General features: G+C 44.1%; 75 protein-coding genes, 1 tRNA gene, 1 pseudogene and 1 riboswitch (1 of these 78 cut by a window edge). Of the genes and pseudogenes, 30 read left to right on the top strand and 47 right to left on the bottom strand.

Going from position 1 to position 84,270, the window contains the following annotated elements; all coding sequences use genetic code 11:
• The 3 genes from R7R24_RS06685 to R7R24_RS06675 form a co-directional block, all read left to right on the top strand.
• Positions 1 to 298 (top strand): hypothetical protein (locus R7R24_RS06685; protein ID WP_318119474.1); only part of this gene is annotated, 298 nt, incomplete at its 5' end.
• Between the two features lie 152 nt (positions 299 to 450).
• Positions 451 to 1,005: a recombinase family protein gene (locus R7R24_RS06680; protein WP_031781197.1), complete on the top strand. Its 555-nt coding sequence runs from the start codon at positions 451 to 453 to the stop codon at positions 1,003 to 1,005.
• A 191-nt stretch (positions 1,006 to 1,196) separates the two neighbouring features.
• Positions 1,197 to 2,135 (top strand): hypothetical protein, encoded by a 939-nt coding sequence (locus R7R24_RS06675; protein ID WP_234702563.1) that lies wholly within the window; start codon positions 1,197 to 1,199, stop codon positions 2,133 to 2,135.
• A 127-nt stretch (positions 2,136 to 2,262) separates the two neighbouring features.
• Here R7R24_RS06675 and R7R24_RS06670 read toward each other — a convergent pair whose 3' ends face one another.
• The 4 genes and pseudogenes from R7R24_RS06670 to R7R24_RS06655 form a co-directional block, all read right to left on the bottom strand.
• Entirely contained in the window at positions 2,263 to 3,966 is a 1,704-nt protein-coding gene (locus R7R24_RS06670; RefSeq protein WP_005390782.1) for a site-specific integrase, read from the bottom strand.
• Positions 3,967 to 4,059: 93 nt separating this feature from the next.
• A tRNA-Ser gene (locus R7R24_RS06665) sits at positions 4,060 to 4,147 on the bottom strand.
• A 144-nt stretch (positions 4,148 to 4,291) separates the two neighbouring features.
• On the bottom strand, positions 4,292 to 4,741 hold the full coding sequence (locus R7R24_RS06660) for an L-alanine exporter AlaE (protein WP_025766903.1): 450 nt from the start codon (positions 4,739 to 4,741) through the stop codon (positions 4,292 to 4,294).
• Between the two features lie 500 nt (positions 4,742 to 5,241).
• Positions 5,242 to 7,663, bottom strand: a pseudogene (locus tag R7R24_RS06655) (ATP-binding protein).
• A gap of 51 nt (positions 7,664 to 7,714) precedes the next feature.
• Here R7R24_RS06655 and R7R24_RS06650 point away from each other — a divergent pair.
• Positions 7,715 to 8,326 (top strand): YecA family protein, encoded by a 612-nt coding sequence (locus tag R7R24_RS06650; RefSeq protein WP_005378278.1) that lies wholly within the window; start codon positions 7,715 to 7,717, stop codon positions 8,324 to 8,326.
• Between the two features lie 73 nt (positions 8,327 to 8,399).
• Here R7R24_RS06650 and R7R24_RS06645 read toward each other — a convergent pair whose 3' ends face one another.
• The 21 genes from R7R24_RS06645 to aspS form a co-directional block, all read right to left on the bottom strand.
• A complete protein-coding gene (locus R7R24_RS06645; RefSeq protein WP_054577973.1) occupies positions 8,400 to 9,566 on the bottom strand; it encodes a glutathionylspermidine synthase family protein in 1,167 nt (388 codons plus the stop codon).
• Between the two features lie 8 nt (positions 9,567 to 9,574).
• Positions 9,575 to 10,144 carry a DUF1190 domain-containing protein gene (locus R7R24_RS06640; protein WP_025766906.1) on the bottom strand — a complete coding sequence of 190 codons (570 nt, stop codon included), beginning with the start codon at positions 10,142 to 10,144 and terminating at the stop codon, positions 9,575 to 9,577.
• Between the two features lie 8 nt (positions 10,145 to 10,152).
• Complete coding sequence (locus tag R7R24_RS06635; RefSeq protein WP_005378281.1) at positions 10,153 to 10,569, bottom strand: DUF350 domain-containing protein; 417 nt, start codon at positions 10,567 to 10,569, stop codon at positions 10,153 to 10,155.
• On the bottom strand, positions 10,569 to 11,612 hold the full coding sequence (locus R7R24_RS06630) for a potassium channel protein (RefSeq protein ID WP_017820047.1): 1,044 nt from the start codon (positions 11,610 to 11,612) through the stop codon (positions 10,569 to 10,571). Before R7R24_RS06630 ends, R7R24_RS06635 begins: the two co-directional genes overlap by 1 nt.
• A 118-nt stretch (positions 11,613 to 11,730) precedes the next feature.
• Positions 11,731 to 12,792, bottom strand: a complete 1,062-nt coding sequence (gene nadA, locus R7R24_RS06625) for a quinolinate synthase NadA (protein WP_017820046.1) — start codon at positions 12,790 to 12,792, stop codon at positions 11,731 to 11,733.
• 251 nt (positions 12,793 to 13,043) lie between these two features.
• Positions 13,044 to 13,796 carry a tol-pal system protein YbgF gene (ybgF, locus tag R7R24_RS06620; RefSeq protein WP_005387926.1) on the bottom strand — a complete coding sequence of 251 codons (753 nt, stop codon included), beginning with the start codon at positions 13,794 to 13,796 and terminating at the stop codon, positions 13,044 to 13,046.
• A 15-nt stretch (positions 13,797 to 13,811) separates the two neighbouring features.
• Positions 13,812 to 14,336 carry a peptidoglycan-associated lipoprotein Pal gene (gene pal, locus R7R24_RS06615; protein ID WP_005378293.1) on the bottom strand — a complete coding sequence of 175 codons (525 nt, stop codon included), beginning with the start codon at positions 14,334 to 14,336 and terminating at the stop codon, positions 13,812 to 13,814.
• Positions 14,337 to 14,366: 30 nt separating this feature from the next.
• Positions 14,367 to 15,719: a Tol-Pal system beta propeller repeat protein TolB gene (gene tolB, locus R7R24_RS06610; protein ID WP_081048878.1), complete on the bottom strand. Its 1,353-nt coding sequence runs from the start codon at positions 15,717 to 15,719 to the stop codon at positions 14,367 to 14,369.
• Between the two features lie 12 nt (positions 15,720 to 15,731).
• Positions 15,732 to 16,799, bottom strand: a complete 1,068-nt coding sequence (tolA, locus tag R7R24_RS06605; RefSeq protein WP_206946645.1) for a cell envelope integrity protein TolA — start codon at positions 16,797 to 16,799, stop codon at positions 15,732 to 15,734.
• 13 nt (positions 16,800 to 16,812) lie between these two features.
• On the bottom strand, positions 16,813 to 17,256 hold the full coding sequence (locus R7R24_RS06600) for an ExbD/TolR family protein (RefSeq protein ID WP_005378298.1): 444 nt from the start codon (positions 17,254 to 17,256) through the stop codon (positions 16,813 to 16,815).
• A gap of 3 nt (positions 17,257 to 17,259) precedes the next feature.
• Positions 17,260 to 17,958: a protein TolQ gene (gene tolQ, locus R7R24_RS06595; protein ID WP_005378301.1), complete on the bottom strand. Its 699-nt coding sequence runs from the start codon at positions 17,956 to 17,958 to the stop codon at positions 17,260 to 17,262.
• Positions 17,948 to 18,367: a tol-pal system-associated acyl-CoA thioesterase gene (gene ybgC / locus R7R24_RS06590; RefSeq protein ID WP_017820044.1), complete on the bottom strand. Its 420-nt coding sequence runs from the start codon at positions 18,365 to 18,367 to the stop codon at positions 17,948 to 17,950. Before ybgC ends, tolQ begins: the two co-directional genes overlap by 11 nt.
• Before the next feature lie 172 nt (positions 18,368 to 18,539).
• Positions 18,540 to 18,842, bottom strand: a complete 303-nt coding sequence (gene ybgE / locus R7R24_RS06585) for a cyd operon protein YbgE (RefSeq protein ID WP_005378304.1) — start codon at positions 18,840 to 18,842, stop codon at positions 18,540 to 18,542.
• A complete protein-coding gene (gene cydX, locus R7R24_RS06580; RefSeq protein ID WP_000270284.1) occupies positions 18,835 to 18,942 on the bottom strand; it encodes a cytochrome bd-I oxidase subunit CydX in 108 nt (35 codons plus the stop codon). Before cydX ends, ybgE begins: the two co-directional genes overlap by 8 nt.
• A gap of 12 nt (positions 18,943 to 18,954) precedes the next feature.
• Positions 18,955 to 20,091, bottom strand: coding sequence for a cytochrome d ubiquinol oxidase subunit II (gene cydB, locus R7R24_RS06575; protein WP_006742909.1), 1,137 nt, complete (start codon positions 20,089 to 20,091; stop codon positions 18,955 to 18,957).
• Positions 20,092 to 20,108: 17 nt separating this feature from the next.
• The gene (gene cydA, locus R7R24_RS06570; RefSeq protein WP_005378311.1) at positions 20,109 to 21,695 is read right to left on the bottom strand and encodes a cytochrome ubiquinol oxidase subunit I; all 1,587 of its coding nucleotides are present in this window, start codon (positions 21,693 to 21,695) and stop codon (positions 20,109 to 20,111) included.
• Between the two features lie 461 nt (positions 21,696 to 22,156).
• A complete protein-coding gene (ruvB, locus tag R7R24_RS06565; RefSeq protein ID WP_005378312.1) occupies positions 22,157 to 23,161 on the bottom strand; it encodes a Holliday junction branch migration DNA helicase RuvB in 1,005 nt (334 codons plus the stop codon).
• A 287-nt stretch (positions 23,162 to 23,448) separates the two neighbouring features.
• Positions 23,449 to 24,060: a Holliday junction branch migration protein RuvA gene (ruvA, locus tag R7R24_RS06560; protein ID WP_005378313.1), complete on the bottom strand. Its 612-nt coding sequence runs from the start codon at positions 24,058 to 24,060 to the stop codon at positions 23,449 to 23,451.
• Positions 24,061 to 24,127: 67 nt separating this feature from the next.
• Complete coding sequence (ruvC, locus tag R7R24_RS06555; protein WP_005387909.1) at positions 24,128 to 24,649, bottom strand: crossover junction endodeoxyribonuclease RuvC; 522 nt, start codon at positions 24,647 to 24,649, stop codon at positions 24,128 to 24,130.
• A gap of 92 nt (positions 24,650 to 24,741) precedes the next feature.
• Positions 24,742 to 25,488: a YebC/PmpR family DNA-binding transcriptional regulator gene (locus R7R24_RS06550; protein WP_191115700.1), complete on the bottom strand. Its 747-nt coding sequence runs from the start codon at positions 25,486 to 25,488 to the stop codon at positions 24,742 to 24,744.
• 143 nt (positions 25,489 to 25,631) lie between these two features.
• Positions 25,632 to 27,410, bottom strand: a complete 1,779-nt coding sequence (aspS, locus tag R7R24_RS06545; protein WP_005378401.1) for an aspartate--tRNA ligase — start codon at positions 27,408 to 27,410, stop codon at positions 25,632 to 25,634.
• Between the two features lie 306 nt (positions 27,411 to 27,716).
• On the opposite strand from aspS, the gene R7R24_RS06540 reads away from it, so the two are divergent.
• The 7 genes from R7R24_RS06540 (at position 27,717) to R7R24_RS06510 (ending at position 34,326) form a co-directional block, all read left to right on the top strand.
• Positions 27,717 to 28,550, top strand: a complete 834-nt coding sequence (locus tag R7R24_RS06540) for a DUF72 domain-containing protein (protein WP_224721216.1) — start codon at positions 27,717 to 27,719, stop codon at positions 28,548 to 28,550.
• A 93-nt stretch (positions 28,551 to 28,643) separates the two neighbouring features.
• A complete protein-coding gene (cmoA, locus tag R7R24_RS06535) occupies positions 28,644 to 29,381 on the top strand; it encodes a carboxy-S-adenosyl-L-methionine synthase CmoA (protein WP_017635063.1) in 738 nt (245 codons plus the stop codon).
• 81 nt (positions 29,382 to 29,462) lie between these two features.
• Positions 29,463 to 30,434 carry a tRNA 5-methoxyuridine(34)/uridine 5-oxyacetic acid(34) synthase CmoB gene (cmoB, locus tag R7R24_RS06530; RefSeq protein WP_005387902.1) on the top strand — a complete coding sequence of 324 codons (972 nt, stop codon included), beginning with the start codon at positions 29,463 to 29,465 and terminating at the stop codon, positions 30,432 to 30,434.
• Between the two features lie 276 nt (positions 30,435 to 30,710).
• Positions 30,711 to 31,457: an ATP-dependent zinc protease gene (locus tag R7R24_RS06525; RefSeq protein ID WP_005378391.1), complete on the top strand. Its 747-nt coding sequence runs from the start codon at positions 30,711 to 30,713 to the stop codon at positions 31,455 to 31,457.
• Between the two features lie 11 nt (positions 31,458 to 31,468).
• Positions 31,469 to 32,974: an inactive transglutaminase family protein gene (locus tag R7R24_RS06520; protein WP_005378389.1), complete on the top strand. Its 1,506-nt coding sequence runs from the start codon at positions 31,469 to 31,471 to the stop codon at positions 32,972 to 32,974.
• 3 nt (positions 32,975 to 32,977) lie between these two features.
• Positions 32,978 to 33,946, top strand: a complete 969-nt coding sequence (locus tag R7R24_RS06515) for an alpha-L-glutamate ligase-like protein (protein WP_005378387.1) — start codon at positions 32,978 to 32,980, stop codon at positions 33,944 to 33,946.
• 227 nt (positions 33,947 to 34,173) lie between these two features.
• The gene (locus R7R24_RS06510; protein WP_005378381.1) at positions 34,174 to 34,326 is read left to right on the top strand and encodes a hypothetical protein; all 153 of its coding nucleotides are present in this window, start codon (positions 34,174 to 34,176) and stop codon (positions 34,324 to 34,326) included.
• A 143-nt stretch (positions 34,327 to 34,469) separates the two neighbouring features.
• Here the strand turns inward: R7R24_RS06510 and mukB are convergent, their stop codons facing one another.
• The 4 genes from mukB to cmoM are packed head-to-tail and all read right to left on the bottom strand — an operon-like array spanning position 34,470 to position 41,773.
• Positions 34,470 to 38,933: a chromosome partition protein MukB gene (mukB, locus tag R7R24_RS06505; RefSeq protein WP_054578033.1), complete on the bottom strand. Its 4,464-nt coding sequence runs from the start codon at positions 38,931 to 38,933 to the stop codon at positions 34,470 to 34,472.
• 2 nt (positions 38,934 to 38,935) lie between these two features.
• Complete coding sequence (gene mukE / locus R7R24_RS06500; protein ID WP_005378379.1) at positions 38,936 to 39,661, bottom strand: chromosome partition protein MukE; 726 nt, start codon at positions 39,659 to 39,661, stop codon at positions 38,936 to 38,938.
• On the bottom strand, positions 39,642 to 40,979 hold the full coding sequence (gene mukF / locus R7R24_RS06495; RefSeq protein ID WP_054577974.1) for a chromosome partition protein MukF: 1,338 nt from the start codon (positions 40,977 to 40,979) through the stop codon (positions 39,642 to 39,644). The genes mukE and mukF overlap by 20 nt, the downstream gene beginning before the upstream one ends.
• Positions 40,980 to 40,981: 2 nt before the next feature.
• Positions 40,982 to 41,773, bottom strand: coding sequence for a tRNA uridine 5-oxyacetic acid(34) methyltransferase CmoM (cmoM, locus tag R7R24_RS06490; RefSeq protein ID WP_054578034.1), 792 nt, complete (start codon positions 41,771 to 41,773; stop codon positions 40,982 to 40,984).
• A 114-nt stretch (positions 41,774 to 41,887) separates the two neighbouring features.
• Between cmoM and elyC the strand changes: the two genes are divergently transcribed.
• On the top strand, positions 41,888 to 42,673 hold the full coding sequence (gene elyC, locus R7R24_RS06485) for an envelope biogenesis factor ElyC (RefSeq protein ID WP_005387893.1): 786 nt from the start codon (positions 41,888 to 41,890) through the stop codon (positions 42,671 to 42,673).
• Positions 42,674 to 42,745: 72 nt separating this feature from the next.
• On the opposite strand, the gene torR is transcribed toward elyC, so the two are convergent.
• Entirely contained in the window at positions 42,746 to 43,456 is a 711-nt protein-coding gene (gene torR / locus R7R24_RS06480; protein ID WP_005378370.1) for a two-component system response regulator TorR, read from the bottom strand.
• Between the two features lie 266 nt (positions 43,457 to 43,722).
• On the opposite strand from torR, the gene torD reads away from it, so the two are divergent.
• The 5 genes from torD (at position 43,723) to R7R24_RS06455 (ending at position 48,069) form a co-directional block, all read left to right on the top strand.
• Entirely contained in the window at positions 43,723 to 44,370 is a 648-nt protein-coding gene (gene torD, locus R7R24_RS06475; protein ID WP_005378369.1) for a molecular chaperone TorD, read from the top strand.
• A gap of 468 nt (positions 44,371 to 44,838) precedes the next feature.
• Complete coding sequence (gene purR / locus R7R24_RS06470; RefSeq protein WP_005378368.1) at positions 44,839 to 45,843, top strand: HTH-type transcriptional repressor PurR; 1,005 nt, start codon at positions 44,839 to 44,841, stop codon at positions 45,841 to 45,843.
• 287 nt (positions 45,844 to 46,130) lie between these two features.
• Positions 46,131 to 46,220, top strand: a riboswitch (cyclic di-GMP riboswitch).
• A 116-nt stretch (positions 46,221 to 46,336) separates the two neighbouring features.
• A complete protein-coding gene (locus R7R24_RS06465) occupies positions 46,337 to 46,927 on the top strand; it encodes a TfoX/Sxy family DNA transformation protein (protein WP_005378367.1) in 591 nt (196 codons plus the stop codon).
• A 114-nt stretch (positions 46,928 to 47,041) separates the two neighbouring features.
• Positions 47,042 to 47,728: a TVP38/TMEM64 family protein gene (locus R7R24_RS06460; protein WP_005378366.1), complete on the top strand. Its 687-nt coding sequence runs from the start codon at positions 47,042 to 47,044 to the stop codon at positions 47,726 to 47,728.
• Positions 47,729 to 47,748: 20 nt separating this feature from the next.
• Positions 47,749 to 48,069 (top strand): DUF2007 domain-containing protein, encoded by a 321-nt coding sequence (locus tag R7R24_RS06455; RefSeq protein WP_017820033.1) that lies wholly within the window; start codon positions 47,749 to 47,751, stop codon positions 48,067 to 48,069.
• A gap of 31 nt (positions 48,070 to 48,100) precedes the next feature.
• On the opposite strand, the gene R7R24_RS06450 is transcribed toward R7R24_RS06455, so the two are convergent.
• The 4 genes from R7R24_RS06450 to topA all read right to left on the bottom strand — a co-directional run bounded on the left by R7R24_RS06450 (position 48,101) and on the right by topA (position 54,917).
• The gene (locus R7R24_RS06450) at positions 48,101 to 48,904 is read right to left on the bottom strand and encodes an alpha/beta fold hydrolase (protein ID WP_017820032.1); all 804 of its coding nucleotides are present in this window, start codon (positions 48,902 to 48,904) and stop codon (positions 48,101 to 48,103) included.
• Positions 48,905 to 49,013: 109 nt separating this feature from the next.
• Positions 49,014 to 50,471: a glycogen synthase GlgA gene (glgA, locus tag R7R24_RS06445; RefSeq protein ID WP_017820031.1), complete on the bottom strand. Its 1,458-nt coding sequence runs from the start codon at positions 50,469 to 50,471 to the stop codon at positions 49,014 to 49,016.
• On the bottom strand, positions 50,461 to 51,678 hold the full coding sequence (gene glgC / locus R7R24_RS06440) for a glucose-1-phosphate adenylyltransferase (protein WP_017634726.1): 1,218 nt from the start codon (positions 51,676 to 51,678) through the stop codon (positions 50,461 to 50,463). The genes glgA and glgC overlap by 11 nt, the downstream gene beginning before the upstream one ends.
• A 608-nt stretch (positions 51,679 to 52,286) precedes the next feature.
• The gene (gene topA / locus R7R24_RS06435) at positions 52,287 to 54,917 is read right to left on the bottom strand and encodes a type I DNA topoisomerase (protein WP_005378351.1); all 2,631 of its coding nucleotides are present in this window, start codon (positions 54,915 to 54,917) and stop codon (positions 52,287 to 52,289) included.
• A gap of 434 nt (positions 54,918 to 55,351) precedes the next feature.
• Between topA and R7R24_RS06430 the strand changes: the two genes are divergently transcribed.
• A complete protein-coding gene (locus tag R7R24_RS06430; protein WP_005387884.1) occupies positions 55,352 to 55,600 on the top strand; it encodes a YciN family protein in 249 nt (82 codons plus the stop codon).
• A 63-nt stretch (positions 55,601 to 55,663) separates the two neighbouring features.
• Here R7R24_RS06430 and aroA read toward each other — a convergent pair whose 3' ends face one another.
• Both aroA and R7R24_RS06420 read right to left on the bottom strand, forming a co-directional pair.
• Entirely contained in the window at positions 55,664 to 56,944 is a 1,281-nt protein-coding gene (gene aroA, locus R7R24_RS06425; RefSeq protein ID WP_005387883.1) for a 3-phosphoshikimate 1-carboxyvinyltransferase, read from the bottom strand.
• A gap of 289 nt (positions 56,945 to 57,233) precedes the next feature.
• Positions 57,234 to 57,710, bottom strand: coding sequence for a glycine zipper 2TM domain-containing protein (locus tag R7R24_RS06420; protein WP_005378348.1), 477 nt, complete (start codon positions 57,708 to 57,710; stop codon positions 57,234 to 57,236).
• A gap of 39 nt (positions 57,711 to 57,749) precedes the next feature.
• On the opposite strand from R7R24_RS06420, the gene aat reads away from it, so the two are divergent.
• From aat to infA, 3 genes are all read left to right on the top strand, one after another.
• Positions 57,750 to 58,457 (top strand): leucyl/phenylalanyl-tRNA--protein transferase, encoded by a 708-nt coding sequence (gene aat / locus R7R24_RS06415; RefSeq protein WP_054577975.1) that lies wholly within the window; start codon positions 57,750 to 57,752, stop codon positions 58,455 to 58,457.
• Positions 58,454 to 59,155, top strand: coding sequence for an arginyltransferase (locus tag R7R24_RS06410; protein WP_054575105.1), 702 nt, complete (start codon positions 58,454 to 58,456; stop codon positions 59,153 to 59,155). The genes aat and R7R24_RS06410 overlap by 4 nt, the downstream gene beginning before the upstream one ends.
• An 81-nt stretch (positions 59,156 to 59,236) precedes the next feature.
• The gene (gene infA, locus R7R24_RS06405; protein ID WP_001040192.1) at positions 59,237 to 59,455 is read left to right on the top strand and encodes a translation initiation factor IF-1; all 219 of its coding nucleotides are present in this window, start codon (positions 59,237 to 59,239) and stop codon (positions 59,453 to 59,455) included.
• Positions 59,456 to 59,588: 133 nt separating this feature from the next.
• Here the strand turns inward: infA and clpA are convergent, their stop codons facing one another.
• Together clpA and clpS are read right to left on the bottom strand one after the other, a co-directional pair.
• Positions 59,589 to 61,856, bottom strand: a complete 2,268-nt coding sequence (gene clpA / locus R7R24_RS06400; RefSeq protein ID WP_005387879.1) for an ATP-dependent Clp protease ATP-binding subunit ClpA — start codon at positions 61,854 to 61,856, stop codon at positions 59,589 to 59,591.
• A gap of 50 nt (positions 61,857 to 61,906) precedes the next feature.
• Positions 61,907 to 62,227: an ATP-dependent Clp protease adapter ClpS gene (gene clpS, locus R7R24_RS06395; RefSeq protein WP_005378419.1), complete on the bottom strand. Its 321-nt coding sequence runs from the start codon at positions 62,225 to 62,227 to the stop codon at positions 61,907 to 61,909.
• A gap of 704 nt (positions 62,228 to 62,931) precedes the next feature.
• Here clpS and cspD point away from each other — a divergent pair.
• Positions 62,932 to 63,150, top strand: coding sequence for a cold shock domain-containing protein CspD (gene cspD / locus R7R24_RS06390; protein WP_005378407.1), 219 nt, complete (start codon positions 62,932 to 62,934; stop codon positions 63,148 to 63,150).
• Between the two features lie 183 nt (positions 63,151 to 63,333).
• On the opposite strand, the gene R7R24_RS06385 is transcribed toward cspD, so the two are convergent.
• Positions 63,334 to 65,559, bottom strand: coding sequence for an NADP-dependent isocitrate dehydrogenase (locus R7R24_RS06385; protein WP_005378404.1), 2,226 nt, complete (start codon positions 65,557 to 65,559; stop codon positions 63,334 to 63,336).
• A gap of 311 nt (positions 65,560 to 65,870) precedes the next feature.
• On the opposite strand from R7R24_RS06385, the gene R7R24_RS06380 reads away from it, so the two are divergent.
• Positions 65,871 to 66,572: a pseudouridine synthase gene (locus tag R7R24_RS06380; protein WP_017634731.1), complete on the top strand. Its 702-nt coding sequence runs from the start codon at positions 65,871 to 65,873 to the stop codon at positions 66,570 to 66,572.
• An 85-nt stretch (positions 66,573 to 66,657) separates the two neighbouring features.
• Here R7R24_RS06380 and R7R24_RS06375 read toward each other — a convergent pair whose 3' ends face one another.
• Both R7R24_RS06375 and R7R24_RS06370 read right to left on the bottom strand, forming a co-directional pair.
• Positions 66,658 to 67,335, bottom strand: a complete 678-nt coding sequence (locus tag R7R24_RS06375; RefSeq protein ID WP_017634732.1) for a DUF2057 family protein — start codon at positions 67,333 to 67,335, stop codon at positions 66,658 to 66,660.
• A gap of 76 nt (positions 67,336 to 67,411) precedes the next feature.
• Positions 67,412 to 68,491: a porin gene (locus R7R24_RS06370; RefSeq protein WP_005378424.1), complete on the bottom strand. Its 1,080-nt coding sequence runs from the start codon at positions 68,489 to 68,491 to the stop codon at positions 67,412 to 67,414.
• A 515-nt stretch (positions 68,492 to 69,006) separates the two neighbouring features.
• Between R7R24_RS06370 and dinG the strand changes: the two genes are divergently transcribed.
• The 5 genes from dinG (at position 69,007) to xthA (ending at position 73,490) form a co-directional block, all read left to right on the top strand.
• A complete protein-coding gene (gene dinG / locus R7R24_RS06365) occupies positions 69,007 to 71,082 on the top strand; it encodes an ATP-dependent DNA helicase DinG (protein ID WP_054577977.1) in 2,076 nt (691 codons plus the stop codon).
• A 14-nt stretch (positions 71,083 to 71,096) separates the two neighbouring features.
• Positions 71,097 to 71,882, top strand: a complete 786-nt coding sequence (locus R7R24_RS06360) for a sulfite exporter TauE/SafE family protein (RefSeq protein WP_318119473.1) — start codon at positions 71,097 to 71,099, stop codon at positions 71,880 to 71,882.
• Positions 71,879 to 72,424, top strand: coding sequence for a primosomal replication protein (locus R7R24_RS06355; RefSeq protein ID WP_005378431.1), 546 nt, complete (start codon positions 71,879 to 71,881; stop codon positions 72,422 to 72,424). Before R7R24_RS06360 ends, R7R24_RS06355 begins: the two co-directional genes overlap by 4 nt.
• Positions 72,424 to 72,588 carry a pleiotropic regulatory protein RsmS gene (gene rsmS, locus R7R24_RS06350; protein ID WP_005378432.1) on the top strand — a complete coding sequence of 55 codons (165 nt, stop codon included), beginning with the start codon at positions 72,424 to 72,426 and terminating at the stop codon, positions 72,586 to 72,588. Before R7R24_RS06355 ends, rsmS begins: the two co-directional genes overlap by 1 nt.
• Positions 72,589 to 72,683: 95 nt before the next feature.
• Positions 72,684 to 73,490, top strand: a complete 807-nt coding sequence (gene xthA / locus R7R24_RS06345) for an exodeoxyribonuclease III (protein ID WP_005378433.1) — start codon at positions 72,684 to 72,686, stop codon at positions 73,488 to 73,490.
• Positions 73,491 to 73,582: 92 nt separating this feature from the next.
• Here xthA and R7R24_RS06340 read toward each other — a convergent pair whose 3' ends face one another.
• The 6 genes from R7R24_RS06340 to R7R24_RS06315 form a co-directional block, all read right to left on the bottom strand.
• Positions 73,583 to 76,306, bottom strand: a complete 2,724-nt coding sequence (locus R7R24_RS06340; RefSeq protein WP_054577979.1) for an ImpA family metalloprotease — start codon at positions 76,304 to 76,306, stop codon at positions 73,583 to 73,585.
• A gap of 154 nt (positions 76,307 to 76,460) precedes the next feature.
• Positions 76,461 to 77,138 (bottom strand): ABC transporter permease, encoded by a 678-nt coding sequence (locus R7R24_RS06335; protein WP_005378435.1) that lies wholly within the window; start codon positions 77,136 to 77,138, stop codon positions 76,461 to 76,463.
• Between the two features lie 3 nt (positions 77,139 to 77,141).
• A complete protein-coding gene (locus R7R24_RS06330) occupies positions 77,142 to 77,882 on the bottom strand; it encodes an ABC transporter permease (RefSeq protein ID WP_005378436.1) in 741 nt (246 codons plus the stop codon).
• Positions 77,883 to 77,963: 81 nt separating this feature from the next.
• A complete protein-coding gene (locus tag R7R24_RS06325; RefSeq protein ID WP_005378437.1) occupies positions 77,964 to 78,734 on the bottom strand; it encodes an ABC transporter substrate-binding protein in 771 nt (256 codons plus the stop codon).
• Positions 78,735 to 78,817: 83 nt separating this feature from the next.
• Positions 78,818 to 79,588, bottom strand: a complete 771-nt coding sequence (locus R7R24_RS06320; RefSeq protein ID WP_005378438.1) for an ABC transporter ATP-binding protein — start codon at positions 79,586 to 79,588, stop codon at positions 78,818 to 78,820.
• Positions 79,589 to 79,852: 264 nt separating this feature from the next.
• Complete coding sequence (locus tag R7R24_RS06315) at positions 79,853 to 81,328, bottom strand: hypothetical protein (RefSeq protein WP_017820023.1); 1,476 nt, start codon at positions 81,326 to 81,328, stop codon at positions 79,853 to 79,855.
• A 453-nt stretch (positions 81,329 to 81,781) separates the two neighbouring features.
• Between R7R24_RS06315 and R7R24_RS06310 the strand changes: the two genes are divergently transcribed.
• Entirely contained in the window at positions 81,782 to 83,329 is a 1,548-nt protein-coding gene (locus R7R24_RS06310) for a DUF3360 family protein (protein WP_005378441.1), read from the top strand.
• A gap of 303 nt (positions 83,330 to 83,632) precedes the next feature.
• Positions 83,633 to 84,270, top strand: the start of a protein-coding gene (gene pflB / locus R7R24_RS06305) for a formate C-acetyltransferase (protein WP_005378442.1). Its footprint extends 1,639 nt past the window's final position; the window shows 638 of its 2,277 coding nt (coding positions 1-638); the start codon lies at positions 83,633 to 83,635; its stop codon lies off the right edge, out of view.

Genomic DNA, 84,270 nt, shown 5'->3' with positions numbered 1-84,270 from the left:
AACAAACTCTCAGAAAGAAGCAGTACGTAAAGCTAAACTTCAGACTAACTACAGTAACTGTGTTAATGGTCTTACTTGGTCTTGTGACAAAAGTTTACTAACAGCAGCTCAAGTAAAGGCAATTAGCGCATCAGAGAAGCACACAACTCAACCTTCGATCAGTAATGGAGCATGCGCGGAAAACGGCTCTTGTTATGGGGATATAAGTAATTACACGGGTAAACCGAAAACAGTACACGTTAATGGGTACTATAGAAAAGATGGGACATACGTTAGAGGGCATTACCGTAGTAAATAGCTGGTTCCATCAAATTAAACGATAGTATATACCCATTAGGTATACCCAAACGACTACGGTCAAACCTTGATCAAACAGTACCCATTAGGGTTGAATTAAAATTGTGACCACAATAAAATTTCTAACATCTTAGAGTTAAACGGGTACACCTAATGGCACACATAGCTTATCTACGTGTTTCGACCACAGACCAAAATACAGACCGTCAACTTACAGATTCTGGTATCACCTTTGATAAGAGCTTTACAGATAAATGCAGTGGCGGTTCAACTAAACGACCAGCATTAGAAGCTCTTAAAGACTACGTTCGAGAAGGAGATACAATCCACGTTCATAGCATCGACCGCCTAGCTCGTAATTTGGTTGATTTGAAGCAACTAATAAACGACTGGACTAGCCAAGGTGTTAGCGTGAGATTCCACAAGGAAAACCTAAGCTTTAATGCTGGTGGAAGTGATCATATGTCTGAGCTCATGCTGAACATGCTAGGAGCTGTAGCTCAATTCGAGTTAGCAATGATTCAGGAAAGACGTCAGGAAGGCATTGAGAAAGCTAAAGCAGCAGGGAAATATAAAGGTAGACCAACTAACACAACTAACCACCAGCGTATCGCTGAGCTACGCTCACAAGGTTTTTCCTTGAGAAAGATTGCCTCCGAAATAGGAGTCTCCTTATCCACAGTCCAAAGAGCCTTAGCAAAGACTTAGTACACCGTAATTACCAAAAAAATGAAGTTTTATAAATCCCATTTTGTGTGTGCGTAACGGTACGCCGCAATCGTATTCGATATGTATTACCCCGAACCCTCCCCCCTCCTAGGGTTCCAATCAAACCAAAAAGAGAAACATTAATAATCAGTCATAGACCTACAGGTACATAACACACTATGAATCAATTCATGGCAGATAGCAGATTTGCGTATTTAGACCCTCGAACTCTCATACTCGATCCCGCGATGCAAGCCCGTGACGTTGAACTCATAAAAGACAAACGAGAACGTTCAGCGCAAGAGATTAAGCAAGAGAGCCAAAGTAAGGAGATTCTTGAAGACCTTCGTAATGGACAGCCTATAAGGCAACCTATCACTGTTTTTGTGATTGATGACAAGTATTACGTAGTGGATGGTTTCCACCGCACTGGAGCTTGTTTGAAGTACCTTGAAGAAAACCCTGATGCTGAATTAATGATTAACTCGTTGATCATAGAAAACCGTACCTACGCTGAGGCATTCTCAGCAGCCCAAGATGTCAACCAAGCACATGGGGTTGGAGTTACTAAAGATGAAGCAACGCAAGCTAAGTTTCGCAAGCTAATTGTTAACCGAGAGTTTGGCCTAAGCGTCTCTCAAATAGAGGAGCTTGTTGGGTGTAGCCGTGGTCAAGCTGGACACATCGCTAACGGCTTAAAAGCTTGCAAAGAAGCATTAGGGAATGACATCGAGATGAACGACTTAGAGAGCTTTGTTGAAAACCTCAAGTTTGGCTTGGAGTCACGTTATTACCTACCCCAAAGCTGTTGGGACTCTAAGGGTTTCCCGAAGATTAGACGACTCTCAGATGCTTTTAAGGGTAAGGAGTATGTGCCTGACAAAGATGATGAGCAGTGGGAGCAAAAGCAAATTAAAGACGTCTCAAAGAGCATCAGCCGCCTCGTTGAGTTCTTTGGAGAGGATATCTTCAGGGAAGGCTTAAGGAAGTTCACTAGGGGCTCTCAACTAGGTATCTCGATATCTCAACGGAGTAAGTGGCTGGAAAAAGCTGGGACTATCGAAGGAAGTATTCAAGATAAAAATAGTGGAAATAAAGCCCCTAACGTAACAGAAAACTACGAGTTATAGAAATGACATTGTGAGCTCGTAAGCCTTATCCCACAAGGCCTACGGGCTAATTCAAACCAAAGTGTACACGTGTGTACAGTGGGGAGACTTTAGGTGTACACAACAGTGTAAAGACACTAACTAAAAGCTACCAAAGACGTTGGACAGCCAACCTAGGCAAACAGTCTATTGCTTTCTTCTTAGCCTTCATATCAACCGTACCGTATGCTGCTCCGATATTAGCCGGAGCGTGACCAGTGATAGCATCACTAACAGAATCAACCACTCCTAGGCCACGCAAAGCTGTTCTCAAAGAGTGTCTAAACGAGTGTGATGGCTGCTTGGTTATACCTAACGTCTTGACTTGTTTACTCCACCACTTACCAATAGCACCAGACCTTTTACCGTGTTTGTTTGGCTTGTGCTCAGGGAATAAAAACTCTCCACAGGACGCCACATAATCCAAAAAGCCCAAATCAATGAGATGATCATGAATCGGTACTTGTCGAACTGACTTAACGTTTTTTACGTTCTGCTCTTCACCCTCACGAACATAAATAAAATGAATACCTTCGTCTGACTGTTGTATATCTGACCTTCTAAGTTGAACCATTTCTTCAATCCGAGAGCCCGTATACCTGCATAGAAGTGGTACCCAATAACAAGCCATGCCATAAGGCTTATTAGCAGTAGCGTCAGTGAATATATCAAACTGAAATAACTGGTTGATCTCACTAGGGCTAAAGCCTTTAGCTTCGGCAACCGCTGACTTATTCTGCACTTTGGGAAGTGTTACACCTTTGTATGGGTTGACGTCTATCAGACCAAGCTCAACAGCATAGCCAAATACAGGAGAAGTCTTTCTGAGAATAGTCTTAACGGTTGAAGGAGCTATTGTTTCGAGCCCCTTTGTCTTAACAAGCTCAAGCTGCTCAGGTACTGATTTGTTTCTAATTTCTTTAGCTTTAGACTTAGGTAATTGTAACAGGGTATCTTTGTATTTTGAGATATGACCTCTGGTTACATCAGCAACGTCTAGATCCCCTATTATCTCTATAAGACGCTCTATCTGAGACTCAACCTCTGCCAAGGATTGAGAAGCTTTGCCATTAATAGATGCAGACTCAAGGTAACGCTTCAATAGGCTCGAAATGGAGTTCTGAGATGGTTTCAAAACCCTAGACGGTATCTTATCAGGCTTAGACACTGAAATGGGCTCACTAGCGATTGAACTGGTCACTGGCTCATACCCAAAGTCTCGCTTGTGACGAGCCAAGCAGAGAGACTCAACTCGACGGGCGTAATCATAAAAGGCACAGACCAAACGTCTATATGAAGCGCTTGTCTCACATACAACTAAACCTTCTATTTTTAGCTGCTCCTCAATGAAGTCTTTAAAACCTTCCAAAAGCTCTTGGTATTCCTCTTCAGTAGCTTTTGACGCATCTAGACCACTAAACTCAAATGTGTCAGACAAGCCGAATACGTGGAGACGCTTATCGCCCTCAACGCCATACCATTCATATCGAAGATAGCAATCATAGTTACCATTACCATCAACCTCATCTTTAACACGCAGATACCAACGCTCGGCAATGATCGCGCAATCACGGACATTAAGCTCAATATCAGATGAATTAGATAGCTTTAAATTAGCGAAGTCGATTTGCTTGAGCGCATCATCAAGATGCTGAGGAAATCGCTGCTTTGCTTCAGAAAGGTTTTTCGTTTGAAGAGATTTCTTGAAGACTGTCTTACCGATTATAGGAACCAGCTTTTTTGGGACAGCCATTCTAAAGTAGTAAACACCAGTTTGAGGATGCTTATAAGGACTTGCCATGATGTTCGACATTGTACCTACTCTTTGTACCAGTAGGCAGCTTACATTAAAACACCAAACCCCTGTATTATAAGAAGTTCTTACACTACAAGGGCTTATAGAATGTGGCGGTGAGTGAGAGATTCGAACTCTCGATACGTTGCCGTATACACACTTTCCAGGCGTGCTCCTTCAGCCACTCGGACAACTCACCGAATCAAATTTTGGTTAGCATCATTGGCTAACGAGGCGCTAATTTAATGATTATGTGCCTGATGGTCAAGGCTAAACATAAAAAAAAGCGCCCTTTTCGAATCGATTGCTCACTAAGTAACTAAATTGAGCAAAACTGGGGCATTTACATGCTTTGAGAATAACCGGGAACACGGAACCAACGGCGGCACATGTCCAAGAAGTACCCATACAACACACCCATGCCACAAGAAATAACAGCGTTACTTGCCACTGCGGTCACAATTTGATCTGTAGACGCGCCAACTGCGAATAAAATACCCGCATAAACTGGAGATTGAAATAGTACATAAGCGACCAGATCAGAGATGTTCTTCATAAAGGAAGACGGTGACACCTTACTACCTTGATGCAGCATCCAATCACGAAAAACCCCATACGGCCAAGCAATGGCGATATTCACTGGAATCGATAGCGTACGCGATGCTAGAGATTGCTCAAATGTCATCCCTGAAATCAAAATCTCGACAATCATCCCTGTGATAAAGCAAAAAACAACCATAGCAAAGGTATCCGCTGCGGCGTGACGAATACAAAATGGTCCACGAGACTTCATTTACAAAACCCTTAAAATTAAACACTGCAATTAATAAAAATAATAAAACTATTAACCACTAAAAAGACATCAAACCAGTTAATGATGCAATTAGAACACAAAAACTAGCTTATGGCTCTGTATTTAAAATTAAGTTGTAAATTTATAACCAACTTTTAAAGTAAAAGTAGTTTTTTTCACCAATGGCGAGTAAAAACGCCTAAAATTACGTAAAAATGGTACAAAAACACGGATTTCACTTACATAAAAAGGGGTTACGATAATTATTTTGACGTAAAGTTAGAACAAAACTCGGACTGTAAACAGTCACTCCTATAGCTTATGCTACCAAGCTGCGAAAATTCAGAGTATTACCGATATAATCACAGTAGAAGGTCTTGCTGCTTTACTCGTAAAAGTAAAACTGCAAGCCTGTTCATTGCAGGTTAGAAGAGTTTGTCACGAAGCTGGATGACGTATGAATAGTAAGAACAATTCACAGTTGCGCCATATTGATTCAGTTATGGTGAGGCCAGCAAAATCGTTAATGTATCGATATCATCTTGGTCTGGGGATTGCTGACGCTTTAAGTTACTTCTTATCCGTTCAGCGACTGAAGAAACGTCGTCACTGAGTTCAAGGGGAGCCTCCGCAATGATCGCTGAAATAGCCTCAAGTGCTTCATTAAGATGTCCATTATCTAGAGCGACATAGAAGTTGAGTAACCACTTTTCAGCATTAAAGCTATCTGCTGCATTTCCATCAAAGTCCGGATTGGTACTGATATAACTGTGTCGCATGAAGATACAGTGCATCATTTAATTCAGACTCCACTATTGGTTTCGCTATTATGTGGTCTGCTCCTACATTAATCATACGTTCTTGTGTTTCTTTGAACACATCCGCTGTACAGCCAAAAATCAGTACCGACTTAGCAGGTGAACTCATTGCTCGAATGGCTGATATGGCCCCAACGCCATCTAGAACAGGCATATGATTATCCATCAGTATCAAATCAAATGGTTTGCTCGCAACCTCATCGACTGCAAGCTGACCATTTTCGACACTTGTGCACTCAAAGCCCTTGGCTCGGAGGAAAGTTTCCATAATGATCGCATTTGTTCGGTTGTCTTCAACAATGAGTGCTTTCAACCCTTTACAGTTCAATTTATGTGTATTGATTGACTCTACTTTACCCGGCTTGCAAGGTGTAAGGGCAATTTCGACAGTAAAAGTCGTTCCAGCGTCCTCCTGACTCTCTACAACCACTTGCCCACCCATATGTTCCGCGATTTCTTTGACTATTGCTAAACCAAGCCCTGTACCACCAAACCGTCTAGTCGTTGATGACTCCGCTTGCTCAAAAGGACGAAAAATGCGTTTTTGTGCCTCTTTTGAAATACCAATTCCTGTATCTTTTACCTTTAGTATCAGCTTGGTGCCTGCCTTACTCGATTTCTCGGCTAACTCTACCTCTACGATGCCACGATCGGTGAACTTAACAGCGTTATTGAGTAGATTGAACAGTACTTGACGCAAACGGGCTTTGTCATTGTTGTACCAACGACCCGTTGGTAAATGCGAGACGACTCTAAAGCGAAGACCTTTTTCTGCACATAGAGTTTGATAAACACTCTTGATACTGCCGATAATCGACTCAATTGGGAAAGGCTTATTTTCAAACTCAACATGCCCTTGTTCAATTTTTGAGTAATCTAAAATCTCATTGAGTAATGTCATCATGTGATCACCTGAATCATAAAGTGTTCTCAGGTGCTTACGCTGCTCATCGGTAAGTGGTGTTTTTAACAGTATCTGGGCAGTTCCTAGTACACCGTTCATTGGTGTGCGAATCTCGTGGGACAATGTGGCTAAGAATGCCGTTTTAGCGTTTGTCGAAGCCTGAGCTTTTATTCTCTCCTGCTCTAAATAGATCGTCTTTTCATTGAACTTCTCGATAAGCTGTCCGATTTCGTCATCGCTATCGTAGTCAATATCTATGATCCCACCAGTTTTCGAGTCATCAATCTTAGCGGCAATGCGAACAATTGGTTCAACAATATAGCGATTCAGTAAGTAGTAACCGACCAAGACACACAAGAGCAAAAATGGAATGATCCTCCCCTCAACGCTCATCACTTGTTCAAACACTTGATCGGCGACTTTAGCTTTTGCGTTGACAACTTCCATGCGCCAATCGAACTCTCCGAAATCAAGCTCGCTGACATAAATTTCGTCCGTCAGTTGAAAGTTGTGTTCAATAATCACGTTTGAGTCAGCATCGCGAACCACTACCCCCAAAGAATGCTGGTTCGTGTGCTCTCGAATAAACTGAAAAAGTGCATCAAGTGATAGGTCTACCGTTACAACTCCAGCGAATCGACCGTTTTGGTAGTACGGAGAAGACGCGGTAATCATCTGGACCTGAGTAAAGGTATCGATGTAAACCGTAGACCAACTAACAGAACCTACCGGAGCATCGGCGGCAGCGACATACCAGGCTTCATTATCATAACCGCCAGATTCGGGGTTATTGTAGGAGTGAATTTGGTCAATACCACTATCACTGTTTTTATTGAAGAATAGACTTTTATATCTCCATTGTTCTGCTTTTAGTTCGGGTTTAGGCCATACGCCACCACTAACAAGCATCTTGTCACTCAATTGAAGTATATGTGGAATTATTGTGTTGAGAGATTGAATATTTTCAGTCCCTTGGGCTAGCCCTACTAAGCTGCTCAATACACCTGTAGAACTGAGGAGGGGCTCTTTTATCTCAAGAGCCAGGAGTTGGGTACGTAACTCTAGGTTTTGCTCTAGCTTTTGTCTAACCGGTGGCTCAACAACCAAATAGGCGACAGAACCGATAGTGGCGATAAAGAAGCACAGGTAAAGTGTTAGGGCGAGAATGCTTTTTTTTCTAAGTGATGAGCGAATTTCCATAGATGTGTGAATCATTCCCTAATATCGATTTATCACTAATTGATTGGTAAGATGAGCGCAATCAACCAGCCCATTAACAAATGGTATTCTATTTTGAAACTACAAGACATCCTTTCTCTCCCAGAACTTGACGGTAAACTACTAAACCTAGCAAAAACTCAAGGCTTTGTAACAGCGATGGCTGCAGCGCCAAACGTATTAATGCCTCAAGAGTGGTTACCATTCTTATGGGGTGGAGAAGAAACAGCGCCATTTACTGACGGTGAACAACTAGAGCAGTACATTGACGAGATTGTACAAATGTGGAACCAAACTCGTCCCGCTCTCCTAGAAGGCACTTGGCAGTGGCCTGCAGGGTGCGCGCTAGATGAGCAAGACATTGTAACAAGTCAGGCTCGCGATTTCTGTGAAGGTGTATTACAAGGCTGGCAACTTGCGCGTGATGACTGGGAAACGTTGATGCCTGAGGATAGCGAAGATAATGCCCTACTCGGTGGTGTTTTACTTTCTCTTACTATGCTTTACGACCCAGAAACAACCATTGAAACATTGGCCGAACAAGGTATGGAAGGCTTAGAGCAGTTTGAAGAGATCTTCAATGCAATGCCAGTGATGTTATGTGGTCTTACCCAGCGCGGTGTTGCATTAGCTGAAGAACAATAGACGCAACGCTGTCGACCATCAAGATTGAACGGCTGAATAGACAAAAAGCTCTCCAAATGGAGAGCTTTTTTGATCATGTTAAAATTACATGTGGAATATACCGCGCCATATCTTGAGTCACTAAGCTACTGTCTTCCCTAATCGAAATACCGGCAGCTCTATCATTGACCAACCAACTGCCAATTAACGTATGGTTGTGCCCAAACTTAGGTAGTGGATGGTATTGCTGGACGATATTGAATTTAGATTCATAAGGCCCTGACGTTTTAACAAAACGTTTTCCATCGATGACGATCTCGATGTTCGCGCCCTCTCGAGAAAATAGTGGCTTGATGACATAATCTCTCATAGTGTTCGCTTTTGAATCGTTAGCAAAATAAGCGGGCAAAAGGTTCGGGTGATTAGGAAAGCGCTCCCACAATAACGGTAAAAGTGCTTTATTGGATAGAATCGACTTCCACATCGGTTCTAACCAGTTTACGTTCGCAGTCGCTAAGTACTTCGCATATTCCTCTTCAAACATAAACTCCCAAGGGTAAAGCTTAAACATCCAACGAATCGCTCTGTCGTCAGCATCCACAAACAGACCATCTTCCGTCACTCCAATATCTTCGACATGCACGAATGCCGTTGCTAACCCTGCCTCTCGCGCGCAATCCTCTAAATACTGGACAGTCCCTTTATCTTCTTCAGTGTACTTGCAGCAGCTAAAGTGAAGTGTTTGTCCTGGTTGGTATTTTGCTATTTCGGCAAAGCGCTCGATCAAAAAGTCTTGAAGAATATTGAATTGATCCGCGCTCTGGTGAACTCGACCTTTATTTACAACATCTTCTAGCCACACCCACTGCCAAAAGCCAGTTTCAAACAAGCTGGTTGGCGTATCCGCATTGTTTTCCAGTAATTTTGCTGGCGAGGTCCCGTTGTACGCGAAATCCAGCCGCGAATAAAGCGAAGATTCGCTTCGTCTCCATGAAGAAGCGACCTGCTCCCACATAGATTCAGGGATCGCACATTGCGTCAGCAACCGCTCACTCCGAACGACTTCATCCACAATAGCCAGGCACATCTGATGCAGCTCTTCAGTGGGCGCTTCTATATCGCGCTCAATTTGCTCCAGCGTGAATTGATAGTAAGCACTCTCATCCCAATACGGTTGGTCATACATGGTATGGAAACCAAAACCAAACTGGCGTGCTAATTCACGCCAGTTTTCGCGCTCTTGTATTTCTCGTCGAAACATAGTGCTTTTTAACCGCCTCGACTGACCGACACCGCTTTACCAAACCCGCCTCGAGACATCGCCCTGCCAATGGTGCCGCCACCACGTTTATTAAGGCTATTCGTCGCAACTTTGGTCGGCTGATTTCGGTAGGAGCCAAAGAATTGCCCTGCTCCATTATAGAATTTGGATTTATAACGGTACATCGGCTCTGAGTAATAGCTCTTGTTATAACCTTTCAACCCGCTTAATGAGCGACTGTAAAAAAAACCGCCAAAGTTAGGTACATAAGCTCGGGAACTGGAACTGTAGTAACAATCATCCTCGTAGAAATCATTCTCGCATTCGAACTCGCTGCGGTAGCGAGGGGCATTTTGTTCGGCACGAGCTAAAGCTTCTTGGTATGCAATGTCACACTGTTCACTAAACTCAGGCGAGTTAGATTTACACTCATCAGCATCAGAAAAAATGTACCCTTCTGTTTTTGACTCGTACGTAGCAAAGAAGAAAATACCACCAAAGGCAGCAAAGGGAAGAATTTTCCCAAGCTTTAAGCTTTTGTCCATGGAAGAACGTTTAACGTTAGAACTCCGCTTCATCGTTCCTCCTAGTAGGTCATGCACGCGGCATTCAATACGCCAACCGAAACAGAAACTGCTGCTAATACAATACCGGCTGGCAGTTCATCTTTTTCGATACGCTCTGCCACTTTCGGAAGTAAAATAAAGCGTACAATTGCAAATGCGATAATTTGAGCAAGCATTGCGACAACGCCCCATACCATAAAATCGACGATATTGACTGAGTTTTTTGCCGCCCCCGAAATCGCGAGACAGTAACCAAGGAAAGCCCCACTTAGCGCAATCGCTGCTGCTGTATTTTGTTTTTCTTTAATCAGATGCCACTCATCGTATGGCGTCAACTTGACGTAGATGAACTTAAACGCCAATACAAAAATAATAGAAACAGAGAAATAGAGTAAAAAGTTTGGGAAGCCTGCTAACAGGCCAGCAATCATGTGCATTATTGTTCCTTGTTCATTTCTTTCCAGGCAAAATCTTCAATACGTTCATCTGCAATGTAAAACAGCTTGGTACTCGCGGGTACTTCAGCATCTAAATCTGGGTTGAGTTGAATACCATCGCCAATATCAAAAGCAATCAGCGTGGCATGATGGCGTCTTTTGAGAAAAACGAAGAGATTCTCAATAGTGGTGGCAGACTGCCCCTCAGGATAAATAACTGAGTATTGCGTCATACCTCGTGTTGAAGCCAAAAGCTCCTGATGAAGCGCACTTGAGCCCGGGTCAACCGCCGCTTTTGCCAACATTTCTGCGCCAACAGCAGGTATGCATTCCGCTTTCGGGCAATGCTGACTTAGAAGTCGGCCTAGCGCTTCATCTTTAAAGTAAGCGACCAAATGAGCGGAAGGGTTTACAGATGCGCAGTATAGAGCGGCTGACAAGGTAATGTCGTCCGAGAGATTATCCACAATAATGCAAGCGGCTTCGGCAATATTGGCGTTTTTCATTTCTTGCGAATCGGTATAACTGGTCACTTTGATAAAACTGATTTCGCCAGGTAACGGGTTCTCTATTTCTGAACGGCTGCATAAAACAATCGGGCGCTTTCCCTCTTCTTCATGTTGTAACATGCGAATAAGGTGCATCGTTCTCGATCCATTCCAGCCCAACAATACAATATGGTTTTCCACTCTTACTCTCCGTTTTCCTAAAATACCCGCTCGCCAATAGTCCATCGCTGCTCCAGCGACACGCCCCAATAATGCGGCGAATAAGCTCAAACCGCCGGGGATTACAAATAGTACGACAACCCATTTACCCATATCTGTTACTGGAGAATGGTCGCCATAACCCACCGTACTCGCCGTAACCATGAGGTAATAGATAAAGTTAGCGAAACTGTCTGTTAATGCTGTTTCACCAGCGAGAACCAGCAGCCACCATGAAAGGCTCACATATAAGCCACTAAAGATGAGAAGGCTTCGGTTGCTCAATTTAAAAAGGTGGGAACTAAGCCACTTTTTAACTACTAACCACACCGCCATAAATTTATGACCTCGATATTCATTGATTGCATCAATAGTAACTCATTGATAGTAAGACACAAAAAAACCAGCCATATTCGGCTGGTTTTTGAGATTTACTTTCAGTTACGCCTACTTTTTAAGCATTACCTTTCACTTGCATATTTAGCTGCTCAGCAAAATCTAGCATGCGGTTCAGTGGGATAAGTGATTTCACACGTAGCGCTTCATCAACAAAAATTTCGTGCTCTTCACCACCTTCACTAAGCGCTTTCTCAATTGCTTTCAAACCGTTCATTGCCATCCAAGGACAGTGTGCACAGCTGCGACATGTTGCGCCTGCACCTGCGGTTGGCGCTTCGATAAGTTCTTTCTCTGGCACAAGTTGCTGCATTTTAAAGAAAATGCCTTTGTCTGTCGCAACGATCATTTGTTTGTGAGGAAGCTCTTTCGCTGCTTTGATCAGCTGACTCGTTGATCCAACGGCATCGGCAAGTTCTACGACGCTTGCTGGTGACTCAGGGTGAACCAAAATAGCCGCATCTGGATACACGCTCTTCATTTTTCGTAGCGCATCAGCAGAGAACTCATCATGAACCACACACTCACCCTGCCAAAGCAGCATATCTGCGCCAGTTTTGTTAGCGATGTACGATCCTAGGTGACGGTCTGGTCCCCAAATAATTGGCTTATCTTCAGCGTCTAAGTGTTCCACGATTTCAAGCGCAATGCTCGATGTAACGACCCAGTCGGCACGGGCTTTAACCGCTGCTGAAGTATTTGCGTAAACTACAACCGTATGATCAGGGTGAGCATCACAAAACTCGCTGAACTTATCCGCAGGACAGCCAAGGTCGAGCGAACATTCCGCTTCCAACGTTGGCATTAGAATGCGCTTTTCTGGTGTCAGAATTTTGGCCGACTCGCCCATAAAGCGAACACCACCAATAATCAATGTACTTGCAGGGTGACGATTACCAAACTTCGCCATTTCCAACGAGTCACCAACAAACCCGCCAGTGTCTTCAGCTAGGGCTTGAATCTCAGGGTCGGTATAATAGTGCGCGATAAGTACCGCATCTTTTTCTTTGAGTAACTTTTTAATACGCTCAATGTAAGATGCTTTTTCTTCTTCGCTTAATGGAACTGGTTTCGGTGGGAATGGGTAAACAGTGTCGATTTTATCTAATATATGGCTCATTGCTCTTGCTCTACGCAACTTCCTTTAATCCGAGTATTGTAACCTCGTTAATTTTCAAAAACCAACTTGTCGCGGGGATTTCTAGCGGTCTAGCCGTATATCTTTGTTACAGGTAGCATTTCCGAGTAGCGAAATTCGGTACAACACAAGGTCAGAGGCTCTGCATCATTGCTATCGACTTAGCCGTTCTGCACCAACAGAAAATGGAAAAGAAAAAGGAAGCCGAGGCTTCCTTTTCAAAACATAACGTCTTACAGCTTAGAGCTGGCAAGTTTTGCAGATGCACTACCTGGGTATTCATCAACCACTTGTTGGTAGTACTTTTTCGCTTGAGCTGCATTGTTATTACGCTCAGCGATTTCGCCTAATTTAAGCAACGCATCGGCTCGCTTATTGGAGTCTTTGTAAGACACCACAGCGGCAAAACTTTTCACTGCATCCTCATCCTGCTTTTTAGCGAAGTACAACTGACCTAGCCAGTAGTGAGAATTCGCTGAATATGTAGAATCAGGATAATCTTTCTGGAACTGCTGGAACGCTGCAATTGCGCCAGTGTAGTCACGTTTCTTGAGGATGAGGTCGACTGCATTTTGGTATGCCGTTTGCTCATCAACATTTGGTGTGTACTGACCACCTGTTTTAGCCGGTTTCGCTTCTTGCGCAGGCGCGGATTTTATCTCTCCACGAACACGATCCAGCTCGACAAACAACTCTCGTTGACGTTGCAACATTTGCTTCATTTCGTAGCTATTTCGCTCTAATTGACCACGTAATTCACTGATCTCTTGTGACATTTGGTCAATTTGCTGTTGCATTTGGAGCTGAACGCGATTGCGGTTTTGTAGCAAGCGCTCTAGACGCTCTACTTCCGTTTCAGATGAACGGCTCTTAGAGACGGATGATGTGCTGTTGAGATCGGATACTGGAGCTGGTGCAGCGAACGCAAAGTTCGCTGCACTTGCCAGTAACGTAAGCGCAACAGCGCGCTTAGTGTTACTGAACATGAGGATTACCTCGAATTAGTATACTAGAACCGCGCGACGGTTCTTAGCGTAAACTTCATCTGATTGACCTAGAAGAAGTGGCTTCTCTTCACCGTAGCTAACGATTGAGATTTGGTCAGCTTGAACACCTAGTGCTTGTAGGTAGTTCGCTACTGCTTGTGCACGACGCTCACCTAGAGCAATGTTGTACTCAGGTGTACCGCGCTCATCAGCGTGACCTTCGATAGTTACGTTAAGTGCTGGGTTCTTGCTTAGGTAAGAAGCGTGAGCCGCTAGCATCTCTTCGTAATCTGCTGCAATTGTTGAGTTGTCAAAAGCAAAGTAGATTGTTTGAGTTTCACGTAGCGCTTGCTCTTTTAGCTCTTGCTCTGTCAACTGACCGCTTTGATCAATTGGCGTAGCTACTGTTGTTTCCACTGCGCCATTGTTGTTTGTTGCTGCACCAGTGTTAGAAGCAGCGTCGTCGCTTGAACTACACGCTGTAACAGCCATTACAGGAAGCGCGATTAGTAGCCCTTTTAGAACCTTGTTCAGTTGCATCTTATTTTCCTTTATTAATCAAACTTATTACTACAAAAACGGTGACCATGCAGGCGCTCGAACACGCCCATTTGTTGCCGGTAATCTAGCTTTGAATCGACCATCAATTGACACCATCGATAGTACGTTTTTCTTGTTGTAAATCGAGCTATACACAACCATGCCACCGTTTGGGGCAATACTAGGAGACTCATCAAGCAAGGTCTTAGTTAAGACTTGAAGAGCACCAGTTTCCAAATCTTGTTTCGCCAAATTAAATCCTGCGTTGCTGCGGTTCACCATAACTAGGAATCGCCCATCAGGAGTAATCTGACCACCCAAATTTTGGCTGCCTTGCCAAGTCAAACGGTCAATAGAACCGCTGCCCAAATTTACTTGATAAATCTGTGGTTTACCACCCCTATCCGATGTGAAAATCAACGATTTTCCATCCGGATGCCAGAACGGTTCCGTATTATTTGATCTGCCACGCGTAATTTGCGTCAGTTTACGAGTGTTAAGGTCAAACGTATAAACATGAAGCGAGCCTGTTTTAGAAAGAACAATCGCTAACTTATTGCCATCAGGCGAAAATCTTGGTGCACCATTGTGACGTGGGTATGAAGTAATTTTCTCACGTTCACCTGTGTAGATGTTCATTATGAAGATTTCTGCTTGGCCATTTTGGAAGCTAACATACGCAAGCTTTTTACCATCTGGTGACCACGCTGGTGACATTAATGGTTGCTTAGAGCGTAAAACCAGACGCTCATTGTAGCCATCGTAATCAGCGACTCGAAGTTGGTAAGGGAAACGGTCTTTATCGTTCACTACCACATATGCGATACGAGTCATGAAAGCGCCACGGTCGCCAGTTAACTGTTCATACACCAAATCAGAGATACGGTGAGCGTACTCACGCATACGAGGCCCTTGAACAGTGGCTACTTTATTGAACAGCACATGATCTTTTGACAGAACCAATTCACCGTCACTACCAAGCGCCTTACTCTTCCCACCTGTTAACTGACCACGCACAATATCAACAAGTTGATAGTTGATAACGTAGTCACCTTGGTCGTTTTGCTTGATTGAACCAGTCAATAGCGCATCCACACCTAAATTGGTCCAAGCATCAAAATTAACTTCTGATTCACTGAACGGTGTTTGTGGCATTTTGCTCGTTGGAACTGGGCTGAATTTACCACTACGTTGTAAATCCGAGGCGATAACAGCAGAAACATCCGTTGGAAGCGCTTGTGTGCCCTCCCACTTAAACGGAACAACAGCAATTGGTCGTGCTGAATCAATACCATCGGTAATGACCAACTCTAATGCGGCATTCGCCACATTTGTCATACTGCTAAGCAGTACAAACATTCCTAGTAAAAGGCGTCTAATCACGTCTTATTCCTTTTAGTCCAAAGCAACAGTTATGTTGATGTCTTTTAGTCTTTCATTGACCGCTGATTCTGAAGATTTAGGGAACGTCCCTACCTGAGCTATTGCTCGCTTTGCCGCAGCACATACTCGAGTATCGCCACTCAAAACGGTAACACCAGAGACCATCATATCAGTTCCTGTCGGAATCAATTTGATGTTTACCCTACACTCCTTTCCCAGCAAGTAGTCATCCTTAATCAGCTTTTGCTGAATATTTTGAGTATAGATGGATGACATACGAGAAAGTTCGTCGTCAATAAATTGATTGCGCGCAGCACTGTTTTTACTGACCTCATCCTCGAGACCCGCAAAAATATCATCTAACGCGGCTTCTTGAGCTTTACGCTCACGCTCGGCACGCTCAGCTGCTTCTCTCGCTTTACGCTCTCGCTCCGCCGCCTCTTTTGCCGCTTTCTCTTTTGCGATGCGCTCTTGTTCAGCTTTTTCAGCAGCTTCACGCTCACGACGTGCTTTTTCTTCCGCTTCTTTTGCTGCTTTTTCACGAGCTAAACGTTCTTGCTCAGCTTTTGCTATAGCCGCCTCTTTTACTAAACGCTCCTGCTCAGCTTTACGCACGGCTTCTTCTTTTTCCTTGCGCTCTTTTTCTAGCTTAGCAGCTCGCTCTTTTTCTTTGCGAACACGTTCTTCTTCCTGCTTGCGCTCTTGCTCTTTTTTCTTACGTGCAGCTTCTGCTTCTCGTGCCGCTTGAGCATCTTTCGCTTGCTGCTCTTTCAACTTGCGAATTTGCTCTTCTTCAGCTTTGCGGTTTTTTTCTAGCTGCTCTGCTTCGCGTCTCAGTTTATCAAGACGCTCTTGTTCTTTTTTCGCTGCCTTTTCGCGTTGCTGGCGAATTTCTTTCGCTTGTTGCTGCACAAGTTTTGGATCGATGACAACAGCTTGAACCATTTGTCCTGTAGGCTCTGGTTTAGACATGTTGAAGTCCGTCCCCCAAAGCAGGGCTGCAACTAGAATTGCATGCAAACCAACCGATATTGCTATCGGTTTGGCGTATTGGTTGGGTTTCTTCTTGTGATCTTTCATAGATAATTGATGTCTATTCCCTGATATCGGTCATTAGACCTACCTTAGGGATACCAGCTCGACTTAGTTCATCCAGCAATAGAACAACATCGGCATATGGTGTTGCCGCGTCGCCACCTACCGCAACTGGTGAATCCGGCTTAACCTCTCGCTCCGCTTTCACTCGCACAATAACATCTTGCAACGACAAACCTCGCTGAACTTCTTCATCATTTACGCTTAGGCCTAAATTACCCTCGCTATCAATTTCGATGATAATAAAGCTACTGTCAGTCTCGCCAGCAAGGTCTTGCATAGATTCTGCGGTCGATGTTTTCGGAAGATCAACGTCGACGCCTTGAGTCACAAATGGAGCGGTCGCCATAAAAATGATCAACAGTACGAGCATTACGTCGATATACGGAACAACGTTGATCTCCGCTGTCATTTTTCGCTTTTTAGGTTGATAACCCGCCATGCTTTATTCCTTATCCGCGCTGTCTCGGCCAGCCATCGCTTGACGATGAAGGATGCTGTGGAATTCTTCAGAAAATGTTGCGTAAGTGTGCTCTAGTTTACTCACTTTATTGCTTAGGCGGTTGTACGCCATTACTGCCGGAATAGCCGCAAATAGCCCCATCGCTGTCGCGATAAGTGCCTCGGCGATACCCGGTGCAACCATAGACAGCGTAGCTTGCTTTACTTCACCCAGCGCAATAAAGGCGTGCATGATGCCCCAAACGGTACCAAATAGGCCGATATAAGGGCTTATAGAACCGACTGTTGCCAAAAACGGTAAGCTTGTTTCTAGCTCATCTACTTCACGAGAAACAGCAACGCGCATTGCGCGGCCAGTGCCTTCCATGATGTAAGCTGGTGAATTTGCGTTGCTCTTACGTAGGCGAGCAAACTCTGTAAAACCTGCGTAGAAGATTTCTTCTGTGCCTTCAATTTCGTCTTTACGCGCTTTTACTTTTTGGTAAAGCTGAGAAAGATCAGTACCCGACCAAAATTTGTCTTCAAACTGCTCTGCATTTTTTGATGCTTGAGAAAGCACTTTGCTGCGCTTGATGATCATTGCCCATGACACAATTGACATGCCAAGCAACGTCAGCATCACAAGCTTTACCAACAGACTGGCCTGAAGAAAGAGATCTAAAATGGAAATATCAGCAGTCACTATTTGTTAGCTCCGAATTTATAAAGGTTGGAATAGCTATTGGTTTCATTTTCTTATTATCGATACATGCTACCTTAACCGAGGCCTTGCACAATATCTTGCCTTGATCATTGACCAACTCTTGACAGAATTGTAGAGAAGCACGTTTTATTTCTGACACTCGGGTTACGACTGTCAGATGCTCGTCCAGCCTAGCCCCTTGGTTGAAATCGATATCCATGTGTCGGACAACAAAGCCGATATTTTGTTCCAGTAACACATGTTGAGAAATGCCTTTAGCACGTAACATCTCTGTCCGTGCGCGCTCAAAGAATTTTAGATAATTAGAATGATATACAACACCGCCCGCATCAGTGTCTTCATAGTACACGGTGATCGGCCAGTGAAAGAGATTTGATGTGCCTTGCAAGGGAGTACCAATATATTCAATTCTTTAAAGTAATTACTATAACTGAAGCGACAGCAATTGGTACCGAGCTAAGGAAATATTTTTGAAATTTGTAGAAAAAATAAAAGCTAGGCGAGATACCTAGCTTTTATTCGATGATTTAGTAACCGACTTTATTACAGCATATTTCTGCCTAAATGAAATAAAGTGCCGTTAGATAAATTAAGATAGCTAACGAGAAATAAGGACTAAACAAAACTTGCCAGTACCAGTTTCTTGGCTTGAAGCCCACCCCATACACCATGCTTGAACATACAGACCAAATCAGTGCTGGTGCGATGATTGAGTTAAAACCACCAATTGCTTGATGGTAAGCTTCAGGGTCCCACATCACCAATCCTACGTGCATAAAGCCAAGGATGAGAGATAAGACTCGTAGCAGAGTCTTATCCATTGGTGCGTGAAGTTTCGCTACCTTATCAGCGAGGTTACTCACTGTCTTTATCCATCATTTCTGAGTGCTCTAGCCAAAGAGCGTTGATGATACCGAATGCACAAGCAAGTAGTACACCTAGAATCCATGCGAAATACCACATAGTAAATGCTCCTTAGTAAAGTGAGTTTTTGTTGTCTTCAATGTACTGGTCATCAAGGCGACCAAACATCTTGTAGTAAGTCCAAGATGTGTAACCAAGGATGATTGGCACCATAACAAACGCAACGCCTGTCATTAGGTTCAGAGTCAGCTCAGATGACGTTGCATCCCACATTGTTAAGCTGTGGCTTGGCATTAAGTCTGAAGGCATGATGAATGGGAACATCGCAAAACCTGCAGTAAAGATAACACCAGCAACACCCAAGCTTGAAGTAATGAACGAAATCGCACATTTTTCAAGACGAGATGCCAATACAGCGAGAAGCGGCATTGCAACACCTAATACAGGAGCAGCCCATAGTAGTGGGTAGTTTTCAAAGTTCTTCATCCACGCACCAGCTTCACGGATAACCTCTTTGTTTAGAGGGTTAGAAGCAGCGTTAGTGTCGATACCGCCAACAATGACGTAGCCATCGATATTTTGGATCCAGAAACCAGCCGCTACAAACGCAGCAACCGTCAGTAAACCAGCCAACTGAGCAACGTTGCGCGCACGCACATGCACTTCGCCTGTTGTTTTCATTTGTAGCCAAGTAGAACCTTGCATCAAAATCATGAACAAACTTACTAAACCACACAACAGTGCAAATGGGTTTAGTAGACCAAAGAATGAGCCATGGTATGTTGGCATCAAGAACTCACTCAATTGGAATGGTACACCTTGTAGAAGGTTGCCAAACGCTACACCAAAGATGATTGGCGGAACAAAACCACTGATTGAGATACAGATATCCCAGGTATTGCGCCATTTTGGATCTTCGATTTTAGAGCGGTAGTCTAGGCCCAGAGGACGAAGCCATAGCGCTGCTAGTGTCAAAATCATCGCTAAGTAGAAGCCTGAAAATGACGTTGCGTAAACCAAAGGCCAAGCTGCGAACAGTGCACCACCAGCAGTGATAAGCCAAACTTGGTTACCATCCCAGTGAGGAGCAATTGAGTTAATCATGACACGGCGTTGCGTGTCGTTTTTACCGATGATAGGTACAAGCGCGCCTACACCCATATCGAAGCCGTCTGTTACTGCAAAACCAACTAGTAGAACACCGATTAGTACCCACCAGATGAGTCGCAAGATTTCGTAATCAAACATCTTGTTATCTCCTTACCTTACGCTTCTACTTGGCGACTAACTTTGTCTTCAACAGAGTCAGCATTTTGCTCGAAGTGGTAGCGACCCGTTTTCAGGCTACTTGGACCTTTACGAGCGAATTTCAACATTAGGTAAACTTCTGCAATCAGGAATACCGTGTATAGCGCCAGAATTGCGAAGAGTGAAGTCCAGATTTCACCTGCAGTTAGCGCAGAAGCTGCAACATGCACTGGTAGAATTTCACCTACAGCCCAAGGCTGACGGCCGTACTCAGCGACGAACCAACCCGCTTCAATTGCAATCCAAGGTAGTGGAATGCTAAATAGTGCAGCTTTTAGAATCCATTGTTTCTGTTCAATCTTCTGACGACACGTTTGGATAAACGCCGCACCAAAGACAAACAACATGATGAAGCCACAAGCAACCATGATACGGAATGACCAGAATAGCGGCCATACTGTTGGGATTGAGTCGTCCGCAGCAGCTTGGATTTGCTCTTCTGTTGCATCAACAACATTGTCTGTGTAGCGTTTTAGAAGTAGACCGTAACCTAGGTCACCTTTCACTTCATCAAACGCAGTCATGTTTTCTTCTGACTTGTCGCCCGCACGAAGCTTCTCTAGAAGTTCATAAGCGTACATGCCGTCACGAATACGATCGACGTGTTCATCACGTAAATCACGAAGACCTGTTACTTGCTCATCAAAAGAGCGTGTCGCGATAATACCCATTACGTAAGGGATCTTAATTGCGTAATCGGTATGCATCGTTTCCTGATTAGGAACACCAAATAACGTAAATGCGGCAGGTGCAGGTTCAGTGTGCCACTCTGCTTCAATTGCAGCGAGTTTCACTTTTTGAACTTCACCAAGCTCGTAGCCAGATTCGTCACCAAGAACGATGGTAGATAAGATAGCTGCAATACCGAAAGAAGCAGCAATAGCAAACGAACGACGAGCAAACGCAATGTCACGACCTTTTAATAGGTAGTATGAACTGATGCCTAGAATAAACATTGCGCCACAAGTGTAACCAGAAGCAACCGTATGCACGAACTTAACCTGAGCAACTGGGTTTAGTACAACCTCAGAGAAGCTCACCATTTCCATTCGCATGGTTTCGAAGTTGAAATCTGCGCCTACTGGGTTTTGCATCCAGCCGTTTGCGATAAGAATCCAAAGAGCAGAGAAGTTAGAGCCTAGTGCCACAAGCCAGGTAACCGCTAAGTGTTGGCGTTTAGATAGACGATCCCACCCGAAGAAGAATAGACCAACAAAAGTTGACTCCAGGAAGAATGCGACAAGTGCTTCGATCGCTAGCGGTGCACCGAAGATATCACCTACATAGTGGGAGTAGTAAGACCAGTTCGTACCAAACTGGAACTCCATGGTAAGGCCTGTCGCCACACCAAGTGCAAAGTTAATACCGAATAGCTTACCCCAGAACTTGGTCATGTCCTTATAGATTTGCTTGTTCGTCATTACGTACATCGATTCCATAATGGCCAGAAGGAAGGCCATACCAAGGGTCAATGGTACGAATAGGAAGTGATACATCGCTGTCAGTGCAAACTGCAACCGCGATAGATCAACTACGTCAATCATGGTAACTCCTATGTGTCGGCTGAATGACACTCTCTACATATTGCAATCCATATTCAGGTGTTATTTACACTTGAAAAATGTTGAATTATCACAACTCATTGTTGCAAAAATGTGCTTCATTGGTTAGTTAATTGTTAAGCATCAGCTAATATAGCTGGGGCTAATATTACTTGTAAAAACAGATTGTTTCAAAAGGTTTATAGCCGTAACGCGCTTTGATATACATCAATGTTTATGCGCGGAATTTGCACAAAAATCCATCACATTGATCTAGATCAACCAGTATTGGATACGGATGTTAAGAGAGAGTAATCAGGAGAGAAATTAACCAGTTGCAAGCAAACATCGAGTTAACAATCAATGCTTTTTACTTACTAAACCAGTATGAGAAAAAATTCAAAAAATGTGAGTTTGGTCAACTTTAATGAAGCGCTGGGCAACAAAGGCCCAGCGAGGGAATCTTATTTTTCAATTCCGAAATGCAAATACGCACGATCTGTCGCGATTCTTCCACGCGGAGTGCGTTGTAAATAACCTTGCTGAATAAGATAAGGCTCAAGAACGTCTTCAATAGTGTCCTTTTCTTCACCTATTGCCGCTGCCATGTTGTCGAGCCCGACCGGACCACCACCAAATTTTTCCATAATCGCGAGTAGTAGCTTACGGTCCATGTAATCGAAGCCTTCGGCGTCCACATCAAGCATATTCAACGCCTTATCGGCAACATCGGCGCAAATGTGACCATTGCCTTTTACTTCCGCATAATCACGAACACGGCGTAGCAAACGGTTAGCAATACGTGGTGTGCCACGCGCACGTCTTGCCACTTCCAATGCACCTTCAGGTTCCATTGATAAACCTAAACAATCCGCGCTTCGCTGCACGATATCTTGGAGGTCTTTTATCTTATAAAACTCAAGGCGCTGAGTAATACCAAAGCGGTCGCGCAATGGTGACGTCAAAGAGCCCGCTCGGGTCGTCGCACCAATTAACGTAAACGGTGGTAAATCGATCTTAATAGAACGAGCGGCCGGACCTTCACCGATCATAATATCCAGTTGATAATCTTCCATCGCCGGATACAGCACCTCTTCAACCATCGGACTCAAGCGGTGAATCTCATCGATGAACAACACATCGTTTTCTTCAAGGTTGGTTAACAGCGCGGCCAAATCGCCTGCTTTCTCAAGTACAGGGCCTGAAGTAGTGCGAATGTTCACTTCCATTTCATTGGCAACGATATTCGCAAGTGTGGTTTTACCCAAACCTGGGGGACCAAAAATCAAAAGGTGATCAAGTGCTTCGCTACGTAACTGAGCAGCTTTAATGAAGATCTCCATTTGGTCACGGACATGGTCCTGACCTTGGTAATCCGCTAATTTTTTTGGCCGAATAGCACGATCAATGACATCTTCATCACGAAAGGCAGGGTTTTCTGGCGCGATTAAACGATCGGCTTCAATCATCTTTTTACCTTGAAAAATGGTTACCTGAGAGAATAATGCCGCTCGTTTAACAGCAAGTGGCATATTTCTATATCTCGTCATCCTGTACAGCGACGAAGGAGCGTGATACAGGATCTTCTATCCGAGCGATTTATGGTCAAATTGTTTCATTAACCGCTCAGCGTGCTGCTATTAGATTCCCAGTCTCGCCAGGCTCGCTGGAATGACACAAAAAAACATCGTTAAGCGATTGGCATTAACCTTAGAGAATGAGTTATCTTGAACAAATATTCACTGCGCAACCAGCGTTACACCATTGATTTTAGAGCTTCACGGATCATTTGCTCACTGCTCATGTCCGGTTTAGCGATCTGAGATACCACTTTCGACGCTTGAGTCGGCTTGTAACCTAGAGCTAGAAGCGCACTGATTGCCTCTTCTTCTGCGTTGTTGGATGTTGCACCAGAATCCGCAGGAGCAGCATCCGTAAATGGCGTAAATAGATCGCCAGCGCCCCACCCTTTCAAGCGGTCTTTCATTTCAACAACCAATCGCTCTGCGGTTTTCTTGCCAACGCCTGGAAGCTTAACCAGCGTAGAAACGTCTTCATGTTCCACACAAGTAACAAATTGCGTTGCTGTCATACCAGAGAGAATACCAAGACCGAGTTTAGGACCAACGCCATTGGCTTTGATCACTTCACGGAAAAGTGCTCGTTCTTTTACTGTGTTGAAACCGTATAGCAATTGCGCATCCTCACGGACAACAAAGTGAGTATAAATAATGGCTTCTTCGCCAACATTTGGCAGTTCGTAAAAACAGCTCATTGGCATCTGGACTTCATAACCAATGCCATTAACTTCAATTAATACTTCAGGTGGTTGTTTTTCAATCAGTATGCCACGAAGACGTCCAATCACTATAAATACTCTTTGGAAATGAATTTGCGACAGGATAATAAAGAACTGGATAGACATCCAGTTAATTTTAACGGTAGCGCCCTTTTCTGGCACTGGTTGCTTTGCCCGCTAACGCAACGAGAGTCTTGTTAGTATTGGCATGACAAATCGCCACACCTAAAGCATCGGCTGCATCCGCTTGAGGCTTGGCGGGCAATTTAAGCATCTGCTGAACCATATGCTGAACTTGCGCTTTGTCCGCGCCACCAGTGCCGACGACAGCTTGCTTAATAAGACGAGCCGCGTATTCAAATACCGGCAACTCCGCATTCACCGCAGCAACAATTGCACTGCCACGAGCTTGGCCAAGTTTTAGCGCTGAATCCGCGTTTTTGGCCATAAACACTTGCTCGATCGCGAAAACGTCCGGTTGAAACTGGGTAATGATTTCCGTGACGCCTGCATAAATCTGTTTAAGCCGACCCGGAAGTTCTTTTTCTGAAGTACGAATGCAGCCACTACCAAGGTATTGCAAGTGGCGTCCATTTTGACGAATGACCCCATAGCCGGTAATGCGCGAACCTGGGTCAATGCCCAAAATAATTGACATGAATGTTCCTAAAAATGAGGCCTAATTCGGCCTCAGTCTTTTTATTATTACTTGCTAACTTCGGAGCAAATACCGCTCCCGACACCTTGAGTTTAATCTAGCGTAGCCGCAACGTCGTCAGAGATATCACCATTGTGATAAACCTCTTGAACGTCGTCCAGATCTTCCAAAGCGTCAATCAAACGAAGTAGTTTTGGCGCAGTATCCGCGTCCAAATCTGCTTTCGTAGATGGGATCAGCGACACCTCCGCGTTCTCTGCCTCAAACCCTGCGGCATCAAGAGCATCTTTTACGAGCCCAAAATCGCCTGGGGCCGTGTAGACATCAATCGAGCCATCTTCTGCCGTTTCAATGTCATCAGCACCACTTTCTAATGCTACTTCCATTACCGCATCCTCATCTAAACCTGGGCCATATGAAATCACGCCTTTCTTGTCGAAAAGATAGTTGACGCTACCATCCGTCCCCAGATTACCGCCTGACTTTGAGAATGCATGGCGTACGCCAGATACCGTACGATTTCGGTTATCCGTCATACATTCGACCATGACCGCCGTACCACCTGGACCATAACCTTCATAGATCACGGTTTCCATGTTGTCGTCGCCTTCACCACCAGCACCTCGGCTGACAGCACGGCTGACAGTGTCACGTGTCATGTTGTTAGACAGTGCTTTATCAATTGCTGCTCGCAAACGTGGGTTATTTTCTGGCTCACCGCCCCCCTCTTTTGCCGCAACAACGATTTCACGAATTAATTTAGTAAAGATTTTGCCGCGCTTCGCATCTTGCGCTGCTTTACGGTGACGAATATTCGCCCATTTACTATGACCAGCCATAATTCACCTTTTAATGTATTTTGACGCTTAATAACAAAACATGTTCTAAAAAGCGTTGCTTGGGAAATTGCTTTGGAAGTTTCTTGGGTTTATTTAAACAAAAACTCCCGCAGTTGCGGGAGTTTTCTTCAAATGTTGTGCGCTTATTCTGCGTCTTTTTCTTTCGCTGCAGTTACTGCGATTGCTAGCTCTTCTAGCGCTGCTGGGTTCGCAATACTTGGTGCGTCTGTTAGTAGACACGCCGCTGCTGTTGTTTTAGGGAACGCGATAACATCACGGATGTTCTCTGTGCCACATAGCAGCATTACTAGACGGTCTAGACCAAATGCAAGACCAGCATGTGGAGGCGTACCGAATTTCAGCGCATCAAGCAGGAAACCGAACTTAAGCTGTTGCTCTTCAGGTGTGATACCTAGAATATCAAATACGGCTTCTTGCATATCTGCGTTGTGGATACGAACAGAGCCGCCGCCCACTTCGTAGCCATTTAGAACCATATCGTAAGCGTTAGAATTTGCCGCAGCAGGGTTTGCTTTTAGCTCTTCTGCAGTCACACCTAGAGGCGATGTGAATGGGTGGTGCATCGCGTGTAGGTTGCCTTCGTCATCTTCTTCGAACATTGGGAAGTCAACAACCCATAGTGGAGCCCATGCAGACTCATCCGTTAGCTCTAGGTCTTTACCTAGTTTCAAACGTAGCGCACCCATTGCTTCTGCAACGATGCCCGCTTTATCAGCGCCAAATAGGATAATGTCACCAGATTCCGCTTGAGTACGATCTAGAATGCCGTTGATCACGTCTTCATTTAGGAACTTAGCGACTGGAGATTGGATACCTTCCATGCCCGCTGCACGGTCGTTAACCTTCATCCAAGCTAGACCTTTCGCACCGTAGATACCAACGAATTCACCGTAGCCATCAATTTGCTTACGAGTCAGAGAAGCGCCACCTGGAACGCGAATAACGGCAACTCGGCCTTTTTCGTCGTTTGCTGGACCTGAGAATACTTTGAACTCAACGTCTTTCACTAGGTCAGCAACGTCTACTAGTTCCAGTGGGTTACGTAGGTCTGGCTTGTCAGAACCGAAACGACGAATCGCTTCGCTGAACGGCATTACTGGGAATTCACCTAGGTCAACGTTTAGTAGCTCTTGCCACATTTCACGAACCATTTTCTCAGTCGTTGCACGAACTTGGTCAGCCGTCATGAATGACGTTTCGATATCGATCTGAGTGAATTCTGGTTGACGGTCAGCACGCAAGTCTTCATCACGGAAACACTTAACGATTTGGTAGTAACGGTCAAAACCAGACATCATTAGAAGCTGTTTGAATAGCTGTGGAGACTGAGGAAGCGCGTAGAAGCTGCCTTTGTGAACACGGCTAGGTACTAGGTAGTCACGAGCGCCTTCTGGAGTCGCTTTTGTTAGTACTGGCGTTTCGATGTCTAGGAAGCCGTTGTCATCTAGAAAACGACGAACAAAGCTAGACGCTTTAGCACGTAGCTTGATGCGGTCGCTCATTTCAGGACGACGTAGATCTAGATAACGGTACTTCAGGCGTTGCTCTTCAGAGTTCTTTTGGTTGAAATCTAGAGGCAGAACATCAGAACGGTTGATGATTTCAAGACCTTTCGCAAGGATCTCGACTTCACCTGTTGCCATGTCTTTGTTTGCTTGGCTCTCTGGGCGAACGCGCACTTCACCCGTTAGTTTGATACAGAATTCATTACGAAGTGTGTTCGCCACTTCATACGCATCCGCCATATCTGGATCAACAACTACCTGAACGATACCTTCGCGATCTCGCATATCAATAAAAATAAGACCGCCTAAATCACGACGACGGTTAACCCAGCCGCAAAGTTCTACAGTTTGTCCTGCAAGGGACTTGTTCAGGTGACCACAGTAATGGGTACGCATAATGAAATTCCCAATCTCTCAAATGTTGTTAACTACGCTCTGTCAGCCTCATTGCTAAGCAGAGTAAAGATTCTGTTATACGCTGAATGTCCACGAAAATCGACTACTCAACATACAATTACGTGTGTTTTATCATTCACTGGTGCTTTTTAGTACAACAAATGTTCAAAAGCGCACCAAAGCGAAAAAATTGGGGAGGATTATAGCGTGAAATTACCTATTTCAGCAAAACTCTCGTAAAGTATTCACACGAGTAGCAAGCAGTAAAGAATAATGGATAACTTACCTCTTCGACTTGGATTGACAATGTGGTCGCACAATCAATGGCAACAAAGTTTTTACGGCAGCGGGACAAAGCCTGCTGAACGTTTAGAAAGGTATGCGCAAGTGTTTCATACCGTGGAAGGCAACACGACATTTTATGCCACACCGACGCTCAATACAGTGCAAAACTGGAGAGCCGCAACCCACGATGATTTTCGCTTTACTTTCAAACTTCCTAAAGCCATTACTCATGAGCAAATGCTAAGAGGTTGCAGCGAACAACTGAGAGATTTCATGAAAGTCATGGAGCCTTTGCATGACCGTGTGGGCCAATGGACAATTCAATTACCAGCCGCATTTGGTCCTGAGCACCTTGATCGACTGAAAAAGTTCTGTGCGAGCTTTCCACCTAACTTCCCTCTCGGTGTTGAGGTTCGCCATATGGCATTTTTCTCCAAAGGCGAAGAAGAGCGAGCACTTAACCAATGGTTAGTAGAGAATAATATTGACCGCATTATTATGGATAGCCGCCCAGTCTTTGCCGCTAAGCCCGACAATGAGGCGATTATTGATGCACAAATGAAAAAACCACGAGTCCCTGTTCACGCCATTGCTACCGCTTCACACCCTTTGATTCGCTTTATTGGTCATCCAGAAGAACAGCAAAATTACGAGTTTTTTAAACCATGGCTCAACAAGTTGCCACAATGGATTGCCGAAGGTAAACAGCCATATGTCATGATCCATACCGCAGACAATATAATTGCGCCAGAGTTGGCTGCAAACCTGTATAAAGACATACAAAAACGTATCACGCTCCCTGAGTTAGCGCCTTTCCCAGCTGACGATGGCAACTCGCAGTTACAGATGTTCTAACGCAACACATGACAGAGGCGCGAAATTCCCATAAAATACGCGCCTTTTTTGGTGCCTGACATTTTCAGGCGGCTTGTATGCAGAGACTTAGTTATGAACCCTAAGAGCAATCCAGATACTATTTTTTCGGCTCCAATCGATAAAATTGGGGATTTCACGTTCGATGAACGCGTAGCGGAAGTATTTCCTGACATGATTCAACGATCGGTACCGGGTTACAGCAATATCATTTCTGCAATCGGTATGCTGGCAGAGCGTTTTGTAAAACCTCACTCAAACATCTATGACCTTGGCTGTTCTTTGGGTGCTGCAACATTGTCTATGCGTCGCCATATCAAACAAGAAGGTTGCCAAATCATCGCAGTGGACAACTCTCCTGCAATGGTTGAGCGTTGTAAACTTCACGTCAACGCTTACCGCAGTGACACTCCTGTGGATGTAGTAGAAGCAGACATTCGCAATATCGAAATTGAAAACGCGTCAGTGGTGGTGTTGAACTTCACTTTGCAATTCCTCTCTCCAGAAGATCGTTACTCCTTGCTCGAAAAAATTTACGCTGGCCTGCGTCCGGGTGGCATTTTGATTCTATCTGAGAAATTCGTCTTCGAAGATGAAGTGTCGAACGAACTGTTAATTGACCTTCACCACGACTTTAAACGTGCGAATGGTTATAGCGAACTAGAAATCAGCCAAAAGCGCAGCGCGATAGAAAACGTAATGCGCCCAGATTCAAAGAAAGAACATAAAGAGCGTTTCGCTAAAATTGGCTTTTCTAGCTACGATGTTTGGTTCCAATGCTTTAACTTCGGCTCCATGTTCGCGATTAAATAGACCATGCATACCAAACCTGAACCATACCGATTTCGGCTTTTGTTAATAATTTATACCCATCAACTCAGCGATTAACTAACTATGTTTAACTTTGCAAATTTCTACCAATTGATTGCCCAAGACACTCGTCTTCAACCTTGGCTTAATGTGCTTCCACAACAGCTAACGGATTGGCAAAATGCAGAGCACGGTGACTTTGGTCGCTGGTTGAAAGCCCTGAACAAAATCCCAGCGGGTAGACCGGACAACATCGACATTGTTGATTCTGTCACGATTTCAAACAATGAGCCGATGCCTCAAGGGGAACTTAAAAAGCTAGAAAGCTTACTTCGTACATTCCATCCTTGGCGCAAAGGCCCATACCACGTACACGGCATCCATATTGATACTGAGTGGCGCAGTGATTGGAAATGGGACCGCGTGCTTCCACATATTTCTCCATTAAAGAATCGCAGCGTACTCGATGTAGGTTGTGGTAACGGCTACCACATGTGGCGCATGCTAGGCGAAGGTGCACGCTTAACTGTCGGTATCGATCCATCTCACCTGTTCCTGATTCAGTTCGAAGCAATTCGTAAACTAATGGGCGATGACCAACGTGCACACTTATTGCCATTGGGCATTGAACAACTACCTAAGTTAGAAGCGTTCGATACGGTATTCAGCATGGGCGTGCTTTACCATCGCCGCTCGCCTCTCGATCATTTAGTGCAACTAAAAGATCAATTAGTATCTGGAGGTGAACTCGTATTGGAAACACTCGTGATTGAAGGTGATGAGAATGCAGTACTGGTCCCGACTTCTCGTTACGCGCAAATGCGTAATGTCTATTTCTTCCCTTCAGCAAAAGCCCTAAAAGTGTGGCTAGAATTGGTCGGTTTTGAAGATGTTCGTATCGTTGATGAAAACATCACGTCCGTAGACGAACAACGTACCACAGATTGGATGACGCATAACTCTCTACCTGACTACTTAGATCCGAACGACCCAAGCAAGACTGTAGAAGGCTACCCTGCCCCTCGCCGCGCGGTTCTTGTCGCTCGCAAATCATAATTCGCTGAGATTCCTGACATTGTCTTAACTCATTTTACGAGTTAAGACATTACCCTCTTTCCTCGTAATGAGCGAGTTTGTTTTTTGAATCCATTTGTCACGTCAAAATATAAGCACGCTCTAAATAAGGATGCGCTTTTATGTCCTTGATTTTTGGCTTTTCATCACTATTCCTCAAACAATAAGTAATAGAGAAACATTCTTACTTGTGAGGCTTTATCGATATAAGCTAAACTCCTAAAAAATAAACAACTTAATCCAATCCCAAGGTTTTCAATGTTATTACGATTGACCCCGATTGTTGCCATCGCCTTACTATCTGGATGCTCACTAACCAAAGGCGAACAGTACCACCAAGAAACGTTAGCGGCGATTCAAAATTCAGAAGCGAATGTCAATAATCGCATTACCAACCTAGAGCTGCAGCTCAGCAACCAATCGGACTATATCGACAGCCTTGAAGAACAAGTCGATAAACTACAGGTTGAACTTCTTACATTTCGCGATGAAGCAATGGCAGAAGTAAAAAAACCGAAAGAGCCGATTATTGTCCAATCTCCCGCTCCTGTGGAACCAACCCCAACTCACGATATTGTCCTTGGCTCTATCGAAAAGGTCACTGTAGAGTCGATTAAGCAAACTTTTGATGCACGTATCGACACTGGTGCCGCGACGTCGTCTTTAAATGCCGTTGATATTGAAGAGTTCGAAAGAAATGGCAAAAAATGGGTCCGATTCCACTTAGCAGATACCAGTAAATCCGAAGAAGAGAAAAGTACTTGGATCGAAGCTCCTGTCATTCGCTACGTCAAAATCCGCCAGGTTACCAGTGAAGAGTTAGAACGCCGCGCTGTGGTAGAACTTTGGGTGCGCGTTGGAAAAATTCATGAAAAAGCGCAATTTACGTTGGCAGATCGCTCACATATGAACCATCCTATTTTACTGGGTAGAGAATTTATGCGCGACATAGCACTTGTCGATGTAAGTCGTACCTATATCCAAACGGACGAAGATAAAAAATAATAAGGTAGATTATGACGTCAAAAATACCGTTTTACCTTTCTATCATCTTATTGGTGATTGCGGGCATTGCTCTGAGTGTTTTCAGGCATGAAAACTACGGCGTGCCTTGGACGCCAGGCGAAACTCGCCAGGTGTGGGATGTAGAAGCTCGTATTGAGTTCAATGCTAACGGCAACGAAGTAAAAGCGTCACTTGCAGCACCGCATACGCAAAGTGGTTACACACTTATTGGTGAATCTGCTTCCTCATCAGGTTATGGCGTTTCCTACATCAATGACGATTCAGGCCGTCGTGCAGAATGGTCAATTCGCCAAGCTCAAGGGCCACAAACCATATACTACAAAGCCCAGTTCTTAGTAGACCCTCAGGCTAAAGTCACTCCTTTACCGCCAACGGAAGACATTACGCCACCAACGCTATCAGCACCACAAGCAGCAGCGGCAAATGCCCTTATCGAACGTGCGATGAGTCGCTCAGCCGATAATGTGACGTTTACTCGTGAGCTTATCAAAGCGCTTAATGACCCAGATAGCCAAAACTCGTCGCTACTACTGAACGATTTCAGCCGTACTGATGCACTGCATAATATTTTGCTTACCGCAGGTATACAGAGCAAAACCGTCGGTGTTATCGAACTAGAAGATGGTCGTCGACGCCAAACAATTCAACCAATGGTTCAGGTTTGGTCAGGTAAAGATTGGGTACTGTTTTCACCAAAATCCGAACAAAAAGCAGTGAAACCCAACTTGTTAGTGTGGGATGAATCAAACGTATCCTTACTTGACCTTGTTGGTGGTAAAAATAGCCAAGTGCATTTCTCGATGATTAAGCAAGAAATGACACCACAACAAGCTACAAACAACAAAATAGAAGCAGATGGATTACTGAATATTTCAATTCATAGCTTACCTTTGGAAGAGCAAGCGATGTTCAAAACCATCATGCTCATCCCTATTGGTGCTCTGATCGTTGTGTTCTTGCGTGTGATTATCGGCCTGAAAACATCCGGTACCTTCATGCCTGTGTTGATTGCCGTTGCTTTTGTTCAAACTCAACTATTAACGGGTATTGTCGGTTTCTTGCTAATTGTAGGTACAGGCCTGATTATTCGAAGCTATTTGTCTAGGTTGAACTTATTGCTGGTAGCAAGGATATCTGCGGTCATTATTACCGTTATTATGATCATCTCGGTGTTCACCGTTGTTGCGTTTAAGATGGGCTTAACGGAAGGCCTAACAATTACCTTCTTCCCTATGATCATCTTGTCTTGGACGATTGAACGTATGTCAATCCTATGGGAAGAAGAAGGTGCGAAGGAAGTTGCTCTGCAAGGTGGTGGTTCATTGCTGACAGCGGTATTAGTTTACCTTGCAATGACGAACTCATACATTCAACACTTAACCTTTAACTTCATTGGTCTACAGTTGATTGTTCTGGCCGGTATTCTATTACTAGGTACTTACACAGGTTACCGCCTCACTGAGCTACGACGCTTCAAACCACTAGCGGAGGACTAAACGATGTTCGAAAGTTTTACTTCGCCGTCTAAGCTTCGCCATAAAGGCATTATGGGGATGAACAAGCGTAACCACAGCTATATTGGCCGTTACAATGATCGTTCTAAATACCCACTTGTCGATGACAAGCTAAAGACCAAAATTATTGCACAGGCAGCAGGAGCAACAGTTCCTGCCCTGATCGGTGTCATTCATAACCAAGCTGAAGTTAAGACTATCCACAAAATGGTTGAGAACTGGCCTGGTTTTGTAATCAAACCTGCACAAGGTAGTGGCGGTAAAGGCATTCTGGTTGTTACGTCTCACAAAAACGGGGTATATACCAAACCCTCCGGCTCTACAATTGGTAGGGATGAGGTCGAGCGTCACATTAGTAATGCGCTTGCTGGCCTTTTCTCTCTTGGTGGTAAAAATGACGTTGCTGTGGTTGAAAACTTAATCAAGTTTGATGACTGTTTTGATGGCTTCAGTTATGAAGGCGTACCAGATGTTCGGATCATCGTATTTAAAGGTTATCCAGTTATGGCGATGATGCGCTGTTCTACAGCGGCTTCCGACGGCAAAGCAAACCTTCACCAAGGTGCCGTAGGAGTAGGCATTGACATCGCGACAGGTAAAGCCGTCAGAGCGGTGCAGTTCGATCATCCAGTGACTCATCACCCTGATACAGGTAAAGACCTTTCGACCCTTCAAGTACCGCATTGGGAGCGCTTGCTGGAGCTTGCGTCAAGTGCCTGGGAAATGACAGGTTTGGGATACATGGGTACGGATATGGTGCTGGATAAAGATGAAGGACCTATGGTTTTAGAGCTTAACGCTCGCCCTGGTCTGGCAATCCAAATCGCTAATGGTGCAGGCTTGCTTCCTCGTTTGAAACACATAGAGAGCCTTGGCACACCTGCTGAGTATCCAAAACCGATTGAACGCGTCGCTTACGCGGCAGAGCAGTTCGGTGTGAAGCCGTTGTTCTAACCCTCCGACATAATGTTCGTTATTACTCGCCAGTAATTGTCATGATTACTGGCGTTTTTGTTCCCGCATCCAAAAACCTTGCACTTGCTCTCCTTATTAAACACATCCTTCTCATATATAAGTTGAATCAATGATCGAGCTAACAAAATCAACATAGATCGTTTCTTTTCTACTTTGCCTTTTGAGTATGATGAGAGCTCCCCTTACTCAACTTGAGAGGTTGGGAAATGCTAATAAAAGAAACAAATAATGATGAACCAGAGCTTGAAGAACAAGAGAGCTTAGACCAACACCTACAACGCTTGTCTGAGCTTTCTGTCCAAGCACTCGAAGAGCTTGCTGAAATGATCGAAGTCAGGGACGATATTCCAGAGGAATAAACGTCGCTTCCTCGTGAAGTTCCGCTAATAAGCCGAGACTGCCGTCCTACAGTCTCGGCTTGTCTTATGTTGTTCGAAGCCTACCTCGTAAATAGATACAAAAACGCCCGCGTTCATTGCGGGCGTTTTATTAGATTCGGGGTTTACGATTCAAACTCTTCAATCATCTCTTGCGCTTCAGTCTTAGGCTTATCCGTTTGACCAAAACCACGCAGACCAACTACGTGTACGTGCTCGTGGTCTTTAAACACCTTACGCACCAGTTTGTAGGTCGTACCTTTCTCTGGGCTGATGTTTTCAGGTGCCGCGATGAGAAGCTGCATATCCAGACGGTCACACAATTCGAACAATGTCGCGATCGATTTCGCATCCAGACGCGCGGCTTCATCCAAGAAGAGCAGACGACAAGGCACAATGTCTTTGCTGCGTAGACGACGAGACTCTTCTTCCCAGCTTTGAACAACCATAAGAAGGATTGACTGACCGGTACCGATCGCTTCACCTGTTGATAGCGCGCCAGACTCAGCCTGTAGCCAACCATCTGTACCACGGTTCACTTCTACACTTAGCTCTAGGTAGTTACGGTAATCCAGTAGCTCTTCACCCAGAACTTGAGGAGAACGTTGACCCATATCGATGTGTGGGTTCACGCGTTGGAACAGTTTCGCCATTGCTTCAGAGAAGGTAAAGCGAGTCGATTCAAACAGGTCTTTATGCTGCTCTTGTTGTGTCGCTAGGCCGTTCAGTAGCACTTCGTGACTTTCGCGGATCTTCACGTTCAGACGTACGCCCTTCACCTGACCAAACGAGATGTTCGACAGGCCTTGGTTCAGCATACGAATACGGTTTTGCTCACGTTGAATCGTCTTCTTGATAATGCTCGCTACTGACTCAGAGCTGATCGCTAGACGGTTTTCACGTTGCGTTAGCTCTTCCGTTAGACGCGCCAGCTCGACTTCCATCTCTTCGATTGCTTCAACTGGGTCATCAGTACGGATGATATCCTGACGAATACGCTCACGAAGGTGTTGGTATACAGCAATATAGAACAGAACTTTACGCTCTGGACGTGCATTATCTTCTGATAGACGCAGCGCATCACGCAGGTCGTCATTGTTCGCAACCGCTAGACGCAGCGCACCCAGTGATTTATCCGACATCGAACGCAGTTCATCCGCTGACATGTAAGCCAGTTCACGCTTGTGTAGACGACGCTCAACATCATTCTCACGCGCCAGACGAAGTACTGAACACCAGCCAGCTTTCGCAGCAACCACGAACGTACGCAGCTCAACGTATTCTTTCTGAACTTTCTTCAGACGTTTTGCCAAGCCTTTCATCTCTAGTTCAGTAGAGGTGATCGTGCGCTCGTATTCGCTCTTACGGCTGCGAGACGAGTGTAGACGCTCGTGCAGTTCGTCACGACGACGCATTGCGCGCTCTTCCGCACCTTCGTCAGCGTTCACGCCAAACTCTTGAAGTTCTTGTTTGAACTCTTGAACCGTTTCCAGTTTCGCTTGGTGTGAACTCTTCAATGATGCCAATACTTGGTTGTATTGGTTCATTTGACCTTGCGATTGCTTCAACTCTTCACGAGAGCGAGTACGCATTTGTTCAGCTTGAACCAGTTTAGCTTTTAGCTGCTCACTCAGTTCGCTACTCTTGTTCAGTAGGTCTACTGAATCTGAGTAAGCGAAGTAGTGACGACGTTCAACGAGATCCGAGAGTGCAAAGATTTGCTTCTTAAGATCTTGTAGCCGCTCGTCTGCCGCTTTGTATTCTGCTTCTAGTGCATCGAATTGCTCTGGGTCAGCATCAAGCGCAGACGCAATATTCTCTAATTGCGTGACGGCTTTTGCATGGTTGTTTAAGAAGTTTTTTGCCTCTGCAAGCTGAGCGATTTTCTCTTCTAGCTCATCAAAACGCGCTTGCAATGACTCATCTTCAACAAGCACCATGTGTGACGCTAGCTTGTCCAGAGAAGACAACGCTTGCTTGCTGGTTTGAAGCTGAGAACGTTGTTGTTGCTCTTTCGCATCCAGATCCGCCAACACGCGAGCAATTTGGTTACGCTTATCACGAATAGTTGCCAGTGCTTGTTCTGGATCGGCGTCAAAAGCAACCTGAATGTGGTTAGACACAAATAGGTTAAACGCTTGGTACAAGCGCTGCATTTTCTGAGAATCAAACGCCGCTTTCGCGTGTTTCTCTACCACTTCTTCTCGTTCGTTACGCAGCAACTCTAGACGCTGCTCACGTGCCGCACGGCCAAACAATGGGATCTCAGGCAAGCGAGAGTAACGCATTTGGCGATCGTTCATACGAACGCAAACCGCGCCCTCTAACTCTTCTGCATCGAACGAGCTGTCATCAAAGGCATCGATGTCACCTTCAATGATGTACAAGTCTTCTGGACAGTCGTCTAGCTCTACCAGTTTTTCTTCGATGCCTGACAAGTCAGAAACAACGATAGCGTGACGAGCCGGACCGTACATCGCACTGAAGTAAGGCGCGTCATCAATCGTGATGTCATCGTAGATCTCAGACAGCAATACACCGCCCAGCGTATCTGCCAAACCTTTCAGGCGAGGGTCGTTTGAACCACCAGGAGAAGCTAGGCGCTCAATCTCAGCGTCTAGCTGGCTACGGCGCTCAGCAAGCTTATCTTTAGCTAAAGACAGCTCCCTTTCTTGTTCAAGGACAACTTGCATGTGGTTCATTACCGCATGGCGATCCTCAAGCTCTTCACCGCTCTGCTCTCTCAGTTTCTCTAGCGCATCGTTCGCCGCAATCCAAGCTGGTGCTATTGCTTCAAGCTTACTGATTTCTGCCGCCGCGTTTTGCTCTAGACGGCGCTGTTCACCACGCTGATCACGAACTTCTTCTTGAGCTATCTCTAGTGATTCGATTTGCGTCGCATGACGTTCACGTTCTTGTTCAAATGTAACCTCATCGGTTAGTTCAACGTGATATTGCTTTTTGTATTCAGCAACCAGTTCACGTGCTTGACGCTGCTGGTTAAGGCTGCGTTCGAGATCACGGTGTTGTGCTCGCCATTGCTGTTCGTTTTGTGCGATTTGTTGTGACTCACGCGCTTTCGCGATTGCAGTTTTCGCATGTTCAGACGCGTCTTTGCGCTCAACTTGACCAACGACGCTTTGTACCAGTTTAAGCGCGGTTTCAAACTGCTCTGCCGCTGCAGAAGACATGTCCAGTTTGTGCTTAACCGATAGCAACGCATTGGTGTTTTCTGATTCTTTGCTCTTAAGCTCAGAGACAAGCGCTTGTGCCGATTCTGCCGTTAGGCTGTCATCGCCAAGTAGCTGCTTCGCTTTCTCCAGCGCTTGAACTGCTTGTTGATATTGAAGGGCGCGAGTTTGCTGAACGTCAAGAGCTTGCTGGTAATCAGCAAGTTGCGTCTTAAGGCTATCCACCTCTTCTTCTGCAACGGTAGCTTGCTCTTCAGCCATCATCACGCGTTCTTGCGCTTCTTCGACTACCATCATTTGTTCTTCAAGACGCTCGCTAAGCTCTTCAAGATCTTCTTGGTAGCGTTCGATCTTCTCTTGCTGACGCAGCGCGTTTTGCACCAGTTGCAAGTGATCAGAAGCCGCTTGGTAGTCTTGCTCTAAAGAAGATTCTGACTCGATCAGCAGTTCCAGCTCTTCTTGAACGCGGTTAAGCAGATTGTTTTGCTCAATCAAGGTCTCGCGAGAACCAAATAACTCTGAACGCAAAGACAATGTCTGTTCTAGTTTTTTACGACGCTCGTTAGCATGGCGCATATAGTCCGCTGCCACGTAGTTGGTCGACTCTGTAATCAAATGTTTGAACAAGTCACGGTCTGCTTGCGTGGTTTTGATCGCTTCTAGCGTCATGCGGTTTTCACGCAGCGCCGATTCCATATCTTGGAACGCTTTCTTCACGCCGCCGTTTTGTGGCAGAAGGTAGTCACGTAGCGAACGGGTAATCGCACTTGAGATACCACCGTAAAGCGATGCTTCGATCAGGCGGTAGAATTTAGAACGGTCACCAGAGTTACGCAGTTTCTTCGGAATCACACCGAATTCGAACATCTGCGAGTGGTAATCCACGATAGAAGAGAACGCTTTGAATTGAACGCCTTCAAATTCTGCGATTGATTCTTTTACTTCATTGATTTGACGTACACGAGCTTGAGTCGCAGATACGCTTTCAACCAAGATATCCGTTGGTTTCACATGGCTTGGAAGACCTTGGATCACAAACGGTTTGATGTCTACTTTCTTATCACGACCCGCAACTTGCTGTAGTTTTACTGCAAACAATAGGCGTTGGTTACGTGAGTTCACCACGTCTAGCGCCGCATAACATGCGCCCGGCTGTAGCTTACCGTACAAACCTTTGTCGCGAGACGATTGGCTGCTGCCCGCTTCTGTCGTGTTACGGAAGTGCAGCAGCGTTTGGTCAGGAATCAATGCGGTGATGAACGCCGCCATTGTGGTTGATTTACCTGCACCGTTACCACCTGATAGCGTGGTGACCAGACCATCGATGTCAAACGTACGGGCAAAGAAGCCGTTCCAGTTGACCATGGTCAGCGATTGGTATTTACCGCGTTCAATCATGCTCATGCTTCACCCTCTTCTGTTGTTTCTTCTTGGGCTTGGTCGTCTTGATCTTCTTCAGACAATAAGCTGCCTTGGCTTGGCTCTTTGGTGTGCACTACTGCTTCACCATCACGGATTAGACGCAGCTGCGCTTCACGCATGTCATCGCCAATACGTACATCGGCACCAAAGCGGAATACCGCTTCACTGATGCTGAATTTACCGGTTTCACCGATGTTGATGATCATGCCTAGGCGACGCAAACGACGAAGTGACGTACGTACTTTTTCAAACAGCTTTTCTTTATCAAGGTCAGAACCAGTCGCACGGTTCGTCACTAGCTTCATCAGCTTGTTTTCGTCTGCTAGAGCAAGCAGTTCGTCGTACAGCTCTTGGTTAGTAAAGATGCCTTCGTGCGCAAGACGCTCTGGGCTTAGGTAAAGGAAACACAGTACCTTCCCCACCAGCATATCCAGTTCAGAAAGAACACTACGGCCAATCAGAGACGTTGAACGAGGACGAAGGTAGAAGAAACCTTCTGGCGCTTTCACCAATTCGGTGTTGTAGCGTTGGTAGAAAGAAGAAAGCTCAAGTTCGAAATCCGACAACAACGCGTGATTGTCTAGATCTTCACTTGAGATATGACGCCCTGCTCGAAGCATGCTGTCTAGCGCTGGGAACAGAGGGTTAGAAATTGCTTTTGCCAGATTCTCTGACATGTATTCATTAGTATCGGTCGATGACATTCGCTTGTACCTTTGCCCCAAATTCGTTGATTGCTTTCCAGTCTGGTTGAATCGCTTGGTAATCCGATTCTGAATACCCTAGACGTACAGCTTGATCGACGATAATGCGAGCTAAATCAAAATGATGAGTGTAAGGGTGCTGTGCAAGGTAATCTCGCAGTACCACACTCAAATCGATTGGTGTGCCTTGATCTTTATGCGCTTTTAGCATGTCACCAATTCGTTCAGACAACTCATCATTGACTTGTTGAAACTCTTCGTATTCTACTTCCATCGGAACTTGACCCGTGACCTCGTCATCACGCAGTACTAGGGCCTCATCACGAAGGTCGGAAAGCCTCTTCGCATCTGCATAAGTCAGATACCAAGGCGCATCGAAGTAATCTTTGACAGATTGACGCAGACGCGAGCTAAACGCACGATTCTTATCCATATCGATTGCAGTACGGATAAACTTGTGCACGTGTCGGTCGTAACCAATCCAAAGGTCGATAGCTTGCTGGCCCCAGCTTGTGATTCGGTCCAGCTTCATTTGCAGACCAAACAAGGCTTCTTCGATAAACTCCAGCTCAGGGTCACCGTAAACAATTTCTTGAATATCGAGGATCTGAGTTTGCAGTTCATCACTGGCGGCTTGCAGCGTATCTTGAAGTTCACGCAACGTGCTTGATGTTTCTGACAGAAGTGCTTCACAGTTGTTGATCGCTTCGCGCCAGTCTTTGTTAAGCAGGTCAGCAATCTGTTGTTTCACTGACTGTTGCTGCTCATCCATAACACGTTGGTTGAGGTCAATTTGATCGAAAATTTCGCCTACAGAATATTTTAAAACACCGTATACGTTTTTCTTCCAGTGACCCGGTGTGCCACCTTTTTGTGCTGCCTCAATCGCTTTCGCCATTTCATCCGCTACCATGGATAGCTGGATAGATAGACGCAGTTTTGAGAACTCACGATGACGCACGTAGTAGTCGGTTATTCCTATCGCTAATGGCGACAAGCGGTAAATGCTCGCTCCGTCAGTAATTTCACTGACAAAACGGCTCATAAGACGCTGCTTAACCATCTCGTTGATCGCATTGTTCGCACGAAAAGCGGAGGCTTCGCCGGTCTCATCAAATAGTCGAGTGACGATGGCAAATGCATCATGCAGTTCACCTTCACCCAGTTCTTCATCGAACCTTTCATTACTCAGTACGGCAATGGCTATCAAAAATGCCAATCGCTCTGTGGTCAGGTTCAACGAGAAATCGTGCTGCTTAACCCAGCCAACCAGCTCATCGATTGGTTGCTCTGCAGCATTGAGAGTCATCTCACTCATTGTTATTCCTGTTTATCGTTCTTTTTAGCCCACACATGAATGTAGCGGCCTAATGAGAGGTATGGCTCTTGTCGACAAAGTTGTTTTTCTAGCGCCAACACATCTTCAAACTCGTAATCACCCATGTATTCCATATTGCCTATGTAATCACTAAATGAGCGAATACCAGATTTGCCACAAATATTAAAACCTGAATTTTCTATCCACTGGTAGACTTCTTCAGGTTTTAAGCCTTTTTGCGGCTGTAGTTTAAATCTTTTTCGGTGAGGCATGCCGTCTAATATATGAGGAATGTTGCCACAAACCACGTTTTTATAGACTAAACCGTGGTGGTTGTAGAACATGACTGATGCGATACCTCCCGGTTTTACTTGTTCAAGAACTGTTTCAAGTGCGGTCTTAGGATCAACCAGCCACTCCATCACAGCGTGGAACATAACCAGATCGACCTGTCCATCCATATGTTCACCGATGGATTGGACAGGCGAATGAATCAGGCGATACTGCTCAAGCAAACCGTTTTTTTCAATATCCTGCTTAGCCAACTGCAGCATTTCCGAAGATAGATCACATAAAGCGATTCGATGTCCGAGCTTAGCAAGCTTTTGCGACATTTGTGCCAAACCACCACCAGCGTCCAACACTTCTAGGGGTTGCTGGTCAGCATCTAATTCACTTAGAATCTGTAGAAAATCTTCCCACACAATGATTTGGCGGATCTCCCCTTTATCGGAGCCGTAAATATTTTTTGCAAATTTGTGGGCGATATCGTCGAAATTGCGGTCTTCTGTCACTTCTGCTGAGTTATCATAACGGATTGTGCCGCTATTCTGGCACAAGGAAAGCAGGAATAAAGAGGGATACCCTCATTTTTATTATCAATTGATGTTTTTTCGGACTATTTATGTATGTTTGAGCTGAAAAAAGTAGTGTCAGCCATGCTTATGCCCCTTCCGGCATTGCTGCTGATAGGCTTGTTGGGTCTTGCTCTCATTAGTTTTACTACAAAACGTAAAACTGGCTGCTTCGTTGTTCTATTCTCTTTTGTTGGCATTTTTCTTGTTGCCTTCCAACCTGTTTCAACCAAGCTTCTTATGCCGTTAGAGCGAGAGCATAAAGCCTTTTTGCCAGTTTCTGGCACCATCGACTACGTGATGGTTTTAGGGAATGGTCATGTTATCGATGACGAAATTCCACCCACCTCGCAGTTAAGCCGTGCAGCATTAATGCGCTTAACTGAGGGCATTCGTATTTTAAGAATGTATCCAGGCGCGAAATTAATCTTATCCGGCTATGCTGGCGGATCTGAAATTAGCCACGCGCGAATGATGGCGAACGTTGCCCTTGCGTTGGGAGTCGCGAAATCCGATATCATTTTATTAGAAGATGCGAAAGATACGTGGGAAGAGGCGCGTCAAGCGGCTGCATTCGTTCAACAAAAGGAGATTGTGTTAGTCACTTCTGCGAGTCACATGAGCCGTGCATTGTATGAGTTCAACGCAGCAGGCATTAAACCAATCCCAGCCCCGACCAACTTCTTAGCTATTAGCGAAATCAGTCAACCTTGGGATAAATACTCACCTAAAGCGCGTTACTTAGAACAAACAGAGCTTTATTGGCATGAGTACTTGGGCAGTATTTGGCAAAGGTTGCGTGATACTGTCGGCCAAACACCAATGGTTGAAGCAAACTAGTATTATCTTGAAGCCACAAAAAAGGAGAGCCGAAGCTCTCCTTTTTCTTTTTACGATTTAGTTATGTTCCAACTAGTCACCAGCAAACATATAGCCTTCGCCGTGTACCGTTACAAAAATCTGTGGGTTCTTGGGATCGAACTCCATTTTTGCGCGCATACGTCGAATAAGAACATCAATGGTGCGGTCATTCGGCGCATCCACTCGATGGCTGATCATGTTCAAAATACGCTCACGACTTAACACCTGGTTAGGATAAGACGATAATGCCACCAAAAGTTCATACTCTGCTTTAGTTAGTTTTACTGGCTCACCGTTGCGGCTAAGTGCGCGACGTTGAATGTCGAATGTCCACTCCCCAAAGCGCACAATGTGCTCTTCACTGGTTTCATTCGCTTTCGAGCTGCCACTGCGCGCTGCTGAAATACGCCACAGCAAGTTTTTAACGCGAACTAACAGCTCTCTCAGTTCAAAAGGTTTTGTCACATAATCGTCAGCACCCATTTCTAGGCCTACGATTTTATCAATGCTATCCGTGCGTCCTGTTACTAATATGATACCAATATCCGATTGGCTACGTAACTCACGAGTAAGCATCAGGCCGTCTTCACCAGGCAGGTTAATATCCAGCATGATCAGGTCTACATCGCCCGCTTGCAAAACTTCACGCATTTCTGCGCCACTCTCTGCTTCGCTGACTTGGTAGCCCTCATTTTGGAAATATCCCGCAAGCTTACTACGAGTTACAACATCATCTTCTACGACTAATACGTGATAGCTCATTTACACCACTTTTCTGTCTTCTTATTATCCAAGACGTATTCTATTCATAACTAGTAACATTTCTAGTCATAGATACATTAAAACGCAAGATTTAGCGTTTTTATTGATTCAAAACAAGCTTGCCCATTGCTATTAATAAACGGTCATTTTTGACCATAAAACACAACAATTATAGTTACTGCTATTCATTTTAATTGATTACACTTAGGGGATATCCCTAATTGACTTTGTGATGCATGACTTGAAGCATCATTCAGGAGCCCAAAATGCAAGAAGTGAAAGCTTTTAATGAAAAACGCGCTGAAATTTACTGGTGGTTTTCGAGCTTGTTCGCAAAAGAACTAACAGAGAAAGAATTGGAAGCCTATCACAGTGTTGAAATTCGCAGTTTTCTCGCAGGTTTAGGTGAAAATGAGTCGCTGAAACCAGCTGTTGATAGCCTAGTTGATGCATTGAATCGGTTACAAGATCGTGAAGATGCACAACTAGAGCTTGCAGCTGACTTTTGTGAACTGTTTTTGAAGACAGAAAAATACGGCGCTCTTCCTTACGCATCCATGTACATTGGTGAATCAGGTTTACTGAATGACAAGCCAGCTGAGGAAATGGAAAAGTTGATGGCTGAATTTGGCGTTCAAGTAGACGAAAACCTAAAGGAACCTGCGGATCACTTAGCCGTTGAGCTCGACTTTCTCGGGAACATGATTATCCGCTCAAACGAGCTTGAACAAGAAAAACACATGGAAGAAGCCTTCGTTAAACAAAACGACTTTATCCAGCAACAATTGATGTCTTGGTTACCTCAGTTTTCAGACAAATGTAAAAAATTCGACGAATTTGGATTTTACTCGAGTGTCGCGAAACTATTAGTTGCATTTTGTAAACTAGACAGCGCCTACCTTCTTGGTGAATAATTGCCGCCTATTTTTAGGGAGCCTGCCTATCGGGCTTCCTGTATGCCTGAAAGTGACCAATTGTAAGTAACTTGGGTATAATATTCGTTTGCCTTAACTTAGCGCAAAGACGCTTGGTTATTTAGCAGTCAAAATGTGACTTCAAATACACAAATCTCTTGCTGAAAACATTGCTAGTCAGTCCACATAGGGCTAAAATGTGAGCGCAAACGATTAAATATGATTTATATGTAAACCGCTGAAATATAGCGGTTTTTGTGTTTTCTTAACAGGTTGATGGCAATTTCTCATCAGATAGAAAAAAGATAAAATTCATCGACCGATGCTGCTACGTACCCTTTTGTCGCACTTGGATCAACCGCTGCCGAGACACTTAGCGCCAATTTTATATTGCTAGGTGTGAAACCATTAGAGCATCAGGTACATCCAATACGACATATTTCAGTAGCTCGATACAGGACACCATTTATGGCCACGATAAAAGACGTTGCTCGCTTAGCCGGCGTTTCCACTACGACAGTTTCGCACGTTATCAATAAAACGCGTTTCGTTGCAGAAGCAACGCAAGAAAAAGTAATGAAAGCCGTTGACGAGCTGAATTACGCGCCAAGTGCCGTTGCACGCAGCCTAAAATGCAACTCAACTCGTACGATTGGCATGTTAGTAACTCAATCAACTAACCTATTTTTCTCAGAAGTGATTGATGGCGTTGAGAGCTACTGTTACCGCCAAGGCTATACTCTGATTTTATGTAACACAGGCGGGATTTACGAAAAACAACGCGATTACATTCGTATGCTGGCTGAAAAGCGCGTTGATGGCATCCTAGTGATGTGTTCTGACTTAACCGAAGAACTAAAAGAGATGCTTGACCGTCATGCGGACATTCCTAAAGTGGTCATGGATTGGGGCCCAGAGAGCTCACAAGCAGACAAGATCATGGATAACTCAGAAGAAGGTGGCTACATTGCAACCAAACATCTGATTGACAATGGTCATACGGATATCGCTTGTCTAAGCGGTCATTTTGAAAAGCTTGCTTGCCAAGAGCGCATTGCAGGTTTCCGTCGCGCAATGAGCGAAGCGAACCTAGCTGTAAATGAAGACTGGATCCTTGAAGGTAACTTTGAATGTGATACGGCCGTATTAGTTGCAGATAAAATTACCGCAATGGACAAGCGCCCGACGGCGGTATTCTGTTTTAACGACACAATGGCTCTCGGCCTAATGAGCCGCTTGCAACAAAACGGGATCAAAATTCCTGAAGATATTTCAGTGATCGGCTACGACAACATCGAGCTTGCAGAATACTTCTCTCCACCGCTAACGACTATCCACCAACCTAAACGTCGTGTTGGTAAAAATGCATTCGAAATTCTACTTGAGCGTATCAAAGATAAAGAACACGAAAAACGAATTTTCGAAATGCAACCTGAGCTTGTAATTCGAAATACTGTGAAAAAAATGAACTAAATTTCACTGTATTTAACCGTGTTAAATAAGCGCTCTACAGGGGCGCTTATTTTTTTGGAAAAATTAAGCATTCTCTAATACTTCACACCACTCTAATAACAATTGACTAACGTTAACTCCCTGTTTTATATAAATGTAATATATATTAAGAACTCCTTTTCAAAGGCCAATTTGCACCTTTCCATATGCAAAATAGAGCATTCAACCTATCATTTTTATTGAACCGAAATCACACTTTTAACGCTAAACCGTGATGTTAATTCAATATAAGAAGTATGCTCATTGTGTCACGCACAGGGCAAACCATTCGAAAGAGTGGGACGCAAAGCCTCCGGCCTGAACCATATTACGATATGGAAGGTAGCGGGGTTACCGATGGCAAGTGTGTAAGCAATGACTTTACTCTGTAATGACATTGTTTTTACGCATGTTTGCTACTCTCTCGGACCTGACTTTTGGTGGCGTAATATTAATTACACCGAGATAACAAAACATGGATAAACCGATACTCAAAGACTCTATGAAGCTATTTGAGGCACTTGGTAATATCAAGTCGCGCTCAATGTTTGGTGGCTTCGGACTATTCGCTGATGAAACAATGTTTGCACTAGTGGTAAACAATCAGCTTCATATCAGAGCAGACCAAAAAACTTCATCTGACTTCGAGAAACAAGGGCTAAAGCCTTACGTTTATAAAAAACGTGGCTTTCCAGTCGTTACAAAGTACTACGCTATTTCCAGCGATTTATGGGAATCAAGCGAACGCTTAATCGAAGTAGCGAATCAATCATTGAAAAAGGCAAAGCTTGAGAAAGAACAGCAAGCAAGTACAAAGCCTAACCGTTTGAAAGATTTGCCTAACTTACGACTGGCTACCGAGCGCATGCTAAAAAAAGCCGGCATCGAATCCGTAGAGAAGCTTGAAGAGGAAGGTGCGCTTAACGCCTATAAAGCGATAAGAGATACGCACTCTGCAACCGTCAACATTGAGTTGCTATGGGCACTAGAAGGTGCTATCAACGGCACTCATTGGAGTGTGGTACCTCAAGCTCGCCGAGATGAGTTGATGAACGGCCTCCAATAAAAGTCGGCCTAAAAACTATCTTGTAAAACCGCAGTCTAATCTGCGGTTTTTTTGTGAAATTTTTTCGGTTTTCCTACTGTCTTATTACATATATCCCAAATTGGAATCAAAATTATGAATAAGAAACTGATATTAGGTCTCATCCTACTAGCGGCTATCGTCTTTTTAGGTATTAACTTTGGCCAGTATTTAACCTTAGAGAATGCAAAAGCCCAACAAGAAGCACTAACTACATACATCGATCAGAATTTTGTATTCTCGGCTGCGATTTACTTTTTTACCTACATTGCAATTACCGCTTTTTCTATCCCAGGAGCGGCAGTAGTCACCTTACTTGGTGCAGCCTTATTTGGTTTTTGGACAAGCTTGCTACTGGTTTCTTTCGCTAGCACTATGGGGGCAACACTGGCCTTCTTGAGCAGCCGATACTTATTGCGTGACTGGGTACAAAACAAATTCGGAAATAAACTCAACGCAATTAATCAAGGTGTCGAAAAAGACGGAGCTTTTTATCTATTTTCCTTGCGTCTAATCCCTGTATTCCCTTTCTTTCTAATCAACTTACTGATGGGCTTAACACCGATGTCTGTAGGTCGATTTTATCTCACTAGCCAAATAGGTATGCTGCCAGGCACAGCCGTATATCTGAATGCAGGTACTCAATTAGCAACAATTGAAAGCCTATCGGGCATTGTTTCACCCGCAGTATTAGCGTCTTTTGCGCTATTGGGACTATTTCCAATCATCACTAAATGGGTTATGAATAAAGTAAGGCCGACACCAAGTCAGCAAAACTCGTAATTGGTGAAGTGGGTATTTTGATGAAAATATTTATCGCTAAAAACCCAGCAGAAGCACACATTGTATGTGAGCTGCTTAAAGTGGAACAAATTTACTGTGAAGTTCGCGGAGAAGGTATTTTCGGCTTAAAAGGAGAACTGCCGTTTGGTGATGATACCGATCCTTATGTGTGGCTTTTTGACACGGCACAAAAGATGAAAGCTGAAGAAATAGTAAAAGCATATCGAAAACAATCCGATAGGCATGAGTATCAAGATTGGCAATGCCCAAAATGTCATGAAATAAACGAAGGGCAATTTGGTGCATGTTGGCAATGTGGATATCAACTAGGAGAGCTATAGCGGCTCTCCTATTCATTGGATGCACTCAGTTTTAAGCACATACAGCTTGCTGTTTAATAAACTCGATGGAGTGTTGATTGAAGTCTTCTGGACGCTCTACATTACATACATGACCACAATTCGGGATTTCTCGTAGAATGCTGAGCTTATGTGCTGCAACCATTTCTTTGACAGGTTTAATAAACATGTAATCCCTGTCGCCCATTAAGTAAAGAGTCGGAATGGGTAACTCTCGATCTTTAAAATATTTCATTAACGGATTTACATCAGCGGCAAGAATAAACCAACGTTTAAATTCTTTTTGGCAAAGCTTCTTGGCTTCGCGAATAAAAAGGTGGCGAGATTCTCGTTGGCTTCTTTGAGGCATAACAATATAAGCGAACAGTTTGTAGAGCCACATGTACGGTAGGATATGCTTACAAAAATTACCTAATTTCACCAATATCTGAGAACGAGTGTTAAGCCTTGTGACAGCACCGCCGAGCACCATCGAACGTACGCGCTCTGATGACAATTCAGCAAGGTTTCGAACAATAATAGTACCAAGCGACATACCGACAAAATGAGCGGATTGGATCTTTAAATGGTCCAATACTTTCAAAATATCTTGGGTAACTTCCGTAAAGGTATAACGGCTAGCAATGAGCTCTTTAAGTAACTGATTTGACTTTCCATGACCTCTTAAATCGATCAGCAATAAGTTAAAGTGTTGCTTGTAAGCTTTAATTTGCTTGAACCAGATAGAAGAGCTACCACCAGCACCGTGCACAAATACAACCCACTCATTACTAGTAGGGTGCAAATAGGTTTTATGAAAAAGTAGCGGCTGGGTCATATTGAGTATCAAAAAGATCGTGCTATTGAGTAAAAAGCCATCCTACCACACTCCCCTTACTCAAGATAATAAAGGCACCTCATTCGGTGCCTTTCGTTACAATTTTAAGTCAAACTAACGCTGAGTGGTAAAGCTGCAAATAAGATTCTGCGGCCTTTTGCCAACAAAAGTCTTGTTGCATCGCGTGCAACTGTACTTTATTCACTTCAGGCTCGTTTTGAGCGTAGAGCAACAGTGCCCTTAGCATCGTTAACAACAATGCCTGCGGTGTCGGTTCGAAAAAAACAAACCCCGTTGCTTCAGATGGGTTTACATCATAATCGCTAACGCTGTCCTTTAAGCCACCAACACCGCGTACTATCGGTAATGTCCCATAAGCCATACTATAGATTTGGTTTAAGCCACATGGTTCAAACTCAGAAGGCATCAAGAAGAAATCAGAACCAGCTTCAACGATATGCGCAAGTTCATTGTCATACGCTTCTACAAAGGCAAATTTGCTAGAAAACTGCGCGGCAACCTCTCGTAACTGAGCGGCAAGAACAGGGTCTCCGGTCCCAACGACAACTAGCTGAACATCGTGCTTCAAAAAGTCGGCCAAAGCAGGCAACAAGTAATGAACGCCTTTCTGCTGGGTCAACCGACAAACCATACCGAACATAGCTACATTTTTTTCGGGCAAATTTAGTCGTTGTTGTAATGCTTTTTTACAAGCTTTCTTCCCTTGCGACATACTTTGCTGGTCGGCGCAGTAATTAACCGGCAAGTAGGTATCAGTTTCCGGATTCCAAGCGCTGTAATCACAACCATTCAAGATGCCGACTAAGTCCTGCGCACGTTGCTGAAACTCCCAAGCCATGCCGTGACTGCCAAGCTCTGTTTTTAGTTCCTCTGCGTACGTAGGGCTAACCGCGTTTATCTTATCTGCATTCATTACACCAGCTTTAAGCATCGTAATATGCGTTGCACTCACCGCAGCATCGGGAACGTTTCTACAATGAAACTCTGGCAAACACTGCACATCTTCATAACTAAATACGCCTTTAAAGACCGCATTGTGAATTGAAATGACGCTTTTAGTATGAGCAAAAAACGGATCATTGCCATACCTGTGCTTGAGCAAAAATGGAACAAGACCTGTGTGCCAATCGTTCGCGTGTATGATATTAGGTTGAAAGGCGAGCTTGGGTAACATATCGAGACATGCTGCACTAAAAAACGCAAAGCGCTCGCCGTTATCAGTATACGCTTGGTTGTTCTCCGCATACATTGATGGTCGATTGAAATACGGCGGACAATCAATCAGGTAAACAGGATTTTGACCTAACATGAGCCGCAAAACTCGATACTCCGTATGCGGCCATGATGTTAATTCTGTTTCTAATACAACTTCTGCGTCTGCGAGTTTATCAATACTGCTGTACGCAGGGATGGTAATTCTTACGTCTTGCTGTAGGTTTTGAAGGGCTTCCGGTAGTGCCTTGGCAACATCTGCCAAGCCACCACTTTTAATGAGGCCTTCAACCTCAGAAGCTACAAACAGAATAGATAAGTTGTTAGTAGCCAACTCGAGCTCCTTTCGGAATAACAACAATGCCCTCCTCAGACACGTGGAAGTGTTTTTTATCTTCTTGAAGATTCACACCAATCTGAGTACCAGGAGCAATATCGGCATCCTTGTCGACAATCACACGACGTAAAACACATCCTTCGCCAATTTTTACGTCACCAAGAAGTATACATTCGCTGATATCGCAAGCAGAAGCAATATTACTGCGAAAACCAAGCACCGACTTTTCGATTCTTGAGCCTCTAACATAGCTGCCATTACACACTAAACTATCGATTATCTGCACACGACCATTATCAGAGTCGGTAAATGTCGCAGGTGGCAATGGTGGGTAGTAGGTATGCAATGGCCATTTACGGTTGTACAGCGAAAATGGTGCATCTTTTTCTAGCAGATCCATATGCGCTTGCCAGTACGCATCAATAGTTCCGACATCACGCCAGTACACCTCTTCTTTTTCGCCACTGATTTTGTTGGTACTGAAGTCATACACGAACACATCACCTCTAGGGAACATCTTTGGAATGATGTCCTTTCCAAAATCATGTGATGAAGCTTCATTATCCGCATCTTCGACCAACTCTGAGAACAGTACCTGAGCTTCAAAAACATAGTTACCCATTGAAACTAAAGCGTAATCAGGGTCACCAGGAATCGACTTCGGATTTGCTGGTTTTTCTTCAAAGCCAATCATACGGCCTTCGCTATCCACTTCGATAACCCCAAATTGCGACGCCTCTTTTAGTGGCATGCGCAATGCAGATACCGTCAGAGAAGCCTGCTTTTCTGAGTGGAAGTTCAGCATTTGTTTGATATCCATCTTATAGATATGGTCAGAGCCAAAAATACAAACTTGCTCTGGTTCCTCTAACTCCATAAAACGCAGGTTTTGATAGATCGCGTCCGCCGTCCCTTCGTACCAACGTTTACCAGTACGCATTTGAGCGGGAATAGGATCGATAAAGCGGTCTGTAATGCCGTTGATGTTCCACCCCTTTTTTAAGTGATGGAATAAAGATTGAGATTTAAATTGGGTTAGGACGTAAATGCGCATCAGATCCGCATTAACAAAATTGTTTAGAGCAAAATCGATCAATCGATAACTACCACCAAACGGTACCGAAGGTTTACTGCGAGATTCCGTTAAAGGTCTCAAACGAGAGCCTTCACCGCCAGCAAGAATCATTCCCAAAACACCAGCCATTTGTTGTTCTCCATATCGTTATAGCTTGGATTTGGTACTCGCTTGAATGAGTCATACTCGGGGAGTCAAGCGAATACATTTAGCAACCGTCTCTGAGTTTCTGTGAACTCTTACAACACGGATAAAAAAGCTACGGCACTTCCAGTATGCAACGTCCACTCTTTCCTTATTTTTTGACGCAAACAATGCACACAGTTGCACTAATTTTTGTAATAAATTATCTAAGCGGGTTCTAAATTACAATTTTTAATACGCCATTCTGTGTACCATACAGCTCTTGCGTACTCAAGACGATATCTAGATCACACATGGAAAAGCAAACGATTACATTGTGAAAACAATTTACGAACGGATTCACTACACCGCCGATTTTTTAGCCCAATGTATAACAAATATGTGAATGCAAAATGAAAGTTACAACGAATATTTTTTACATAAAAAATACATCAGCGACTACGAAATATTGATACTGGGATCTTCTCGCGTCAGCAAAACTCAGTCAAAGCAGCAAAGATCTATACGAACAACACAGTGGCCTTTACGCAAAAACAAAACGCAAAAAAGGCAGCGATATCGCTGCCTTTTTACATTACTTAGATCGTACGTTTTTATGCTTTCGCTTTTTTACGCTTATCAGTGACTTCCCACTTACCGTCAACAAAGAGCGCTGTCCAACCAGATGGTTTGCCATTCTCTTCCGAACGAACGTAGTTCTCTTTTGTTTTGCGACTAAAGCGTACAACTGCAGGACGACCATCAGGATCTTCTTGCGGTGCGGTCGCTAGGTATTTGAACTTCTCAGGTAAACGCTCTTCAAAACGTGCCAGTTCAGCAACCAAAGGAGCACGTGTCTCGCGCGATTTCGGGAAGTTGCTTGCCGCCATAAATAGACCTGAAGCACCATCACGAAGTACGAAATACGCATCTGAGTTTTCACATGGCAACTCGGGGAAATGAACAGGATCTTCTTTCGGGGGCGCGACTTCGCCATTCTTCAAGATCTTACGAGTGTTCTTGCACGTTTCGCTCGTACAATCCATGTATTTACCAAAGCGACCGTTCTTAAGCACCATATCAGAGCCACATTTGTCACATTCAACAACTGGACCATCGTAGCCTTTTACTTTGAACTCGCCGTATTCAACAAGGTAGCCTTCACAGTTCGGGTTATTACCACAAACATGCATCTTACGCTTGTCATCAATCAGGTATGCGTCCATCGCTGTTTCACAGATCGGACAACGCTTTTTAGCACGAAGAGCTGCGGTTTCAACGTCTTCTTCTAGAACGTTAATAATACCTTCTTCGTCACCCAAGTTGATGGTTGTCTTACAACGCTCTTTTGGTGGTAACGCGTAACCTGAACAGCCTAAGAACACACCTGTCGAAGCAGTACGGATGCCCATTGGACGGCTACACGTCGGACACTCGATATCCGTCATGACGATGTGGTTTAACTTCATACCGCCTTCTGACTCATCCAGCTCCGCTTTTTCAAGATCGCCAGTAAAATCAGCAAAGAAGTTGTCTAACACAGCTTTCCAGTTCACTTCACCTTCAGCGATTTGGTCCAATTTCTGTTCCATACGCGCAGTAAAGTCGTAGTTCATCAAATCGTTAAAGCTGTCATCAAGGCGGTCAGTAACAATTTCACCCATTTTTTCAGCGTAGAAACGGCGCTGATCAACTTTCACGTAGCCACGATCTTGAATCGTAGAAATGATCGATGCGTAAGTCGACGGACGACCAATACCTCGTTTCTCTAGCTCTTTAACCAGTGCTGCTTCAGTGTAGCGCGCAGGTGGCTTTGTAAAGTGCTGTTTAGGGTCAAGTGACTCTAAGCTTAGCTTATCGCCAAGTTGTACCGCAGGAAGGATTGTATCCTCGTTTTTGCCCATTGGACGCTGTACACGAGTCCAGCCGTCAAATTTAAGGATACGGCCTTTCGCTTTAAGCGTGTATTCTGCCGCTTTTACACTGATGGTTGTTGAATCGTATTCTGCTGGCGTCATTTGACACGCTACAAACTGATTCCAAATCAAAGCGTAAAGTTTGTGCGCATCAGCATCGACACCTTGCAGGTCTTCCGCCTTAACACCCACATTTGAAGGACGGATCGCTTCGTGCGCTTCCTGTGCCCCTTCTTTGCTACCGTACGTCAATGGTTTCGCTGGCAGGTACTTATCACCAAACTCAGAACCAATAAAGTCACGTACAGCGTCCACAGCCTCGGCACTTAGGTTAGTCGAGTCCGTACGCATATAAGTGATGTAACCGGCCTCATAGAGGCGCTGAGCTAGCATCATGGTCTTTTTCACGCCGTAGCCCAGACGTGTACTTGCTGCCTGTTGAAGCGTAGAGGTGATGTAAGGTGCTGAAGGCTTGCTCTTTGTAGGGCGGTCTTCACGCTTACATACTTCGTAACTTGCGTTCTCAAGTACAGACATCGCTGCTTTGGTTTCTGCCTCATTAACTGGCTTAAACGCAGAACCGTCTTTCTGAGCAACAAGCAGTTTAAAGTCCGCTTTGTCTTTCGTTTTCGTATTCGCATGAATGTCCCAGAATTCTTCTGGTACAAACGCGTTAATCTCACGCTCACGCTCAACTAACAATTTCACCGCAACAGACTGCACTCGACCAGCAGATAAGCCACGAGCCACTTTTTTCCAAAGTAGAGGTGAAACCATAAAACCAACGACACGGTCCATGAAGCGACGTGCTTGTTGGGCATTTACACCATCCATGTTCAGCTCGCCAGGTGTCTGGAAAGCTTGTTGGATCGCGTTTTTCGTAATTTCGTTAAAAACTACACGTTTGTATCGCTCTTCATCGCCACCGATGATCTCACGAAGGTGCCATGCGATTGCTTCCCCTTCGCGGTCCAAATCGGTTGCGAGATATACGCAATCTGCGTCTTTGGCGAGTTTTTGTAGTTCGTTGACAACTTTTTCTTTGCCTGGAAGGATTTGGTAATTCGCTTCCCAGTCATGATATGGGTTAATCCCCATCTTTTTGATCAACGCTTTGCGGTCTTTCTCTTTTTTAACGCGCGCTTTCTCTTCCGGACTCATCCCTTTAGTTGAGATGGCTGCGGCTTTTTTCTCACCAGTGCTTTGACCGGCCGTAGGCAGATCACGCACATGACCAACACTAGACTTAACAATAAAGTCTTTACCAAGGTACTTATTTATCGTCTTTGCCTTGGCTGGTGACTCCACTATAACGAGTGATTTACCCATAACTGACTCTAACGTCCTTCATAATAATGCGGGTAGAAACCTTGTTTAAAGGCCACCCGCATAATGTTCTATTTCATTGCTTCTTTTTTTACTATTGTGCGAGATGAAAAGAAGATCAACTGCTTTTTTGAAATTCAGATCCGATTGGTTGACAATTCATCGTCTTTATACTTCAAAGAGACAGGGTTCTGAAAGGTATTGAGCGGCATATCTAAACAGGCAAACTTAGCATCCGCTAATCCAATGCAATAAATTTTGTTACCCATCACAAAATAGTTTGGTTCAATGCTCTGCCATCTTCCTCCGCATCATGCTTATACTCTAAAAATTGATCTGTTTAGTCTTACTGAACGATTGACTGAATTAATCATGCAAACCCATTTTAGTTGTAGGTATACTCAGCGTTCTTAACTGAATAGGATGGTAGAAAGAATATGTCTGATAGAACGTTTATCGAAGAGTTCGACCTTCTTTTGATCGCTAACCAAATCATCCAAGAGCACGATGATTACATCGAGGGAATGCGAGCCACAAGTGTAGAAGAAAAAGAAGGTGTTTTAGTTTTTAAAGGTGAATACTTCCTTGATGACAAAGGTTTACCAACTTCAAATACGACTGCAGTATTCAATATGTTCAAATACTTAGCGCATCACCTTTCTAAGGAATTTACGCTGGTTAAATAGTATTGGGAAACAAAAAAGCCAGAGTGTTATTCACTCTGGCTTTCCTGTTTTAGGTCAGAATATTTAGCAGCTTAAAGCCTTAAGTTTGTCGAAGTAGTCAGGGAACGTTTTCGACGTACACTTTGGATCGTTAATCGTCACAGGCGTATCACTAAGTGCCACCAGCGAAAAACACATCGCCATTCGATGATCATCGTAAGTATCAATCGCAGCATGCTTTAACTGAGACACAGGTTTGACGATGATGTAGTCTTCCCCTTCTTCCACTTCCGCACCAACTTTACGTAACTCAGTCGCCATAGCTGACAAACGGTCTGTTTCTTTTACACGCCAGTTATAAACGTTACGAATAGCGGTAGTGCCTTCGGCAAATAACGCTGTTGTCGCGATGGTCATTGCAGCATCAGGGATATGGTTGTAATCCATATCAATGCCTTTTAATTGACCAACACGTGAAATTACGTAGTCATCACCCCATTCAATTTCTGCACCCATTTTTTCAAGCGCATCAGCAAATTGAATATCACCTTGAATGCTGTTTTTACCGATACCCGTGACTTTAACTTCTCCGCCTTTGATGGCTGCCGCCGCCAAGAAGTAAGAAGCAGAAGACGCGTCACCTTCAACCAAGAAATCACCTGGAGCGATGTATTGCTGACCGGCTGGGATCACAAACTCTTGATAGTCATTGTTGATCACATCGACTCCAAACTGCTTCATGATATGCAGGGTGATATCGATATAAGGCTTAGAAACCAAATCGCCTTCGATGTTGATGCGAATTTCACCTTCAGCCAATGGCGCAGACATTAAGAAAGCGGTCAAGAACTGACTTGAAATGGACCCATCGATAGAAACTGTACCTGCTTTTAGGCCAGTACCAATTATTTTGAGAGGCGGAAAGTTCTCGTTTTCCATGTACTCAACGTTCGCACCAGCATCTTTCAGTGCCGTGACAAGGTGACCAATTGGACGCTCTTTCATACGAGGTTCGCCCGTCAGTACATACTCCCCTTCTCCAAGACAAAGAGCCGCAGCTAATGGTCGCATCGCAGTGCCAGCATTGCCGAGAAATAACTCTACCGGCTCTGAGACAGAAAACGGACGCCCAAGGCCTTCAACGAGACATTCTGTTTTATCTTCGGAAAGTTGGTATTGAACGCCTAGTTTAGTCAGCGCATTCAGCATATGACGAATATCATCACTGTCGAGGAGATTAGTAAGGCGAGTTCTGCCTTTAGCAAGAGCAGCAAGTAAAAGAGCTCGATTAGAAACGCTTTTAGAGCCAGGGAGGTTCACTTCCCCTTGAATTTTATTGATAGGTTGTAACGTTAGGCTTTCCATTAAAAGTTGATAATCCTTTGTGCCCTCAACATACGATTTTTATGAGGGCTAAACAATTCTTCGTGAATTCAGACTACCCAAAAAAACACGACAAAACCAGAGTAAATCGGCGCTAATTTATGAATATCCTCAAGCAGCCTAAAGATACAGAATTAAAGGCATTGCCAGCGATGTAAATCAGAGCGAAAGAAGCACGGCGAAACAGCAAACTATTTCGACTTGATTTGACGATAAGCCAGCCCGACTGTACATGCCTGATTAGGCTTCGTTAGACTAAAACAACCTAGGGTTAATAAGTGATATCAACCCTGACTCCATCATCAAAATATAAAATACGAACTTCATCCCCTCGACTAAATAACATATTTTTATCAACATCTTGGATGACATTAATTAGCTTATCACCCTTCACTTTGATGAGTAGCTCAACTAACTTATATTCAACCGTGTATTGGTAATTACTTTGGTTTTGAGCAACTGCGGCACCTGCAAGCGCACCCACTGCCGTCGCGACTTCTCTTCCCGTACCGCCACCAAATTGATTACCGACTAAACCACCGATAGTGGCACCAAGTAGTGTCTTCCAACCGTTACTTTTCGATTGAACAACCTCTTGTTGAGTAATATAACGGACAGAGTCAATCTTCCCGTAAACTACTTCATTAACTGGCTTGGCAACATTTCTTTCATAGGCTGCGTTGGCGACAAGTGGTAAAAACAGTATGATCCCAAGCCATACTTTTACGATATTTCTTAACCAGGTCATCATAAACTCCTCTGACTCCAATGTTGGTAACGACTTCTTATGGCTATTTATTTAACTGAACTCGATGCAACGTTCAACTTTCCCTCACCCTATAAAGCACTCAGCGACCCCAATGGTTTGCTGGCTTTTGGTGGTGACTTAAACCCCATGAGAATCCTCAATGGTTACTATCAAGGCATTTTCCCTTGGTATGGTCCTGGTGAACCTATTTTATGGTGGAGCCCTTCTCCGCGCGCTGTGTTTGACCCATTGCAGTTTAAGCCATCTAAAAGTCTCAAAAAATTTCAGCGTAAACATAACTATAAAGTAACACTCAATTTCGCGACAGAAGAAGTGATTAGACTATGTTCTTCAACACGCCCTGCAGAGGAAACATGGCTCAACGAGGAAATGCAAGCTTCCTACATTGAGTTAGCCAAACTTGGTCACTGTCACTCTGTAGAAGTATGGCATGACAACAACCTGATTGGCGGACTATATGGCATCTGCGTGGGCCAACTTTTTTGCGGGGAGTCGATGTTTAGCCTAAAAGATAACGCATCCAAAATTGCATTGTGGTACTTATGCAACCATTTGGCGTCAAAGCAAGGTCAATTAATCGATTGCCAAGTTATGAATTCTCACTTGGCATCACTTGGCGCATTTGAACTTGAGCGTGACGAATTTATGCAAAAACTACTATCTTTAAGAGAAAAGCAAACACTATTTGATGCCTATCAGCCCCAAGTTTTGCAGGATTCAGTATGAGTACGGATATACAACATATTCGAATAGGGTTGACGAATAATCACCCTTGTAGTTATTTGCCTGAACGGCAAGAGCGGGTTGCGGTGGCGCTTGATGAAAGGCTGCATACTGAAGAAAATTACCAGTTGCTCATGGCTAACGGTTTTCGTCGTAGCGGAGATACCATATATAAACCGCATTGCGAGCATTGCACCGCTTGCCAGCCAATTCGAGTCTCGATTCCAGACGTTAGATTATCAAAAAGTCAGAAGAGGCTGCTTAATAAAGCACAGTCTTTACGCTGGGAAATGAAACCTGAAATGGATGAGGAATGGTTTGAGCTTTACAGTAGGTACATCTGCAAACGGCATAGAAACGGCACTATGTACCCACCAAAGCGTGATGAGTTTGCTCGATTTGCTCAAACCAGCTGGCTGACAACGTCGTTTTTACACATTTACGATGAATCAGATCAATTGCTCGCCATTGCGGTGACAGATTTGATGCCACAATGCTCGAGTGCTTTTTATACTTTCTTTGACCCTGACTACGAGTTATCTCTTGGCACGTTAGCAGTGTTTTATCAAATTAAATACTGCCAAGAAAACAAACAACAGTGGCTATATTTGGGATATCAGATTGATGAGTGCCCAGCAATGAGCTACAAAACACGCTTTCAACGCCACCAAAGGCTAGTAAATCAGCGTTGGCGAGGGTAGAATACGCCTCAACTTTACATAATTACTATTTAGCGGCAGAATATAGCCCGCTAATATTGCCTAATTTCTAAAGAGGATTAAATGGCTAAAGAAGACGTAATCGAGATGCAAGGCACAGTCCTTGACACTCTACCAAACACTATGTTCCGTGTTGAACTTGAAAACGGTCACGTTGTGACTGCTCACATCTCTGGCAAGATGCGTAAGAACTACATCCGTATCCTAACGGGTGACAAAGTAACTGTAGAGATGACTCCATACGACCTGTCAAAAGGCCGCATCGTCTTCCGCGCTCGTTAATCTCTGATTTTCGGATGCAATAAAAAACGGAGCAAGCTGCTCCGTTTTTTATTGCACAATTTTTTCCGATTTAGTTCAGATAAAAAAGCGCACGATCTTCTCGTGCGCTTTTGCGTTTGTTACCGACTAACGATTAATGCATCGCTGTCTCTTTCTCACTTAAGTATTCAAACTCAAGCGTATCGTTGACCAGCGTTACTTTCACTGTACCGCCGTCAACTAAAGATCCAAACAACAGTTCGTTAGCCAAAGGCTTCTTAAGCTGTTCTTGGATAACACGCCCCATTGGGCGAGCCCCCATAGCTTTGTCATAACCTTTATGTGCTAACCAATGGCGAGCGTCTTGCGATACTTCCATTGAAACGCCTCTCGCATCAAGTTGCACTTGCAGTTCAACAATGAACTTATCAACCACTTGATGGATAACGCTTTCATCAAGGCTGTTAAACCAGATGATGTTATCAAGACGGTTACGGAACTCAGGAGTAAACACCTTCTTAATTTCCGCCATTGCATCATGACTGTTGTCTTGTTGAATCAAACCAATTGATTTCTTCTCGGTTTCCGCCACTCCTGCGTTAGTTGTCATAACAAGAATGACATTACGGAAGTCTGCTTTGCGACCATTGTTGTCCGTTAGCGTACCGTTATCCATGACTTGCAACAGCAGGTTAAAGATATCAGGGTGCGCTTTTTCAATCTCATCAAGTAATACGACTGAATGTGGGTGCTTAATAACAGCATCAGTTAGCAAACCACCTTGGTCATAACCGACATAACCAGGAGGCGCACCAATTAAGCGACTTACGGAGTGACGCTCACCATACTCAGACATATCAAAACGAAGTAGCTCGATACCTAGAAGCTTAGATAACTGCACCGTCACCTCTGTTTTACCAACCCCTGTTGGGCCTGCAAACAAAAATGAACCAACAGGTTTGTTGTCTACACCTAAACCTGCACGTGTCAGCTTGATCGCCTCGGATAATGCATCAATCGCATTATCTTGACCAAATACCAACATCTTCATTTTGCTATCTAAGTTTTTCAAAATGTCTTTATCTGAAGAAGAAACCGACTTCTCTGGAATTCGCGCCATTTTGGCAACCATTGATTCGATATCAGCCACTCCGACCGTTTTTTTACGACGGCTTGCAGGAGCAAGACGACTACGAGCACCAGCTTCATCAATGACATCAATGGCCTTATCTGGTAGATGGCGTTCATTAATGTATTTAGCCGACAGTTCTACCGCGGCACGCAGTGCTTTATTGGTATAACGTACTTCATGGTGAGCTTCGTACTTCGGCTTCAAGCCCATCAAGATTTTAGTTGTGTCATCTAATGAAGGTTCTACAACGTCTATCTTTTGGAAACGGCGAGACAACGCACGCTCTTTCTCGAAAATGTTGCTGTATTCTTGGTATGTCGTCGAACCAATACAACGCAACTTACCACTACTTAAAAGAGGCTTAATAAGATTTGCTGCATCGACTTGACCACCAGATGCCGCGCCTGCACCGATGATGGTATGTATTTCATCGATGAACAAAATGGCATCTTCTTCTTTTTCAAGTTGTTTCAAAATCGCCTTGAAGCGCTTTTCAAAATCACCGCGATATTTGGTACCAGCGAGCAAAGAGCCAATATCTAGTGAATAAATCACGCTGTTTTGAATAACCTCAGGGACCTGCCCTTCGACAATTCGCCATGCAAGACCTTCCGCAATGGCTGTTTTACCAACCCCTGCCTCACCCACTAGTAGTGGATTATTCTTGCGGCGTCGACAAAGTACCTGAATAGTGCGCTCTAACTCTTTATCACGTCCAATGAGTGGGTCGATGTTTCCATCTTTAGCGACTTGATTAAGATTCGTCGCAAAGCTTTCTAGGCGTTCTTCAGAATTAGGCTCTTCAACACTTTCTGAGCTAAACGAGTCTGATGATGAATCCTCACCTGCACCTGATGCTTTAGTAATACCGTGGGAGATGAAGTTAACAATATCTAATCGGGAGATGTCATTTTTCTTCAGAAGGTAAGCGGCATGCGACTCTTGCTCACTGAAGATAGCAACAAGCACGTTGGCGCCTGTTACTTCATTACGACCAGACGACTGTACATGAAAGACGGCGCGTTGTAGTACACGTTGAAAACTCAAAGTCGGCTGCGTTTCACGCGTCTCATCACTATCTGGGATAAGAGGCGTAGTTTGATCGATGAAAATATCGAGTTCGTTACGTAAAGCGTCAAGATCCGCCTTACAAGCTAGAAGGGCTTCCTTAGCTGCATCATTTTCCAACAATGCAAGTAGGAGGTGTTCGACAGTCATAAACTCGTGGCGTTTATCTCGCGCCCGAGCAAATGCACCGTTAAGGCTTGACTCTAGTTCTTTATTTAGCATAAGTACCTCCCGAAAAAACAACTGGGGTTGTTCGAGCAAGTCTTCTTTGTTTACGCTTGCTCCATAGTGCAAAGTAGCGGATGTTCATTTTCCCTTGCGTACATCGTAACTTGCGCTACTTTTGTTTCGGCAATTTCTGCGCTGTATGTGCCGCAAATTGCCTTTCCTTCATAGTGGACCTGAAGCATGATTTGAGTTGCTTTATCAATATCATGTGAGAAAAATCGCTCAAGCACCTCTATGACGAAATCCATAGGTGTATAGTCATCATTATTGAGTACGACATTGTACAGCTTAGGTGGCTGGACTTTCGTACTTTCTCGCTCCAGAAGATCAGAGTCCGGAGTGACCCATTCAAAATTTTTACTCATGGCAATCTAAAGATATCGTATCAAAGGGTTGATGTTTTCGACCTATAAAAACAATCTACCACAAGCACGCAGCGCGGTGTAGTGAGTTATGGCACCGAATTCGATCTTTGATCGATAAAAGTTGCTACCTAATATAGAGACTAATGCACGTCTTGATACGGCGCAAATAAAAGATGCTTGTCGATAAGTTACACATTTTTTCTTATAAAAGAACTTTCTATTTATTGCTTTCGGACTATTGCAAACCACCCCATCATCTTCTATCTGGATCACACTTCCTCATTGAGAATACGGTAATTATCACGAAAACTTCATTTTTTATTCAGTCAGAGGATTCTTCTCCCATAAGCAACACGGACAGTATGGCTTTTTCAGTATGAGCCACTTCATAGGCAAATTGACTAAACTTCTGCGTATATACGAAAAACTGTTTGCAAATTTGTTAATCTCAAAAGTGATTTGTTTTCAATTATGTTTCTGTTTGTTGCTCACTGCTATTGACTGTCGAAATTCATTGACTACAGTGGAAAGTGTCGATGCATAAATCATCATTTTGAAACCTCTCTTCTTTAAGTGGTTTGATGAATGTGACTTATCATTGATTTGACGTTTGTTGGCATTCGCTGACAATGGTAGTACCAAGTTAAAGGTATAACTTGGTTGCAGTAACAACATCAGTAAAAAATGCATGAGGGATGTAAAGCATGGCTACAGGTACAGTAAAGTGGTTTAACAATGCCAAAGGATTTGGGTTTATTTGTTCAGATGAAGAAGAGGGAGATATCTTTGCCCACTACTCAACTATCCAGATGGACGGTTATCGTACACTGAAAGCAGGCCAACAAGTCTCTTACGAGATTGAAAAAGGTCCCAAAGGCTGTCACGCGAGTAGCGTCGTGCCTCTTGAAGGCCAAGCCAAATAATTAGAGCGCTGTCGAAATATAAAAATATTGCTCTCGAAACGCCACGTTGATGTTTTGAAGAGAAAAATAAACCCGCCAAGATAGCGGGTTTCTTACTATTTAGAGCACGTGTTACAAAAGGAACACTTACAACTCACTTACAGGATAGGAAACACGCCGAAAACGACGTGTTTTTACACTAACTTACTTGTTAATGATTGCGTTAAAGGTTTCGCTTGGACGCATCAATTTAGAAACCAATGCATCGTCTAGTAAGTAGTAACCTCCTAGCTCACCTTTCACGCCTTGCGCATTATTTAGCTCAGCAACGATCGTTTCTTCCTGCTCTGACAGCGCTTTTGCAATTGGTGCAAATTCAGCAGCAAGATCCGCATCATCCGTTTGCTCTGAAAGCGCTTTCGCCCAGTAAAGTGCAAGATAGAAGTGGCTTCCACGGTTATCTAGCTCACCCACTTTGCGTGACGGAGATTTGTTGGTGTCTAAAAACTCACCGGTCGCTTTATCTAGTGTATCTGCGAGAACCTGAGCCTTAGGATTGTTTGTCGCTACACTTAAATGCTCTAACGAAGCTGCAAGCGCTAGGAACTCGCCCAAAGAATCCCAACGAAGGTGATTCTCTTTTTCTACTTGTTGAACGTGCTTAGGAGCAGAACCACCAGCGCCTGTTTCAAATAGACCACCACCATTCATCAATGGAACAATAGATAGCATCTTAGCAGACGTACCTAACTCTAGAATTGGGAACAAGTCTGTTAGGTAGTCACGAAGAACATTACCTGTAACAGAGATAGTATCTAGGCCCGCTTTCATACGCTCTAGTGAGTACTTACAAGCTTCAACAGGAGATAGGATCTTAATCTCTAGACCGTCAGTATCGTGATCTGGTAGGTAGGCGTTTACTTTCTTGATGAGCTCAGCATCGTGCGCGCGGTTTTCATCTAGCCAGAATACAGCTGGAACACCTGTTGCACGTGCGCGAGTCACTGCTAGTTTAACCCAATCTTGGATTGGTGCGTCTTTAACCTGACACATACGGAAGATATCACCTTCTTCAACCGCTTGCTCTAACAGTACGTTACCTGAAGCATCAACAACGCGAACAGTACCCGCAGCGTCTAGAATGAATGTCTTGTCGTGAGAACCATACTCTTCAGCTTTCTGAGCCATTAGACCAACGTTAGGTACGCTACCCATAGTGGTTGGATCAAATGCGCCGTGCTCTTTACAGAAATCAATAACCGCTTGGTAAATACCTGCGTAGCTACGATCTGGAATCATCGCTTTGGTGTCTTTTTGTTTACCATCTGGTCCCCACATTTGACCCGAAGAGCGAAGCATTGCTGGCATAGAAGCATCTACAATAATGTCACTTGGTACATGTAAGTTTGTGATACCACGATCAGAGTCAACCATCGCAAGTTCTGGTTGAGTTTGGTAAACCGCTTGAATGGCCGCTTCAATTTCTGCTTTTTGCGCTTCAGGTAGAGACTCAATTTTTGAGTAAACATCACCGATGCCATTGTTTACATCAACGCCTAGCTCTTCAAACAGCTTACCGTACTTATCGAAAACGTCTTTGTAGTAAACTTTTACGGCATGGCCGAAAATGACAGGGTCAGAAACTTTCATCATCGTCGCTTTCATATGAAGAGACAGCAGCACGTCTTGTGCTTTCGCTTCAGCAATCTCTTTCTCGAAAAATTCAACCAACGCCTTCTTCTTCATTACTGAAGTATCAATGACTTCTTTATCTAGTAATGGGAACGCAGACTTAAGCTCTTTAACTGTACCATCATTACCGACAAACTCGATTTTGACCTCTGTTGCACCAGAGATAGTTGTAGACTTTTCGCTACCAAAGAAGTCATTGTCTGACATGCTCGCAACATGAGACTTAGATTCTGCTGACCATGCACCCATTGAGTGTGGGTTTTTCTTCGCGTAGTTCTTAACCGAAGTCGGAGCACGACGGTCTGAGTTACCTTCACGAAGTACTGGGTTAACCGCACTACCTTTGATTTTGTCGTAAGCCGCTTTAATCGCTTTCTCTTCGTACGTGCTCGGCTCTTCTGGGTAGTTTGGTAAATCGTAACCTTTCGCCTGAAGCTCTTTAATCGCCGCTTTAAGCTGAGGAACTGAAGCTGAAATGTTAGGTAGCTTGATGATATTTGCTTCTGGAGTTTGAGCTAGTTCACCAAGCTCAGTCAACGCATCGCCAATGCGCTGTTCTTCTTTTAGATGCTCTGGGAAGTTAGCGATAATTCGACCTGCTAGTGAAATATCACGAGTATCTACATTGATGCCAGACGATGCTGTGAATGATTGAATGATTGGTAGTAATGAATAAGTTGCTAGCGCCGGCGCTTCATCAGTGATGGTGTAGATAATTGTAGGTTTTTCTGTAGGCATGAAATTTCCCTATTTTTTAATCAACTTGTTGGCTGATCAACTCAGCGTCTGAGTTGGTTTAATTGACGCATTGCTGCGCGTTAGCAGTACATGTCTCCTCACTAACGCCACATGCGGTTCGCACTCTTTGTTGTAGTTTGAAGCTCTAAGCTCTGAATCCATGAGTGCACTGATATAATTAAACAAATAACACGAATTAGTCTATCATTCTGTGCGCGTTTGTTAGTTTTAGGCGCGCAAATCATATCCGATCATGAGAAAACTTAAAACTTTCAAACACAGTTCATTTACATTTTTGCAGGGTAGTTAACATGTCATCTCGTACAGGTCAGGAAAAAGGTCGCAGTCGTAACCAGTCTAAAACGGGCCATTTTAAACACTCAGGAGCTCGCAATGGCTCGAAGACTCGTACTCAGCAAGACCGCCGCCCTAATCGCCCAACAAAAAGCCAAAAGCCAAAAGTGGCCCCTAAAGATCGTAAAGTCATTATTTTCAATAAGCCTTACGATACGCTCAGTCAATTTACCGATGGCGATGGTCGCAAAACGTTAGCGGACTATATCCCAATCAAAAATGTCTATGCGGCTGGCCGATTGGACCGAGACAGCGAAGGTTTGATGGTACTCACTAACGATGGCATCTTGCAGGCGAAGCTAACGCAGCCAAAGTCAAAATCGCCGAAGACTTATTGGGTTCAAGTTGATGGCGCTCCTCAGGAGCAAGATCTTGAAAAATTGAGAAAGGGAGTAGAGCTAAAAGATGGTATGACTCTACCAGCCGAAGTTGAAGTTATTCCAAAACCACAAGTCTGGGACAGAACGCCTCCGGTTCGTTTTCGCGCAAATATCCCTACCACTTGGTTAGCCATTACCATTATTGAAGGAAGAAATCGTCAGGTGCGTCGCATGACTGCGCACATTGGCTTCCCTACTTTGCGCCTCATTCGTCATTCGATGGGTGATATCGTCCTTAACGACCTAATGCCTGGTGAATGGAGAGAAATCTCTCTCTAATAAGCAGAAAAGATAAAAGCAGGCTTAAAGCCTGCTTTTTAGATTCGTACTTTTTCAGTTAAGCCCTATCTAATGAACTAAGGGATTACTGCTCAGCAAGCCAGTTTTTAAAGGCCTCTTTTTCCGCCGGAGACGCTTTCTGGTACATCGTCTTTAATACATCAACCATTGGGCTGTCGTTCGATGCGGCTGTTGAACGGGTATCACTAGTCTCAACTCGAGGCTCGATATCACTTACTGATTGTTGATGCTGATTCACAGTTACATAACTAACGGCAACACTCGCGATACCGCCAGCAATATTGTAGTTGCGAGATTCTTGAGGGTAATTACGACCAATTTGAACACCATCTGACTCTAATACATCTTCGACCAAAGCAATAGGTTGGCCTTTGGTATCCAGTAATTGCCAATCTAGAGGCGAGATGTTGTTTTGCGCTTGGCGAAGAGTTTTAAACTCTGGCAGTTCAAACGTTAGCTTTTCGTTTTCAGCATCAAATTTAGCAACGATTACATCACTGTAAACCGTCTTAAGGTTTTCGTTAATTTCGAATGTAGGTTGATATTTGAAGACAATTTGATTCGTTCCGTCAGGTAGTTCGATTGTCTTCTCACTAGAAAAAAGACCACCTTCTAGATCTGGCTTCTCCATGTTGACGGCCAATAACTTCACGTCTTCTGGAACCACTAAAGTCGTTGCAGCGTAGAGGTTTGTACTGGCAAAAATAGACAGTGCCATTGCCACTTTTAATGATAACTGCATAGAATTTTTCATCCTTATCTTCATAGTAAAAGACCCAGCATATAGCTGGGTCTTACAATATCAAACTGGGTATTGATTACCAGTAGAAACGAGCACCAACACCGAAGTTAGTTGCGTCGTCTGTGTCTTTGTTGTCGAAGTCAGTACCTTCGAAAGTGTAACCCGCTTCTGCGAATACACGTGCCCATTTAGAGAACTTGTATTCAACACCAGCGTAGAACCAAGAAGAGTCTGCGTCTACTTTACCTGCTTCGTCAGTAGACTGAGCTAGGTACTCGTAACCAGAGTATAGAGTTGTTTTAGGAGCAACAGCGAACATACCAGCTACAACGATGTAGTGTGAATCAACTGTTGATTTACCTAGCTTATCTTCGTTTTCGTTGTAGTAGTACGTAGCACCTAGAGTGTGCTCGTTTAGTGCGTACTCAGCAGTTACTTCAAAAGATAGGTTTTCGTTATCAGTACGCTCTGTGTGAGAAACTGTTTGCTCTACACCATTAAGAACTAGTTTTTTCTCTTTAGTTACGTTGATGTCGTTGTTCGCAGTAAGTACACCAGCGTGTAGAGATAGGTCGTTGAAAGATTTACCAACGAATACTTCTAGTACTTCTTCGTTAGAATCTTTTTCGCCTAGCGCGTAACCAGCTTTTAGCCAGAACGCGTCATTTTCGTAAGCGTATTTGATTTGAGAATCGTTGTTCCAAGCGTGACCGTATGCAGTTTCCGCTGCGTTACCACCGAAGAAGTAAGAGTAATCTGCGAAGTATACGTCATCAGCCCAAGTACCTTCTTTACCGAAGCGAAGAGTACCCATATCACCCATATCAAAACCGATGATGTGGCGACGTACGTATACAGAGTCATCTGTACGCTCGCTTGAATCAGCACCTGCGTCGTAGTTGTCACCTAGAGCAACACCGATTTCAACTTCACCCAGAACTTTTAGGCTTTCGTCAACAACGTAAACCGCGTTCACACCAGTACGAGAAGAGCTAGTGTTTAGCTCTGCTGTGTGATCAGTTTTTTCTGTGAATAGAAGAGTTGGACGTAGCTGACCGTAGAAATCTACAGAACCTTCTTCAGATTTGAATACTTCAGCTGCGTTCACTGAAGTTGCAGACGCAACTACAGCTAGTGCTAATAGAGTTTTTTTCATAATTAATCCACTGCCTTTTCTTAGTTCGGGATATCCTTGTCCGGTTCCCTTTTTTTATATGTTTGAGGTAGAGCGTTAACAAAACGTTATACAGCACCTCCTCAAAATCTGGAGCTAAGAGTGCAAAAGATTATTCTGGCTGTCAAATTTTCTAAATACCAATGTAAAAAAAACAAAATACCATTATAAAACAATAACTTGATAAGTTTACCTTTATTTATTCGACGAACATCTAACCAATCTCCATTATTATTTGTAATTTACAAAATTATTAACAAATGGTTTTTTAATCCAATAAGTAAATTTAAAAAAACAAAAAAAAGAATAAAAACCCACAAATCAGACCAAGTTGGAGTTTTATATTTTTCATATAATGAAATTAATTTCATTAAGATAAGGTTCAATATTTTTTTGTGAAGGAGATCTACATTCCTTATAAAAGCATTCCGTTTTGTGAACTACTGTACAACTAGTGATGTGTGCTACTATTCGCCTCCAACGCATTTGAGGCCCGTATGCTGACCAGTAACATTCAAAAATCGATTCGTAATAGCTATCAAAACCTTCAAGATCAACTTGATAACTTTGTGCCTAGAAGAGCACAAAACTACCTTGTTGCAGAGATTGCAAAAACGCTGTGCGGTCAGTATCACAAATCTAACCGAATACTCGTTGCAGAAGCAGGGACTGGAATTGGTAAATCGCTCTCCTATCTAATGGCGACCATTCCCGTGGCTGTACATAACAATAGAAAAGTGGTTATCTCAACGGCGACCGTCGCTCTGCAAGAGCAGCTCATAAATAAAGACCTCCCTCTTTTTCGTCGGATTACCGACCGAGAGTTTTCTTTTATTTTGGCAAAAGGCCGTCAACGCTATTGTTGTGCAGAAAAGCTCGCTACTGCTAGCGGTGCTGATGGTGGCCAGTTAGCCATGTTTGAAACCAAACCTAAGCAAAAAGATATAGAGCTGTTAGAAACAATGCATCGCTCTCTTGCGCAAGGTAAATGGGACGGTGACCGTGATTCTTGGCCTAAACCCATCGACGATAAGCTTTGGCAACTGATTGTCAGTGATAAACACAGTTGCAATAACAGTTTACCAGGCCACCGCGGCTGCCCATTCCAAAAAGCGCGCTCAGAGTTGGATAAAAACGATGTCATCATTGCTAACCACTCTCTCGTCATGGCAGACGCAGATTTAGGTGGCGGCGTGATTTTACCTGAGCCAGAAAATACGATATACGTCTTCGACGAGGCACATCACTTACCTCACGTCGCTCGTGACCATGCTTCAGCATCTGCGAGTTTAAAAGGTGCGGCAGCATGGCTTGAGAAGTTAAATCAGTCGATTAGTAAGTTTTCATCACTCGCAGACGAGAAACGCGTAGCTCGATTTCGCAACGACCTTCAAGACGCGGTTCAGAACTTGATACCGGCACTGACTCAATTGCCCAAACAGTTCGACCTAGCTCAATTTGAAGAGGGTATCTACCGCTTCGAACACGGTGAACTACCTGAGTGGCTAGAGAACCAATCCAAAGAACTAAAACAGTTCAGTAAAAAAGCAAATCAGAGCGTGGCAAAAATTGCCGACCTTATTGCGGAAAGAGTAAAAGACGGGGAGCTTGCGACAAGGTTGGCTGAACCAGCGCTTGCAGAGCTCGGTTTCTACATTCAAAGGTTAGAAAACCTAGCGCAAGTATGGCATTTAATGGCTGAACCAACTCGTGAAAAAGGTGCGCCTTTAGCTCGCTGGTTAGAAACCCACCCCGATCGCGAGGGTGATTTCATTGTGAGTGTTTCGCCACTTGAAATTGGATGGCAACTCGACCAACAGATTTGGAGCAGATGTATTGGCGCCATTTTGGTTTCCGCAACGATGCGTGCATTAAACTCTTTCCATTACTTTTGCCATCAGGTTGGTATTGATGGAAAACCAGAATCAGGCACTCAGTTTTTAGCGCTTGCGTCACCATTCGATTACCAAAACCAGGCAGAATTGCTCATCCCTGCGATGAAATATGAACCACCAGCGCCTCAATTTACTGAATATCTTATCGAGATATTGCCTAAGTACTTGGAAGACAAGAAAGCCAACTTAGTATTATTCTCATCCTATTGGCAGATGAACCAAGTCGCGAAGGCACTCTCTTCGGAGTTCATAAAAAAAGGCTGGGCGTTGCAAGTTCAAGGTGAAAGCTCACGTCAAGAAATTCTAAAAAAACATAAAAAGTTAATAGAATCAAATAAAACCAGCGTCTTATTTGGTACTGGCAGTTTCTCTGAGGGGCTAGACTTACCTGGCGAATTACTTGAAAACTTGGTGATTACAAAAATTCCATTTGGCGTTCCAACCTCCCCTGTTGAGCAGGCTCATTCCGAATACATTGAGAAAAAAGGAGGAAACCCGTTTATGCAAATAACTGTACCAGACGCAAGCAAAAAGCTGATCCAGAGCGTAGGTCGCTTACTGCGTAAAGAGAGAGATTCTGGTAGAGTAACGATTCTTGATCGACGCCTAGTCACTAAGCGATACGGACAAGCCTTAATCGACTCACTACCTCCATTTAAACGTAAAATAGAATATTAGAAGAATCACCATTTATGGAAATGATTGAGCCAACCATGCTGTTGGTGTTGGCGCTTGTCGCTTTTGTCGCAGGATTTATTGATGCAGTTGCCGGTGGTGGTGGCATGCTTACCGTACCTGCTCTACTTTCGCTAGGCTTGCCGCCTCATATTGCACTAGGCACCAATAAACTTGCCGCTTCCTTTGCTTCTTCTACTGCAGCATTTACGTACTACAAAAAACGTCTATTCAAACCTCAATGCTGGAGGCGTGCATTCGTGGCAACACTCGTCGGAGCGACATTAGGTACGCTATTTGTAGATGCGATTAGTACGGATTGGCTGGAAAAAGGATTGCCGCTTGTTATTTTGGCGGCAGCGTTGTATACCGTTTTTCATAAAACACCCCACTCTGCTCATCAAAGTCCAATACCCGAGCCTTGCCCAAAACTTCATAAAAAACAGTACATGCAAGGCTTATCCATAGGATTCTACGACGGACTCGCAGGGCCTGGAACTGGGGCTTTTTGGACAGTAAGTTCAATGGCGCTGTACCGGCTGAATATCTTGCTCGCCTCTGGCTTAGCAAAAGCAATGAACTTTACCAGTAACTTTACCTCTTTGATCACTTTTGCATTCCTCGGACATATCAACTGGGTGCTAGGCTTAACAATGGGAGTATGTTTAATGGCTGGTGCTTTTGTTGGCGCGCACTCCGCTATTAGATTTGGTTCTAAATTCATTCGTCCTGTATTTGTTACTGTCGTCAGCATACTAGCTATTAAATTGGCTTATGACGCATGGTTTGTAGGTTTGTCATGAACATTTCTCAACTCCAGGAAAATCTAGAACAAATGGCGAAGCAAGCCGCTGTTCTTGACCGTCAAAGAGGCGAACATCATGTTCCGCTTTTTGATGAGCGTTTATTTGGTTGCCGCTCTCGCTTACTTACTCCTTGCGTAAAAGAAGCAAAAGCCACGCTGGATGCGATTGTGCGTGAGCAAAATGAAGGTAAGCTCACCGCTTTGCGTGCTGAGTACCTCACTGAACGGTTAGTGGCGCAAATCGGTGCGATTCAACGCGAGATTTCTACCACTAAAATTCGTAAGAATGAAATCAAACATAGCAGCCATTTCCGTAAGCCTATCAACGTGCTTTATCAGGAGCTCGCTCAACATCAAGAGTGGGCAAGACGCTTGCGCGAGATGGTGTTAGAAAAAGAACGTGCTGTCGAAAGCGCTCCTAGTTTTATGCGTGCCGACGCTCAAAAAGTATTACTAGCAACCGAGCAACGTTTAGCGCGTTGTGAAGCAGCACTTCTTAAGCTAGAGAACCAAATTACACATAGGGAAAAACATCAATAATGGCTGATCAACCAACCTCGCCTTTAGATGACGCACCTGAAGAGATCAAACTGGCTGTCGATTTAATCTATTTGCTTGAGAGCAATGAGATAGATCCAGAAGTTGCGCTTAACGCTTTAAAGATCGTGCAAAACGACTTAGAAAACAAATTAAAAGCAAAGTAGCTCAGAGCGTTTCAATCCTTTCACCGAGACTCATTTTCAGTGCTCTTACACAATGATACTATTCATACAAAAGTACGCCCCAAAAAGGATAAATAATGAAAGTAATCAGCTTTAACATCAATGGACTACGTGCGCGACTGCACCAACTCCAAGCGCTAATCGACAAACACCAACCTGATGTGATTGGTCTTCAGGAAATTAAAGTTCACGATGAAGCATTCCCGATTGAAGCTGTCGAAGCCATGGGCTACAAAGTGTATTTTCATGGTCAAAAAGCACATTACGGCGTAGCAATGCTTTGTAAGCAAGAGCCTCTACACGTACAAAAAGGGTTCCCGACGGATAACGAGGAACATCAAAAGCGCATGATCATGGCAACGTTTTTAAATGAAAACGGCGAAAAGGTCACTGTGCTAAACGGCTATTTCCCTCAAGGGGATAACATCAGCCACGAAACCAAATTCCCATACAAGCGCCAATTCTATAAAGATCTGATGACCTACCTAAACGATCATCACAATAACGACGAGCAATTGATTGTTATGGGTGACATCAACATCAGCCCTATTGATGCAGATATCGGTATCGGCGAACCAAACCGTAAACGTTGGCTAAAAACAGGTAAATGTTCATTCCAACCTGAAGAGCGCGAATGGTTGAAAACCTTACTAGACTGGGGCTTTGTGGACACCTTCCGTAAGCTATACCCAGAGGTGAACGATCAATTTTCGTGGTTTGACTACCGTTCTCGCGGTTTTGATGATAACCGTGGCCTACGAATTGATGTCATTTTGGCAACCCCTTCTCTAGCGGAAAAGTGTATTGAATCTGGTATCGACTATGAGCTTCGTGGTATCGAGAAGCCTTCAGATCACGCACCAATCTGGTCAACATTTAAGTAATATATTGCAAAGCTATAAGCGAGACTCAACGCTAAGCTTAGTCCAATAAAAAGGGAGACTCAGTCTCCCTTTTCATACAAATTACCAGTTAATCACTGATTTAGCGGCCAAACCGTTTGACCATCAATAGTTATCGGTGTTTGAGCAAATTCGTTCAGACAGTAGCCTGTATTACTACTTGCAAAGTAAGTGAGCGGCATCGGCGGTAGATTCAGCGCCACAACCTGCTGTTTCGCTTTTTCTGTGAACGAGAACCCCCACATATCGAGATAGCTAGTCATATCTCGCTGAGAGATGTAGCTCAGAGCAATAAGCAACCAGTCGTTGTTCGAGATGCTATTTGCTTCTTCCCGAGAGTAGTTGGCAAAACCAATGCTCAATCGTCTCTCATCCCAAAGCGCGTCGTCCGATTTTAAGCGGTTAAACTCACGTTCAATCAGGTGCAAGCGCGCCAATAAATGCCAACCATTTTTAAGCACACCTTCATGCTGCGCCGCCATCATCATTTGAATGTAAACACGAGCGCCCCAACTCCAACTGGTTTGATTTTGCGCAGCCATGTATGCGTTTGGATCCGCTTGAGTTCGGCTAGCTTGCAATAATTCAAACTGGCCTTTGAAATCCAAGCTTTGGCAAGTTGAAACTTTTCCCGTATTCTGGAAGAAACGAGACTTACTGTAATACGAGTAGTAATTGGTCGTTGAATGCCCTTCCCAGCCTGAAAATCGGAATCGACCTTTTTCTAAACCATGACCAAGCTCATGTAAATCACCGTGACCGAGTGGGCTGAATGACCAGTAAGCATCGTAAGGGTTACCCGAACAACCATAACCACACGTCGCTTGGTCAGCGTTCATGTGCTTCACTATATCAATATTGGCGATTTCCCAACCTTGGTTTTGGGCGTATTGAATAATTTCAGGCACTTCATCTATGCCCGGCCCTTGGAAACCTGCCAGCACATGCGGGTAGTTGTGAACATATTCTTCTGTTGCAAGCGCCATTTCCGAAGGGGTAGACCACATTTCATCGTTGACCGACTCCAACATTTTGTCGCGCTTTGAGTGTACTTCAAACCCAGGAGTGATCAGCTCAGCCCAATCGAATAAATTGGCTTCTAACTGTTGAATAAAAGCGTCGTTGTCCTTCTCACTTCTCCAAACTGGATGCTGTGCCACATGATTAAATTTCAGTTCAACCGGAACATCATTTTTGTCAAAGTGAACCTGTACTGGACCACCATAAGGAGAAGTCAGCGTGATGGTTTCACCCGGCTTTACTTCATAGCCGAATGAAGTCAGCAGTTTTGGTCGCGTGTATCCATCTTTGCTGAACTCATGAGTTGCACCACTTCTTAAAGTGTTGATGACAATCTTAGTCGCCACATCATTGCTGTCATTACGTTTAACCGTAAAGGTTTCCCCAGGAAGCGCATACACACCAGCCGAACGGAAGTTACGCTTTGATTCCATATTAATCGTTGCACTGATTCTCTTTATGTCAGGGCTAAACTCACTACGGCTGAAGTTCCCCATATTTGGTTGTTTTGGGTTTACGCTTCGGCTGTTGTATTGCACGTAATCGGCAAAGTACGACTTTAGGAATTCGGTCATTTGGGTTGATTGTTTGTCCATCGGGAAGACAACCGTTTGACGATAATGATCAGCCAGCAATACCATGAGTTTTTCGTATTGGTAGCCGTTTTGATTAAACAAATCTACTTTTTGTTCATCAAGCTTTTGCAACCAATGGCGAATGCTGTTTGCCCCTGCATAAAATTGACTGTCCATATTCGCAGTGTCAGGGCAGGATTTGTCATCACACTTTGACAAGTCAACGTTGAAATTTTGAGATTCAAAACGAGACAACAGCGCTTGTTGTGTGATGACAGAGTCCGGCACAACGTTCATCAACGATGAAGGTTCCCAGTCGACCAAGCCTAACTTACGCCAATAGTTATCTCCCACATAATCAACATGGAATTTTTCCAAAATGTCTTGGCCAAGATCAGTTAGTCCTCCATCCCAATGCAGGTATAGAACAGGAATTTGGGCTTGCTCAGCGTATTCCAAAGCTTCGAGTACTGGTTTGTTGGTATCTCCAGATTGCAGATGCTGTGACAAGATCAATAAGTTTGGAGTATTGGTTTGCAAGCAGCTAAGTAGCTTCGAACCATCGCATAGGTTGGCCTCGTTAAACGCCAGCTCTTGTGAAACATTGTCTTTCAGCCAATTCCGAGTCGCTTGCTCATCCGGAAAGTAATAAGACTGATCCATTTGCGCGATGACGACGTTTGAAGTAACTCCACCCGACAACCAAGTGACCAGGTTACTTAACCATTGCGTCATCGCCGCGTTGGAAGAGTCGGGAAAACGTTGTGCCGTTCTAAATGGGTTACTACCTAATAGTGCGTAACGTTGACCATTAGACTTATCCCCGGCAACGCCAATTGACAGAGCTTGATCTTTGTAACCGCTTGCCATGGCCTTATTGGTCATCAAGATGGTGTCGTTGAAGCCATACTGAGGTGCCAAGATCGCGGCATCATGGGTTGGATCCCAATAAAGACCTGAAAGGCTTTTCGCAATTGCAGATTTGATCGTATTCGACTGCATCTTGTGGGCTTCTACAACCTGACGACTTTCTCGAATGAAATCGCTCGGGTCAGAAACGAGCAGTGCATTACCAGTTTCCAGAGCTTGTTGAACTGGAGCTTGCGTTGGTTTTACTTGATCATTAGGTTGTGATTCTCCCTCTCCCCCACCACATCCTGTGGCTAAGGCGGCAATGCCCAACGATAGAATTGTTTTTTTCATTTTTACTTACTAAACAATGAGTTTATCGAATGTTAATGTAAGTTAATGAATAATAAGAAAGAGTCTTTTACATCGGCTGGAAAAATAGGAATGAAGATAACAAAATTATCAAAAGCAATAGCACCCACTCCGGTGCTATTGCCTCTATTGATAATTAGCTTAAAGGACGCAGATAAGCTAAGAAACGCTTCTCTGCCACTTTGAAACACCACAAAATCATAAACGTCAGTGCCATGTAGAACAGCCCCGCCGTCAGGAAAGACTCAAATGGTGCATAGTAGCGCGAGTTAACTAGACGCGCAGCACCAGTTAAATCCATGATGGTAACGATGCCCGCGACTGCACTTCCGTGCAGCATAAATATGACCTCGTTGGAATAAGCTGGTAATGCTCGACGCAATGCACTCGGCAAGATAATACGTCTGTATGTCATAAACTTACTCATGCCATAGGCTTTCGCAGCTTCCACCTCACCTTTCGGCAAACCATTAATCGCACCACGAATAATTTCTGCGGTGTAAGCCGATGTATTAAGAATAAAAGCGACCAAAGCACAGAACCAAGCGTTCTCCCACAAGGTGTCTTTAACAGGGAAAAACTGATCCATACCGTAGTAAATCAAATACAGCTGAACCAATAGCGGCGTTCCACGGAAAAAGTAAATGAATCCCCAAGAAGGTAAGCTTAGAGCGTAATTGGTACTATTGCGTGCCACGGCTAATGGGATAGAGACACACAAGCCAATAACCAACGCTAATCCCACTAACCAAACTGTTGTCCAAAGCCCCTGAAGATAAGTTGGAAAGCTTTCAATAATCAAAGAAAAGTCCATAACTTACCTCGCATGAATACTGAACTTACGCTCAACAAGCTTGAGTAGCCCGGTCGAAACGCTGGTAAAAAATAGAAAGATGAGCGCGACAGCCATGTAAAAGGTGAACGGCATTTTGGTCGTACCTGCTGCCAATGAGCTCATTCTCACCATGTCATCCAGACCAATAATGGAAACTAACGCAGTGGTCTTAAGTAACACTAACCAGTTATTACCAAATCCAGGTAATGCATGACGAATCATCTGAGGAAGCAAGATTCTTCTAAACGATAAAGCAGAGCTCATCCCATAAGCTTTCGCCGCTTCTAATTCACCCTTGTCCACCGCCATGATCGCTCCACGAAAAGTCTCCGCCATGTAGGCGCCAAAGATAAAACCAATCGTGAGTACACCAGCTATAAATGGGCTGACATCAATATAATCAGGTAAGTAAGACGTCCATTCATGGTTTGGATCACTCGAGGCAAACCACTCGTTGAGCGTTTCGTTGATGGAGTAAAGGCTGTTATTTAAAAGTATTTGTCCACCAAAGAAAATTAGCATCATCAGAACCAAATCTGGAATGCCGCGAATGACGGTGGTGTAAAGAGTGGCAATCGCCCTTGCCCATTTGTAAGGCGCTAACTTAGCTAATGCGCCAAGCATGCCTAAGACCATGGCGAGAATGAGTGAAAGCACTGCAACTTCTATTGTTACTAAAGCTCCTTTCAAAATCGAAGCTTCGTATCCTTGTAAATCTAGCATAGGTGAGTTCCTAATCCCTAAACTCAAAAAATCGACCGTTGACTACTTCTAGGAACAAGCCAACGGTCGCTTAATTACGGTTTATTCACCGTACACATCGTAGTTAAAGTATTTACCAGCAATTTCTTGGTAAACACCTTTCTCACGTAGTGAAATAATTGCTGCGTCGAGTTTCTTCGTTAGATCTTTGTCTTGTTTACGAACAGCGATACCCATACCTTCGCCAAACCATTTTGGATCGGTTAACGATGGTCCAACAAACTCATAAGCTTCGCCACCTGCTTTGTTGATCACACCCTCTTCTAGAGCAGAAGCATCACCTAAAACAGCAGCAATTCGACCATTTTCTAGATCAAGATACGCTTCATCAAAAGAGCCATAACGCACAATTTCAACATCATCGCCGTAGTTGTCAGTTAAGTACTTGTCATGTGTCGTCGCACGTTGCACGCCAATTTTGACATCTTTAAGATTATCAAAATCTAGACCCGCACCTTTCTTAGCGATAAATTTATTTGGAATTTGTGCGTACTTGCCAGTGAAATCGACTTTTTTCTTGCGCTCTTCAGTGATAGACATTGCTGCGATGATGGCATCGTACTTACGTGCAAGCAGAGAAGGAATAATACCATCCCAATCTTGAGCGACGATTTTGCACTTCACTTGCATCTCTTCACAGAGTGCATTTGCCATGTCTACGTCAAAGCCTTTTATTGAGCCATCAGTTTCTGTCCAGCTAAACGGAGGGTAAGCACCTTCGATACCAAAGCGAACTGTTTTCCATTCTTTCGCTTGGGCAACACCTGATACAGCCGTTGCAGCAATCGTTGCTGCTAATAACCACTTTTTCATTTCCATACTCCTGTGATTGCTATTTTATTTCGTTTTGTTTGTTGTGTTGGCTTAGGAGGCAATAGTCTGCCGCCTAACAAATATTAGTAAATGGATGAGATAAACTGCTGTAATCGTTCTGAATCCGGGTTTGTAAATAGCTTAGCTGGATTTCCCTGTTCTTCCACTAAGCCTTGATGTAAAAACATCACATGGTTTGATACGTCACGCGCAAACGCCATTTCGTGCGTGACCACCAGCATAGTTCGCCCTTCATCTGCCAAATCTCTCATTACCCCCAGAACTTCTCCTACAAGTTCTGGGTCAAGCGCAGAAGTTGGCTCGTCAAACAACATCACCTCTGGGTCAACTGCTAGCGCACGGGCAATAGCTGCACGTTGCTGCTGGCCGCCAGATAAGTGCCCAGGGTAATAATCTTTACGCTCATACAAGCCTACTTTCTTAAGCAAGACTTCTGCATTTTCAATCGCTTGAGCTTTTGGCACGCCTAAGACATGAACAGGCGCCTCAATCACGTTTTCTAGTACGGTTAGGTGAGACCAGAGGTTGAAACCTTGGAAAACCATTGCCAGGCGTGAGCGAATACGTTGGACTTGCTTTTCATTAGCAGGAACAGATTCACCTGCTCTGTTGTTCTTCATTTGGATTAATTCACCATTTACCCAAATTTCGCCCGCGGTAGGCGTTTCTAGCAAGTTGATACATCTGAGAAAGGTACTCTTACCTGAGCCGGAAGAGCCAATGATGGAGATAACATCTCCTTTGTGCGCGGCAAGTGAAATGCCTTTTAAAACTTCATTTTGTCCAAATGTTTTGTGCAGGTCTTTTATATCTAGCGCTGGTACATCATTCATGCGCCCTACTCCCTGTGTTTTTGTCACTGCAATTAAGGGACTCCGCCCTCTCTAATTCGGAACAAATTAGCACCGCCCCTTGAAACTTGCAACAAATTATTAACCTAAACAATTCGAATAGAAAGATACGATAGACAAATTAATATGCAATATATAGCAACATATTCTTCAAAAGTTGAATATTAAATATAAAAAAGCCCCTTTCAAAGGGGCTTAATAAATTTACAAAAGTGTTAATTGAAACCTATTCGAGGTCGCAATGAATTAATTAAAACGACTGACTACCAACGAGTTTGAAGTACGTAATGTCACTTCATTTTCTAAGCCTTCTTTTTCAGAAGTAATGATGCCATCTAGGTCTTCATCTAGTTCAGGCTCTGACGCTTCACCATTGGAGAAGAAGCTCATGAAAACTTTAGAATCAATATTACTATCTTCATTCACTACTAAAGCAGTGCGATTAAAATCGTCCGAAGCTGAAACCTTCAAACCGTTAACGGCCGATGTTGGGAAGTTGTAGTAATGCAATTCTGGAACAACAACAGAATCACTATCACTTGTTGTGAAAATGCGATGTGTGACTCTGTAGTCGCCTGAAGTTGCAAAGTAAGCAACACGAGTAAAGCCTTCAGTAGACGATGTTAAGCCCATGTCCAGATCAATCACGGACTCTGCACTTCCTTGCGTTGATACACTTGGTTTTGTGTTCGGCAGGTTATCAATATTTAAGTAAGCACTCGGATCAACGTCAATATCCCATCCGTCAGAGATCGTTTCGTTAAGTAGAGACTCCCAACCATTAACTTGATTCTCTGAGAACGCCATGTATACCCAAGTTTCTTTATTCGTTGCACTAGGGCGATTATATTCAACGGCCGTTTTATCTAGCTTCAACGCGTCATATGCAAAGCCGTTAGTAACAAAGCCAATGTTAAGCGAGTCGTAAGTATAGTCAGAAGACGAATAAATGTTTGACGTATTATCCGCTCTAACTAAGGCTATCTCACCAGTTCCCCACGAACCAATACCATATTGGTAAAGCGCTTTGTCGCTTGAACCTGATTCATACTGAAACAATGCCGTTGGTTCACCTTTAAGCCCCATCAGTTCATCAGTAGGCAACATATCAGGGTTCGGAGACGTGAAAATATCGGTTTGCGAGACAAAGTTGTAATCTCCGCCACCTGATTCAGCGTTTCGGTAATCTAAGTTAGTAAACTTATTGCTTGCTAAGTTACCGCCAGTAAAGCATTTGTTCAAAGAGTCTCGGTTTAGTGCAAAAGTAGCATTACGTAGTTTCTTATCTTGCAAGAACTCTTTTGAAAACGTGTTTACGCGAGCTTCTTTGCCGTTAAATTCTATTGCTTGAAACGTTACAAAGCCGCCGTCAGGGATATCTTCAAGATAAAACTTAAAGTTATCAGTGGTAGGTTTGATAATGTCTCCGGATCTTTTGCCATCGGCATCAGAGTAGTAACCGATAACATAGTTGGTCACTTGCTCTTTTGACGCTGCACTATAGGTTAAAACCGTTTTATCGCCGTTCAGCTCAGTTTTGTGGTCATATACAGTACAACCTTTCGTAGTTGCTTCACTTTCAGTCATTGTTGCTGGTATAGCAAAATCAAAAGTAAACGCAGTTTTCGGCGCTGCACCACCGCCACCGCCGCCACCGCCGCCGCAACCGACCATTAACCCTGAGATGATTGCCACTAGTGGCAGTACTTTAAGCTGTTTCATGTCTTTTTCCTAAACTGAGCGGCAATGATTAGCCAAAAAATTGTCTTTGCTCTGTCCAAAGCAAGAATAAAGCCAGCTTTATATAATCATCGTGAATATTGACATTTAATCTGCATCTCGTGCAAAAGGACAAAAAGTTCTAATTTTATGCAACTTGTGTAATGAAATTACACAAGATCTCCGCATCTCATTCGCATGCCAGAAACTTTCTGTAGTTTTATTTCACAACCATTCTTAAAGTGATCTAAATCAATCACCCTAAATGGCTATCTTGCTAGACTCCTGCCAAAAGATGAGGCTTTTTTTGTGCCTCAACACAATAAGTTATTAGCTATGCTTAGGCACAGTGTCGACGTGTAACAAATCTAACAATAGCTAGCATAAGCGTGCCGCAGGATGCGGATTAACACAATTGAATGAAGAATTCATAACTTTTAAATATATGAGGAATCTATGTCAGACGCAGTTAACAAAACGCACTCTGATTCAGATATCGAGACCAAGAGCTACCGTGAGCTTCATCGTCCAGCATCTGAGTTCGCAAGCCGTTCAGACTACCTAGACCACGAACTACAAATCATGAAGCCACGTCGTTTTGGCTTGAACTTGCCAGGTCGTGACTTCCGCTTTGAGCTTGAAGACCTTGTTCCAGCACTTGCTGGTACTATCGGTATTATCGCAATGTACTCTGCGGTAATGATGTCTTGGGCTGAAGGTCTTACTGCAGCATGGGACCACGTAAACTTAGGCAAGGACTTTGCTATCGAAGTTGCGCGTGTAGAAATGCTCATCCCTGCACTTCTTTTCTGTGTACTTGCCTCTGGTTTTATTAACCCTAAAGCCAACCTAGCAGGCAACCACGGCCCAATGATCCCTCTTATTGGTACCATCGCTCTTGCTGGTGCTCACCCTCTTGCATTAGCAATTCTCATTGGTGTGTTTGGTTTGATTTTGAGCCTCTTAAAAGGTGGGTCAAAACTGGTTAACCTCACCTCTGAAGGTACGGCTGGTGGCCTTCTTATTTTCCTAGGTTTAACCGGAACCATGAGCCAAATTAACTCTATTCAAGCTTGGGCTGTTGGTTTGCAATCCGATACGGTTGCCGCTGGTAGCATGGGTTACATCGGTCTGATTGTTCTTGCGGTTACCATTGGCTTATACGCGTTCCTTGCTAAAGTGAACAAACGCTGGCTAGCGATCCCTGTTTGTGCCTTCACTGGGCTTGCAATCGCACTGGCTCTTGGCGCAGGCTTCGATATTAAATTCGTAACCGAGACAGGCCTTCCAAACCTAAATCCAATCTACTGGTGGGGTTCAACAGAAGAAGGTTGGATGCTTGGTCTTCCTAATATGGAACACTTCATCGCTTCACTACCATTCGCCATTCTTGCGGTAGCAATGTGGTCACCTGACTTCTTGGGTCACCGTATCTTCCAAGAGATGAACTACCCACGTAAGAGTGAGAAAGTGCTGATGGACGTTGATGACACAATGACAATGTGTTCCGTTCGCCAAATGGTCGGTACTGCAGTGGGTGGTGGTAACATCACATCATCTTGGGGGACTTACATGATCCCTGCTGCAATCGCGAAACGCCCTATTCCTGCTGGTGCCATCTTACTAGGCTCTCTATGTATTATTGTTGCAATCCTTGGTTTTCCTATGGACGTTGCAGTATGGCCTCCAGTTATGCGCGTTGCTCTTCTCGTTGGTGTATCTCTACCACTGCTTGAAGCTGGCATGCAGATGGTGAAGGACTCGAAAGACTCACAAGCAGCAGGTATCTGTATCTTTGGTTCTGCCGTTGTTAACCCAGTTCTAGCTTGGGCACTAACTATGCTTTTAGATAACAACGGTTTAATTGGAGATAAAGAGCGCGCGTCTCGCCTATCATTTGTAGACAAGATTGTGATCCCAGTAAGCGTACTTGTTATCTGTTTAGTTGCTATGCTTGCAGTTGGTATGCTTGAAGGCCAGTATGGCATCCAAGCTTGGCTATAAGCTAGCAGTCCAGAAATTTGTGGGTAGCGCTCGTCGCTACCCCATTTTTATCGAGATTTTTGAGGATTTATTGATTTAGTTTAAGGTTTGCAAAAAAATTTTAGTTTAACCTCTAACTGTTGCTTAAAAAGAGAAACGTTAAAACTAGTGACAATATTTATAGTTTTGTAAATCGAATACGTAAATTTAAGACTATAAATATTGTTATTCATAAGAGTGTACTGTTCCCCTCTTTTATCTGGGGATAGCTGGCTCAACGGCGAAGCAGTACGTATTTTTTTCTACTAAAAAGGTAGGTATGTCATGGCAGAGCAATTTGCTAAAGCTTGGGAAGGTTTTGCTGCAGGCGACTGGCAAAACGAAGTAAACGTTCGTGATTTCATTCAGAAGAACTACACTCCGTACGAAGGCGACGAATCTTTCCTAGTTTCTGAAGGTACTGAAGCGACTAACAAGCTTTGGGCTAAGGTAATGGAAGGCATCAAACAAGAGAACGCGACTCACGCTCCTGTTGATTTTGATACTTCAGTTATCTCTACCATCACTGCTCACGATGCAGGCTACATCGAAAAAGACCTAGAAACTATCGTAGGTCTTCAAACTGACGCTCCTCTAAAACGTGCGATCATCCCTAACGGTGGTATCCGCATGGTTGAAGGTTCATGCAAAGCCTACGACCGCGAGCTAGACCCACAAGTTAAAAAAATCTACACAGAATACCGTAAAACTCACAACCAAGGCGTTTTCGATATCTACACTCCTCAAATCATGGCGTGTCGTAAATCTGGCGTACTGACTGGTCTTCCAGATGCATACGGTCGTGGTCGTATCATCGGTGACTACCGTCGTGTTGCTCTATACGGTATTGACTTCCTAATGAAGGATAAATTCGCGCAGTTCTCTTCTCTACAAGAGCGTTTTGAGAACGGCGAAGACCTACA

It is taken from the genome of Vibrio sp. 704 (assembly GCF_033339295.1).
Note: the sequence above shows the minus strand (reverse complement) of the source record. Positions and strands in the feature narration are given on the sequence as shown.

Excerpts from the sequence above, each read along its gene's own strand:
- R7R24_RS06680 (WP_031781197.1), top strand. The coding sequence starts at position 451 with ATGGCACACATAGCTTATCTACGTGTTTCGACCACAGACCAAAATACA.
- R7R24_RS06675 (WP_234702563.1), top strand. The coding sequence starts at position 1,197 with ATGGCAGATAGCAGATTTGCGTATTTAGACCCTCGAACTCTCATACTC.
- R7R24_RS06670 (WP_005390782.1), bottom strand. The coding sequence starts at position 3,966 with ATGTCGAACATCATGGCAAGTCCTTATAAGCATCCTCAAACTGGTGTT.
- R7R24_RS06660 (WP_025766903.1), bottom strand. The coding sequence starts at position 4,741 with ATGAAGTCTCGTGGACCATTTTGTATTCGTCACGCCGCAGCGGATACC.
- R7R24_RS06650 (WP_005378278.1), top strand. The coding sequence starts at position 7,715 with ATGAGCGCAATCAACCAGCCCATTAACAAATGGTATTCTATTTTGAAA.
- R7R24_RS06645 (WP_054577973.1), bottom strand. The coding sequence starts at position 9,566 with ATGTTTCGACGAGAAATACAAGAGCGCGAAAACTGGCGTGAATTAGCA.
- R7R24_RS06640 (WP_025766906.1), bottom strand. The coding sequence starts at position 10,144 with ATGAAGCGGAGTTCTAACGTTAAACGTTCTTCCATGGACAAAAGCTTA.
- R7R24_RS06635 (WP_005378281.1), bottom strand. The coding sequence starts at position 10,569 with ATGCACATGATTGCTGGCCTGTTAGCAGGCTTCCCAAACTTTTTACTC.
- R7R24_RS06630 (WP_017820047.1), bottom strand. The coding sequence starts at position 11,612 with ATGGCGGTGTGGTTAGTAGTTAAAAAGTGGCTTAGTTCCCACCTTTTT.
- nadA (WP_017820046.1), bottom strand. The coding sequence starts at position 12,792 with ATGAGCCATATATTAGATAAAATCGACACTGTTTACCCATTCCCACCG.
- ybgF (WP_005387926.1), bottom strand. The coding sequence starts at position 13,796 with ATGTTCAGTAACACTAAGCGCGCTGTTGCGCTTACGTTACTGGCAAGT.
- pal (WP_005378293.1), bottom strand. The coding sequence starts at position 14,336 with ATGCAACTGAACAAGGTTCTAAAAGGGCTACTAATCGCGCTTCCTGTA.
- tolA (WP_206946645.1), bottom strand. The coding sequence starts at position 16,799 with ATGAAAGATCACAAGAAGAAACCCAACCAATACGCCAAACCGATAGCA.
- R7R24_RS06600 (WP_005378298.1), bottom strand. The coding sequence starts at position 17,256 with ATGGCGGGTTATCAACCTAAAAAGCGAAAAATGACAGCGGAGATCAAC.
- cydX (WP_000270284.1), bottom strand. The coding sequence starts at position 18,942 with ATGTGGTATTTCGCATGGATTCTAGGTGTACTACTTGCTTGTGCATTC.
- cydB (WP_006742909.1), bottom strand. The coding sequence starts at position 20,091 with ATGTTTGATTACGAAATCTTGCGACTCATCTGGTGGGTACTAATCGGT.
- cydA (WP_005378311.1), bottom strand. The coding sequence starts at position 21,695 with ATGATTGACGTAGTTGATCTATCGCGGTTGCAGTTTGCACTGACAGCG.
- ruvB (WP_005378312.1), bottom strand. The coding sequence starts at position 23,161 with ATGATTGAAGCCGATCGTTTAATCGCGCCAGAAAACCCTGCCTTTCGT.
- ruvC (WP_005387909.1), bottom strand. The coding sequence starts at position 24,649 with ATGTCAATTATTTTGGGCATTGACCCAGGTTCGCGCATTACCGGCTAT.
- R7R24_RS06550 (WP_191115700.1), bottom strand. The coding sequence starts at position 25,488 with ATGGCTGGTCATAGTAAATGGGCGAATATTCGTCACCGTAAAGCAGCG.
- aspS (WP_005378401.1), bottom strand. The coding sequence starts at position 27,410 with ATGCGTACCCATTACTGTGGTCACCTGAACAAGTCCCTTGCAGGACAA.
- R7R24_RS06540 (WP_224721216.1), top strand. The coding sequence starts at position 27,717 with ATGTGGTCGCACAATCAATGGCAACAAAGTTTTTACGGCAGCGGGACA.
- cmoA (WP_017635063.1), top strand. The coding sequence starts at position 28,644 with ATGAACCCTAAGAGCAATCCAGATACTATTTTTTCGGCTCCAATCGAT.
- cmoB (WP_005387902.1), top strand. The coding sequence starts at position 29,463 with ATGTTTAACTTTGCAAATTTCTACCAATTGATTGCCCAAGACACTCGT.
- R7R24_RS06525 (WP_005378391.1), top strand. The coding sequence starts at position 30,711 with ATGTTATTACGATTGACCCCGATTGTTGCCATCGCCTTACTATCTGGA.
- R7R24_RS06520 (WP_005378389.1), top strand. The coding sequence starts at position 31,469 with ATGACGTCAAAAATACCGTTTTACCTTTCTATCATCTTATTGGTGATT.
- R7R24_RS06515 (WP_005378387.1), top strand. The coding sequence starts at position 32,978 with ATGTTCGAAAGTTTTACTTCGCCGTCTAAGCTTCGCCATAAAGGCATT.
- R7R24_RS06510 (WP_005378381.1), top strand. The coding sequence starts at position 34,174 with ATGCTAATAAAAGAAACAAATAATGATGAACCAGAGCTTGAAGAACAA.
- mukB (WP_054578033.1), bottom strand. The coding sequence starts at position 38,933 with ATGATTGAACGCGGTAAATACCAATCGCTGACCATGGTCAACTGGAAC.
- mukE (WP_005378379.1), bottom strand. The coding sequence starts at position 39,661 with ATGTCATCGACCGATACTAATGAATACATGTCAGAGAATCTGGCAAAA.
- mukF (WP_054577974.1), bottom strand. The coding sequence starts at position 40,979 with ATGAGTGAGATGACTCTCAATGCTGCAGAGCAACCAATCGATGAGCTG.
- elyC (WP_005387893.1), top strand. The coding sequence starts at position 41,888 with ATGTTTGAGCTGAAAAAAGTAGTGTCAGCCATGCTTATGCCCCTTCCG.
- torR (WP_005378370.1), bottom strand. The coding sequence starts at position 43,456 with ATGAGCTATCACGTATTAGTCGTAGAAGATGATGTTGTAACTCGTAGT.
- torD (WP_005378369.1), top strand. The coding sequence starts at position 43,723 with ATGCAAGAAGTGAAAGCTTTTAATGAAAAACGCGCTGAAATTTACTGG.
- purR (WP_005378368.1), top strand. The coding sequence starts at position 44,839 with ATGGCCACGATAAAAGACGTTGCTCGCTTAGCCGGCGTTTCCACTACG.
- R7R24_RS06465 (WP_005378367.1), top strand. The coding sequence starts at position 46,337 with ATGGATAAACCGATACTCAAAGACTCTATGAAGCTATTTGAGGCACTT.
- R7R24_RS06460 (WP_005378366.1), top strand. The coding sequence starts at position 47,042 with ATGAATAAGAAACTGATATTAGGTCTCATCCTACTAGCGGCTATCGTC.
- R7R24_RS06455 (WP_017820033.1), top strand. The coding sequence starts at position 47,749 with ATGAAAATATTTATCGCTAAAAACCCAGCAGAAGCACACATTGTATGT.
- R7R24_RS06450 (WP_017820032.1), bottom strand. The coding sequence starts at position 48,904 with ATGACCCAGCCGCTACTTTTTCATAAAACCTATTTGCACCCTACTAGT.
- glgC (WP_017634726.1), bottom strand. The coding sequence starts at position 51,678 with ATGGCTGGTGTTTTGGGAATGATTCTTGCTGGCGGTGAAGGCTCTCGT.
- topA (WP_005378351.1), bottom strand. The coding sequence starts at position 54,917 with ATGGGTAAATCACTCGTTATAGTGGAGTCACCAGCCAAGGCAAAGACG.
- R7R24_RS06430 (WP_005387884.1), top strand. The coding sequence starts at position 55,352 with ATGTCTGATAGAACGTTTATCGAAGAGTTCGACCTTCTTTTGATCGCT.
- aroA (WP_005387883.1), bottom strand. The coding sequence starts at position 56,944 with ATGGAAAGCCTAACGTTACAACCTATCAATAAAATTCAAGGGGAAGTG.
- R7R24_RS06420 (WP_005378348.1), bottom strand. The coding sequence starts at position 57,710 with ATGACCTGGTTAAGAAATATCGTAAAAGTATGGCTTGGGATCATACTG.
- aat (WP_054577975.1), top strand. The coding sequence starts at position 57,750 with ATGGCTATTTATTTAACTGAACTCGATGCAACGTTCAACTTTCCCTCA.
- R7R24_RS06410 (WP_054575105.1), top strand. The coding sequence starts at position 58,454 with ATGAGTACGGATATACAACATATTCGAATAGGGTTGACGAATAATCAC.
- infA (WP_001040192.1), top strand. The coding sequence starts at position 59,237 with ATGGCTAAAGAAGACGTAATCGAGATGCAAGGCACAGTCCTTGACACT.
- clpA (WP_005387879.1), bottom strand. The coding sequence starts at position 61,856 with ATGCTAAATAAAGAACTAGAGTCAAGCCTTAACGGTGCATTTGCTCGG.
- clpS (WP_005378419.1), bottom strand. The coding sequence starts at position 62,227 with ATGAGTAAAAATTTTGAATGGGTCACTCCGGACTCTGATCTTCTGGAG.
- cspD (WP_005378407.1), top strand. The coding sequence starts at position 62,932 with ATGGCTACAGGTACAGTAAAGTGGTTTAACAATGCCAAAGGATTTGGG.
- R7R24_RS06385 (WP_005378404.1), bottom strand. The coding sequence starts at position 65,559 with ATGCCTACAGAAAAACCTACAATTATCTACACCATCACTGATGAAGCG.
- R7R24_RS06380 (WP_017634731.1), top strand. The coding sequence starts at position 65,871 with ATGTCATCTCGTACAGGTCAGGAAAAAGGTCGCAGTCGTAACCAGTCT.
- R7R24_RS06375 (WP_017634732.1), bottom strand. The coding sequence starts at position 67,335 with ATGCAGTTATCATTAAAAGTGGCAATGGCACTGTCTATTTTTGCCAGT.
- R7R24_RS06370 (WP_005378424.1), bottom strand. The coding sequence starts at position 68,491 with ATGAAAAAAACTCTATTAGCACTAGCTGTAGTTGCGTCTGCAACTTCA.
- dinG (WP_054577977.1), top strand. The coding sequence starts at position 69,007 with ATGCTGACCAGTAACATTCAAAAATCGATTCGTAATAGCTATCAAAAC.
- R7R24_RS06360 (WP_318119473.1), top strand. The coding sequence starts at position 71,097 with ATGGAAATGATTGAGCCAACCATGCTGTTGGTGTTGGCGCTTGTCGCT.
- R7R24_RS06355 (WP_005378431.1), top strand. The coding sequence starts at position 71,879 with ATGAACATTTCTCAACTCCAGGAAAATCTAGAACAAATGGCGAAGCAA.
- rsmS (WP_005378432.1), top strand. The coding sequence starts at position 72,424 with ATGGCTGATCAACCAACCTCGCCTTTAGATGACGCACCTGAAGAGATC.
- xthA (WP_005378433.1), top strand. The coding sequence starts at position 72,684 with ATGAAAGTAATCAGCTTTAACATCAATGGACTACGTGCGCGACTGCAC.
- R7R24_RS06340 (WP_054577979.1), bottom strand. The coding sequence starts at position 76,306 with ATGAAAAAAACAATTCTATCGTTGGGCATTGCCGCCTTAGCCACAGGA.
- R7R24_RS06335 (WP_005378435.1), bottom strand. The coding sequence starts at position 77,138 with ATGGACTTTTCTTTGATTATTGAAAGCTTTCCAACTTATCTTCAGGGG.
- R7R24_RS06330 (WP_005378436.1), bottom strand. The coding sequence starts at position 77,882 with ATGCTAGATTTACAAGGATACGAAGCTTCGATTTTGAAAGGAGCTTTA.
- R7R24_RS06325 (WP_005378437.1), bottom strand. The coding sequence starts at position 78,734 with ATGAAAAAGTGGTTATTAGCAGCAACGATTGCTGCAACGGCTGTATCA.
- R7R24_RS06320 (WP_005378438.1), bottom strand. The coding sequence starts at position 79,588 with ATGAATGATGTACCAGCGCTAGATATAAAAGACCTGCACAAAACATTT.
- R7R24_RS06315 (WP_017820023.1), bottom strand. The coding sequence starts at position 81,328 with ATGAAACAGCTTAAAGTACTGCCACTAGTGGCAATCATCTCAGGGTTA.
- R7R24_RS06310 (WP_005378441.1), top strand. The coding sequence starts at position 81,782 with ATGTCAGACGCAGTTAACAAAACGCACTCTGATTCAGATATCGAGACC.